This is a genomic window from Klebsiella sp. RCJ4 (genome assembly GCF_009025755.1).
Lineage (GTDB): Bacteria > Pseudomonadota > Gammaproteobacteria > Enterobacterales > Enterobacteriaceae > Klebsiella > Klebsiella michiganensis.
This window is the reverse complement of sequence record NZ_WCIN01000043.1, coordinates 57,145-171,877: the sequence shown is the minus strand read 5'-3', so window position 1 is coordinate 171,877 and position 114,733 is coordinate 57,145. Positions and strand designations below refer to the sequence as shown.

The window sequence follows — 114,733 nt, the reverse complement described above, 5'->3', positions numbered from 1 at the left end:
GGCCTTTGACCCCGGCGGTATAGTTCATCATCGCCGGGATTCGTCCGCGGGCAATCGCGCCAAAAATCACCGCCGCGCTTATTCCGGCGTTCGGCAGCATCAGGCCGATTTTTTCGCCCTGGGCGCTGTATTTTTCCAGAATGCGCGCCACGAAGAGGGTTTTGGTCAGCAGCTTACGGTAGGTGTCCGGCTGAAAATTGATATCTTCCACGCAGCGTTTGCGCGCGCCGAAGCGGTCCTGGGCCGCGAGCAGCGACTCATACAGCGTTTCGCGCGGACGCACCGCCATCCGCGCCTCCATCATGATCTGATGCAGCATTTCACCGGCAATTTTACGCCGGTCGCGGGCGCGCGGCGCATCGGGCATCGGCAGATGCGTAGGCGGCAGCAGATGCAGCTGAATGCGCGGGAACAGGCGGCGCTTGACCAGCCCCTTCAGGCGGCTGAAGGGGGTTAGTTCAGCGCCTTCGATTCTCAGCGGCACGATGGTCGCCTGCGACTTCGCCGCCACAAAGGCGGCGCCGTCGTAAATTTTCATCAGCGAACCGCTCACCGAGATCCGCCCTTCCGGGAAAATCACCACCGGGCGCCCCTGCTCAATCAGGCGGACCAGATGTTTTATCGACATCGGTTTGGTCGGGTCCAGCGGCACAAAATCAATAATCGGCTTTAGCGCGCGCATAAACCAGCGATCGCTGATTGAGGAATAGACCGCAAACACCGGGCGCACCGGCAGGAAAAGCGCCAGCAGTACGCCGTCAATAAAGGAGACATGGTTTGGCGTAATCAGCACCTTGTGCTGGTGCAGCGCCTGGGGGTCACCGGTTAACTTGACCCGGTACAATCCTTTGAAAAGTAGTCTGAAAAATCCCAAAAGCATAACAACTCCGTTTGACCGGTTAATCAGTCAAAGCAGGTTACATGAGAAGGGACGGAAAATGCACCAGGAGGAGCGGAATTCAGGACAAAAAAAACCTGCGCATCCGCGCAGGTCGGTGCAAGATAATCAGTACGAAAAGCGTACTTAAAAAACTCACCAATCAATACCTCTGGGATCCTGATTGTCTCGTTTTTCCCGCCGCCGGCGCCAGCCATAAAACGCAAGGGAATGAGCCTAAGTGCAACCAGTTATTACTTTTTTCGTGAACTGTAACAACGGCTAACGGCGGGCAAAAAAAAACCTGCGCATCTGCGCAGGCTGGTGTAATTAAGTGGTCAACCTGAAGTTGACTCCACCTATCAATACCTCTGGGATAGCCAGAGTATCAATGCAATGAATGGGTTAACCAGCGAACATTCGCAACAGCCAATCGCAAAGTGTAAGCAAAGGTGTGAATTGTCCGTTCCCGGAATCATTCTCCGCTCCCCTGTGGGTAACTATTTCACCCGCAACGCTAATCTGCGTCACAATTGCATTAACCCAAAAGTACCAACCCTTGAATCTGCCGCGCTTTCCCGTAACATAAATGCCATGTAAACGCTTACCCTAAAAAAGGCCTGGTATGGCGACTATTAAGGATGTAGCCCGGCTCGCAGGAGTCTCCGTCGCTACCGTCTCCCGCGTTATTAACAATTCACCGAAAGCCAGCGAAGCCTCGCGCCAGTCGGTAGGCGCCGCGATGGAAACGCTAAATTATCACCCCAACGCCAACGCCCGCGCGCTGGCGCAGCAGTCAACGGAAACCGTCGGCCTGGTGGTGGGCGATGTCTCCGACCCCTTCTTCGGCGCGATGGTGAAAGCCGTCGAGCAGGTCGCCTACAATACCGGCAATTTTTTACTGATCGGTAACGGCTATCACAACCTCCATAAAGAGCGCCAGGCGATTGAACAGCTGATTCGCCACCGCTGCGCGGCGCTGGTGGTCCACGCCAAAATGATCCCCGATGACGAACTGGCCTCGCTGATGCAGCAAATCCCCGGCATGGTGCTGATCAACCGCATCCTGCCCGGCTTCGAGCAGCGCTGCGTGGCGCTGGATGACCGCTACGGCGCATGGCTCGCGACCCGCCACCTGATTCAGCAGGGGCACACCCGCATCGGCTACCTCTGCTCTAATCACGCTATTTCCGATGCTGAAGACCGGCTGCAGGGCTACTGGGCAGCGTTAAAAGAGAGCGATCTGCCGTGCAACGATCGCCTGGTGACCTTTGCCGAGCCCGATGAGAGCGGCGGAGAACAGGCGATAACCGAGCTGCTGGGCCGCGGCAGGAACTTCAGCGCCGTCGCCTGCTATAACGACTCGATGGCCGCCGGCGCGATGGGCGTATTAAACGATAACGGGATTGATGTGCCGCGTGAGATTTCGCTGATTGGCTTTGATGACGTGCTGATTTCGCGCTACGTGCGCCCGCGTCTGACCACCGTACGCTATCCGATTGTCACCATGGCGACGCAGGCCGCGGAGCTGGCGTTAGCGCTGGCGGAGCATCGCCCGCCGCCGGAGATTACCCACCTTTTCAGCCCCACGCTGGTCCGCCGTCACTCGGTGATTGCGCCCCTCGACAGCGATAAATCGTAGCGGTATAAACTGACGGCGCTGGCCGGATAATCCAGGCCTTCGCCGATATACTGCCAGCCAAAACGCTCATAAAAATCGCGGCAGGCGGAGTAGAGAAATAGCTCGGTATAGCCCTGCGCTCTGGCATATCCGATGACGTGCTGCTGTAGTTTTCCCGCCAGTCCCTGCCCGCGCGCCTCAGGCGCCACGTAGAGCGCCGCCATCCACGGATAGAGATCCTGACGGCTGATTAAATCGCAGCGCCACAGGCCGACGGTGCCCAGCAGCCTCTCGCCCTCCACGGCCACAAAGGTAATGGGCAGCGCTCCCGGCGTCTGGCTATGTTCGACAATGCTGGCGAAGAACGCCCGCGGCAGCGCGTCAGCGCCAAACGCTCGCCAGAGCCACTCCGTTACGCATGAAGCGTGCTGCGGCGCAGCGTAGAGGGGGTGAATAATCATACCAGCTTTCCCTGAAAAATCGGTACCGATTCAAAGAGATAGCCGTCAAAGTCCGGTGCGTCTTCATCGGAGAGCTCCAGCAGGCTGTTTTTGACATTTTCAAGATGCTGCCACATTGCCTGCCAGGCCCCCATCACATCGCGTCGGCGCAGGGCGGCGAGCAGCGTTTGCCGGTCCCCGAGCCACTTCAGCCGGTACGCCCGGCTGGCGATATGCACGTTGAACTGCTGCCACAGCGGGCTGCTGTCCATCTGCAGCCAGATGCGCTCAACCGTCGCCAGCAGCATCTGATTTTGCGTCGCGCCGGCCAGCACCAGGTGAAACAGCCGGGCGTTATCCTGGCTGGTATCGTTGGCGGCAATCGCCCGCTGTTCCTGCTCAATAATCCGCTTCAGGTTATCGATATCGGCGCGGGTGGCCATTTTGGCGGCAAAAGCGGCGATATTGCTCTCCAGCAGCTGGCGGGCCTGCAGGATCTCGAACGGCCCGACGTCGCTGCTCAACATCTGTTCTTCCTCGCTATCGTCCTCGTGCGGGATGCGCATCACGTACACCCCGGAGCCCTGGCGAATGTCGACCGTCCCCTGCAGTTCCAGCATCAGCAGCGCTTCGCGGACGATGGTCCGGCTCACGCCGTAGGTCTCGGCGATATTGCGTTCCGGCGGCAGGCGCGACCCGATGGGATAGCGCCCCTGCGCAATCTGTGCGCGTAAATCATCACCTATTTCCTGGTAGGGTTTCTTTTCCGGCGGAATGATAGCCTTCTCCACAATATCACCTGTGCGTTATGAGCCTGCGAGTCAATATCGGCCGCTATCTTAGCAAAATTTCAGCCCGGCTAGCGCCACTCATCGTCAATATCCAGCGTCAATTCCCGGCTCTCGCCTAGCTTACGGAACCAGCTGGCGGACGCCTTGGGCCGCCGCGCACGATTATTTTGCAGATCGATTTCAATCAGCCCGTAGCGATTTTTAAAGGCATTCATCGGCGAAACGTTGTCGGTAAACGCCCACAGCATGTAGCCGTGACAGTTGGCCCCCGCTTCCCGCGCGCGCAGCGTTTGCCACAGATGCTCGCTGATAAAACGGATCCGGTAGTCGTCGGCGATGGTGCCTTCGCCATTGCGAAACTGCCCTTCGTTTTCCACGCCCATGCCGCTTTCCGCCACAAACCACGGAATATTGCGGTAGTCCTGCTTGATCCGCATCGCCATATCAAAAACGATTTGCGGATAAATCTCCCAGCCGCGGGAGTTATTCATCCGCCGTCCCGGTAGTTCAAAGGGCTCATAGTAGTAAGCCGGATGGAATGGCGTCTGCGGATGCCAGGCGCGCGATGGAGCCTTAACCCGATGCGGGTAGTAGAGGTTAATCCCCAGCTCATCAACGGTGTTGTCGCGGATTATCGCCAGCTCCTCCGCGTCATAATCCCAGGAGACCCCGTGCTGTTCGAGCAGAGCCAGTAGCTCGGGCGGGTAGAGGCCGTGGACCAGCGGATCGAGGAAAACCCGGTTATAAAACAGATCGTAGCGTTCGGCGGCGCGTACATCGTGCGACGCTTTTGAGCGCGGATAGGTGACCTCCGGGTTAAGAATGCAGCCTACCGTGCCGCGATAGCCTTTCTCGCGAAACAGCCGGACCACTTTTGCCGTCGCCAGCACCTTGTGGTGATTCCACTGCATCCAGGTGCCGGTGTTCTGCTCGTAAGGCCAGCGCAGCGCATCCAGATAAACGCGGGTCTGCACCACGATCGGTTCATTGAAGGTGAACCAGCGCGTGACTTTGTGGTGATAGCGGGCGAACACTTTCTCCGCGTACTGCACAAACAGCTCAACCACCTTTTTCGACGCCCAGCCGCCGTACTGCTCCAGCAGATAGCCGGGGAGTTCATAGTGCTCAAGACAGATCATCGGCTCGATGCCGTTGGCCAGCAGTTCATCGAAGAGCTGGTCGTAGTACGCCGCATAGTCTTCATCGACCGTGACGTTTTCATAATCGGTGAGAAAGCGCGACCAGTTAATCGACGTGCGGTAGTGGGTCAGCCCCGCCAGCTTCATCAACTGCACGTCTTCGCGGAAGCGGTTGATAAAATCGGTCGCCACCGCCGGGCCGTAGCCGTTATGCCAGACGCGGCGGTCGTTCTTGTACCAGAGATCCGGCCAGGAATCCTGGCCCGCTTTCTTACCGCTCCAGCCCTCGGTTTGCCACGCGGAAGCGGCGGCACCGAGGATAAAGTCGTGGGGGATCGCCATCTTTACTGTCGTCATTGTGTCCTCATATCTGTTGGCTGGCCTGCTCGTTCTCCGCCTGGCGCTGAGCGTTTTCCGCGCGGCGGGAGGCTATTTTGACGAACGGCAGATAGATCAGCACCGCGGTCAGGATGCAGATAAGCTGCGTCACCACCGCCCCCATCGAACCCGCCGTAGAGAGCCAGGCGTTGATCAGCGGCGGGGTGGTCCACGGCACCATCACCACCGCTTTACCGGCAAAGCCGGCGGCGGTCGCGAAGTAGCCAATGCTGCCGGTCACCAGCGGCGTGATGATAAAAGGGATCGCAAGGATCGGATTGAGCATGATCGGCATGCCGAAAATCACCGGTTCGTTAATATTGAACAGACCCGGCCCAATCGACAGCTTGGCGATCTCTTTCATCTCTTTGCGTTTGGTGGCGATCATGACCGCGATCAGCAGGCCAATCGTCAGTCCCGATCCGCCGATGCTCATATAAACGTCCCAGAACGGCATGGTGATGATATTAGGCACCTCTTTGCCCTGCTCAAAGGCGCTCATATTGACGGTGATGGCTCCCAGCAGCAGCGGTTCGCGGATCGGTTTGATCATCTGGTTGCCGTGGATGCCGATAACCCAGAACAGCTGCGCGACAAACATCAACAGCAGGATCCCCGGCAGGCTTTGCACCACCCGCTCCAGCGGCTGCTGCACCACCTGATAGACCGCGTCATACAGGTACATGCCGGTGGCCTGATGGAAAATAAAGCCAAAGGTGGCAATCACCGTGGTGGTGATAATGGCCGGGATCAGGGCGGAGAACGACGCCGATACGTTGGGCGGTACGGTATCCGGCATCTTGATCTTCAGCCCCTTGCGGCCCTCCAGCCAGCAGTAAATCTCCACCGACAGAATGGCGATAAACATACCGAGGAACAGGCTACGGGTATCGGAAAACTGGCGCAGCAGCACATCTTTCACTTCATGCATTTGCCCGTCGACCATCATTTCGACGGTGGTCGGCGTCACGCAGATAAAGCAGATCACCGCCAGCAGACCGGGGAACAGGCTCTTGATGCCGTTAATCCGCCCCAGCTCGATGCCGATAAGAAAGACCGCGCCAATATTGAGAAAGTTAAGGGTGGCGTAGTTGATCGCGCTGGTAATGGGTTTCAGCGCCGCCAGAAAAGAGAGCGCCTGAAAGCTGGCGAGTCCGTTTTTCGGATCCAGCACCATATTGGAGATCAGCACCGAAAAGGCGCCGACGATGATCACCGGCATCAGGGTAATAAAAGCGGATTTTATCGCCATGATGTAGCGGTAGCTGTTGAATTTCGTGGCGAAACTCCCCAGTGAGTCGATCAGTTTGTCCTGCAATGCCATAGAGGATACCTCAGGTTTAAGGGCTTTTAGCGCACCAGGTGTACAGCCAAACACCTATTGGCATACCAAAAAATAGCCACTGAGGAGAATAAGTTCTGTGATTAAGCTCCCAACCCGTTCATTGGCATTCCAGAAAGGCGATAATTGGCATACCGCATTTGCGGTTTTCTTTTCCCTGCGATCAATTCCTGTAAAAGCGTGATCGCGATGGTTTTTTACCGCGCCATGAAGCCATATCCCCCTGAATGTCTGTGATAAACTGCGGTTCACCACGTGATATCAGGAATCGGATGAATGGCTACAATGCTGGATGTCTCAATTCGCGCAGGCGTCTCTAAAGCGACGGTTTCCCGCGTGTTGAACGGCACAGGTCAGGTGAAAGAGAGTACCCGCCAACAGGTTTTTAAGGCGATGGAAGAGCTGGGCTATCGGCCTAACTTTCTCGCCCGCTCGCTGGCAAACCGCACGAGCAACAGCATCGGTCTGGTGGTTTCCACCTTTGACGGCTTCTATTTTGGCCGCCTGCTGCAGCAGGCTTCGCGCCAGACGGAAGCCTGGGGCAAACAGCTGATCGTCACCGACGGCCACGATGCGCCGGAGCGTGAAGAAGAGGCGGTGCAGATGCTGGCCGATCGCCAGTGCGATGCCATCGTGCTCTACACGCGCCATATGAGCGAAAAGAAGATTATGTCGCTGATTGAGTCTATCGCCATGCCGCTGGTGGTGATCAACCGCGACGTTAGCCAGGCCCGGGAGCGCTGCGTGTTCTTCGAACAGCAGGACGCGGCGTTTCAGGCGGTTGAGTACCTCATTGCCCAGGGCCATCGCGATATTGCCTGTTTGACCGTGCCGATGCACACGCCGACGGGTAAAGCTCGCCTGGAAGGCTATCGTAACGCGCTGAAAAAGCACGGCATCAAGTGGGATCCGGCGAAGGTGAAATACGGCGACTCCACCATGAGCCGCGGCTATGAACTCTGCTGCGAGCTGCTGGAAGAGAAAACGCCGTTTAGCGCGCTGTTTTCCTGTAACGATGATATGGCGCTGGGCGCGTCGAAAGCGCTGCATCAGGCAGGGCTGCGGATCCCGCAGGATATTTCGCTGTTTGGTTTTGATGACGCGCCGAGCGCGAAATGGCTGGAGCCGGGGCTGTCGACGGTCTATCTGCCGATCGATAACATGATCACCACCGCTATCGATCAGGCCATCAAGCTGGCCAACGGCCAGCCGATCGAGACCATACCGCCGTTTACCGGCAAGCTGGTGCTGCGCGAGTCGGTCACCACCGGGCCGTATTACGCATAATTAGCGGGCCCGATAAGCGAAGCGCCATCGGGCACCACCTTACAGCTGCTCGAGCGACAACAGCTCTTCAATGGTCTGGCGACGACGGATCAGCCGCGCTTTGCCGTTGTCGAACAGCACTTCCGGCAGCAGCGGACGGCTGTTGTAGTTAGAAGACATCGACGCGCCGTAAGCGCCGGTATCGTGCAGCACCAGATAATCCCCCGGCGCCACCGCTGGCAGCAGGCGGGTTTCCACTTTCCCTCCCTCCTGCTGGGTAAAGACATCGCCCGATTCGCACAGCGGCCCGGCCACTACGGTTTCCACCTTCGCCGCGGCGCGCAGATCGCGGCCGTCCGCGGCGAGAGCGGTAATATGGTGATAGCTGCCGTACATCGCCGGGCGCATCAAATCATTAAAACCGGCGTCAATCAGCACGAAGTGGCGGCTGCCCATCTCCTTCACGCTGCGAACCTGAGAAACCAGCACGCCGGACTCCGCCACCAGGAAGCGGCCCGGTTCGATCTCAAGCGCGACCGGATGGCCCAAATGTTTAGCGATCTGCTCGCGCGCCGCGTTCCACAGGCCGAAGTAGTGATCGGTATCGATCGCCTCTTCGTCGTCGTGATACGGGATCGACAGTCCGCCGCCGGCGGAGATCGCCTGCAGATCCTGCCCGAATTCAACAACCTGACGCACCATCGCGCCGCAGACCTGTTCCAGGTGACCATAGTCGACCCCAGAACCGATATGCATGTGAATCCCCACCAGCTGGAGCTGATAGCGACGCATCACTTCCAGCGCCGCCGTTAAATGGCTGTGCCAGATCCCGTGCTTGCTGTTCTCGCCGCCGGTATTGGTTTTTTGGCTGTGGCCGTGGCCGAAGCCCGGGTTAACCCGCAGCCAGACGCGGTGGCCCGGAGAGACTTCGCCCAGCTGGCTCAGCATATCAATTGAGCCGGCGTTGACCGGGATCTGCAGCTCTTTCACCCGCGCCAGGGTTGCATCGTCGATCAGATCGGCGGTAAAGACGATATCTTCCGGATGCTGATGCGGATCGTACCCGGCCGCCAGCGCGCGCTCGATCTCGCCCAGCGACACCGAATCCACCTTCACGCCCTGCTCGCGCATCAGGCGCAGAATGTGGATATTGGAGCAGGCCTTCTGCGCAAAACGCACCACGTCGAACTGGCTCAATTGGGCAATCTGGCGGCGGATAATCTGCGCGTCGTAAACCCAAACCGGGCAGCCGAATTCGGCGGGCAGACGCAGCAGGTTTTCTGCGCTCAGGTCGGTATCGGTAGCGTAAAGCGAGTGTGGCATAAGGAACTCCGGTGCTGTGTGTGCGTTATTTCTGTTTTTTACGATTACGCCACAGCGCGTACGCAATAAAAAATATCGTTTTATTGCCAGTCTATGCAAAAATGATATGGCTTGCGCCACTTAAGGAACCCCCATGCCCGCCGTCAACCTGCGTCATATTGAAATCTTTCATGCGGTGATGACCACCGGCAATCTGACCGAGGCCGCACGCATGCTGCATACCTCGCAGCCCACCGTCAGCCGCGAGCTGGCGCGTTTTGAAAAGGTGCTGGGGTTGACGCTGTTTTCCCGGACGCGCGGGCGCCTGCAGCCCACGGTCCAGGGGTTACGTCTGTTTGAAGAGGTCCAGCGCTCCTGGTACGGTCTGGACAGAATCGTCAGCGCCGCGGAAAGCCTGCGCGAGTTCCGCCAGGGCGAGCTGTCGATAGCCTGTCTGCCGGTCTTTTCGCAATCTTTTCTGCCCCCGCTGCTGCAATCCTTTTTAAGTCGTTATCCGCAGGTCAATATTCAGATAGTGCCGCAAGAATCACCGCTGCTGGAAGAGTGGCTGTCAGCCCAACGTCACGACCTTGGCATCACCGAAACACTGCATACCCCAGCCGGTACACAGCGAACCGAACTTCTCTGTCTTGATGAAGTTTGTGTTCTGCCTCCTGGCCACCCACTGGCCCAAAAATCGGCACTCACGCCGCAGGATTTTGAAGGCGAAAACTACATTAGTCTTTCCCGTACCGACAGCTATCGTCAGCTACTGGACTCGCTCTTTAATGAATATCAAGTAAAACGTCGCATGGTGATTGAAACCCACAGCGCCGCTTCTGTCTGTGCCATGGTTCGCGCTGGCGTGGGGATCTCAGTCGTGAATCCACTCACCGCAATGGACTACGCCAGTAGCGGAGTCGTTATCCGCCGATTTAGCGTTTCGGTTCCGTTTTCAGTCAATCTGGTGCACCCTTTACATCGCCCTTCATCTGCGCTGGTTGATGCATTTAGCAGCCATCTAATACACCAACTACCTGATATCATTGAATCTTATAACTGCTGGATAAATTTATAAATTCTTAAAAAACATATCGCATAGCTGGCTCAAAATATTTTGTTAATTTCTCACATGTTAAAAAATAATTAACAATATATTTAAAGCGTGTCAGCAGCACCGGCCATTCACGATCCCCCCCATCAGTTCATGACCATAAGTAAATTTCAAAACGAGCACATAATATTCAACCAATGGCGAAATATAGATATGCGTCATAATATTATTATAATGATATAATTCAACCCAAATGCATACATAAAATCGATAATTAAAGATAAACTGCATGTAGAATTAACTACAACTAATTTTATTTAAGAAAAACTTGAATATAATATTTATCGACCCCCCCCATTATGGATGATGGATCCCATGAAGATGAAATACACATTTGCACTTCCTTTACTTATGACTCTGAGCACAGTCATCTCTCCAGCGGCGCATGCAACCGGAATGACCCCAGAATTTTCTGTATTACTCATTAATACCGATGATAATGGTGCCAGTATGAACGTTAAAAATACGGATGATAAGGCCGCGCTCCTTTACACCACGATAACCGATATTGCAGGGCCTCAGAATAAAAACACAAAACTCATTGCAACACAGCCAATTGTTCGTGTTGAGGCTGGAGAAACTCAGCGTGTACGTTTTGTGCTGGATATTCAGACTCCCTTTACCGTTGAACAATATAAACGTGTTTCGTTTGAGGGCATCCAGCAGGCAAAACCGGCGGGTGCTAAGTTAATTACAGCTACAATTCGCCAGACGATTCCAGTGATCATTCGCCCAAAGAACGTACCTGACTACACCACCCCATGGGATAAATTAGTCTGGAAAAAGACAGGAAATACACTCACTGTAAATAACCCGAGCCCTTATGTCGTTCGCCTGTCGCAAAAAATCTCCACCGTTCCTTCCGGTAGTAAAGGTATGTTACGCAACACCTGGTTACTGCCGGGTGAAACCGAAACTATAAAAATGGATAAAGGTGTTACTGACAGCCAAATAAAAATATCTCCAGCATCCCGTTTCGGTATTATGGTACAGGATTACATTGCCACTATTAAAAATAACTAATTCGCTGTTATTTCAGAGCATGCATTGCCGTTTCTGCTCTGGCTCAAATGGAATTGTGCTTTATGAAAAACAGATTTTATTCGGGTGCATACCTGTATCCACTTATTGTCTTCTCTTCTTGCACGTTTGCTGGAAAATTTCCTGAATCATTATCAGGCAGGGTCAGCTCATCAAATATGGTTCTTGCCAGCTTCGATATTACCACGTTGAAAAATCGTGGTATATCCCCTGAAGTCGCTGAGTATTTCGCCCACGGAGCACGTTTTTCGCCGGGGATGCAAAAAGTCAGCCTGACGCTGAATGGTGATGAAAAGGGCGATATCTCGCTGTTCTTCAATAAATCAGGTGAGCCTTGCTTTGACAAAGAATTTAACGATTTCGTCGGATTAAAAGAGCCAGATAAAGTGACAGACAATGACGATAAATCGGATGCACGCGTCTGCTATGACTATACTGCAACCTGGCCGGATTCGGTCATTAAGCTGGACCCCGGTCAGGAAAGAGTCGCTCTCATCGTGCCCGGTAATGCATTGGATAATCGTAATAAACCGAAAAACTATCAAACTGGTGGTAGTGCTGCACTGCTGAACTACAACGTATTCACCAGCCAGAGCCGGTACAGTGGTGGTAACTCTAACTATAACCAGGGGACGTTTGAGGCTGGGTTCAACGTCGCCGACTGGCTAGCCCGTAGCCAGGTGATTGTCACTGATTCCAATGGCGAACAAGACAGCAGCGTACTGTATGGCTACGTTCAGCGAACCTTTAGCGGTATTGAAAAGACGCTCCAGGCCGGGGCGATTAACATCCAGAGCACACCGTTTAGCTTATCCGGGATAAACGGTGTGCAGCTTACGCCAGAAACCGCGTTAAACGGAGAATTGGGTAGTGGTATCACAGTATCCGGCATTGCCCGCAGCGATCAGGCTCGTGTAGAAATTCGTCAGAACGGCGTATTGATTATGTCCACGCTGGTTCCGGCCGGGCCCTTTACGCTTAACGATGTCCCCATTGCCAACAACAATACAGATTTATTGGTCGAGGTTAAAGAGACCAACGGTTCATCCAGCCAGTTCACCGTGCCTGCGGCCAATTTAGTCGGTGCCCGTCTGCGTGCGCCGCAGGGATGGGCATTCGCTGGCGGTACGCTGCGTGATATCGACACAAAGCATGACAAACCGTGGATATTAACGGTATCCAACGGCTGGCAGATTGCACAGGAAATCAATCTCAGCGCAGGGGTTATGACAGCGGAAAAATACCAGTCTCTCGCCGCCAGTACTAACTTTGTGCCATCAAAATCGCTGTCATTTTATGGCACGACGCTTGGCGCGTGGGATCAGCGCAACGATCATTCCGGAAATCAGTTTCAATTGGGGATGAACTACCGACTCCCCTGGGACTTTTCCGTCAACCTGTCAGGCACCCACAATACGGCCGGATTCCGCACGTTGCTCGACACTCTTCAGGATGAAGATGACGTCACAGGCATAAAAAATAGCTATAGCGCATCATTAAGCTGGTCACATGCTTATGTCGGCTCGTTGTCATTTTCCCTGTCACAATCTCAGGGATTTGATAACAACAGTGATTCCCGCCAGTTCATGCTGAACTGGGGAAAAACTTTCAGATATGCCACTGTAAACACCAGTTGGCAGCATGCGTTAAGTACACCCGATACTGACAATAACGATAGCTACCATGACAACGACACCTTCTACGTCAGCATCAACATCCCGTTTGGTCGCCACAATGTACAGAGCTATATGCGTGACGATGGCGAGAAAACCCGTTACGGCCTGCAGGCCAACGGCCCGTTAAGTCAGAACTCATACTACAACGTCACAGCAGAAAAAGGCGACGACGACAATGATAAATACGTTGCGGCAGGATTCAGTTCCAACATGCACTACACCTCGTTGAACCTGAACGCGTCGAAAACTGGCGATGATTTTAAAAATTACTCAGCCAATATATCCGGCGGCATTGTCGCGCATAGTCAGGGCGTGACGTTCTCACCGTATGCCGTTGATGACACCTTTAGTATCATTTCATTGAATGACAACGTCTCCGGCGTAGAGGTTTCAACACCACAGGGACCGGTATGGACCGATTTCTGGGGCCAGGCAGTATCTGCCTCCGCCCCGGTTTACAGAGTAAATACCCTACAAATAAACACCGAGACTCTGCCGAAAAATATCGACATCAATAATGGGATAAAGAAACTAACGCCGGGACATGGTTCAGTTACCCAGGTTAATTTTGGGGTGATTAAAGTACGACGCGCCATGCTAACTCTGCATATGCCAGACGGTAAACCGATCCCGAAAGGCGAAACGCTGGTTGACGCTAAAAATCAGTATGTCACCACCGCAGTGGAAGACGGAGTGGTCTTTATCAACGATGTAGATGCCACGCCGGAAATTTACGCCAATGTCGATCAGCAAGGCCATCAATGCCGTGTGCAATTCACGCTGGATGAGCAGAACAGTGAACAGAGTTTTTATCAAAAAGCTGATGCAACGTGCCAACCGTAAAAATGGGGTTAATGATGAATAAACTACCTTCCGCACTGCTGGTATTCGGATTAAGCACCAGTGGTTGTGTACTGGCGGACTATACCGACTGTAACGTGCAAATTGCGCCTGCCAGCCAAAATTACGGAAGAATTCATAAAGATGAATTGAATTTTACTGCAACAGATAAAGGACAGGCTGCTGCGTTAAATAAACGACAGGCCCAGTTATCAGTTATCTGTCCACAGAAAGAAGCGTTCGACATTTCATTCCTTGGTAGTATGACCAGCAACGGCGATCTGACGTTCTCGGATACCGGCAAAGTCATGTTAACGATAAGTAATATATCTTCTGACGAAGGAGCATTATTTATAAAAAGGATTTCAGGAAAAGATATTAGCACCGAATCCGTATCCTCACTGCAAATATACATGGGAGATAAAGTAAAACCTGCCGATGCAAGCGGAAATACCGTATCGATGCAAAATTTCACAGCAACACTCAATATCGAACCGTGGGTAGCCAAAAGCACTTACAGCGATTTAGCGAACGATAAAACACTGGAAGGGAATTTAACTGTTCGTATTGAACAACCGTAATAACTATTTCCAATAATCGAAATATTATTACGGTGAATAATATGAACCGTTAATCAACAAAAGTGATCACTTAAAATGGAGTTTATTATGCAATTTAAAAAACTGTCACTTGCCGCAGGAGTTTTTGGCTCTTTTCTGGCAACGGCATTTACCGCACATGCTGGTACCAGCGCCACCATGACCATCAGCGGTATCGTCACCCCATCAGCCTGCTCGATTGCCCTGACCGGTGGTGGCACGCTGGATTTTGGCCCGGTTCATGTTGATGCCCTGCCATCCAGCGGCACCTATACAATGACCCCAAAGACCATTGATACCGTCGTTGACTGCAAGGATACCGAGCAGGCCGTGGCGATAAGCTTTGTCGATAACCGCAAAGATTCTGTCGCCATCCACTCTGATGAAGGCACCGATGCCAACACCGCTTTCGGCCTCGGCACAGCGGATAGCATCAATATCGGCTCTTACGGCATTAAAATCAGCAAGGTGACCGCGGAGTCCACTGAAGGTAGCCTGCTTTCCAGCACCGGCAAAGCCATGACCGATACCTGGAGCGCACTCTCTTCCGATACCTTTGTCAATAACGGTACCAGCCCACAGTACATCACCTACACCGACGCGGGCGGTAACGCCCCGGTTGCGAAGAAGAACTACACCTTCACCCTGCAGGTTACACCGTCTATCAGCAGCGATATGAAGGCCATCACCAGCACCGCCGAGTTTGACGGTAACACCACCATCAATATCGATTACATGTAAGGGAAGAAACAATGAAAACAGGAATGTTTAAATACTCTCTGCTGGCGGCCACAATGGCTTTTTCCGGGCTGACAATGGCGGTGAGTCCATCCGCAACACTGCTGGTAAAAGGCCAGGTTTCTACCGGTACCTGCACCGCGACATTGTCCACGCCAAATATTGACCTGGGAACGATCAGTACCGATAAACTACCAGCGACTGGGTCATATTTTGTAAAAGATACCACTACCAAACTTGTTGTCGACTGCACCAGCCCGTTAAAATACCAAATATCAATGACCGATAATCGCAGTGACAGCGCGGTTTCAGCATCGGATCTTGGGATTATGTCGAGTGGAGCTGCTACAACGATTATGGGATTGGGAAAAACCGCAGATGGCAGTAAAAACATTGGCGGTTATTTTTTGTCATTCATCGAAGACGGTAGTAACAGCGCAGTAAATGGTAGCACCAGCTTATCAGTTACCCGCATTGGTAGAACAACTGCATCAGACTCCGATTGGAAAGTACTACCAGACGCTGCTGGTACTAATACTTATCATTACGCAATGAGTCCACTAAACAACGCCGCAGGTGGCATTGGTAATGTCGGTTATATCGCTTTTTCAAGTACAGGTGATGCTGTGCCTGGAGCTTCCACATCGGCTACATTTGCTCTGCTGTCCAGATTCTATCTTTCCAGTGAATTACAATCAATCACCGACCAGGAACAGATTGACGGCAGCGTGACCTTCAATCTTGATTACCTGTAATCGGTAACAGTGTTTAAGCCGGGAGGAATTCTCCCGGCTTTTCATAAACCCCTGACGTCTTTACTGCCGCTTCCTTGAGCTGGTTTGGCCAGGTCTAAAAAGCATCTAAAATTGGGCTAACCATGCGCTTTCCAGCCCTCAGCATCAGGAAAGCATAAACTCCACCGCGTCCGCCGCGTGGATCGCGGCCGTATCAAACACCGGCAGCGGGCTGCTCTCTTCCGGCACCAGCAGGCCGATTTCGGTACAGCCGAAAATCACCCCTTCCGCCCCCTGCTCCGCCAGGGCCTCGATGACCTGAAGATAGTAGTCGCGTGAATGCTCGCTAAAGACGCCGAGGCACAGTTCATCAAAAATGATCTGGTTAATCCGCGTGCGATCGTCAGCTTCCGGAATCAGCGTATCAATAGCAAACTGCTGCTGCAGGCGGCCGCGATAAAAATCCTGTTCCATGGTATAGCGCGTGCCTAATAGCGCAACGCGGCGCTGGCCCTTTGCGATAATCGCTCGTCCGGTAGCGTCGGCAATATGCAAAAACGGCACGTCGCAGCGCGTTTCTATCGCCTGCGCGACTTTATGCATGGTGTTGGTACACAGGACGATCCCCTCGGCGCCCGCCTGCTGCAGGCCGGCCGCCGCCTGGGCGAGGATCTCGCCCGCGCGCTGCCAGTCGCCGCTTGACTGGCAGGCTTCAATTTCGTGGAAATCCACGCTGTGCAGCAGCAGGCTGGCGGAGTGCAGGCCGCCGAGGCGCGCTTTAATACCTTCGTTAATCAGCCGGTAGTAAGGAATCGTCGATTCCCAGCTCATGCCGCCTAACAGACCAATCGTTTTCATCATCCCTCCTTGTGTGAGGTTTTCAGTAAAACAAAGTTGTGATCGACTTTCCACTTCTCCCGACGATCGTTTCCTTTTAGAAGATTATGCGATAGATTAAATGAAACATTGTTTCATTTAATTACAGGACCAGCGGATGTTTATTTTTCATAAAGAGACCACCCTTGAAGATCTGGGCAATGGCGTCACCCGCCGCATCCTTGCGCACGATGGCAAGATGATGGCGGTTGAAGTGAACTTCGAAGCGGGCGCTATCGGGCCGATGCATAATCACCCGCACGAGCAGCTCACCTATGTGCTCTCCGGCGAGTTTGAGTTCACCATCGGTGATGAAAAGCACGTAGTCAGCGCCGGCGATACGCTCTATAAGAAGCCGGAAATTATGCACGGCTGCGTCTGCCTTAAGCCGGGCACGCTTCTTGATACCTTTACCCCCGTTCGTCAGGATTTTCTGCAAAAGTAATCTCTCCTGCCCCAGGGCATGCCAGGCATGCCCACCATTTTCTGAACTTTTCCGCTAATAATAATTGTCATAAAGTATGTCGTAGCATAATGATTAGCAGAGCAATTAATCCCGCCTGAATAGCCTCACTGCGCCTGCCGCTCATCCTTTTCTATGACCTGGCCTCCTGCAAAATGCGCGCGCCAGCACCTTTTTGAAACATCGTTTCGACTTTGATCACATTTCCGCGATCAACCGAATGACTCCGTAATAAATAGCAATAAAATAAAATTAAAACGGCGTTTTACAAAATCAGGACGCTGGGTAAGACAAAATCAAAAAACAGATGTTCTCCAGGGACGACAAGCGCGCAAAAACGCTCAACACACGCACCGTTAACAAGGAATGATTCACCGCTGACATACCAGGAACGCATTAACTTTCCGGCGGCATGGGCCGCGGGAAAGGCAGTAACCCCGAATCCGTATTACAAACTCGTAAGCCAGGTAGGTATGTATGAATGAAAACAGAATGCTGGGATTGGCATGGATATCCCCCTATATCATAGGGTTGATAGTCTTTACCGCCTTTCCCTTTGTTTCATCTTTCTTCCTCAGTTTCACTGAGTACGATTTGATGAGTCCACCGGTGTTTAACGGCATCGAAAACTATCGCTACATGCTGACCGAAGATGGCCTCTTCTGGAAATCGATGGGCGTGACGTTTGCGTATGTCTTTTTAACCATCCCGTTAAAACTGGCTTTCGCGCTGGGGATCGCTTTTGTCCTCAACTTTAAGCTGCGCGGCATCGGTTTTTTCCGTACCGCCTACTATATCCCGTCCATTCTCGGTAGCTCGGTGGCGATCGCCGTTCTGTGGCGCGCGCTGTTTGCTATCGACGGCCTGCTGAACAGCTTTATCGGCGTACTTGGCTTCGACCCGGTCAACTGGCTCGGCGAGCCCTCGCTGGCGCTGATGTCCGTCACCCTGCTGCGCGTCTGGCAGTTCGGTTCGGCGATGGTCATCTTCCTTGCGGCGCTACAGAACGTTCCGCAATCACAATATGAAGCGGCGATGATCGATGGCGCGTCAAAATGGCAGATGTTTATGAAGGTCACGGTGCCGCTAATCACGCCGGTGATTTTCTTCAACTTCATCATGCAGACCACTCAGGCGTTCCAGGAGTTTACCGGCCCGTACGTCATCACCGGCGGCGGCCCTACCTACTCCACCTATCTGTTCTCGCTCTATATCTACGACACCGCCTTTAAGTACTTCGATATGGGCTACGGCGCGGCGCTGGCATGGGTGCTGTTCCTGGTGGTCGCGGTCTTTGCCGCCATTGCGTTTAAGTCTTCAAAATATTGGGTGTTCTACTCCGCCGATAAGGGAGGCAAAAATGGCTGATATCCAACAAATCTCTGAAGCAAGGGACATCGCCGAACGTGAAGTCGCGCGGACGCTGCGTCGTGAAAAAGTCAGCCGCTCGATTCGCTACGTGATCCTGCTGTTCGTCGGCCTGCTGATGCTCTACCCGCTGGTATGGATGTTCTCGGCGTCGTTCAAACCGAACCACGAGATCTTCACCACCCTGAGCCTGTGGCCTGCCCACGCGACCTGGGATGGCTTTATCAACGGCTGGAAAACCGGCACCGAGTACAACTTCGGCCACTACATGCTGAACACCTTCAAGTATGTGATCCCGAAAGTGCTACTGACCATTATCTCCTCCACCATCGTGGCCTACGGCTTTGCCCGCTTCGAGATCCCGTGGAAGAAATTCTGGTTCGCCACGCTGATCACCACCATGCTCCTGCCGAGCACCGTACTGCTGATCCCGCAGTACCTGATGTTCCGTGAAATGGGCATGCTGAACAGCTATCTGCCGCTGTACCTGCCGCTGGCCTTCGCCACTCAGGGGTTCTTCGTCTTCATGCTGATTCAGTTCCTGCGCGGCGTTCCGCGCGACATGGAAGAAGCGGCGCAGATTGACGGCTGCAACTCCATTCAGGTGCTGTGGTACGTGGTGGTGCCAATTCTGAAACCGGCGATTATCTCGGTGGCGCTGTTCCAGTTCATGTGGTCCATGAACGACTTTATCGGTCCGCTGATTTACGTCTACAGCGTGGATAAATACCCCATCGCGCTGGCGCTGAAAATGTCCATCGACGTCACGGAAGGCGCTCCGTGGAACGAAATTCTGGCAATGGCGAGCATCTCCATTCTGCCGTCCATCATCGTGTTCTTCCTGGCACAACGCTACTTCGTACAGGGCGTTACCAGCAGCGGAATTAAAGGTTAAGAGGGAAATATCATGGCTGAAGTTATTTTCAACAAACTGGAAAAAGTCTACTCCAACGGCTTCAAGGCGGTACATGGTATCGATCTGAAAATCGCGGACGGCGAGTTTATGGTTATCGTTGGGCCGTCCGGCTGCGCCAAATCCACTACCCTGCGCATGCTGGCCGGTCTGGAAACCATCAGCGGCGGCGAAGTGCGGATCGGCGAGAAAATCGTGAATAACCTCGCGCCAAAAGCGCGCGGCATTGCGATGGTTTTCCAGAACTACGCGCTCTATCCGCATATGACGGTGCGCGAAAACCTCGCCTTCGGCCTGAAGCTGAGCAAGCTGCCAAAAGACCAGATTGAGGCCCAGGTAAACGAAGCGGCGAAAATCCTTGAGCTGGAAGAGCTGCTGGACCGCCTGCCGCGTCAGCTCTCCGGCGGCCAGGCCCAGCGCGTAGCGGTTGGCCGCGCGATTGTGAAGAAACCGGATGTGTTCCTGTTCGATGAACCGCTCTCTAACCTTGACGCCAAGCTGCGCGCCTCGATGCGCATCCGTATTTCCGACCTGCATAAGCAGCTGAAGAAATCCGGTAAACCGGCGACCACCGTGTACGTTACCCACGATCAGACCGAAGCGATGACCATGGGCGACCGCATCTGCGTGATGAAGCTAGGCCATATCATGCAGGTGGATACCCCGGACAACCTCTATCACAAGCCGAAAAACATGTTTGTGGCCGGGTTTATCGGCGCGCCGGAGATGAATATTCGTCCCAGCAAGCTGGTTGAGCAAGCGGGTCGCCTGCATCTGACCGTTGGCGACGGGCTGCTGCCGCTAAACGACAGATTGCAGAGTAAGGTCGAGACCCATAAGAACCAGCAGGTGTTCTTTGGCGTCCGCCCGGAGTTCGTCTCCATCTCCGATGAACCGTTTGCTGAAGGCTCCTGCGCCGGTGAAATGGTGCGGGTGGAAAACATGGGCCATGAATTCTTCGTCTACCTGAAGGTTGCCGATTATGAACTGACCGCCCGCGTGCCTTCCGATGAAGCGAAGCCAATGATTGAGAAAGGGCTTCATCGCACGGTGCATTTCAAGTTCGATCTCAACAAATGTCATATCTTTGATGCCAAAACTGAACAGAACATCTCTCTGTGAACCCTGGAGTATTAAAATGAAAAAAGTGCTTTTAAGCGCCGCAATCTCCGCAACTTTGGGCCTTACCGCGTTACCTTCCATGGCGAAGGATGTCGACCTGCGTATGTCATGGTGGGGCGGCAACGGCCGTCACCAGGTGACCCTGAAGGCGCTGGAAGAGTTTCATAAACAAAACCCGGATATTAATGTTAAAGCGGAATATACCGGCTGGGATGGCCATCTTTCGCGCCTGACCACGCAAATCGCCGGCGGCACGGAGCCGGACGTGATGCAAACTAACTGGAACTGGCTGCCGATCTTCTCGAAAAACGGCGAAGGCTTCTACGATCTGAATAAGATGAAGGACGTAATCGACCTGAGCCAGTTTGATGCCAAAGAGCTGCAAACCACCACGGTGGACGGCAAGCTTAACGGTATCCCTATTTCCGTCACCGCTCGCGTGTTCTACTTCAACGACGAGACCTGGAAAAAAGCCGGCGTCGAGTACCCGAAAACCTGGGACGAGCTGATGGCGGCGGGTAAAACCTTTGAGAGCAAGCTGGGTAAACAGTATTACCCGGTGGTGCTGGAGCACCAGGACACCCTGGCGCTGCTCAATTCATATATGATTCAGAAGTACAACCAGCCGGCTATCGACGAAAAAACCAAGAAATTCTCCTACAGCAAAGAGCAGTGGGTCGAATTCTTCCAGATGTATAAAAAGCTTATCGACAGCCACGTCATGCCGGACACCAAGTACTATGCCTCGTTCGGTAAGAGCAACATGTATGAAATGAAGCCGTGGATTCAGGGCGAGTGGGCGGGGACCTATATGTGGAACTCCACCATAAACAAATACTCCGACAACCTGAAGCCGCCGGCGAAGCTGGAGCTGGGCAGCTATCCGATGCTGCCGGGCGCCACCGACGCGGGTCTGTTCTTTAAACCTGCGCAGATGCTCTCCATTGGTAAATCCACCAAAAATCCGGAAGCGGCGGCGAAGGTGATCAACTTCCTGCTGAACAGCAAAGAAGGCGTTGAGACGCTGGGCCTTGAGCGCGGCGTGCCGCTGAGCAAAGTCGCGGTGCAATACCTGACCGAAAACGGCGCGATCAAAGAGGACGATCCGGCGGTATCAGGCCTGCGCCTGGCGCAGTCCCTGCCGGCCAAACTCTCGGTGTCGCCATACTTTGATGACCCGCAGATCGTCGCCCAGTTCGGCACCTCTCTGCAGTACATCGACTACGGGCAGAAAACCGTAGAAGAGACGGCAATTGACTTCCAGCGTCAGTCTGACCGCATCCTGCGCCGCGCGATGCGCTAACAACCCGTTATCGGTCCCTACCCCGCAGCTCCGGCTGCGGGGTATTTTTTTAGCAAGGAGTGAATGAATCATGAAAGGCAAAATCATCCCGCTGAGCTTTCTGCATACGCAGGACAGCGAAACCGGTCACCAGGTGATCCGGATGACGCCACCGCATGTTATCTGCCACCGCAACTACTTCTATCAAAAATGCTTTACCCGGGACGGCAGCAAGCTGATTTTCGGCGGCGCGTTTGAAGGCCACTGGAACTACTATTTACTCGATATCGCCAGGCAGCAGGCCACCCAGCTCACCGACGGGCCGGGCGATAACACCTTTGGCGGTTTCCTTTCCGCCGACGACCGGTCGCTGTGGTACGTGAAAAATAACCAGCAGCTGCGCCGTGTGGATCTGGCCTCGCTGGAGGAGCAGGTGGTATATCAGGTGGATGACCAATGGGTGGCCTACGGGACCTGGGTCGCCAATAGCGATTGCAGCCAGATGGTGGGTATCGAAATCAAAAAAAGCGACTGGCAGCCGCTGACCGACTGGGGCAAGTTCCGCGCATTCTACTTCACCGAGCCGGAGTGCCGGCTGATTAATATCGACCTGCGCAGCGGCGAGCAGCGCGTGGTATTGCAGGAAAAACGCTGGCTCGGCCACCCGATTTACCGCCCGTTTGATGACGGCACCATCGCCTTCTGCCACGAAGGCCCGCGCGATGCTATCGATGCCCGAATGTGGCTTATCAACGCTGACGGCAGCCATATGCGCAAGGTTCGCCAGCACCGGTCGGGAGAGAGCTTTACCCACGAATTCTGGGTGCCGGATGGTTCCGCGCTTTACTATGTCGCGCATCAGGAAAACGATCCGCATCGCTATCTGTACCGCGCCGACCCGGCAACGCTGGAAAATCGCCAGCTGATGGCCATTCCTCCCTGCTCACATCTGATGAGCAATCACGATGGCACCCTGGTGGTCGGCGACGGCGCGCCGCACAGCACCGGCGATATACAGCTTAACGATCCGTTTATCTGGGTGTTTGATATTGCCGCCGATAAGCAGACTGCGGTGTGCCGCCACGACTCCACCTGGAAAGTGATTGAAGGCGAGCGCCAGGCGACGCATCCACATCCGTCATTTTCACCGGATAACCGCTGGGTGCTGTTTACCTCCGATAAAGAGGGTATGCCGGCGCTGTATCTGGCAGAGGTGTAGTGATTCGGCAACGTCCCGGCTCGCGCGGTGCTTAGCCGGGCTACATGTTCACTGCCGTCTGCGATCCGGTAGCCCGGACAGATGCGTACCATCGCCTCCGGGAGATTATGCCTCTCTGCGCGCAGCTCCCGGGGGCGGCGCAAAGCGCCTGCCCGGGCTACTGCCGTCTGAGTTCCGGTAGCCCGGGTAAGGCATTTACGCCGCGACCCGGGAAGACCGTCAGAAGAAATATTTAAACCGCACCCGCGCACCGTAGCGTTCATCGGTGTTGCCGCTTTTCATCGCCGATGAATCGAGCCATGACGCATAGGCCCCGAGATAAATATTAAAGTTCGGCATATCCATAATATTCGGCAGATGCCATGAGGTATGAATGGTGTGAATGTCGTAGCGCCCCGGCGCCAGAATCGCGCAGTCGCTATCACACTCCGCGTTGACGCCGGACATATTAAACTGGTCGATTTTGTTATGCGCATAGATATAGCCCAGCTCCACGCGATGCCATAACGCATTGATACCGGCGCTGAAATCCTTTTCATCCGCCGCGTCCAGATACGCGGTGCTTAAGTTCACCACCGCCCCGTCCTCGGCATCGGTTTTCAGCGTGTTCCAGCTCATCGTCATGCCGTAGCCGGTGCGGCTGGACTGATCGACCCAACGTCCATTCTGATTCTCATAACCGTAAGCATTATTAACGAGGTTACTCTCCATCGCTGCCGCCACCGACCAGGCGCCGGATTGCCAGGCCGCGACCGGACGCACGTAAACCACATTTTTACGGTTATCCAGCGCGTTGCCGTGATAATTCTGGTCCACGAACAGCGAGCTGCCGTCCTCCACCAGCGTATTCACCTCAAAATACCAGTTATCGAGATTTTTACTCAGCAGGAAGTTGCCGCCGCTGCTGCTGCGTCCGCGCCCCTCTTTCATCATATAAATATAGCCGTAGCCGTCGCTATACAGATCGTTCGCCGTGTTGCCGGAATATTCAACAAACGTATCCTGATTTAGCGGGAACATATCGTAGGCTTCGAAGCGACCGATTTTAATTTTCCAGTCATCCTGCTGACCAAAGAAAAAGGCCGCATCATCAAGATTCATTTTACCGTTCATATCCGCCAGCGGCTGCACGCTGAATCCGGCATATTTACCGTTAGCCCCTTTGCGTAATCCATCAAAGCCCAGAAGAATACGACCGTTAATATCCCAGCGCTCTTTATCTCCCGGCGCCCAGTTTTTATTGGCGCTGGTTTTCACCGACGTCAGGCTACCGGTGCGGCTGGCGCCGTCCATATTAAACTCAACATCGCCATAGAATTTTAATTCACCATAATCATTAAGTTGTAAAGCGGGTTTAGCCGGTGCGGCGCTGGCCACCGTCGTCGCTGGCGCCTCCTGTTTTTTTAGCGCGCGGATTTCCGCCTCCGCGCTGGCCGCCCGCTGCTCTGTCGCCTTTAGCCGTTGTTCCATTTGTGCCAGTCGCTCCTCAAGGGATAACGGCGCCTGAGCATTAGCCAGAGGGGTAAATAAAGACGTCAGAACACACCCGACCCAGATTTTATTCATCGGAATAACCCTTTATTATTTAGTTAAATAGTATTTTTTATTTATGGGTAAAGCTCGACGACAGTGACAATAATAACCCGCCCATCGTCGAAGACGGGTTATTAACAACTATTCAGTAAAACTTATTCCAGCTGCCAGGCGCCGGCTTCGGTTAAATACGCCGAACCGTTCCAGGCAAATAAAGCCAATTCGCGACGATCGGCATCCGGATATATACGGCTGCTAAGACAGGCCTCGCCATCATTAACAAACACTTCGACGGAAGAGCTATCGAAGAATATCCTTAGCTTCAGATCGGCGCCTTCGTTCAACGGGACGCTGCGGGTGCCGCACAGGCCATACTGCGGATAGTGCCGCTCGAGCACCAGGCGCTGCATCTGCGCATCCACGTAAACGCGCAGACCTTCGCCGAAGCTGAGGCCATACTGCTCGGCGCTGCTGTTCAGGCCATCCCAGTGCAGGATCACCTCCATCGCTTCGCAGTTCTCCACCATCGTGGTCTGCTGGTTTTTCAGGGTCGTCACCGGCCACGGGAAGCTGGCGCCGCGCATGCTCTCGACCTCTTTCGCCGGGCGCATCTGCAGTCGATTATCCGCGCTCAGGCTCAGTTCACGCGGCAGCGACAGCATGCCTGCCCAGCCATCCTGCTGCTCCGGCAGCGGCGACTCCCACATATCCAGCCAGCCGATGACAATGCGGCGGCCGTCGGGAGTGAGGAAGCTTTGCGGGGCATAAAAGTCGTGGCCGTGATCCATTTCCACAAACTCGCCCTCACGCACAAACGCCTGCCCCGGCCGCCATTCACCGAGCAGATAGCCGCTCTGGAACAGGTTGCGGTTTTGATAGCCTTTAGCCGCCAGCCCCTGCGGAGAGAACATCAGAATATGCTTGCCGTTGAGGGCGAAGAAATCCGGGCATTCCCACATGTAGCCCATCTCTTTTTCCGCCTCGTCAAGGACGCCGGCGTCCTGCCACTGGCGCAGATCGGCGGAACGATACAGCCGCACCTGGCCGGTGTCGCCATCGCGAGCGCCGACGATCATGTACCAGCTGTCCCCTTCTCGCCACACTTTCGGGTCGCGGAAATGGTGCATGCCCGGCGGGGTGTCGACCACGATCCCCTGGCGCTCGAAGTGAATCCCGTCGCGGCTGGTGGCCAGACATTGCACCTGATAAAGGTTGGCTTCATCGCTGGGATCGCCATGAAATTTATGCCCGGTATAAATCAATGCCAGCGTATCGCCATCCACCACCGCGGAGCCGGAGAAGCAGCCGTCTTTATCCTCGGGGCCTTCCGGGGCCAGCGCCACCGGCAGATGTTCCCAGTGCACCAGATCTTTACTGCGCGTGTGACCCCAGTGCATCGGCCCCCATTTGGTGGAGTACGGATGGTGCTGGTAAAACGCGTGGTACCAGCCGTCAAACCAGACCAGGCCATTGGGATCGTTGATCCAGCCCGCGCGGGCGGCCAGGTGATAGCGCGGATACCAGCGCAGGTTCAGCTGTTCATGTTTAGCCTGCAGTTCTTGCTCAGCCCGGGAAATTGAATACGTCATATTCATTACTCTTTTGATTCAGATAGCGGAAGTTTGCGGCATTAGCGGGTCCGAAGAGGACTTACTGGAGCGCAACAAGAAGATGGAGATAAAGGTGGTGCAGAACACCAGCAGTCCCATAATCAGATAGGACTGGGCGAAGCCGTATTTCTCATAGCTATAGCCAGCGAGCGGCGACAGAACCGTCGCGATAACCGAGCTGGTGCAGGCAAAGCCGACCAGATACAGCGTGGATGAAAGACGCTTGTCGAAGTTTAAGCTGTTGTATTTAAAGATAGATACCAGCAATACCGGCAGCTCGACGGCGTGGAGCAGCTTGGTGATGGAGATCAGCAGCGGCCCCTCCACCAGCCCGGAAGCCACCATACGCATGGCCATCACCATTCCGGCGAAGATCAGGCCGTTTTTCGCGCCGACGCGGTTAACCAGCCACGGCGCGCAGAACATACCGGCGGCTTCCAGGAACACCTGGAACGAGTTCAGGTAGCCGTACATCGCGTTGCCTTCCTGCAGGGTCGGGAACTGGGAAGAGAAGTAGACCGGGAACTGCTGGTCATAAACGCCGTAGATGCAGGTGCCGATGACGAAGAAGACCAGCGCCCAAAAGCGCGGCAGGGTCAGCAGACGCAGGGCGTCTTCCAGCGTGACTTTACCGCCGGATACCGCCTCCTGCATGGCATGCGGCGCGGAAGAGACCCGCAGTCGCGCCAGTAGGAAAAAAAAGACCAGTCCGGAGCAGCTGGCCACCGCGAAGTTTAAGTGCGGGTTAATGTTGAACAACAAACCGGCGAAGAAGGTCGCCACCGCCCAGCCCAGCGAGCCCCACATCCGCGCCTTGCCGAATTCAAACTGGCTCTGGCGCGCGACGCGCTCGGTGTAGGATTCCAGCACGCCGATACCGCCGTTGAAGGTCAGTCCGATATAAATCCCGCCGAAGATGCTGCCGAGTAAGACGTTAATTTTGAGGAGGTAGCCAAACGCCATATAGGCCGGGCCGGAGAGGATCAGCAGTACGGTGATGTACCAGAGCAAATTTTTACGCAGGCCGAGTTTGTCCTGAATAAAGCCGTAGCACACCTGCGCGAAAAGCGCGGAGACGGAAAGCACCGAGAAGATAATTCCCGTATCCCCCGGCTTAAGTCCCACTTCCTGATGTAGCCAGATAGAGAGCAGCGAACCTGAAGAGGACCAGGTCACGAAAAAGAAAAAGAGTAACGCACTGAGTAACGGATAGCTGTGAGAGTGATGCGCTTTCATCATGACATTCTCATGTTGGAGTAATGCTATTATGGTAACGTTAACAAAAAGCGAAACTCACTTCGTTTTGTTGAGATTCATGATGTTAATCACAAAAGTTAACGTTAACATAAAAGGGATGAGATCTCGATCAAATATTCATCTTCTTCGCTCGCGCTACGTGTACGATAGAATATTGTATGATCCTTTTACATCAGTAACTTAGTTGACCCCGCTGCTGGCGGCAAGGGTGGAGCACTTAATATGGCATCTCTGAAGGATGTAGCAAAGCTGGCGAATGTCTCGCTAATGACGGTCTCCCGGGCGCTTAATAGCCCGGAAAGGCTCAAGCCGGAGACCCTGGCTCGGGTCCAGGCGGCTATCGAAGAGACCAACTACGTCCCCGACCTGTCGGCGAAGAAAATCCGCGGCGCTCACGCGACGCCAAACACCATCGGAGTACTGGCGCTGGATACTGTCACCACGCCGTTCTCGGTGGAGATTACGCTCTCCATCGAAGAGACCGCGCGGGCGCACGGCTGGAACAGCTTCGTGGTCAACATGTTCTCTGACGATAGCCCGGACGCTATCGTCGACCTGCTGCTCTCCCATCGTCCGGACGGCATTATCTACACCACGATGGGTCTGCGTCAGGTACCGCTACCGGCCAAGCTGTTAACCCTCCCCTGCGTGCTGGCCAACTGCGAAAGCCTGCACGACCCGGTGGCCAGCTATATCCCGGACGACGAACAGGGTCAGTATACGGCGGTACAGGCTCTGCTGGCCGCGGGCTATCGCCGGCCGCTGTGCCTGCATCTGCCGGCGAATCATCTGGCCACCGTCCGCCGCCGTCAGGGGCTGGAACGCGCCTGCCGGGAAGCGGGTGTTGACCCGGATACGCTCGCTCACTGCTATATGGCCTACGGCGATGAGCACTATCGCGATATTCCCGCAGTCGTGCTGGCCCATATTCAACAGCGCAAGCCGCAGTTCGACTCGGTGATTTGCGGCAACGACCGCATCGCGTTTATGGTCTATCAGACGCTGCTGGCGCGCGGGCTGCGTATTCCGCAGGATGTGGCGGTGGTGGGTTATGACAATATGGTGGGGATTGGCGATCTGTTTTTCCCGTCGCTCTCAACGGTGCAGCTACCGCACTATGATATCGGGCGCCTGAGCGCCCAGCACATTATTAACGGCGACAGCCATCGGGAGACGGTAAAAGTAGCCAGCCCGTGGCTGCCGCGCGAGTCGTTATAATTAATTGCCGATATTGCGCAGCTTCTCGCCGGACATCAGCCTGCGTTCAATATGCTCCAGGGTGACGTTTTTGGTTTCCGGGATCAGCCAGAACGTCACGCCGATAAAGGCGACGTTCAGCGCGGTGTAAAGCCAGAAGGTTCCTGCCGCGCCGATCGCGTCCAGCAGCGTCAGGAAGGTCGCGCCGATAATCATGTTCGACACCCAGTTGGTGGTGGTTGAGCAGGTGATGCCGAAATCGCGGCACTTCAGCGGCTGAATTTCCGAACACAGGATCCACACCACCGGCGCGGCGCTCATCGCATAGCCGGCGATACACATCATGGTCATCCCCACCGACAGCCAGGAGAGACCGCTGGAGGCGGTGCCGTTATCAAACTGCATCAGACAGTAGCCCAGCACCAGCGTGCCGATGGCCATCACGCTAAAACCGATTTTCAGCGCCGGCTTACGTCCGGCCTTATCGACGGTAAAGACGGCGATAAAGGTAGCGAACATAAAGGTCAGGCCAACCACCAGGGTCGCGACCATCTGCTGTTCGGTGGTGGTGAAGCCCGCCATTTTAAAGATGCGCGGCGCGTAGTACATGATGATATTCATACCGGTAAACTGCTGCATCGCCTGCAACAGCATGCCGAGGAATACCGCCCGCCGCACGTTGCGGTTGACCTTAAACAGCGCCCAGCCGCCCTGCTTCAGCTTCAGGCTTTCGCGGATCTCGTTGAGCTCGTCACGGGCTTTTTCTGACGTGTCGCGCAGCATCCGCAGCACCTCTTCCGCTTCCACGTGACGCCCTTTTTCCGCCAGCCAGCGCGGGCTGTTCGGCAGGAAGATCACCAGAACAATCAGCACCACCGCCGGCAGCGCCAGTACGCCAAGCATCGCCCGCCAGTTGCCGCTATAGCTGAACGCGGTGTCGGAGAGAAACGCCATCACGATACCCAGCGTCACCATCAGCTGATACATGCTGATCATCTTGCCGCGCACGTTTTCGCTCGCCATTTCCGACAGGTACAGCGGCGCGGTATAAGAGGCGATCCCCACGGCGACCCCGAGAACGATCCTTGCCACCAGCAGCATTTCGACGCTGGTCGCAAACGCGGAGCCCACGGAGCCGGCAACGAACAGCACCGCGCCCACCATCAGGCTGTATTTGCGCCCGAGGCGGAAAGAGAGCCAGCCGTTAAATAACGCGCCGATGGCGGCTCCCAGCATCATGCTGCTCACCACCCACTCCTGCAGGCGGCTGGATAAAACAAAATGGTCGGTAATAAAGGGCAGCGCCCCGGCAATCACCCCGATATCGAGGCCAAACAGCAACCCTGCCACCGCGGCGGCAATGGAGACAAACTGATTCATGCGCCGGGTATCGCGCTGCGTACGCGGCATGGTTGTAGAGTCGTGACTGAGAGTGGTCATTTTTTTCCTGCCAGACGAAGTAAGACATACGATGAAACTACGGGATCGGCGGCGTAAGGTGTCAGGCAGGACACGCCAAAGATATGGATTAAGTTGCTACAGGCAATGGTTTTGTGATGGACATTCAACTTTCAGAAGAGCAGAAAATAAGCATTTCATCTTCAACAACCCCTGTTACATATAGATACTTACCTCAAAAACAAATAAACCATATGGACTATTTCAGTTTCATCATATGGACAATTGTTATTCAGACATAAAAAAACCCTGCCGAAGCAGGGTTCTATTTTGCGCTGATAACGCGGCAAATATTAGCGCGCCAGCCAGCCGCCATCCACCGCGACGGTGTAGCCATTGATGTAGTCAGAAGCGCTGGAGGCCAGGAAGACCACCGGCCCCATCAGGTCGCTCGGCAGACCCCAGCGTCCCGCCGGGATACGGTCGAGGATCTCGCTGCTGCGCTGTTCGTCGGCGCGCAGCTGCTGGGTATTGTTGGTCGCCATATAGCCCGGCGCCAGCGCGTTGACGTTGATGCCGTGCTTCGCCCACTCGTTCGCCAGCAGACGAGTCACGCCCATCACCGCGCTTTTTGACGCCGTGTAGGAAGGTACGCGGATCCCGCCCTGGAAAGAGAGCATTGAGGCAATATTGATAATCTTGCCGCCGGTACCCTGGGCAATAAAGTGCTTCGCCGCCGCCTGAGACATAAAGAACACGCTCTTAATGTTCAGGTTCATCACGTCGTCCCAGTTTTTCTCGCTGAATTCGATCGCGTCTTCGCGACGGATCAGGCCGGCGTTGTTAACCAGGATGTCGATATGGCCGAACTCCGCCACCGCGCGCTCCAGCAGCTGCGGGATACCGTCAATCTGGCGCAGATCGGCGGTCAGGCTGAGAAAACGACGGCCCAGCGCCGTAACGCGCTCAATAGTTTCCGTCGGTTCAACAATATTGATACCCACGATATCGCAACCGGCTTCCGCCAGGCCCACCGCCATGCCCTGGCCCAGACCCGTATCACAACCGCTCACCACGGCTACTTTGCCCTGCAGGGAGAATGCGTCGAGAATCATACTTGGTTCCTTAATCTTTCAGAGCCTGTGTAGGTACAGGCAAGGTTCTGATAGTCCAGCCTGCGGCTTGTGCAGACCCTTATGGTTTGAAGAACTCGCAGGGATTGCCCCTTCTAAAAATAAAACAGAGTTCCGTTTTACAGTGAGGACATCTTAGCCCTGGCTAAATTCATTTTCAATTATTATTAAAACATCGTTTCAATTTTAAGGCTGTTAAATGTTAAAAATGCAAAACAGATCACGAAGCGGTGATTGATAAACCGTGAAATTCCTATTTAATTCAATAAAATACAATGAGTTATTCAAACTTTAAAAAAAGACGGCGGATCGAAAAAAAACGGCAGGAAAACAAAGAGCGCGGGGATGCCGGCCGTACTGTCAGCAAAAAAGCGCGATCTATAGCAAGAAGTTGTTGCGAATTGCGTCCGTCATCACAAATAATGAAACGATGTTTTGATAAATTAACACTCATCTTTTAAATCTACTTCCACTGGCCGGTCAACGCAGGCGGGCGACATCTCAGGAAGGAAAAGGAGTACATCATGGCTAAAGGCATGCGGGTTAAACTGAATTATGACGTCAGCCGCGATCCGGACACCGGCGCGGAGATCACCCGCTTAACCCCACCGGAAGTGACCTGTCATCGTAACTATTTCTATCAGAAGTGTTTTTTTAACGATGGCAGCCACCTGCTGTTTGCCGGCGAATTCGACGGCAACTGGAACTACTATCTGCTGGACCTCGCAAAGGCCGAGGCGGTGCAGCTAACGGAAGGCGCCGGTGATAACACGTTTGGTGGTTTCCTTTCTCCGGATGATAAATCCCTTTATTACGTGAAGAACGACCGTACGCTGCTGGAGGTTAACCTCACCACGCTGCAAGAGCGTGAAGTGTATCGCGTCGCCGATGAGTGGGTGGGCTACGGTACCTGGGTGGCCAACAGCGATTGCACCAAACTGGTTGGCATCGAGATTGCCAAAAACGACTGGACGCCGCTCAACGACTGGCAGATTTTCCACGATTTCTTCCACAAAGGCCCCCACTGCCGCCTGCTGCGCGTCGACCTGCAAACCGGCGAAAGCAGCGTGATCCACGAAGAGAGGAAATGGCTGGGCCATCCGATTTATCGTCCGTTTGATGACCATACCGTCGCCTTCTGCCATGAAGGGCCGCATGACCTGGTCGATGCGCGGATGTGGATGGTAAATGAAGACGGTAGCAACGTGCGTAAAGTCAAAGCGCATGCGGAAGGCGAAAGCTGCACCCACGAATTCTGGGTACCGAACGGCTCCGCGCTGGTGTACGTCTCTTATCTGAAGGGCCAGCAGGGCCGGACGATCTACAGCTTCAACCCGGATACCGGCGTTAATGAAGCGGTGATGCAGATGCCGGCCTGTTCGCATCTGATGAGTAACTTTGACGGCACGATGCTGGTTGGCGATGGTTCCGGTACCCCGGTGGACGTCAAAGACACCAGCGGCTACACCATTGATAACGACCCGTATCTGTACGCTTTCGATGTCGCGAAGCAGGCCTATTTCCGCGTTGCGCGTCACGATACCTCCTGGGCAACCGTGGCCAATAGTCGCCAGGTTACCCACCCGCACCCGTCCTTTACGCCGGACGATAGCGCCATTTTGTTCAGCTCCGATAAAGACGGCAAACCTGCCGTGTATATCGCGAAGCTGCCGCCCCAGCCTGAGATGCTGAAGGCATAGCGTTAGCCACTGTTTGAGTTAGTGTTTCTGTAACTGGCCTTGCCCTCCTTTCGGAGGGCTTTTTTATGCCCGGCGTTTTCCCCGGATCGCGCTGCGCTTATCCGGGCTACATTCCGTGCCGATGGGGCGCACTGCGCCGTTCCGGGAAGAGGGATTAATACCAACGGAAAACCCCGGCTGACCGCTCCGGGGTAAACGATGAGGACATTTTTTAAGTTAGAACGAGTAGGCAACACCTACGCGGAAACGGGTCTGGCGGTCGCTGCGATCGTTGACGCCAACGTTGCCGAGCTCGCCGTACGGCGCCCAGTTTTTATCCAGCTTGTAGGCAACCTTGAGGTTGTACTCCTGCGAGTACGGTTTGTTGTCGTTGCGCTTAACCCCTTCGGTACTGCGCGCATAAACGTAGTTCAGCTCCGTACGCCAGTCGCCGAAGACGTAACCGGCCCACGCATCGCCGCGGTTAACTTTGTCATCATCTTTCCCTGCATTCGCCGGGTAGCGGGTATAGTCGTAACGATAGCGGGCGGCGACGTAGAAGCCATTATCGAAGCTGTACTGCACGCGCAGGTTTGGCTTATAGATCGAGCGGCTATCGTTACTTTCAATATTGAACCCCGGCGTGACCGAGAAGTTTTTATTCGCCTTCCACTGCCAGGTAATGCTCTCTTCATGACCATTACCGACGAAATCTGAATAAGGCTGGCTGGTGTTATCGCCGCCCGACTTCCACTTCGCCTCAACGGAGAAGCCAAAGCCGTTAGCGAAACGATGGGAGACGGAGACGCGGTCGGCGTTGCTCTTATCCGATTTGCCGCCGTCAATGAATTCGTGACGTAAATCTACCGTGATGGCTGAAGCCGCGAAAGACATGCCACAGAGTGCAGCAAGGGCCAGAGATCTTGCGAACATAAATTACCCCTCATAATTAAAATATCGTTTCGTTTTTATAAAACCGTATTTTATTTTTTAGGCAATAATGTTTTAGTGATCGCGATCGTAAATATTTGTTTCAAAAAAGGTGGCACAGAAAGACGTGACAACGCTCAACAAAATAGCGCGTCAGAAAGGAATTTTTGGCAGGGTAACGCCTGGCGGGAAGCAAAAAAAAGCCTCCACAGGGAGGCTCAGTTAACGCATATATCAGAAAGGGCTTATTCGCGTTCCACCGCCAGCGCCACGCCCTGGCCGCCGCCGATGCATAGCGTGGCCAGCCCTTTGCGGGCATCGCGTTTAATCATCTCGTGCACCAGGGAAACCAGAATGCGGCAGCCGGAAGCGCCAATCGGGTGGCCCAGCGCAATGGCGCCGCCGTTCACGTTCACCCGCCGCTCGTCCCATTCCAGTACCCTGCCCACCGAAATGGCCTGAGCGGCAAAGGCTTCGTTGGCTTCGATAAGATCGACTTCATCCAGCTTCCAGCCCGCGCGTTCAAGGCAGCGACGGGTGGCATGGACCGGCGCGATCCCCATCAGCGCCGGATCGACGCCCACGCTGGCAAAAGCGCGGATCCGCGCCAGAATCGGCAGCCCCAGCTCCTCGGCTTTAGCTTCGCTCATCATCATCACCGCCGCCGCGCCATCGTTAATGCTTGAGGCATTGCCGGCGGTGACCGAGCCCTGCTGGTCAAAGGTCGGCAGCAGGCTGGCCAGCGCTTCTGCGCTGGGGTCGACGCGCGGCTGCTCATCGGTATCCACCAGGCGCGGAGTACCGTTGAGTTCGCTGGTCACCGGCACGATTTCATCGCGAAAGCGTCCGGAATCAATCGCCCGCCGCGCTTTGTGCTGCGAGCTAAGCGCCCACGCATCCTGCAGTTCACGGCTGATGCCATACTCGCGCGCCAGGTTCTCCGCCGTCACGCCCATATGGTAGTCGTTAAACGCATCCCACAGGCCATCGTGGACAAGGCTGTCGATAAGCTGGCTATTGCCCAACTGGGCGCCGGTACGGCTGTCGGTCAGCACGTGAGGGGCGCGGCTCATATTCTCCTGCCCGCCGGCGATCACTACGTCCGCTTCGCCGCACTGAATCGCCTGGGTCGCCAGGTGCAGCGCCTTCAGTCCGGAACCGCAGACGTCGTTGATGGTAATAGCAGAAACGGTGTTTGGCAGCCCGCCGCGGATCGCCGACTGACGCGCCGGATTCTGTCCGGTTCCTGCCGTCAGCACCTGGCCGAGGATCACCTCATCAATACTTTGCGGATCGACGCCGCTGCGCTCAACAAGCGCCTTCACCACCACGCTGCCCAGCTCCACCGCCGAATGACGCGACAGCGCGCCCTGAAAACAGCCGATTGGCGTTCGCAACGCGCCGACGATTACGACATCTTTCATCCTCTACCTCTGCTCCGCCTCTGCGCAAAGAAACAGCATCATAGTAGTGAATTGTTATCAAAAATTTTCGCAATTGTTTAAAAAAAGTGAGGGGAATCACAAAGATCGTCGGGATGGCAAAAATGGCCCCTATTCGCGCCCGTGCCCCTGCAGATGCTGACGCAGCCAGCTTCCCGCTTCTCCCGGCGGCGCCTTTTTATTCCACAGCAAATCGGTGGAGATCATCCGCGGCCAGCCGGCAATATCCAGCGCCACCAGGCTTCCGCTCCCGGCGAACTCCTCCACCAGCGCGCTGGGCAAAATACACCATCCCAACCCCTGCGCCGCCATGCTGAACAGCAGCAGATAGTTAGGCGCCGACCATACCAGACCGCGCGCCGGTTCCGCCGTATTTTCCAGATAGGTGCTCAGGCGCAGCTCGCGCCAGCTGAACAGCTCATCGCGGGTGACGCTGCCCTGGGCCGCCAGCGGGTGCCGGGGCGCCACGAAGATAGCCATTTCGGTTTGCATCGGCAGCCGGATACTGCCTATCTCTGTCGGGTAGCTGTCCCTGGCCTCAATCAGCCCCACCTGCGCCCGCTCCTTTTGCAGCAGATCGATAACGTCGTCGTCTTCACCAATCAGGCACTCAAATTCGGTGTGCGGAAAACGACGATCGAACTGCGCCAGCAGATCTTCCAGCACATCGGGATGCAGCGTATCGGAGAGCACAAAGGTCAGACGCGCTTCGGTGTTGCCAGACAGCGAAATGGCCAGCTCATCCAGCCTGTCGCTGGCCGCCAGAATCGCCTTCACGTAGCTCAACACCTGTTCGCCCTGCGGCGTGAGCGTCGGCTGTCTGGAGGTGCGATCGAACAACGTCACGCCAAGATCGGCTTCCAGGTTGGCGATTGCGGTGCTGATGGTGGACTGGCTTTTGCGCAGCCGCCGCGCCGCGGCTGAGAATGAACCGCAGGCCACGGATTCGACAAACGCGGTTAAAGCTTCGGGAGAATAGCGCATGAACTATCTACTTTATCGATGGATACTATCTTTCGTTTATCACATTTATCCATAAAATGCCGGGTAATTTCATATAAAGACCGGAGGCAACAAGCCATGCAACAAGTCAACGCCCAGCGCAAAACGCTGACGGAACGGGTAATCCACGCGATAAGCTTTGAAGGTCTGGCGACGCTGATCCTCGCCCCAACCGCCGCATGGCTCATGCAGCGTTCGGTCGTTGAAATGGGCGGGCTCAGTATCCTGCTCGCGACGCTGGCGATGGTCTGGAACATTATCTATAACGCCCTCTTCGACCGGCTGTGGCCGGTAACCCGGGTCGTCCGTACCCTGCGGGTCCGCGCGCTGCACGCGATCGGCTTCGAGTCAGGCTTTATTATTATCGGCGTCACGATGGTCGCGCTGGTGCTGGGCGTTTCGCTGATGCAGGCGTTTATGCTGGAAATCGGCTTTATGTTGTTCTTCCTGCCCTACACCATGGCCTTTAACTGGGTCTGGGATATGCTGCGCGAGCGGGTCATCAAGGTTCGCCAGCAGCGGATCGCCGCCCGCCAGTAATCTTTAGCAAAGCGCCCGGCCGGTAACGGGCGCTCCGCCGCTTCATTTCTTCGCCAGAAACTATCGCCACAGCCCACGCATAAATGTGCTAAATTGCACTCCTTTTTGTTCGTTTTCTGGTTGATAAAGTCGCATAATGTCTAAAATTTGGTCTAAAGAAGAAACTCTCTGGAGTTTCGCCTTATATGGCACTGCTGTAGGCGCTGGCACGTTATTCTTGCCGATCCAACTGGGATCCGCGGGCGCTATCGTTCTGTTCATCACCGCGCTGGTCGCCTGGCCGTTAACCTACTGGCCGCATAAAGCGCTGAGCCAGTTTATTCTCTCCGCCAACATCGCCCCGGGCGCAGGGATCACCGGCGCCGTTAATCACTATTACGGTAAAAAGATCGGTAGCCTGATTACCGGCCTCTATTTCCTCGCCTTTTTCGTGGTGGTGCTGATCTACGCCGTCGCCATTACGAACTCGCTCGCGGAGCAGCTCTCCAGACATGTGCCCATCACTTCTCAGGTCAGGGCGCTGCTCAGCCTGGGCGTGGTGCTGGTGCTGAATCTGATCTTTTTAATGGGCCGCCACGTCACGATTAAAGTCATGGGCTTTTTAGTCTTCCCGCTGATCGCCTGTTTCCTGTTCCTCTCCATCTATTTAATGGGGAGCTGGCAGCCGGCTTATCTGACCAGCCAGATGCAGCTGACCCCGCACACGTTCCACCAAATCTGGATCTCGATTCCCGTGATGGTTTTCGCTTTTAGCCATACGCCGATCATATCGACTTTTGCTATCGATCAGCAGGAGAAATACGGCGAGCAGGCCATGGGTAAATGCAAAAAAATCATGAAGGTGGCCTACACCCTCATCTGCGCCAGCGTGCTGTTTTTCGTCTTCAGCTGCCTGCTGTCGATACCGGCGGGCTATATTGAAACCGCCCGCCATCAAGGGGTCACTATTCTTTCCGCCCTGTCGATGATGCCGGGGTCGCCGGCGTGGCTGGCGATCACCGGGATTATTGTGGCGGTGGTGGCGATGTCGAAATCGTTCCTTGGCACCTATTTTGGCGTGATTGAAGGGGCCAGTGAAATCGTCAAAACGTCCCTCGCCCAGGCGGGGATTCGTAAAAGCCGCGCGTTTAACCGGGCGATGTCGATCCTGCTGGTTTCGACGCTGACCTTCGTGGTGTGCTTTATCAATCCCAACGCTATCTCAATGATTTACGCCGTCAGCGGCCCGCTTATCGCGATGATCCTGTTCATCATGCCAACCCTCTCGACGTATCTTATTCCGGCGCTGAAGCCCTACCGCTCGGTAGGTAGCTTTATTACCCTGGTTGTCGGTTTGCTCTGCGTGTCGGTGATGTTTTTTAGCTAATCCTCTTCGTGCGGCGAGTCTTTTCCTCGCCGCACGTTCTGCCAACATTCTCCCCCCACCAATCTCCCTGACGGACATACACTTATCCCTTGCACACCAAGAAAGCGGGGGTTTATATGTCCAGCGTAAAATTATCCGGTACTGCGACGTTAGGCGATCGTCAGGTTTATCGTCTGGGATACGGGGCGATGCAGCTTGCGGGGCCCGGCGTTTTCGGCCCGCCAAAAGATCCGCAAACCGCTATCCGCGTACTGCAGGAAGCGGTCGAGTCGGGCGTCAATCATATTGATACCTCCGATTTTTACGGTCCACACGTGACTAATCAGCTCATTCGCCAGGCGCTGCATCCCTATTCCGCCGATCTGTGCATCGTCACCAAAGTCAGCGCTCGCCGCGACGATAAAGGCAACTGGCTGCCCGCGATGTCGCCCGCGGAGCTCACTGCGGCGGTGGAGGACAATCTGCGCAATCTGGGCCTCGACGTGCTTGAGGTGGTGAACCTGCGCAGTATGCTCGGCACGCATGGCCCGGTTGAAGGTTCGCTGGAGGGGCCCTTAACCACCCTTCTGGAGCTGAAAGAACGCGGGTTGATTCGCCATATCGGGCTGAGTAACGTCACCGCCAGACAGGTGAGCGATGCGCAAAAACTGACGCCAATCGTCTGCGTTCAGAACCAATATAACGTGGCGAACCGTCAGGATGATCCGCTGATCGACGAGCTGGCGGCGCAAAATATCGCCTGGGTGCCCTTTTTCCCCCTCGGCGGTTTTACCCCGCTTCAGGCCCGGGAGCTTAACGACGTCGCCGCTTCGCTTGACGCCACGCCGATGCAGGTGGCGCTGGCCTGGCTGCTCCAGCGCTCGCCGAATATCCTGCTCATTCCGGGCACCTCCTCGCTACAGCATCTGCACGAGAATCTGGCCGCCGCGCAATTAACGCTTCCACCAGAAGCGTTAGCCATTCTGGATAATCTCCAGCCCCACTCCTGATTTCAGGCTTCTGCGGATCGATATTCGCAGAAGCCTTCTCCTCAATATTTGCCTGGAATTACCTTAACGCCACTGGCACTATACATCCTACAAATTAGGCGTTATCCGCTTTATTCTCTTACGGATAACCCTATGCAAAGCATAGATTTAAACTTTTTCGACTGGCCTCCTAAATGGAGGCTTCTGTCGTTTTTGTCTCGCCAAAATTTTCGAACTCTTGATTACAGGAAAAACAATATCTCATTCAAAGTTTATACAAATCAATTTAGCTGCAAAGATAGCTAACAACATCAAATGCTCATAAAAACATCTGGTTAACACAATCAGAATGTTTGTATTGCTATATAAAAAATCGACCACACACAATAACAATTTACAAGGATTTCACATGACAGAGGGAACGATAAAGACGAGTAAGTATGAAATTATTGCTATTTTCAGGGAAGAGCTCCGAAAGCAGGCGGAGATAGAAGTTTTTGTTAATAACAAAAGCACTATTACCCAGCTAACGCGGGTAGATTTTGCCGAGTTTCATATCTCCACCACCAGCAAAATCCCCGCGGGGCATAAAGTTAAATTTATTCTGCATAGCGATTCAGGGAAAATCGAGTTTTGCTCTACGCTAAAGAAAAGCTATGCCGGCGGTGAAGGGAAATGCAGGAAGGTCGCATTTACCTTACCGGAGTGTATCCAGGTGGTACAACGCCGGCGCGATCCCCGATTCCGTCTGCGCCACGAGCACGAATTCTTCTGTCACGGCCGACACAAAAACGGAGAAAACTATCTATTCGAAATCAAAGACATTTCGGACGGCGGTTGCGCGCTGATGACCAGGAGCCCCAATCTGAAATTCCTCAGCCATAACGCCATCCTCAAGAACGCTATCCTCGCCCTCGCTGAATATGGCGAAATCACCGTAGATTTAGTTATAAAAAATGTTGTTATGGTGACTTTAGATGATAACGAGAAGTCAGATAGCTACTACCAGATCTCCTGTCAGTTTAAATTTCGCCATCTTGATAACAAGAAGCGAATAGAAAAAGTGCTGCTCGACTTGATTATGGAAGCCAAGAGAAAAAAGAGAGTCTGAACCATTGGACAGTATATTACTTTACACAGATGACAATATCATCGGGCAATCAATCCATGATTATATGATTGATCGCGCCAGGGATATCACCACCCTGAAATTTCAGGATATTGTGAAAGGGGTCAGCGCCTCCCCGGCAGCCACCGTTATTATCAATATCATCCACAAAGATATCTCTGCGGCCACAACGGTCGCATTACTGAACACTTTGCGCAAGCGCCTGACGCATTGCGCGCTGCTGGTGCTGATCGTCAAAAGCGAGCTGTCCAGCCTGTTCCGGGAGCTGCTTGATCTGGAAAACCTGTTGATTCTGACCGAAAAATCCTCGCTGGCAGATTACTCAGCCATCATCAGCAGGCCCTTAACCGCCGAGGGCTGCCAGGGGCTATGCACCCGCCGCAAGCTGACCGCCAGGGAACTTCAGGTGCTGGAGTTAATTATTGCCTGCAATAACAGTAAAAGGATTGCGGTGCTTCTCGACATTGATCATAAAACGGTCCACAGCCATAAGGTACATATTATGAAGAAACTCGGGATGAATAACTCGCGAACAATGAACAAAAGCATAGTCAATATGTACCAGTGCTAAAACCAAAAATATGTGGGTGACCAATCAAAACCCGATAATTTATTGGCGATAAGCCATTAATAATCATTCCCATAGGTAGAAAGGTCACCTATAATATTCTCCTCTCTTTACCTCTGACCTGATTTTTGACGAGAGATAATGAACGCAACTCTTTTTTCCAGGCATAATTTATCACGTAGCGATATATCCGTTCGTTATGTCTTTCAAAAAATGTTTTCCCCAAAAGGTACGCTCGTCGCCGTTGAGTGCCTGAGCCGCTTTGACCACCTCTCTATATCGCCGGAAAACTTCTTTCGCTACGCCAATACGGGACTACGCGAAAGCATTTTTATGGAACAGCTGGCGCTTATTGAAAAACATAAACAGTGGTTTAAGCAAAATGCTATCTCGGCGACGATTAATGTTGATGACCATATACTTAACGTATTGCAACGCCCGGAGATTAAAGCGCTCGTCGACCAAATCGGCTGCGTCCATTTTGAAGTGACCGAGAATTCCCATAATCTTTTGAATAATGCTCTCGCAACCTGGAATAACCCGCAAAGCACTACGCTCTGGCTCGATGATTTTGGCTCTGGCAACGCCGGTATTCACGCTATTCGCGACTATCACTTCGATTATGTCAAAATCGATAAAGACTTCTTCTGGCTTTTAATGCAAAAAGATTCCGGTCGTCCGTTAATGGATGCCCTCGTCACTTTCCTTTCCCGCAACCACCATAATGTGATTATTGAAGGTGTAGAAAGCGAAGCGCATAAGGCCTGGTTGCAGGGCATGGAATGGTTTGCTATTCAGGGACACTACTGGAAGGAAGTGAGCATTGAACAATTGGTCCAGGAAGATATCACCGCATAAATAAATGCCGGATAACTCCGGCATCAAATGTCATACTCGCGCAATACCCTCTCCCCTTCAATTATAAACGAGCTCCCATGTTGCCCAACTGGTCAACGGGCCGCTGGTTGCTTTTTCCGGCGCGGGGGTCACGTAGCCGATGTAATAGGTAAATACGCCGCCATCGACCGCTTTTTCGACCAGCGGCACCCGGTTTTGCAAGGGGTCGGCCGGGACGATTTTATTACTTTTATCGAGGGTATTATTATCATTGGTCGACAGCGCGAGGAAAATATGGCTGGCGCCGTCCGCCCGCGTATTCCTCAGATAGCCAGCATTTTCATTGCCCACCGCATTGACCGTAAAGCCGTCAACCCAGCGGACGTTAACCAGGCGGATCTCGTCTTTATCCGCCGCGCCGCCGTCGTGACGCAGCTGGCAGTTCGAGAGTTCCAGCGTAAAAGGCTGCGGCTTCATAAATGCCCCGGCGCCGCGATCGTGTACTTCGGCCAGGCTGACCGGCGCCAGCCAGACGCTGCCGCTCCCCGCGTTGTTGCCGCCGTTCAGCGCCACGCTACAGGAGATATCCGTCACCCGTCCGGCAAAATCCACCCGCCCTCGATCGTAGTTGGTCTCAAAACCCGACGCCGGGGAGGCCATCAGCATCCCGCCGATCAGCGCCAGCTGAATGAGTCGTTTGCTATTTTTATATTGTGCTGAATCACGCATACCCGCCTCCCGAATTAATCGTACGTCAGGTTAAAGATCATGTGCGACTCCACCTCACCGGTACTGGTGGTCGGCGCATATTGATAGAAACGCGCATGCAGAGGCAGGGTGATGTATCGGGTTTCTTGCGTGCGCAGCGTACCGACGCTGTATTTCTTGTTGAATTCCAGCGGTACGCCCTCTTTCAGGACCTGGATACCAATTCCTTTCGCCAACGAGGAGCCGGATTTTTCGTTCAGCAGCGCGCCTCGGCTCACCGTGGTGCCGGTAGCCAGCGTGCCGGAGAAAGAGGTCTGGATATTGGCGTATCCCGACTCGCTTAACCCGCCGCTGCACTGCAGCTCAATATTAAAATCCTTTCCGCCCGCGGTGGTGCCGACGCCGTTGAGATCGCTGCGCTTGATGGTGCCGACATCGACGTTCATATTTTTGCCGCTCAGGATGGTACATGAGGGCGATACCACGGTGATGGCGTTGGCGCTCAGGCGGGTTTCGAGGATCGGGTTATTGCCGTTCTCCCAGTCGTAAGAGGTGTACTTACCTGCCGCCAGGGTTCCGCTGCCGGTCACGCTCGCGGTTTTAATCACCTCCAGCGTAAAGCGGGAGCCTTCCAGCGAGTAATTCGTGGTCCGGCTGACGTAGCTGGAGAACGTGTCAGGGTAGATAATATTGACCGTCGCCCCGCCGCGGCTGAACCGCAGGCCGATCCCGGGCACGTTGGTGGAATAAATTTTATTTCCCAGATCGGTCGCCCCGGGGGCGACGATTTTGGCCACAAAGCGGTTAGTGCCGCTGCTGCAGCTATAGCTGGCCCCGCCCGGCGCCGACATGGTCCAGTCCCGGGACACGATCACCGAGCCTACCGGCAGATCCGGCGGAACCACCACCCGGCCCACAACCATGTCGAGGCTAACCGTCGGCTGCGACAGGCGCGTACAGTACGCCCATGCCGACGTGGTCCCCATCGCCATTAAGCCAATAAAAAGCGTCAGTTTTTTCATTAGCGACATAGCGTTTCCTTTGTTTTTTCCTGACTTAATTCCACCGAGCACTGTCCGCCGCTCCACTTAACCGTGGCCTTCGGCGCGCTGGCGTCGCTGATAAACATCATGCTGCCCTGGCCCACCACGCCGATCTCTTTCCCGGAGGGGTTGTAAATCGTGGCGGCGAACGGTAGCGGCAGACCGTTTGCCTGACGCGCCTGCAGAGTGACGTTGTTCTGCAGCGTGGTATCGAAGGAGACCTTGACCACGCTCCCTTCCCACGGCACCACCTGCGCCACGGTACTGCCGAAGGCGACATCGTCGTTGCTGCCTTTCGGGTCAATTTCAACGGAATTTATCCGGTAAGGCCGCAGATACGGCAGAATGGCGTAGCCGTTGCTGTCGATGCGGGTACCCGGCGAGCCGGGCAACATCGCGCCCGCGGCGTCTTTCGCTTCGATCAGCGCCATGGTGGTGCCGCTTTCCGGCGAGAATACGACGCCGTGCTGATGCGCGATCAGCGTCCCGCTGGCGCCTACGCCGCTCTGGCGATAGCCTTCGCCCTGGCTATAGCTGCCGTTCAGCGTGGTCCACGGGGTACGGTAGCTGCCGTTCAGCGCCACATCGTGCTGGCCGCCGGTCGAGGTCGTGGTCGACACGCCGTAGTTGAGGTTGTTTTCACTATCCAGCGAACCGTTGACGCCAATCTGCGAACTGGCGAAGCGTGAGTTATTAAACGCGGTATTCGACGTCAGGTTAGCCGTACGGTTTTCACCGAACCACAGCGGGTAGCTAAAGTTGAGTGACACGCGATCGTCGCGACGGTGGCCTGAGCTATCCGGGGTATAGACGCGCTGGGCGCTGACCGACCACGAGAGCCGACCGTACATGTTGTTGTAACTAAACTGGTACTGCTTCTCCGTTCCCGAACGGTTCCAGTAATCCGCCACCCGGCCGCTCAGATAAAAACCGCCCCAGCCGTCCGGCAGGTTCTGGTTGACGGTAAAGGTCATCCCGTTTTTCTGGCGCCACACGGTGTAGTTGCTGTTGTAGTTCTTCTCCTGATCGACGGCGTAGAGGGCGTCGTTCAGGTTGTAGTAGCCTTTGGTGGAGTAGCGATACGCCGCCAGCACGATGCTGGTCTGGGTTTCGGTAAACATGCGGTTAAAGGTGGCGCGATAGCTTTGACCGTGCTCGTCAAGGGTATCGCTCTTCAGCCGCGAGTGAGTCACGTCGAATGAGAGCGCGCCGATGCCGGTATTCATCCCGGTCCCCAGCAGGAACGCCTGATAGTCATCAAATCCGGTGACGCCGGTATAGCCGGTAAACAGGTTATTTAAACCATGCTGCCAGGTTCCCTGATAGAGCATCGGTTTATTACGCAGCGAACTATCGTCGACTTTACCGGCGGAGAGCGCGTAGCGGGTCATCCCCGGACGCAGCAGCTGCGCTACCGAGGCGTAAGGTACGCTGAATACTTCGACCGAACCATCGGCCTCTTTAACCGACACTTCAAGGTCGCTACCGTAGCCGGAAGGATAGACATCCTGCAGGGTAAACGGCCCCGGCGGCACCGTGGTCTGATAGATAATATTGCTGCCCTGGCGCACCGTCACCAGGGCGTTGCTTTGCGCCACGCCGCGAATTTCAGGGGCGTAGGAGCGCATGCCGTCGGGGAACATATTGTCATCGGTCGCCAGGTTAACCCCGCGCAGGCCGATGGTGTCAAAGAACTCGCCGTTGGTAAAAATCTGCCCGCCGCTGACTATCGAGTTAATCTGCGGAATCGGCCGCTGCAGATAGGTCTGGTTGCTGTTCCAGTGCGCTTTCCCCTGCTGCTGCTGCCAGTTCAGGTTACCGATATGCTTGAGCAGCCAGCCGTCCCACGACAGGCCCGCGTTAACGCCAAGATACGCGCTGCTGTTATCGGAACCGTTGGCCGAGGAGATATGGCTGTTCCAGGCGTTGGCCATCCAGCCTAAATTCAGCGCCGCAACGCCTTTATCCCAGAACTGCGGGCTGACAAAGTTTTTCAGGCGCTGATCTTCGTAGATTTGCGGTACGGCAATATCCAGTCTCAGGGAGGACTGAATCAGCGTGTCTTTGACGTTATCTTCGTGACGCCACTCCTGCAGGCGTCCGCAGAAGCCCTCTTTTTCGCTGAGCTGCGGATTTAATTTTTCCGGCGAAATCCCATACTGCATCAGCATCGCTTTGGTATAGCAGACGCCCATTTTGCCGTCTTTACCTGCGGTGATTTTCAGGTCGTAGCGCCCTTTCCATTCGCCGTTGGTATAGACATCAAGGGAGTAGACGCCCTCGCTGATAGCGCTGGTCGAGAAGCGCGACAGGTCGACCTTTTCGCGACTGCCGACGATAAAACCATCGTTAAATTGATAGATCGTTCCCGGGTTTTCCTGTCCGCTGGAAAATGGCGGAAAGCAGCACAGCGCAACCGCGATAGCCGTGCTTAATCTTCCCGGGCAGATTGACCTCTGCTTCATGATCGTTTCCCTTATTTGACGGTAACTTTCACTGCGACATCTGCACCATAATCATTAATGTTGTTAACGGTCAGGGTTTCGCCTTTGCTCACCGCTGAGGAGAGGGCGATGGTCTGGCTGGACTGCGGAGCAAACATGACCGTTTTGCTGTTGAGCGCTTTGCCGCCGTTACGGGAGATACGGCTTACGGTGATATAAAAGGGCGTTGGGTTACTGACGGACAGGCTGCTGCCGTTAGCGGAGAGCGCCAGTTTTTCTGCCGCAGCGTCGCGATTGCCTAGCCCGGCAGGGCGATAAATAAACTTAAAGCGCGAACGAATCGCCAGCTGCAGAATATTTTGCCCTTCGTTTTTCTGGCTGGCCTCAACCGGCGGTATTTCCAGAAGGTTCAGCCACCACAGCGTCTCTTTATCTTTAGCCAGCCCTGCATTACTGCCGAGCTTAATACGCAGGGTTTGACCGCTTTTCGCATCAACGCGGGAAATAGGCGGCGTGATAATAAAGGGGGTCGTAATGGTATCCGGCGTCGCGTCGGCATTACCGTTATCCAGCCAGGCTTGCGCCAGCGCCGGACGGTCGGCGGTGTTAGAGAGCTGCACCGTTATTTCTTTTTCATTTCCTGGATAAATAAAGCGGGTACCGTTAACAATAATATTATTGGCATGGGCCGCAAAACTAAAAATGAAACAGAAAAAAAGGGCAATACGCTTCATGCTGACCTCAGAATAAAAAAATAAGCGGCAGCAGTGGCCGCTTTATTATTGTTGTATACCCTGAATAATTCGAATTGCAGAAAGGCGGCCAGAGAGTGACTGGGGTGAGCAAACGTCGCCAACGCCTGTGCCATTCGAAGTATGACGGGTATAGACCGCCCCGACGCGAGGCGGCTTTATCTCTCAGTCGATATTACTGATAAGTAATTTCGTAAGTCGCGTAGCTGTTAACCACACCGGTGGTAACCGTGGTCGGGGTGCTGGTCGCGTAGCCGACGTAGTAAGTGAAGCGCGCGCCATCCTGAACGGCAGAGGCATCACCGGTCGCTTTAGGCTGGGTGCTGTCGCCCGGGATGATTTTGTTGGTCAGCGCGGTGGCGTTATCGGTGGAGAGAACCAGCTGGATATTCTGCGCGCCGGCGGCTTCGGTGTTAGCCAGGTAGCCCTGCTGTTTAGCGGTTGCGCCCGCCAGCAGGTTACCGCCGGTCCAGTTCACGCCCAGTTTGCTCACATCATCCTGTTTGGTGCCATCAGCCGCCTGGCAGTCAGAAACATCGATGGTGAAAGATTTCGGTTTCAGATAGGTATCCGCCGCGGCAGCTTTAACTTCCGTTAAAGTCACTGGTGACAGATAAACGTTCGCATCGCTGCCCTGGCCGTTTACGGAAACAGTACAAGATACGTCGGTAACTTTACCGAAGAAATTAACCTGACCGCCGCCTACATTGGTATCAGCAGCATTTGCCGCAGCCATACCAAAAAACGCAGTTGCCATTGCAGCAGAGAGAAGAACCTTTTTCATTGCCATTTCCTTGTCAGAGTGAATTAAGTATCAATGAGCAAACAGTTAATACGCACAAAAGTCAGAAGCGATTTGCGATGCTCACTTTTGCAACTGTTAATAGAAACTTCGACTGACCGGAAGCCGCAATATTTAAGGCGTCAGGAACGAACCCGATAAAAGAATTCGTCAAGGCTGTCGGCGTCAAAGAATGCTATTTTTCGCTGACAAATATACATATGTTCACGAGCTGTTAATCAATGTAACAGATAGCTCACAACTATTAATTACTGGGGATTGATAGCAAGAAACAAAGCTATTGTTATTTACACTGAAGGGGAAAAGACGATATGGAATTAACAAGATAGCAACCTATAGTTGCATAAAAGGTTATTTCTCTACAGAGAGAACAATCCTAATCCGTCAGCAATCCCCCTTTTTCGTCAGTTGAAAATGCAGATACAACGCGCGCCACCCTGCCGGCGTAATCGTCACTTCGCGAAATCCCGCGGTAGTGCTAAACCAGCCGTTCTCCAGACCGTGCTGCAGCAGCGCCGCGCCCGCCGCACCCCCAAGATGAAAGCGTCGTTCGCTCCAGTCCAGACAGCCGCAGCAGGCTTTGCGCCGGGAGCCGCGCTTCACCACCACTCCCAGCCGGGCAAAGTGCGCTTCCCCGGCGAGCGTCAGCGCCGTTCCGTCAGGCGTTATCCACGCTTCACGCTGCAGAAAATCATACAGCGATACCGCCACTTCTCCGGCCAGATGATCGTAACAGGTGCGCGCCAGGCGCAAATTGACCGGCGTGCTGGTTGCGAGCGCCACCGCGCGCTTGCCGGCCATGGTCATCATATTCTCCAGCAAACCGGCGACATCGCTACCGGCGAGGCGGTAGTAGCGATGCCGGCCCTGAGCAAGGCAGATTAATAAACCGCTGTTGACCAGGCGGCTAAGATGCGCGCTGGCGGTCGAAGGGGAAATATCGGCGACGGCAGAAAGCTCGGTCGCCGTCCACGCCCGGCCGTCCATTAAGGCGCACAGTATCTTCAGGCGCGAGGCATCCGCCATCGCCGACGCCACTGCCGCCATCGCTTCGGCCAGGGACTCATCGTCTTCAATTAGCTCAACAGGTTTTAACATAGTGCCTCGCTTATTTTCCCTAACCACAAACAGCAGCCAGAGTACCGGGGATGGGCAGGTTAAGCACGATATTCGCGCAGCACCTGAGCCACCCGAATGTGATAACAGGCGAAAATGCTCTCCCGCCCCTCTTTCTGCGCAGCCTGATGGCAAAGGTTGCGTTTCCACGCCTGCACCGCTTCCTCATCCCGCCACCAGGAGAGCGACAAAATTTTCCCCGGTGTGGTCAGGCTTTGGAAACGCTCAATGGCAATAAAACCGTCAATATTGTTCAGCAGCGGCTTCAGCTCCGCCGCCAGCGCTAAGTAACGTTCCTGACTCGCCGGAGTGACCTCGGCTTCAAAGAGTACGGCAATCATCCCATTGTCCTCACGCAATCTGTGTGAGGGTCACTGTATCTTTTCACCCTGGCTCAATGCTTCGTTGACGGGCGAAATATCGCCGCTTTACTTGCTCAAAAAACAGCCAATGCATTCACATTAAAAATAATTAATCACGCGAGGCGAGAAAACTGCGCGGCTGTTGAGATCGTTTTCCACGGCGAAAGAGACGCTGCAGAATAAATCATCTGTTTGTTTTTATTAGAAATAAAAAATTAAAATTTAGGCATTCGTCATCATACCGTCACAAAAGTGTGATCTAAATCGCACTTTTTGCAACTCGCGTTATAGTTAGCAGGCTTATTATAAGTCCATCGAAAGCAACAACGCTTTCCACCATAAAAGTTAAAAGGATAAACACCATGAAAAACGTAAAATTACTTGCCGCTGCCGGTATGCTGTCTCTGGTCTCTTTCGCTAGCTTCGCTCAGCCTGTTAGCGTAACCGCTGATACGCTGGACAACGCCGAAGCCAAAATCGCCGCCATTGCTAAAGACCAGGGCCAGTCTTATCACATTACCGAAGCGTATACCGGTAACCAGGTTCATATGACCGCCGAGCTGTCTAAATAACCGAATGGTTGCAGAGGGAGCTGCCGGACAGGTCGCCTGACGGCGGCTGGTCTGGCTCCCGCCACATAATAAGCACACAGCAATGTCGAGCCCCTTGATGGGGCTTTTTTTGTTTCTGGCGAACCGTGAACCCACTGCCCGGGCTACGGGTTCACTGCCGTCTGCGGTGCCGTAGCCCGGACAGATGCGCAGCATCGCCTCCGGGAAATTCAGCCTCTCTGCGCGCTGCTCCCGGGGGCGGCGCTTAATGCGCCTTGCCCGGGCTACAGGTTAACAGCCGTCTGCGGTGCGGTAGCACCGACAGATGCGTCAGCATCGCCTCCGGGAAACTCAGCCACTCTGCGCGCTGCTCCCGGGGGCGGCGCTTAATGCGCCTTGCCCGGGCTACAGGTTCACTACCGTCTGCAATCCGGTAGCCCGGACAGATGCGCAGCATCGCCTCCGGGATGTTATCGGCCCGCTACGGCGCTCTTATTCGATAACGCACGCTGAATCGACAGCACGCTGAACAGCACAATCACCAGCCCCACCAGTGCCAGCCCCTCGATCTTTTGCCCGAGGAAAACCCAGCCTAATAGCACCGCCGTCACCGGACTCAGCAGGCTCATCGCCGACACCGCTACCGGGGAAAGGCGGCTGATACCGCGAAACCACAGGCCGTATGCCAGCATCGCCCCGGCAACGCACAGCCACAGATAGCCCGCCGCCTGAGTCAGCGTCACCTGATGCAGAGGCGGATCGACCAGTAACGCAATCGGTGCCAGTACGATACCGCCAATCAGCAGCTGCCAGCCGGTCAGCGCGATAACCGGCAAAGCGCTCGCCCAGCGACGCGACAGCCGGGTTCCCAGCGCCATGCTCATCGCCCCCAGAAACGCCGCGGCGATCCCCAGCGGTTCGAGCGTGGTTTGCGGCGACAGCAGCAGCATCGCCATTCCCGCGATCCCCATAAATGCCGAGAGCACCGCCAGCCAGGGCGATCGCTGACGCTCGACGCACCAGGCCAACAGCATCACCAGCAGCGGCTGGATAGCGCCAATCACCGCCGCCAGGCCGCCCGGCAGCCGATAGGCGGCAATAAACAGCAGCGCCTGAAACGCGCCGATATTCAGGATCCCGGTAACGATCAGCTTCCACCACTCGGCGCGCAGCGGGAAACGGCGACTCCAGATCAACAGAGCGATCCCGGCCGGCAGCACCCGCAGCAGCGCGGCGATAAACGGACGATCCGGCGGCAGAAACTGCGAGGTCACAATATAGGTGCTACCCCAGATGGCGGGGGCCAGCGCGGTTAAAAACAGATCAACCATCAAATTGCGCGAAACAAAGGCCATGATTTTATCTTCACATCAAGGTAAATTGTGGCCTAAGTATGTATCGATATTTATCTTGATATCAAGACAAGTGAGCATTAATGGACAAATCACCGCAGACCGACGCCGTGGATCGCATTCTTGAACAGTGGAAACGGGAACGCCCCGATCTCGATTGCAGTCCGATGGGGCCATTTGGCCGCCTGAAACGCTGCGCGCTGCTGCTGGAGCCGCGCATTGAAGCGGCTTTTCTTCGTCATGATTTAGTGCGCTGGGAGTTTGATATGCTGGCGACTTTGCGGCGGGCGGGCGAGCCGTTCGTGCTGTCGCCCACCCAGCTCTTTTCAACGTTAATGATCACCTCCGGCACCATGACCCATCGTCTGAAGGCTCTGGAAAAACGGGGGTTTATTCGCCGTCTGCCAAACCCGGACGATGCGCGCAGCATGCTGGTCGCGCTGACGCCAGAGGGGCGAGAGTTAATCGACAGGGCGGTGGAAAGTCACGTGGCGAATGAGCGGGAGCTGCTAAGTGGGCTCTCCGCGGCGCAGCGCCAGCAGCTCGATGAAGCGCTGACGGTTTTTATGCGCCTGCTGGAAAAAGAGTAATACCCACCCGCTTTGAATAAGGCGCTTACCTTGTTGCCGGATGGCGGTTGACGAAGCACCACCGTTATTTCCCGGAGGCGATGCTTGCGCATCTGTCCGGGCTACCGGCCCGCAGACGGCGGTGAACCCGTAGCCCCGGTAAGGCGTTAGCCGCGACCGGGGAGCAGAGCGCAGAGTAGCTGAATTTCCCGGAGGCGATGCTGCGCATCTGTCCGGGCTACCGGCCCGCGGACGGCTGTTAACCTGTAGCCCGGGCAGGCGCTTTACGCCGCCCCCGGGAGCAGCGCGCAAAGTGGCATAATTTCCCGGAGGCGATGCCGCGCATCTGTCCGTGCTACCGGCCCGCAGACGGCGGTGAACCCGTAGCCCCGGTAAGGCGTTAGCCGCGACCGGGGAGCTGAGCGCAGAGTGGCATAATCACCCCTTACCGAGCGGAAACGGGCGATCCTGCACAACCGTTTTCATCACCAGCGTCGACCGCAGGTGCTGCACGCCGGGCATTGCCGAGAGTTTGTCATCATACAGCTTCTGGAACGCCGGGAGATCGCGGGTTACCACGTGCATCAGGTAGTCCGGATCGCCAAACAGGCGCTGCGCCAGCACGATTTGCGGTATCTCTTCCACCGCCTCCTCAAACGCGCTTACCGCTTTCTTATCGCCCTCTTTTAGCGTCGCGAAGACGATCGCCAAAAAGTTAAAGCCCATTTTGGCCGGATCCAGATTCGCCCGATAGCCGGTAATCACGCCTTCCTGCTCCAGCGTCCGCAGCCGTCGATGACAGGGCGAAAGGCTAAGATTCACCCGCTCGGCCAGCTCGGTTATCGACAGCCGCCCGTCAGCCTGTAGCTCAGCAAGAATTTTTCGATCGATGCTATCCATTTAGAAGATTTTCCCTCAGAAGAACGCCTTAAAGCATAACATTGAAAGCTCATTGCGCAATAAACTCGATATTCTTTCCCTCAAACAACCGCCGCTTAACGAGGGAAAATGATGGAAAATTGTTGTCAGCACGCAGAGGCGGGCCGTCCATGGAAATGAGCTTTATCGCCAGCTTTTGGCTGGTCTCCTTTCTGCTGATCATCACGCCGGGCGCTGACTGGGCCTATACCATCAGCGCGGGGATCAACGGACGGCGCGTGATACCCGCCGTCGCCGGGCTCATGTCTGGCCACCTGCTGGCCACGCTGATCGTCGTCGCCGGAATCGGCGTGTTAATCGCCAATCATCCGCTGGCGCTGTCGACGCTCACGCTGCTGGGCGCAGGCTATCTGATGTGGCTGGGGATCGCTATTTTGCGCCATCCGCCAACGCCAGGTGCACAGCAGCACAGCGCGGGCAGCTGGAATCGCTGGGCGATTAAGGGGTTATGCATTAGCGGCCTGAATCCAAAAGTCTTTCTTCTGTTTCTGGCCCTGCTGCCGCAGTTTACCGACCCACGGGGAAGCTGGTCGCTAGCCCAGCAGATGTCGGCGCTAGGCGGTATTCATCTGGTAACCTGCACGCTGGTCTATTTACTTGTCGGCTACGGCGCCAAAGCGCTGTTAGCGACCCGGCCCCAAATCGCGCAAAAGGTCAGCATCGCTTCCGGGGTGATAATGGTCGCCATAGCCGCCCTGCTGTTTCTGGAGCAGCTGAGGTAGGGGGCGGGGAACGTTCGCAATTTAACGGCTATCTGTTCAGGCAGCGACTCAGTGGCATTAAATTCACCGTTGCCTTATTAAACGTGGTTGCGCCAGCATGCTGGCGCATTTATTCAGGCGCGAATATCGTCGTACTCGCGAGTATTATCAAATTCATGTTTGGCAAACGAGCACAGCGGAATAATTTTACGCTGCTCACCGCGCATTTTTTCCACCACTTTCGCCACCAGCTTTTTTCCCACCCCCTGGCCTTTCAGGCTGGGGTCGACGTCGGTGTGTTCAATAATGCTGAGGTGCTCGCCCGTGGGCACAAAAACAATTTCCGCCACCTGCTTCCCGTCGGCGTCATTGACGTAAAACTTGTTATGACCTTCCAGTATTTCCATCATTTCCTCGCTTATTTTTGGCGATACTTTAGTGCGCCGCTCGGGCAGGTATCAATAACCTTAACCACCGTGGCCACGTCCACTTCATCCGGGACGATCCACGGTTTGCGTTTCAGGTTGAAAAGCTTCGCGCTACCGCGCACGCAGTTACCCGAGTGCTGACAGATATCGGTGTTAAAATAGACATCGATTTTCTCGCCGGTATAGGCGCGATAGCCCGCTTCCAGTAGTTCTTTATCCATGACATTGCCTCAGTTCTGACTATTTTTTTAGCTTTGGCTCTAAGCATAGCCCTGCCAACAACCGCTGACTATCGGCGACGGGCGAAATTTATATTCCAGCGGCCTCACGCCATTAATGCAGAATGAATGATTTTCTATGCACTCGTTATCCAAAGAAAATGTTCTGTTTATCGATGAAATACAGACGCTTCGGTTATATCTATCTTTTATTTCCCCGGTAGGGAGATTACACTCATTTCACCTTAACCCGAGCACTCAGGTATTCAGTCTTGAATCGCATTGTAAAGCTGCCGCGCCCTACGCTCTTATTCTTGCTATTTACGCTCTCCGGCTGCTCATTATCCCCGGCGATTCCGGTATTAGGCGCCGCATTCCCGGGCTGGTTTTTCTGCTTAACAGGCGCTGCGCTGTTACTTATTCCCTGCCATATCCTGATTGTGCGTAAAGGATGGCAGTCGCGATTTTCTCCGCTGGTCTTCAGCTATCTGGCGCTGATGTTCCTGTTCGCCACGATTCTGTGGTTCCTGCTCTTCGTAAACTAGATACCTATGACCTCATCCCGCTCAAGCGTTATCCGCAAAAAATGGCCCCTGCTGGCGCTCGTTCTCGCCGCTATCGTGGCGCTGATTCTGGTTATCTGGCAGCTGCAAACCTCGCCGGAAACCAACGATGCCTATGTGTATGCCGACACCATCGACGTGGTGCCGGAAGTGAGCGGGCGGATAGTCGAGATGCCGATTCGCGACAATCAGCGGGTAAAAAAAGGCGACCTGCTGTTCCGCATCGACCCGCGCCCCTACCAGGCGATGCTTGATGATGCCAAAGCGCGGCTGACCACGCTTGATGCGCAGATTATGCTGACCCAGCGCACGATTAAAGCGCAGGAATATAACGCGCAGTCGGTCAGCGCCGCCGTTGAACGGGCTAAGGCGCTGGTTAAGCAGACCACCTCTTCACGCATTCGCCTTGAGCCGCTGGTACCGCAAGGGTTTGCCTCCCAGGAGGATCTTGATCAGGCGCGAACGGCAGAAAAAGCGGCGCGCGCCGAGCTGGAAGCCACCCTGCTGCAGGCCAAACAGGCTTCCGCCGCCGTGACCGGCGTCGATGCCATGGTGGCGCAGCGGGCGGGCATCCTCGCGCAAATTGCGCTGGCCGAGCTGCACCTCGAATTTACCGAAGTCCGCGCGCCGTTTAACGGCGTGGTGGTGGCGCTAAAAACCACGATCGGCCAGTACGCCTCGGCCCTGAAGCCGGTCTTTACCCTGCTTGATGACGACCACTGGTACGTGGTGGCGAACTTCCGCGAAACCGATTTAAAAAACGTGCGGCCCGGCGTTCCGGCCAGAATCACCGTGATGACCAACCACAGTCGCGCCTTCGAGGGCGTAGTCGACTCGGTCGGCACCGGCGTTCTGCCCGACGGCGGCAGCGTGATTGAAGGCCTGCCGGTTATCCAGAAGAGTATCAACTGGGTCCACGTCTCCCAGCGCTTCCCGGTCAAAATCGCCGTTAAAGACCCCGACCCGAACCTGTTTCGTATGGGCGCCTCCGCCAGCGCCGTTCTGCAGCCGCAATAAGGAGACGGCATGCAGAGCTTGTGGCCCTTTCTGACCCGGGAACTCCGCGATGCGCCGGGGCGGGCGAACTACACCCTGCGCCTGACGCTCAGCTGCGCGGTGCTGATTGTGCTGTTTATGACGCTGCATATTCCCTTCCTCGCCGTCGCGCTGATCGTGGTGTTTTACGTCAGCCAGCCGAACGTCCTGATGATCAAACTGGTAAGCGTGGTTTTCGTGGTGACCGTCAGCGTCGCGCTGGGCGGCGTGCTGCTGATTATCAAATGGACCTATGACTATCCGCTGATCCGCCTGGTCGCCTCGGTGATCCTGTTCTTCTGCGCCATTTACCTGATGCGGGTGCTCGGCAAGCTCGGGCTGGCGTTTTTCGTGGTGGCGCTGGCGGTCATCTACGCCCAGACCTTCCCGTCGATGACCAGCCAGAGCGAAATTCTGGTGCGCCTGCTGCTGTGGCTATGGGTGGCGATCAACACCGCGATTCTGGTGACCCTGCTGGTCAACGCCTGTTTCCAGCAGGCCTTTCCCGGCTATCAGTTTAAAGCCCGGCTGGTGGTGATGCTCCGCCAGACGGCGCGGCGCCTGAGCCAGCCGGACGATGGCACGCCGCCGCCCACCGTTACCGAGATTGCCGGGCAGTTTAACCAACTGCGGTCCCTGTATCAGCAGGCCGCACGCGCCACGCCGGAGATTGCCGCCAGCCCGCAGGCCTGGCAGTCGCTGATGGCCGCCGCGCTGAGCTGCTCTCATTTGACGGCGCTGCTCCTGCCGGGCGACGACCATCCCGATGCGCGTCGGCGGATAGCCAGCCAGCTTAACGCGCTGGCGGATAATCTGCCCGCGGCGGCGGAGGTCCAGCCGCTGATTGTCCCGCGCGACGGAGCCAACAGCACCATTTTGCAGGAGATCGCCGAGATTCTGGCGCGGCTGGCGCGCGGCGAAACCATCCCGCTGCCGCAGGGCGAAGTGGAAAAAGCGCCGCTGCTTTTGCCGGACGCGTGGTCCAATCCGGCCTATCTGCACTTTGCCCTGAAAACGCTGCTGGCGACGCTGCTGTGCTACGTTTTTTACACCGCCGCCGACTGGCAGGGCATCCACACCATCATGCTGAGCTGCGTGATCGTCGCCCAGCCGGGCCTGGGCGCCACCATGCAGAAAACGTGGCTACGCATCGGCGGCGCGCTGCTGGCCACGCTGATTGCGCTGCTTCTGATCGTCTTTGTGCAGCCCTGGACCGATTCGCTGAGCGGCCTGCTGGCGATGACCCTGCCGGTCTTCGCGCTGGCGGCGTGGATTGCGGCGGGATCGGAGCGCATCGCCTACGCCGGCATTCAGATAGGCTTTACCTTCGCGCTGGCGTTCCTGAGCTGGTTTGGTCCGCTCAGCAACCTTACCGAGCTGCGCGACCGGGTTATCGGCATCCTGCTCGGCGTGCTGGTTTCCTCCATTGTTCATCTCTATTTATGGCCCGATAGCGAAGCGCCGCAGCTGAAAGCGCGTCTGGCCCAGCTGTATCGCCAGCTGGCGCAAACCCTCGCCGCCCGCGACGATGAAGTTCAGCAGGTACCGCTGTTTGCCGCGCTGACCGAGAGCGAAACCTTAATCAACCGGGTGGCCGCCGAGCCGCTGGGAACCTATGCGCACCCGTGGCCGGAAGCCAAAAGCTGGCCGGCGCGGGCAACCTTTCGTCAGGCAGAGGAGATCCTGCGCCTCAGCGAAGGCTATCGCCTCTACGCCGCGCCGGAAGATACTTTTTTAGCCCGCTGCGCCCGGCGGCTTGAAGCCTACGCCAGCGATATCGATGCGCAGCAAAATACCGTTGAGCGCGTTCAGGCGCCGCAGCCGGATCCGGCGAATCCGTTCGGCGCGCCGCTGGTCAATGCGCTGGCCGCGCTGCCCACGTGGCCGCTTGCGTCTTCCGTTATTCCGCGACAGGCAACCCGATCATGACGAAAACCACTCCTCTTCCGCGCGTCTGGCGCTCCCTGGCGCTTGCCTTCGCCCTCACGCAATTAGCCGGCTGCGCGTTAATTCAGGACGATCCTGGCCAGGTACCGCTGGTCAACCCGCAGCAGGCCGAGCTGGCGAAGGTGATCCACCTGGCGAACAGCGGCTGGCCGACGGCGCGGTGGTGGGAAGGCTATCAGGATCCCCAGCTCAATATGCTGGTTAATCGCGCGCTGCAGAACTCTCCTACTATGCAGGCGGCGCGGCTGCGTATTTCGCAATCGCAGTCCACGGTTGAGCTGGCGCAGTCGGCAATGGGCATTCAGGCCACCGCCGTGGCGGCGCAAAACCGCCTGCGGGTGACCAATAAACAGTTTACCTGGCCCTACTCCTTCTCCCTGCCGGTGGATAAAAACGGCCCCTGGTACACGCTGAATACAGTCGGCGTCGGAGCGACGCTGAATATCGATTTATGGGGCGCCGACCGCGCCCGCGTCGCCGCCGCGATTGGCGAAAAGAATGCCCGCCAGGCGGAGACCGCCGGTATCGAGCTGGATCTCGCCAGCAGCGTGGCTCAGCTCTATTTCGCGATGCAGGCAACTTTTCAGAAAATCGAATTACTCAACCAGCTGGAGGCTATCGCCCGCCTCTCGGTGCAGGCGCACGAGCATCGTACCGCGCGCGGCGTCGAGGATAGCGTCGATGTCGCCAATGCCCAGGCGGAGCTGCTGGCGGCGCAGCAGCAGGTGATTACGGCGCAGGGGACGCTGACGCAGTACCGGGAAACCCTGCGGGCGCTGATCGGCGCCGATGCGCATAGCATGCCGGAGATTCACCCCGTGGCGCTGCCGACGCTGCAGGAAACGCTCCCGGACTCGCTCTCGTTTGAGCTGCTGGCCCGCCGCCCGGACCTGCAGGCGCTGCGCGGCTACGTTAGCGCTTCCATGAGCCAGGTGGACGCGGCAAAAGCGGCCTTTTACCCGCACTTTGATATCAAGGCCTTCTGGGGCTACAACGCGCTGAGCGTCGGCGATCTGTTTAAGTCCTCATTCCAGCAGATCAATATACTGCCGGGGCTCTATTTACCGCTGTTTGACGGCGGGCGCTTAAACGCCAACCTGAAATCGACGCGTACGGCGAGCAATATTTTGATTAAGCAGTACAACCAGGCGGTGCTGGACGCGGTGCGCGACGTGGCGATTAGCTCGAGCCAGCTGAACGATTTGAACCAGCAGGCCGCCCTGCAGCAGCAGAAAGTGACGGCGGCGATGGTGACCACCCGCAGCGCCAGCGCGCACCATCAGCGCGGGCTGGTCAGCTACTATGCGGCGCAGGAGGCGCGTCGCCCGGCCATCGCGCAGCAGCTTTTGCTGCTGGATATCCAGGCCCAGCGGCTCAGTACCGATATCACCTTGATTAAAGCGCTGGGCGGCGATTATCGCGGCCCGGCGCTGAGCGAGAACGCCCCATCGCGCTAGCTTAACAGGCGCCATTCGCGCGCCTGGTTTACCGCCTGGATGCGCCCCTTCACCTGCAGCTTTTCATACAGCTGCTTAAGGTGCCATTTGACGGTTTCCGCCGAAATGCCCAGCTCGCGCGCGACGCCCTTGTTGGAATGGCCGTTGGCAATCAAACGCAGGGTCTGCTGCTCCCGTTCAGTCAGCCGCAGCGCGGGCGGCTGCGGACGCGCCGTATCAATCACGATACCGGCGGCGGCGAAGCGGGACAGCAAAGCGACGATATCGGCGGTCAGCGCATCATCCGCCGCGCCGCGCTTGTGCATCTCCGCCAGCAGCGCAGCCATCTCTTCCCTCCCCTCCAGCAGGCTGCGCCACAGCCCCTGACGCAGCGCGCGCGCAAGCGCCGGTCGGCAGACAGCCATCGCCTGCTCCCGCTCGCCGGCACGCCAGAGGGCAAGCGCCTGTTTGAGCCGCAAACGCACGGCGAACAGCCACTCGCCGCTGGTTTCCCGCACGCCGGCCAGCGTATCCAACAGCCGGGCGGCGGCCTGCGGTTCGCCGGCGGCGATAAGGAGACGGCTCTGGCTGAGCGCGATATATCCGCCGGCAGCCTCCGTCTGGTTAAGGGTCTGCAGGCGAAGCAGCAGCGCGTCGGCGGCCAGTTTGTCGCCCGCGTGAAGGGCAACGGCAATCCGCTCCGCCAGCAGCGGAGCCTGCGCCCGCAGCCAGCCGCGCTGGGCCGCCAGCCCTTCGGCATGCAGTAATAGTGATTCGGCTTCCGCCAGTCTCCCCATTTCACGGGCCTGACGGGCCAGGATGATATAGCCGCGGCTAAGGCCGTCGGGCGGACAGAAGTTGTCGATGGTCTCCAGACGCGGAACCAGCAGGCTTTGCGCCTGCTCGCCCTTCCCCTGCTCCCAGGCGATCTCGGCGAGAATGGGCGCCAGGGTAGCGCCGCTGCTGGCGTTCTCGCCGGTATGCTGCTCCGCATAGCGCAGCGCCCCCGCTGCCTGACGTTCCGCTTCGGCGAGATTCCCCTGGCGCAAATAGCTCTGCGCCATGACAAAGGCCCGGTAGACCGTCACGAACAGGTTGCGGTTAGCAACGCTGACGCCGGATACCCGCTGCTGTACCTCCAGCGCCTGCTGCGGCCGGGAGTCCGCAAGATGGCAGTAGCTGAGGATGTTGCACACCAGGCCATCAACCCAGATATCGCCGCAGGGCACCTCGCGCAGCAGCGGTTCGACAATAGCGATACTGCGGGCAATATTGTCGGCAAAGGCTTCGCAGATCGCGCGAACGACCCGCAGCTTCACCCACGAGCTGTGGGCCAGCGCCCCGCCATGCGCCGCCGATTGCGTCTCAATGGCGTCGAGCAGCTGGCGAGCGTCGCTAAACCGGAAGCGGTGGGCTAACGCCCAGGCCAGGTTAAGCTGAAGCTCGATGCGCGACGGGTCGAGATTGGCTGGCAGGTAGCGTATCCACTGCACCAGGGTATCGATATCCCCCTCCTCCGCCAGAGACTGCGCGCCCGCTTCCGCATCCCTGGCCGCCGATTTTCCGGCGGCCAGCGCATGACGTATCGCCTCGGCCCACAGCTGCTGCGAGGCGAACCAGGCGCTGGCGCGATCGTGCAGCTGGCGAATATCAATATCCCCGCCGTGGCGCAGGCGATGCAGCAGCGCGTCGCGCATCAGCGGGTGATAGCGAAACCAGCGGCCGCTGTCGTCCAGCGCGGAAAGAAACAGATTGTGCTGCGCTATCCACCTCAGCATCTCGCCGCCGTTATGGCGGCCGCAGACGGCATCGCACAGATCCGGATGCAGGCGATTAAGCACGGAGGTATGCAGCAGGAAGTCGAATACTTCGGGCGGCAGCGGCGCGAAAATCACTTCATCCAGATAGCGGGAGATTGACCGCGAGCCGGCGCCGAAGCCCATCGCCGTAGACGCGTCCGGGGAGAGCGCGGCCATTTTCATTCCCGCGACCCACCCTTGTGTGAGCGCGATAAGCCGGGGGATCGCCTGCTGATCCAGCCCCGACGCGCCAGCGAAATAAGCGCGGGCTTCGCTGGGGTTAAAGCGCAGTTCCGGGTCATCGACCTCCAGCAGCTGATCCTGCATATGCAGACGGCTCAGGGCTAAAGGCGGCTGACTACGGCTACCGATAAGCAGATGCAGCGCCGGCGGCGCATGGTGCAGCAGCCAGCTCATTCCCTGATGAATCGCCGGGTCGCTGATGCACTGATAGTCGTCGAGGATCAGGTACAGCGGGTGCGGGCACTGATTAAGCTGATTAACGAGTTCAGCAAAGAACAGGGGGAGCTCGGCCGGAAGCTCGCCTTGTAACAGATGCAGAAACGACGGGTTCCACCCCTGCCACAGCGGCCGCAGCGCCTCCTGTAGATAGCGCATAAACAGCAGCGGCGCGTTGTCTTCCTCTTCAAGGCTCAGCCAGGCCAGCGCATCCCCTTGTCGAAGGCGGTGCCGGTACCACTGCGCCAGCAGGGTGGTTTTGCCAAACCCGGCGGGCGCGCGCAGCAGGGTTAAACGGCGGGAGACGGCGCCGTCGAGGCGCTGCAGCAGGCGCTCCCGCGACAGCAGGCTTTCCGGCGTACGGGGCGGCGTAAAGCGCGTGGAGATAAGCGGCAGCGTCCCGGTGAAACGTAAAGGTTCCTGATGAACAAACGCTGTCAGTGAATCATCCGCCGAGGGTAAAAAAGCCATACCGCGATTACTCCTTAAATCCAGTCCGTACGCTCATTATCCCCCCCATCAGGGGGGTAGGCCACGCTTATTGCGCCCGATAGAGTAGTGCCATTCGCCGCAGCGGCTACGACGACATCGGCCGCGGGCCTCCCTGGTTTATTAATCAGTACAAGGTGAGTACAGACATGGCTATCGAAAATAAAGTTGCGCTGGTGACCGGCGCCGGTCAGGGCATTGGTCGCGGTATCGCGTTGCGTCTGGCTAAAGACGGCGCGTCGCTGATGCTGGTCGACGTGAACCCGGAAGGGATTGCCGCCGTCGCCGCCGAAGTGGAAGCGCTGGGGCGCAAAGCGGCCACCTTCGTCGCTAACATCGCCGACCGCGCGCAGGTGTACGCCGCCATTGATGAAGCGGAAAAACAGCTCGGCGGCTTTGATATTATCGTGAACAACGCCGGGATCGCCCAGGTTCAGGCGCTGGCCGATGTGACGCCTGAAGAAGTGGACCGCATCATGCGCATCAACGTTCAGGGAACCCTGTGGGGCATTCAGGCGGCGGCGAAAAAATTCATCGATCGTCAGCAGAAAGGGAAAATCATCAACGCCTGCTCTATCGCCGGTCATGATGGTTTCGCGCTGCTGGGCGTCTATTCCGCCACCAAATTTGCCGTACGCGCCCTGACGCAGGCAGCGGCGAAAGAGTACGCCAGCCGCGGCATCACGGTTAACGCCTACTGTCCGGGGATTGTGGGAACCGGAATGTGGACCGAGATCGATAAGCGCTTCGCCGACATTACCGGTGCGCCGGTGGGCGAAACCTATAAAAAATACGTGGAAGGCATCGCCCTTGGCCGCGCCGAAACGCCGGACGATGTGGCAAGCCTTGTCTCTTATCTGGCAGGCCCGGACTCCGATTATGTTACCGGTCAGTCGATTCTGATCGATGGCGGTATTGTTTACCGTTAAGGGATAAACCCGGCGCAGAACGCGCCGGGTTTTTGCGGGATTACGCGTTAGCCGCGGGCTCCTGCGGCTTGTCGCTGCGGGTGTTTTCCAGCATCCGGCGAACCGGAACAATCAGCAGGCACAGCACCGCGGCGCAGATCAGCAGCGCAATGGAGCAGCGTGCGAACAGGTCAGGCAGCATATCCAGCTGATCGGCCTTCACGTGGCCGCCAATCAGGCCCGCCGCCAGGTTACCCAGGGCGCTGGCGCAGAACCACAGCCCCATCATCTGGCCGCGCATTCTTTCCGGCGCCAGCAGGGTCATGGTCGCCAGGCCAATCGGGCTAAGGCACAGCTCCCCCAGCGTCAGCATCAGAATACTGCCCACCAGCCACATCGGCGAAACGCCCGCGCCGTTGTTGCTCAGGACGTTTTGCGCCGCCAGCATCATCAGGCCAAAGCCCGCCGCCGCGCATAAAATACCGATAACAAACTTAGTGATACTGCTCGGACGGACGTTTTTGCGCGCCAGCGCAGGCCATGCCCAGCTGAATACCGGCGCCAGCAAAATAATAAACAGGGCGTTGATCGACTGGAACCACACCGCCGGGATCTCGAAGGAGCCGAGCATACGGTTGGTATAGTCGTTAGCGAACAGGTTAAACGAGGTCGGTTTCTGCTCAAACGCCGACCAGAAAAAAGCGGCGGAGATGAGCAGGATAAAGCATACCAGCAGGCGGGCGCGCTCTTTGCGGCTCAGTCCGGCGAAGACGAACAGGTAGATAAAATAGAGCACCACCGACGCCGCAATCACGTAGACCAGCACGCTGGCGACCGCCACCGGGTTAATCACGATAACGCCCTGGGCAATCAACGCGATGATAACCGCCACGCCGACCGTCAGCGCCAGCAGCCATGCGCCGACGCCGTTTCGTTTCACTACCGGGCTGTTCCAGGTGGAGTCGAGGCCGACTTCGCTGTCGTAGCGTTTCATCGCCGGAACGGCAAAGACGCGGAAGATAATCAGCGCCACCAGCATCCCGATACCGCCGATGCCGAAGCCCCAGTGCCAGCCGTGAGATTTAATCAGCCAGCCGGAGATCAGCGGGGCGATAAACGACCCCATGTTGATGCCCATATAGAACAGCGAGAAGCCGCCGTCGCGGCGCGCATCGCCTTTCTTGTACAGCGTACCGACCATCACCGAAATACAGGTTTTGAACAGGCCGGAACCGAGCACGATAAACATCAGGCCGATAAAGAACAGGCTATCCCCCATCACCGCCGACAGCGCGATGGAGAGATGGCCGAGGGCGATCAGAATCGAGCCGTACCAGACCGCCTTTTGTTGCCCGAGCCAGTTATCCGCCAGCCAGCCGCCGGGCAGCGCGGCAAGATACATGGTCCCGGCAAAGATCCCGACAATGGCCGACGCGTTCTCGCGCGCCAGCCCCATCCCGCCGTCATAGACGGTGGCCGCCATAAACAGGATCAGTAATGGTCGAATACCGTAAAACGAGAACCGTTCCCACATTTCGGTGAAAAACAGCGAACCGAGGGGGTAAGGATGACCAAAAAAGGTCCGAGTTTCATTTTTATTAACAGAGGAATGCATAACTTCTCCCAAAGATGTCCGCAGCGCTTTAACGCAGCGGAAAGCGTGTTGGCCTTTTATACACAAGGCCAATCATTCACATTTAATGTGACGTAATTTAACCATTTGATAACCTAATAATGGTCCTGTCTAGTCCCTTCCCCCAACTTTTTAGATGAAAAGTCGACAAACGTCTACTTTTACAGATTTAAAGTTGGCGAGAGAGGAAATGTGATTGACAGAGGCATTCATGACAAAAATGATACTTTTTCATTTGTTTACAATGAGTTAAGAAATCACCCTGGCAACTTCATCCCGCCAGAAAACCCGGGCGATAAAAGGGGTAAAAGCGGGAAAAAACAGCATTAATGGGGGCTTTATTGAGTAATGCCGTTTAATGACATTCTCAACGACTCAAACCAGGGGGAACTCGCGGCAGGGAATATTCCAACCTGCAGCCGGAAGAACGATCGAAGCGAGCATCCCGGCTCATTGGCCCATTGACGGAGAGGAGATATCTACAGATAGCGGATCAAAAAGACGATAAGCTCCTCAATCAGCTGTGGCTTCATGACTCTAAAAATATACTTAAACTTTTTATGCGATATTTTTACAATGCGCCATTTCGCTTTTGATGCCGTCAGCCGCAGGGTGAGCCTGACTTTCAGCGACAGGCTTTCTTCAGATACAATAATCCGCACTTTATTTCTTGCGTAGTCATATTTGAAACTAATATCAAAAAAGAAACCATCGTTTGCCACGGTGATTTTTTTGGCATCGCCAAAAGAACCCTTGGTAACTTTATTATCAGGATTTGCTTTTAGATGTGACAATATTGAGACATATAAGCACACGAATTTTATTTTAAACTCACGCCGCTGTCGCTTTATTTTCTCCTTTTCCTTCCTTAATCTTTCCAGGCTATTTGTCATCGAACTCATTTATTCTTCCTGCCATATGATTTATATCCTATATAATCACCAGCGAGGTTTTTAAGACAGGATAGCATCACGATAATTCTCCATGCGAATAATCAGACAACGCCTCAGAATGTTATTTCTGTAGCGTTCGGTAGTATCCGCTCATTATGGCTTGCATAATGACAATATATAAAATATGGTTTTTACTGTCATAACGCGATTCTGACATAAAGATTGAAATAAAATCCACTTTTTATTTCATTGGACATGTTTTTCAGAAGTTTCGCGTTACATTTTAAATGTGCGGGTACTAAGAATTATATTAGCTACGCGCATAATGTATTGAAAACTTTTAAAAATGAGGGAAACCAGCGACCCGTTTGTTCGTTGACGGATAAGCCGATGATCCCTAATGGCATAGAGGAACGTTTGAGGGGTTATACCCTTCGGGGGTATCTTTCCTGTACGCCACTATCAACGACGCTTTAATCCAGCGCGCTTTAATTGCGCTATATTCGGGAGAAGCCGTCACTTTCTCCAGCGCCGGGTTGATACGCGGCGCAATACCGAGCCCTTTACCGTAGTACTCCGGATCGGTGCGCCGCTGCCGGAACAGAACGCTAGAGGTGCGCCTCTTCATCCAGGGAGATCACCTGAATACCGGCATTACGATACGCCTGAACGTCATCGGGCAGACGATCGACCACCACGGTATCAATACGATCCGCGGCGGTAAACTGGGCAAGCGAGGTATTATTCAGCTTGCTGTAGTCGCAGACGATAATCACCTGGCTGGCGTGTTCAACCATGCCGCGTTTCGTTTCTGCCAGCATGATATCGGCCACGCAGGCGCCGTGTTTCAGCGACAGCGAATTGGCGCCCATAAACGCTTTATCGACGTTCAGGGTATCAAGAATGGAGCGTCCGTTGATCGCCACCACGCAGTGGTACCCCTTCTTCACGATCCCGCCCAGCAGAATGGTTTGAATCGAGGGGCTGGCTTCCAGCTCGCGGGCGATTTGGTAATCGTTGGTGACCACCGTGACGTTTTGTCGGTCGCGAATATTGCGCGCGATATGCAGGGTCGTCGTGCCGGTATCCAGCACGATAATGTCGCCATCCTCAACCAGCGCCGCTGCGCGCTGGCCGATCCGCTCTTTCGCGCTGAGGTTGACAATTTCACGCGCGTCCGACGCCTGTTCAAAGCTCGCCCGCGTGCGAAGAACGGCGCCGCCGTGGGTACGGGTCAGCAGTCCCTCCTCTTCCAGCTGGCGGAGATCGGCACGAATGGTGGCGCCAGATACATTAAAGACGTCACACATCTCAGAAACAGCCACTTTGCGTTTTTCCCTGAGAATACTGAGCAACTTCTCCTGTCTTTCTTCTGCAAACATTCTGCCTCTCTCTTATTTACGGCACGTTACGCGCGACGCGGCGCTGGCTTACCGTTGCTTATCAGTCGGGTCCTGCGCTCAGGGCATCCAGCCTGTCGTATAAGGCGACGGATTGTCGGTAGAGCGTATCAAAAAGCTCGCTGCAGGCGTGGTAATAATCCCGCAGACGGGGATCCGGCGAAATCAGCTTATCGAACTGCACCGTCTGCCTCACGCCGCTGGCAAAATCCGCGTACAGCCCCGCGCCAACCCCGGCGATAATACCGCATCCGGTGACGCCATTCTCCTGATTGCGCGTAGATAATATCGGAAGATTGTACGCCGCGGCTTTGATTTCAAGCCACAGCGGGCTGCGCGCGCCGCCGCCGGAAGCGATCATTTGTTGCGGATATTGCCCGCACGCCTGCAGCTGGCGCAGATTGCGCCAGGACGCAAAGGCCACCCCTTCCAGGACCGCGCGGAATAAATGACCGCGGCGATGCTTGCGCTGCAGGCCGAAGAACTGCGCCCGCGAGTTCGTGTGTTCGGCCAGACGCTCTCCCGTCAGATAGGGAAGAAAGAGCAGCCCTTCCGCACCGGCCGGCACCGCCGCCGCTTCCTGCAAAAGCTGCGGGTGGGTAATCTGGTTATCGGCAAGCGCCAGCCGCGCCCAGCGGACGGCATCGCCGCCGGCGTCGAGAATCGTAAATCCGCCCCAGGCCGCGTTAGCCAGATGAAGGTTATTGACCAGCGGGTGGCGTAACGGCCGCGGCGACACCACGGTGATCAGCGTCGACGTGCCGGTGGAGTCGGACGCCATCCCCGGCTCATATACTCCCGAGCCCAGCAGAGAGGCCGCCATGTCCGACGTACCGGCAACCACCGGGATCCCTGGCGGCAGGCCCGTCAGGCCGGCGGCGCGCGGGGTTACCTGGCCGATAATATCGCTGGAAAGTTTGAGGTCCGGTAGCTGATCGACCCGCAGGCCAAACGTTTCGCAGGCTTGCGAAGACCAGGCGCGGGTTTCGCTGTCCATCAGGAAATAGCAGGACGCCTCGCTATAGTCGGTCGCCAGAGCGCCGGTCAGCATGAAATTAATATAGTCCTTCGGCATCAATACCTTGGCGAGCTTTGGCCAGCGCTCCGGATAATGTTCACGCCACCAGGCTAATTTGAAAGCGGGCCAGGCCGCCGCGGGCGGATTATTTAAATGCGCCAGCCACGTTTCCCGCCCTTCGCGCGCGGTAAAAGCTTCCACCTGCGGCTGGCTGCGCTTGTCATTCCACAGCAGCGCCCTGTCCTCCACCAGCTCGCCGCGATCGTCCAGCAGGACGGTGCCGTGCATCTGCCCGCAGGCGCCAATAACCGCAATCTGCGCAGCCGTTTCAGGATAGCGGTAAAGCACCTCGCGTATGCAGTCGCAGGCGGCCTGCCACCATAAAGACGGGGCCTGTTCTGACCAACCCGCACGCGGCGTGGTCTGTTCATACTCTCTTTGCGCAAAGCCGACCATCGTGCCGTCAACGCGCAAAAGAGCGGCGCGGGTACTGCCAGTGCCAACATCAATCGTGAGTATTTTATCTTTCATCACTGACTCCGGTGACGTCTTAAGGCGGGCCATCAGGCCCGCGGTCTCTCAGTTTAATCGGCGTTCAGCTCGGGAAAGCGTTCCGGGTGCTGCTCCAGTTCAGCCAGCACCTTTGTGACCGCGCCATGGCTCATGCCAAAGCGGCGGACGCCAAGCTGGTACAGGGCGCGCACCGTTGCCAGATCGCGAATCCCCCCGGCGCCTTTGATATCGATTCGTCCTTTAAGCTGGTCGGCAATAATGCTGACTTTTTCCACCGTCGCGCCGGTCGGCGCCCAGCCGGTGGAGGTTTTGACCCACTTCATCCCCACCTCTACGGCGATATCGCACACGCGGCGGATCTGCTCCTCATTGAGATAGTGCGTTTCGAGGATCACCTTCGCCGGTACCGGCGCGGCGGCGTCCACCACACGGCGCAAATCTTCGCGCACATAGTCATAATCGCCGGATAACACTTTGCCGATATTCACCACCATATCCACTTCGCGGGCGCCATCGGCAATCAGCTGCCGCACTTCCTGAACCTTGGTGTCAGTCGCATGCCCGCCGCCGGGAAAGCCGACCGGCCCGCCAATCATCACCTCTCCCGTCCCCTGCTGCGGCAGCAACGTACTGAGAAAACGCGTCCAGCAGGGCAGAACGTGGACGGAAATAATGTTGTATCGGGCTGCCAGCTCGGCGCAGGCGCGAACGTCCACTTCGGTACTGGTGGCCTGGACTGCGCTCAGGTCGACTAAACGTGCAAAACGACGGGTTGTTTCATTCATGGTTTTATCCTGCTCTTTGTTTTTAGTTGCTTTCATTTAATGCTCTTAAACGGCTTAAATCCATTTAAAAACGCATCAAATGAAAATAACGTGATCAAATTAGCATTTTTTTATTTTCATTTGCTTTTAATTAGCAGACGAGAAATGAGCGATGCCCTTGATGAACGGGCGTAAACGGGCATAAACGGGCGCAAAGGCAATATTGCATTTATTTTTGTTTGTTTTTGTTTATGCCTGAATAACGGGCGAGAGAGCGAAACCGCTGCCGGATATGACGCCAAAATGCGTACGCTGTCACATTGGCCGGCGACAAAAAGGTCGCCTTCGCCGGATATTCCGGAGGTCTCAACGCCCTACGCAAGGGAAAGGTAATCTGATTATGTACTTCAGGAGAAAGCTATGTTGCCGCTGGAACGTCATCGTTTGATTGTTGAACTGCTGGGCCAACGCGGCGTGATGCGGGTGAATGAGATTGCGCAAGCGACTCAGGTCTCCAGGGAAACGATTCGCCGCGATCTGAGCGAGCTGGAACGGAAAGGGATTTTAAATCGGAGCCATGGCGGAGCGCTGGCGGCAGAGAACCCGCTGCCGGCGATCCGAGCGGCGTCGCCCGCCCTGCCGGTCGAAGATAGCCAGGGAAGCTTTCAGCAGAGAACGCTGCTGCACAGCGAAGGAAAAATGCGCGTTGCCCGCAAAGCGCTGCAGTGTCTCCAGCCGGGACAGACCATCGTCCTGGACGGCAGCAGCACCAGCTGGTTTTTGGCCCGGCAGATGCCGGAGATGGCGCTAACGGTTATCACGCCCTCTATCCGCATCTTGCAAACGCTGATGAGCAGACGCTCGTTGCATCTCGTGGGACTGGGGGGCGATTTTTCCCCGACCGAGGAGGCATTCTTCGGTGAAACCGCCTCACGAACGCTGCGCGAGTACGCCGTCGATACGCTCTTTTTCTCCTGCCAGGGGCTGGAGCGCGATAGCGGTTTATATGCGGGTACGGAAGCCCACGCCGCCCTGTTGAAACAGATGATGCTGGCCGCCCGTCAGACCGTGGCATTGGTCGACGGCAGCAAGCTGGGGCGAACAGGCGTCGCGCGGATCGGCGGATTGGGCGAGCTGGACTGTTTAATCACCGAAAAGTTTGTCGATCCGCTGCTGGAAAAAGAGATGACCTGGCATAACGTCGGGCTACAGATCGCCTGAGTACGCCGTCATGACGTGACGGTGACTACGCGCATTGTCGAAACGCTGCTTCCCGCGGCAGGGCCAGACTTTGCCTGAAATCAGCCACTACCGGAATAAAAGAGGCCTTATGCGTTATTACCTTTCTCCTTCGCTCATGTGTATGGACATGATGAAGCTGGCGGAACAGCTGCACTTTTTAAACGGCAAAGCCGACAGGCTGCACGTCGACGTGATGGACGGGCACTATGTGAAAAACCTGGCGCTATCGGCCAGCTTTGTGGCGCAGATTCGGCCCTATACGTCGCTTCCCATCGATGTCCACCTGATGGTCGAAGAGCCCGCTCCGTTTATCCCGGCGCTGATAGAAGCCGGAGCAGACGCCATTTCACTGCATCCGGAAACCATCTGCCGCGAAGCTTTTCGGGTCATCAATATGCTTCGCCAGGCGGGGAAAGAGGTGGGGATGGTGCTTAATCCCGCCACGCCGGTTGAGAGCATCCAGCACTATCTGCATCTGCTCGATAAGGTCACGGTGATGACCGTCGATCCGGGCTATGCCGGTCAGCCGTTTATTCCCGAAATGACCGCCAAAATCGCGCAGCTTCATCAGCTAAAAGAGAGCCGCAGCCTCAACTTCTTGCTGGAAGTCGACGGCTCATGCAACCGCAACACCTACCGTGAGCTGCTGGGAGCCGGGGCGCAGGTATTAGTGATGGGCAGCAGCGGTTTATTCCGCCCGGATATGCCGCTCGAGCAGGCCTGGGAAAAAATGTCCCGCGATCTGTCCGCCGCGCTGCACTCCCCCGAGCACGTATAAAGGAGCGAATGATGTCAGGAAAAGTCTGTGTTTTTGGTTCATTCAATTTCGACATGGTGGCCAGAGTGGAACGCTTCCCGGTGCCGGGCGAGTCGTTAGTGGCCTGCGGGAGCATGACCAGCGCCGGCGGAAAAGGGGCGAACCAGGCCACCGCCGCGCTAAAAGCGGGGGCGAATGTTCACTATATCGGCAAGATTGGCAATGATACCTTCGGCCATTTTGCCCGCCGTCATCTGAAGGGCGTGGGGTTTAACGCCGTGACGCTGCTGGTCGCCGAAGACGTCCCCACCGGCAATGCGCTGATTTATGTGGCCGGCAACGATGCCGAAAACATGATTGCCGTCGACCCCGGCGCGAATATGACGGTGACCGATGATGAAATCGCCGGCTGCATTCCCGCTATCGGCTGCGCGGATGTGGTGCTGGTTCAGCTGGAGAATAATCTTTCCGCCATTGAACAGGTCGTTGACGCCGCGAAAGCAGCCGGGGCCTTCGTGGTGCTCAATCCCGCCCCCTGGCAGCCCGTTGAGCACGCCTTTCTAAGCAAAGTGGATCTGCTTACGCCGAACGCCACGGAGGCCGGGTTAATGACCGGGCGCCGGGTTGACTCTCTGGCGGCCGCGGCCGAGGCCGCCGATGCGCTGCATGCTCAGGGCGCGCGCAACGTCATTATCACCCTCGGCGCAAAGGGCGCCCTGCTGAGCGAGCAGGGCGTGAAATCCCCTGTTCCGTGCTTTCCTTCTCATCCCCGCGATACCACCGGCGCGGGCGATGCCTTTAACGGCGCGCTGGCGGCGCGTCTGGCCTGCGGCGAGCCGCTGCATAGCGCGGCCCGATTTGCGGCGGCCTACGCCGCCGTCAGCGTCGAAAAGCAGGGAGCATCATCTTTACCGGATTACCAGGAGGCACGAGAACGGCTTTTACGTGCCGCCTCTGATTATGAAATGGCTTAAACCCTACTGTATAAAAACCATTAAGAGGATAGCTCAATGAGTACGCTAATCACGGATAAGGTCGATAAAGCGGCGGTCCACAATGAAAAACTGGACGCCAGCGCGTATTTACCGCACACCCCCTGGCTGCAATTTTTACTGGTCTGTTGCCTGTTTGCGCTCTGGGGGATGGCGGGCAACCTGAATGATATTTTGATCGCCCAGTTTAAAAAGGGCTTCGATTTAACGGATACCCAGACGGCGCTGGTGCAGTCGATTTTTTTCCTCGGCTACTTCTTTGTCGCCCTGCCTGCGGCGGCGCTGATTAAGCGTTATTCCTATAAAGCGGCGATTATTATTGGGCTGTGCCTGTACGCCCTCGGCTGTTTCCTGTTCGTCCCGGCCGCGCAGATCATGACCTACGGCGCGTTCCTCGCCTGCCTGGGGGTGATCGCCTGCGGACTCTCTTTTCTGGAAACCTCGGCAAACACCTACTCCAGCCTGCTGGGCCCGATCCACTCCTCCACCCAGCGCATTAACTTTTCGCAGATCTTCAACTCGCTGGGCGTGATTTCCGGCGTGCTGATTGGCCAGGTGATGGTCTTCGGCGAAAACGATCCGAGCCATGAACAGCTGCTGGCGATGCCCGCCGCCGCCGCGGACGCCGCGCGCCATCAGATGGTCGGCCAGGTGGTCGGGCCCTATCTGATTATCGGCTCCGTGCTGGTGGTGCTGGCGCTGGTGTTCGTGTTTATTAAATTCCCGTCGTGCAAGGGCACGCCCTCTCAGCAGCAGCAGCTCCCGACGGAAAGCATGGGGCCTACGCTGAAACGCCTGTTTGCCATCCCGCGCTTTCGCCTCGGGATCCTGTCGCAGTTTTTGTACGTCGGCGCCCAGGTTGGCGTATGGAGCTTCACGATTCGCTTTGTGCAGCTCGTGCAGCAGGGCACCAGCGAGCACTCCGCAACCTACTGGCTGCTGGCTTCTCTGGTGATTTACGCCGTGGGTAAAACCGTGGCCACCTGGTTGATGAACCGCCTGAATCCGGCGCTGCTGCTCGGTACCTTTGCCCTGGCCGCCACCGCCCTTTTACTGGTTGCCGTATTCAGCAGTTCAATGCTGGCGGTCTATGCGCTCATTCTGGTCAGCTTCTGTATGGCGCCATGCTGGCCGACAAACTTTGGTCTGGTCATCAAAGGGATGGGGAAAGATACCCAGACCGCAGGCTCGATCGTGGTGATGTCGATTATCGGCGGGGCCGTTATTCCGCTGGTGATGGGCATTATCTCGGATATGAACGGCGGCAATATGCAAATCGCCTTTATCGCCCCACTTGTGTGCTTTGTGTATGTCGCTTTCTACGGTTTCTGGTGCGTGCGTAAGGGGGTATAACATGCGCGAACTGATCAACACGATTGCTCATATTGGCTATCAGGTCAGCGACTTAACGCGTTCGCTAGCCTTCTATGAACCGCTGGGCTTTCAGCGCCAGCAGCGGTTTAGCAAACCGTCGCCGCAGGGCGCTATTGAAGTCGCGTTTCTTGAAATGGCGGGCGCCGTCCTCGAGCTGTACCAGCTTCCCGAAGGAACGCCTTTTGACGCCCCTCGCTGCGGTATCGATCATCTGGCGCTGGAAGTCAGCGACCTGGATGCGGTGCAGCAGCGGCTGGCGGCGCTCGGTTATCCGCTCGATGAAGGGCCGATTGAAGAAGAAAATGTGCGCTTCCTGCTTATTCGCGGCCCCGATGGCGAACGGCTCGAGTTCGATTCCTTTAAGCGCTAAGCGGCCGGCCTGATCCCCTTCTCCCTTTTAGGCCCGGTTAACACGGGTCTAAAAGCGGGCTTCCTCAGGCTTTACAAAAGCCTGCCTGCTTCCAGATTTTCGCCCCCCCCACCCGACCTCTCCTGCCTATTGTGCAATGTTACAAAATTGCTTCTGTTTTGTTGATTTTCTATTGTGAGCCATTCGGCAATTTCCTCTTCTGAATTTCCCCAGACTACTTCCAGTCAATACGCAATATCAGGAGAGACAAATGAGCAGCACCTCCGCCGACTTCCAGAATCTGTACCAGGCCCTGAGACACAGCGCCGCCCGCAGCCCGGATGCCCTGGCGCTGGCGTTTGAGGATCGGCGCTATCTGTACCGCGATTTTCACCTGCGGGTACAGCGAGCGATGGCGCAGCTTGACCAGGTCTGGTCGCTGCGCAAAGGCGATCGAATCCTGCTGGCCTGGGGGAATCATCCCGCATTTTGCGAAGTCCTTTTTGCCGCGCTTGGTCTGGGCATCGAAGTGGTGCCTTTCAGCACGAAGCTTAAGCAGGCCGAAAGCGAGGAGCTGGTGGGCCATATCGCCCCGCGGGTCGTACTGTTCGATGCGACCGTGCAGGACTGGCTGAAAAACACCCCCGACGCGCGCGCGGTTTCGCTCAGCGAATGGCAGGCGCTCCCCCTTCCCGAACCGCTGACCCGCCAGCCGGTCCCGGTTAACCGCGACGATACGGCGGTGATGATGTTCACCTCCGGTACCACCGGAGAGCCGAAAGGGGCGATTATCACGCACAATAACCTGCTCTGCGCGATTGACGCCTATACGCAAAAACTGAATCTCACCGCCGCGGATAGCACCATTCTGGCGGTACCTATCTATCACATCACCGGCCTGTCGGCGCTGCTGGCACTGTTTATTAGCCTCGGCGCGAGCATCTGGCTGCAGCACCGATTCAACGCCCCGCAGGTGATCGGCACCCTGCGCGAACAGAACATTACCTTTCTGCACGGCTCGCCAACCATCTTTATCCTTCTCTGCCAGGCGGCACGCGAGCAGAGCGCCAGTCATCCTGGCGATTTCCCCGCGTTACGCACGATTGCCTGCGGCGCGGGCCACCTGAGCGATGGACTGATCAACGAGTTAAAAACGCTGTTCCCGCATACGGCGATTCAGCCGATCTACGGGCTCACCGAAACGACCTCACCCGCGACGATTTTTCCGGGCGACGTCTGGGGCAGCGATAAATGCGGCAGTTCGGGCCAGGCGATCCCCGGCCTCGCCATTACGATCCGCAACGATCGCCAGCAGCTCCTCCCCGCCGGGCAAATCGGGCATATCTGGCTAAAAGGCGACGTGGTGATCCGCGAGTACTGGCAGCACAGCGAACGACGCCCGAGCTGCGATGCGCAGGGCTGGTTTTGTACCGGCGACCTGGGCTATCTCGACGATGAAGGCTGGTTGTACATAAAAGACCGCAGCAAGGACATGATCAATCGCGGCGGAGAGAAGATTTACTCGCTGGAGCTGGAAAACATTCTCTCTACCTATCGGGGAGTGCGGGAAGTTGCCGTCATCCCGACCCCCAGCCCGATCTATGGCGAAGAGCCGGTGGCGTTTATCGTGCCGGACGGCCAGCACCACCTGACCAGCGAAGAGATCCTCGGCTGGCTGAAGGTCAAAATCGCCCGCTTTAAGCTGCCGGCGCGCATTATTTTCACCCGCGTTTTACCGCGCACCCATAACGGAAAAGTGAGCAAACAACAGCTCAAAACGCGCCTCGCGGAATCCATCATCACGCTATCAACGGAGGATAAAAAGTGAGCAGCAAATTTATCGACGCCCATCAAGCGGCCCAGCGGGTCGCCAGCGGCGACACCGTCTGCACCGTCGGGATGACGCTTATCGGCGCGGCGGAGTCCATTTTAAGCGCTATCGAAGCGCGCTTTCTGACCGCGGGCGAACCGCGCGACCTGACGCTGCTGCATGCCGCCGGGCAAAGCGATCGCCAGCGCGGCATCCAGCACTTCGCTCACCCGGGTATGGTAACGCGGCTTATCGGCTCGCACTGGGGCCTGGCGCCGCGCTGGATGGCGATGATCAACAACAACGAAGTGGAAGCCTGGTGCCTGCCGCAGGGGCAGATCGTCCATCTCTATAGCGCGATGGCCGCCGGGCTTACCGGGCGGCTTTCCCCCGTCGGGCTCGGTACCTTTGTCGATCCGCGCATGGAAGGCGGGCGGATGAACGCCCGCACCCGCGAACGGCCCGATCTGATCGAGCACGTGACGTTTCGCGGCGACGAATATCTGTTCTACCCGGCCATTCCTCTGGACGTGGTCATTGTGCGCGGCACCCATGCTGATGAAGAGGGCAACCTCACGACCGATGAAGAGGTGATGAAGCTGGAAGTTCTGCACGCGGTTCTCGCCGCCAGACGCTATGGGGCGCAGGTGCTGGCGCAGGTGAAATATCGCGTGGCGAAAGGCTCGCTGCATCCGAAAAGCATCATCGTTCCCGGCAACCTGATCGACGCCATTGTGGTATGCGAAGAGCCGCAGATGGATCACCGCCAGACCTCCAGCTGGGACTTCGATCCGGCGCTGTGCGGCGATATCCAGCTGCCCGCCGCGCAGAACGCGCCGCTGCCGCTCGACCTACGCAAGCTTATCGGGCGGATTGCCTGCCGCTATCTGACGCCCGGCTGCGTCATCAATCTCGGCACCGGCATTCCTAACGACGTTATTGGCGCCATCATTCACGAAGAACGGATTGGCGAGCAGGTCACCATCACCGTGGAATCGGGGATCTACGGCGGGCAGCAGGCGGGCGGCGTTGATTTCGGCATCGGTCGTAACCTGAGCGCGATGATAAGCCACCAGGATCAAATGCTCTATTACAACGGCGCGGGGGTCGATATCACCTTTATGGGCGCCGGCGAGATGGACCCGCACGGCCACGTCAACGCCACGCGGCTCGGCGCATCCTGCCCCGGCGCGGGCGGTTTTATCGATATCACCCAGAATGCCCGCCACGTCGTGTTCTGCTCCTCTTTTACCGCCAAAGGGCTGGAGATCGCCTGTGAACAAGGGGCCCTGCATATCCGCCGCGAAGGCGAGGTACGCAAATTCGTCGCCGGGGTGAATCAGGTTTCCTACAACGGCGAGCTGGCCCGCGCCAAAGGACAAACCATGCATTACGTCACCGAACGGGCGGTTTTCGAACTGCGCCCGGAGGGGCCGGTGCTGACGGAAATCGCCCCCGGTATCGATCTTGAGCGCGACATCCTGGCGCATATGGATTTTCGTCCGGCGATCGCCGCGGATCTTCAGGTTATGGACAGCCGCTTGTTCACCCCGCAGCCTTGCGGCCTCGCGGAACATCTGTCCCGGAATTCATCCTCTGACTCATAAGGAAATTAGCTATGAAACTTGCCAGTAAAACCGCCATTGTTACCGGCGCCGCGCGCGGTATCGGCTTTGGCATTGCCCAGGTGCTTGCGCGGGAAGGCGCGCGCGTGATCATCGCCGATCGCGACACGCACGGCGAAGCCGCCGCCGCGTCCCTGCGCGAATCGGGCGCACAGGCGCTGTTTATCAGCTGCAATATCGGTGAAAAAGCGCAGGTCGAAGCGCTGTTTTCCCAGGCCGAAGAGGCGTTTGGCCCGGTGGATATTGTGGTGAATAACGCCGGAATCAACCGCGACGCCATGCTGCACAAACTCTCCGAAGCGGACTGGGACACGGTGATCGATGTCAATCTGAAGGGCACTTTTCTCTGTATGCAGCAGGCCGCCATCCGCATGCGCGAGCGCGGCGCGGGCCGCATTATCAATATCGCTTCCGCCAGCTGGCTTGGCAACGTCGGGCAAACCAACTATTCGGCGTCAAAAGCCGGCGTGGTGGGGATGACCAAAACCGCCTGCCGCGAACTGGCGAAGAAAGGCGTCACGGTTAACGCCATCTGCCCGGGCTTTATCGATACCGATATGACGCGCGGCGTCCCGGAAAACGTCTGGCAAATCATGATTAACAAGATCCCTGCGGGCTACGCCGGGGAGGCGAAAGACGTTGGCGAGTGCGTGGCGTTTCTGGCGTCCGACGGCGCGCGCTATATCAACGGGGAAGTGATTAACGTCGGCGGCGGCATGGTGCTGTAAGGAGAAAAACGATGACACAGGCTAATGATATTGTGGTTGTCAGCGGCGTTCGTACCGCTATTGGCACGTTTAACGGCAGTCTTAAGCATACCCACCAGCACGATCTCGGGGCAGCGGTTATTCGCGAAGCGATCGCCCGCGCCGGGCTTGCGCCGCAGGATATCGATGAAACGATCGTCGGCAACGTCGGGCAAATCGCCGAAAGCGGTTTTATCGCCCGCATCTGCCAGCTGCGGGCGGGGATCCCGCAGGAGAGCACCGCGTATTCGGTTAACCGCCAGTGCGGCTCCGGGCTTCAGGCCCTGGCGGACGGCATGATGCAGCTGCAAAGCGGCCAGGCCGAGGTGGTCGTCGCCTGCGGAACGGAAAATATGACCCAGTTGCCCTACTACCTGCGCAAAGCGCGCGATGGCTATCGCATGGGCCACGGCGAGCTGGAAGATGGACTGATCTCCATCCTTACCTGGCCAGAAGGGCCTTATCACAACGGCATCACGGCGGAAAACGTCGCGCAACGCTTCGGTATTACCCGCGAAGCGATGGACGATTTCGCCTGGTCGAGCCAGCAGAAGGCGCTGAAGGCGATCGCTGAGGATCGCTTCCGCGAGCAGATTCTGGCCCTTGAGGTGCCGGACGGCAAAAAAGCGACCCGCCTGTTCGCGACCGATGAACACCCGCGCGACACCCCGCGCGAAAAGCTCGCCGCGCTGCGTCCGGCATTTAAAGCCGACGGCGTGGTGACGGCGGCCAACTCCTCCGGCATTAACGACGGCGCGGCCGCGCTGGTGATGATGACCCGCCAGCAGGCGGAACAGCGCGGCTTAACCCCGCGCATGCGGATTCGCGGCTGGGCGGTCGCCGGCTGCGGCGCGGAGATTATGGGGTTTGGCCCCTCTCCCGCTACCCGACGCCTGATGGACCGTCTCAATATGGATGTTCACGCCATCGATTTAATTGAACTCAATGAGGCCTTCGCCGCCCAGGCGCTGGCGGTGATGAACGATCTGCGTCTCGATCCAGCCCGCGTTAACGTCAACGGCGGCGCGATCGCCCTCGGCCACCCGGTGGGCGCCAGCGGTGCGATCCTGCCGGTCAAACTGATGTATGAAATGGCGCGCAGCGGCGCGCGCACCGGTCTGGTCACCATGTGCATCGGCGGCGGCCAGGGGATTTCTATGCTGTTCGAGCGCGAAGGCGCTTAGGAAAAGACGGCCCGAAGTGGGGCTTCGGGCCGGGCGTCGTTCGGGTCAGCACCCGGCGACAACCTGTGAGCTGACGAACGGGATCGACGCGATCCCGGCAAGGCTTCTGACCACGAATACGGGGAAATAATAACCATGTCCGCAATAAATGAAAAGGCGGTAAACGGGGCGCAGCTACAGCGCACCCATAAAAAGATCTACCGCCATTTGATGCCGCTGCTTATCGTGGCGTACATCATCAGCTTTATTGATCGTACCAATATTGGCATGGCGAAAGCGACCATGTCGGTGGATATCGGCCTTTCCGCAACCGCATTCGGCCTCGGGGCCGGGTTGTTTTTTCTCACCTACGCGGTGCTGGAGATCCCCAGCAACCTGTTTTTAACCCGGATTGGCGCACGGCGCTGGATCGCCCGCATCATGATCACCTGGGGGATCATCTCCTGCGGCATGGCGTTTGTCACCGGGCCTACGTCCTTTTACGTGATGCGCCTTTTGCTCGGCGCCGCCGAAGCAGGGCTCTATCCGGGCATTATTTACTACCTGACCCTCTGGTTTGGCCGCGAAGAGCGCGCTAAAGCCACCGGTCTGTTCCTGCTGGGAGTCTGCCTGGCCAATATTATCGGCGCGCCGCTGGGCGGATTGTTATTAAGCCTTGATGGAATGTCCGGCTGGCACGGCTGGCAGTGGATGTTCTTTATCGAAGGGCTGCCCGCGATAGCGCTGGCGTTCGTCGTCTGGCGCAGGCTGCCGGATAAACCTGCCGACGCCCGCTGGCTGGACAGCAACGACGTGGAGGCAATCAACGCGGTGCTGGAGAAAGAAGCCGAGGAGACGCGCCATACGCCGAGCCGTTTTTCCCTGAAAACCGCGCTCACCACCCGGGTGTTTTTGTTACTGGTGCTGATTTACTTTACTCACCAGTTTTCGGTTTACGGCCTGAGTTATTTCCTGCCGGGGATCATCGGTAGCTGGGGCCAGCTTACCCCGCTGCAGATCGGTCTGCTGACCGCCATCCCGTGGATCGCAGCCGCCGCTGGCGGGATCCTGCTGCCGCGCTTCGCCCGGACGGAGCAGCGTTCGCGCAGCATGCTGATGGCCGGATATCTGGTCATGGCGACCGGCATGGCGATTGGCGCGATTGCGGGCCACGGCGTGGCGCTGCTTGGCTTCTCGCTGGCCGCTTTCATGTTCTTCGCCATGCAATCCATCATCTTTAACTGGCTCCCCTCGATCATGAGCGGGCATATGCTGGCGGGCAGCTTCGGCCTGCTTAACTGCCTCGGGCTGTGCGGCGGCTTTCTCGGGCCGTTTATTCTCGGCGCGTTTGAGGACCGCACCGGCGCGGCAACGTCCGGCTTATGGTTCGCCGTCGCGCTACTGATCGTCGGCGCGCTGGTGTCTCTGTTCATCAAAAGTTCGTCATCCCCCGGCAGTGCATCGGCAAAACAAGCCGACGGCGAAAAAGCTTAATCAGGAGGTTCTTATGCGCATCGAAGTCTTACTGGATTTAAAAACTCGACTCGGCGAAAGCCCGGTCTGGGATGTCGAACAGCAGCGTCTTTGGTGGGTGGACAGCCTCGACGGGCGCCTGTTCGCCTGTAACGCGCAGGGCGGCGCGATTAAGAGCTGGGACGTGCGGCAGAAAATTGGCTCGTTCGCCCTGCGCCAGAACGGCGAAGGCGCGGTGGTGGCGCTAGAGAATGGCGTGCATCTGCTCGACTTCGCCAGCGGCGAGCTGACGCTACTGCACCATCCGGAAGCGGACCGACCCTTTAACCGGCTCAACGACGGCAAAGTCGATCGTCAGGGACGTTTTCTGTTTGGATCGATGGATATGCGTGAAGAGGAGCCGAGCGGCGCGCTATATCGCCTGGACGCCGATCTGTCGCTGCACGTGCTGAAGAAAAATATCATCGTCTCTAACGCCCCGTGCTGGAGCCCCTCCGGCGAGACGTTCTATTTTGCCGATACCTGGACGGGCGAAATCTGCGCCTGGGACTACAACACCGCGACCGGCGATCTCTCCGGAGAACGAGTCTTTTGCCGTGTCGATCGCAGCGAAGGCGGCGCGGCGGATGGCGCCACCGTGGACAGCGAAGGCTATCTGTGGAACGCGCTGGTCTACGCGGGCAAGCTGGTGCGCTACACGCCGGAGGGCAAGGTCGATCGCATCATTGAGATGCCGGTGAAAAAAGTGACCAGCGTCATGTTCGGCGGCGAAAACCTCGACGTGCTGTACGTCACCTCAATGGCGCAGCCGCCCCTCCCGCGCTTCCCGGAAGATAATCAGCTGCGCGGCAGCCTGTTCGCCCTATACGACCTGGGCGTGACCGGCGTAGCGGAACGGCGTTTTGCCGGCTAAGCCAACCTCCGGCTCGCCGCGATAACAATAATACCCGGCGAACTGACTCTGACCCTGACACCAGGCGGCGCGCATCATGCTGTCGCGACGCCGCGGAGTAAACACGACTATGACAACAATCAATCACACACCTGCCAGCGAACAAGGTGGAAAAAAGCGGCTGATACATCGTTTCTCCTGGGTTTCGCTGCTGGTTTGCTGGCTAATCTGGGTGCTTAACGCCTACGATCGCGAGATGATCCTGCGCCTTGGCCCGGTCATCTCTAAAGAGTTTTCGCTCTCGCCGGAACAGTGGGGCAACGTCGTCGCCCTGATTATGGTTGCCCTTGCGGTGCTGGATATCCCCGGCTCCATCTGGAGCGATCGCTACGGTTCAGGCTGGAAGCGAGCGCGCTTTCAGGTACCGCTGGTGCTGGGCTATACCGCCCTCTCTTTTCTTTCCGGAATTAAAGCGATCAGCCACGGGCTGACGGCTTTTGTGCTGCTGCGCGTTGGCGTCAACCTCGGGGCCGGCTGGGGCGAGCCCGTCGGCGTCAGCAACACCGCAGAGTGGTGGCCGAAAGAGAAACGCGGCTTCGCGCTGGGGGTGCATCATACCGGCTATCCGATTGGCGCGCTGCTGAGCGGCGTGGTGGCAAGTCTGGTGCTTTCCGCATTTGGCGAAGGCAGCTGGCGCTACTGCTTCCTGCTGGCGCTGATCGTCGCCATCCCGCTGATGATTTTCTGGGCGAAATATTCCACCGCCGATCGCATCAACACGCTTTATCTGCATATCGATAGCCAGGGGATGACGCGCCCGGCGACCCAGGAAAGCAGCCATGTTGCCAAAGGCGAAGGGATGAAGACCTTTTTACGCACCCTGCGCAACCGCAATATTTCGCTAACGGCGGGCAATACCCTGCTGACGCAAATTGTCTATATGGGCATTAACGTTGTGCTGCCGCCGTATCTTTATCACGTCTCCGGCCTGTCGCTGGCGGCATCCGCCGGGCTAAGTATTATCTTCACGCTTACCGGTACCCTGGGCCAGATAATTTGGCCCTGGCTGTCCGATAGCTTTGGCCGTAAACGTACTCTGATCGTCTGCGGTCTGTGGATGAGTATCGGCATTGCGCTGTTCTATTTCGCCACCAATATGCCGCGCCTTATCGCCATTCAGCTATTTTTTGGCCTGGTGGCCAACGCCGTGTGGCCTATCTACTACGCCATGGCTTCGGACTCCGCCGAAGAACGCGCCACCTCTACCGCCAACGGCATTATCACCACGGCGATGTTTATCGGCGGCGGCATTTCGCCATTGCTTATGGGCTGGCTCATCCAGTTCGGTGGGGGGTGGGAAAATCCGGCGGGTTATATCTACGCCTTCTTTACCATGGCGGGATGCGCGCTGCTGGGGATGTTATTGCAGCTCATGACCACCGATAAAACGCCGCGCAAAGCGCATTAACGCAGGAGAACGCATGAAGATTGTTATCGCGCTGGATTCGTTTAAGGGTAGCTGTAGCGCGCAGGCCGCTTGCACAGCGGTAGCACAGGGGTTGCGCCGGGTTGACGAGGGGCTGGAGCTGGTCGAAATTCCCGTGTCGGACGGCGGAGAGGGGCTGCTCTCGGCCCTTGCGGAAAGTCCGCAGCTGAAGGGCGCGAGGTGGCAGCAGCAGCGTTGCGCCTCGCCTTACGGTCTCTCCGTACAGGCCGCGTTTCTGATCCTGCCCGGCGAACGGGCCATTATCGAGATGGCGCAAAGCTGTGGGCTGGAGCTCACGCCGAAAGCGCAGCGGGATGTGCGCCAGGCCAGCAGCTTTGGCCTGGGTGAGCAGGTAAAAGCGGCGCTGGATGCCGGGTGTCGGCGTTTGATTATCGGGCTGGGCGGCAGCGCGACCAACGATGGCGGTATCGGTTTTGCCCAGGCGCTTGGCGCCCGCTTCTGGCGCGAGGACGGCACGCTGCTGCCGGTTCCCGCGGCGGGCAAGGATCTAGCGCATATTCAGCGCATCGATTTAAGCGCCATGGATCCGCGCTTACGACAGGCCGAAATACAGGCCTCCTGCGACGTCACAAATCCTCTGCTTGGGGAAGATGGCGCCACCTGGGTGTATGGCGCGCAGAAAGGCGCGGATGAGGCGGCGCTCAGGGAGCTGGAGGCGGGTATGGCGCACTACAGTCGGCAGCTTACGCAAACGCTCGGCTACGACGTCAGCGAACGGCCCGGCGCCGGGGCCGCGGGCGGTATGGGGGCCGCGCTGATCGCCTATGCGGGCGCCACGCTGCGCCCGGGCATTGACCTGGTGCTCGAACTGCTTAACGCCGACCGTCATCTTAGCGATGCCGCACTGACCATCGTCGGGGAAGGCTGGCTCGATCGCCAGAGCGCCTTTGGTAAAGCCCCGGTGGGCGTGGCGGGCAAAGCGGCGCGCCACGGCGTACCGGTTGTGGCCCTTTGCGGCGGACGCGATGAGAGCAGTCGGCAATTGTATCAACACCATATTGACGCGATGTGGTCTATCTGCCAGCGCCCTATGCCGCTGGCGGAGTCGATGAACACATGCGAACAGCTCCTCGCCGACGCAGCGGAGAATGTTCTACGAACCTTTCTGAGCGGGCGGCGCGGAGAGGCACATAAGCGGATAACTGTATGATTATTACGACGGCGCTGGCTAATGAAATTGTCGCCCGGGCAATGGCGATAATTCATCATAACGTGAACGTGATTGACCATCATGGACAGATCATTGCCTCAGGTGAACGGCATCGTATCGGCGAGCAGCATGAGATCGCCCGTGAGGTGATACGCACCGGTAAACGCATTTGTATTAACAACACCGCGGAAGCCGCGCGTTTCCAGAATGTGCATCCCGGTATTAATCATCCCATTATCTATGACGATCGCGTGGTGATGGTGGTGGGCATCAGCGGCGATCCCGCAGCGATCAGCCGCTATGCTGAACTGGCGGTACTCACCGCCGAGCTGCTGGTCCGCCAGGCCATAGAGATGCGGGAAACCAACTGGCGACAGCGTCTGCGCGATACCCTGTTTGGTCAATATCTTGATCAAGGCGCTTCGCCCGCCGGACAGGAAGCGCTGCATCGCCTGGTGGAGCTTGGCTTCGCTTTTGATGCGCCGCTGGTGCCGGTCGTGGTAACCGTCCAGGTCGAACAGCACCAGCTAAGCGAAATACTGAGTACGCTGCTGCGGGAATTCTCGCAGCTGTCCGGGGTAAGAGACGTGATTTTGCTGGGCAGTAATGAAATATTGCTCCTCAATACGCTGAGCGACCCCCAGGAAACGCTGCTGCGGGGCATCGAGTTTGTCCTCAGCAATCAGATCAGCCATTACCATATCGGTATTGGCGTGCAGGCGGACAGCGCTCCGGATATTCGCGAGGCCATCCGATTCGCCAGGTCGGTGATTGAGGTGGGGAGCAAAGTGCAGCCGCAGCGGCAGATCTACTACTTTCGCGAAATGGCGATGCTCTGCCTGTTCCGGGTGCTGGAAGACAGCTATATGGTCAATTTTTTCATCAATAACGTACGCCAGCTGCTTGAGCATGATTCCGGCGAAGTGCTGCTGGATACCCTCAGCAGCTTTATTGCCAATAACGCCGAGCCGGGCAAAACGTCGCTGCTGTTGGGGATTCATCGCAATACGCTCACCTACCGGCTGCAGCAGATTAAAAAGCATATTCAGCTCGATCCGATGGTCTTCACCGACCTGACGCAGCTGGCGGTGTCGGTACACTGCTATCGTCGGCAGAACCCGCGCCAGAGCGAATGGATTGATACCTTAAGCTAACGTGCGGCGGGCGAGCAGGCCGGTACGCGCCCTCGCCACCCGGCACCGCGTATCACTCTGAGATCGCCGTTTATCAAAATAATAGCGCGCCCGGCGATTTTATCGCAGGCGGTGCCTCCGTCGCCGGTGGCGGGCTTTTCGCCTCAGCCGTTCGGCGGAGCTTGCTCGCTTCAGTCGCCATTTTTGTACACAATTTAATCAAATGGCACCGTTCTTGCCTTTTATCTACGTTCCCCGACCGCAGCATTCGTCGGCCAATATCGATAAAAAGGACAGGAAAATGGCGCAAATGAATGAAAACATCGCGACCGCACCGGTCTCTCCCCTCCGCGATTTTTTCGCGAAACCCCGTATCATCGCCAGGCCCGGCTTTAACCGCTGGCTGGTGCCACCGGCCGCGCTGGCGGTTCATCTCTGTATAGGTATGGCCTATGGGTTTTCCGTTTACTGGCTGCCTATGTCGCAGCTCATAGGAGGAAGCGCGTCCTTGCAATGCCCCGCCACGATGTCGTTCTGGCAGCAGCTGTTTACCCGCGATTGCGACTGGAAAATCTCCATGCTGGGCTGGACCTACACGCTGTTTTTTGTTTTTCTCGGCTGTTCGGCGGCGCTGTGGGGCAGCTGGCTTGAGAAGGTTGGACCGCGGCTGGTGAGCTTTATTGCCACCTTGTGCTGGTGCGGCGGCCTGCTGCTATCCAGCGTCGCTATCTATTTCCATCAGCTGTGGCTGCTGTGGCTGGGGGCCGGGGTCATCGGCGGAATCGGTCTCGGACTGGGCTATATTTCACCGGTTTCGACGCTGCTGCGCTGGTTTCCTGACAAGCGCGGAATGGCGGCCGGGATGGCGATTATGGGTTTTGGCGGGGGAGCGCTGGTGGGCGCGCCGCTGGCAAACGGTCTGATGAATTACTTCGCCGGTCCGGCCGGCAACGGGGTATGGCAAAGCATTCTGGCGCTGGCGGCGATTTATGCGCTGTTTATGCTCGCCGGTACCTTTGGCTATCGCCTGCCGCCCATGGGCTGGCATCCTTCGGGTGAGAAGGCGCAAAAAACGATTCGCAATAATCCCACGATCCAGGTGCACGTCCGCGTTGCCTGCCGCACTCCGCAGTTCTGGCTGCTGTGGATGGTGCTGTGGCTCAACGTCACCGCGGGGATCGGCATTCTCGGTATGGCCTCGCCGATGCTGCAGGAGATCTTTGCCGGTAAACTGCTGTCGCTCGATCTCAGCTGGCATGAGCTGAACGGCGAGCAGCTGAAACGCATTGCAACCATGGCCGCAGGATTTACCGGCCTGCTCAGCCTGTTTAACATCCTGGGACGTTTTTTCTGGGCATCGGTATCCGACCTGTGCGGGCGCAAAATGACCTTTGCGATCATTTTCTGCCTGGGCGCCGTGCTGTACGGCACGTTGCCGCTGGTGAATCACGGCGGCTATATCGCGCTGTATGTCTGCGCGATGTGCATTATCATTTCGATGTACGGCGGAGGCTTTGCCAGTATTCCCGCCTATCTGGCCGACGTCTTTGGCTAACAAATGGTGGGCGCGATTCATGGACGCTTGTTAACCGCCTGGTCGGCGGCGGGGATCAGCGGCCCGGTTCTGGTGAACTATCTGCGCGAGTATCAGCTGACGCACGGGGTCTCGCCCGAGCGCGTCTACGATATTACGCTGATGGTCCTGACCGGCCTGCTGGTATTGGGTTTTATCTGTAATCAGCTGGTGCGTCCGCTGACGGAAGAGCATGCGATGACCGCGGAACAGCAGCAGCAGGCGAAAGGACTGTATACCATCAACAAGGATGCCCAGCTCACGTGGGAGCCCCGCCCGTCCACGCTGCTGTTAACCGTAAGCTGGCTGGCGGTGAGCGTGCCGCTGTTATGGGGCGTCGGTACCACCCTCCAGCAGGCCGTGAAATTCTTTATGTAGGTTGTTGCCGCCGATGGCCCGGCGGCTTCTACGAACCTACCGGCGCGTGGCGATCGCGTGACGCAATATGCTCAACGATCCGCTCTACCGCCTCTTCTGCGGTCAGCACCGAGGTATCCAGAGTCAGGCTGGCGGTGCGCCAGGGTTCGTACTCACGGGTGATAACCTTTTGCCAGTCCGGCAGAATATGACCGCGAATATCCGCCACTCGGTTTTCCACGCGATACCGATGCTGCATTTGGTCGGAGCAGGTCAGTTCTATCTCCAGATAAGGCGCGGCATTCTCGGTCGCGACCGCTCTCCAGGCCTGGCGGGTAATGGCTATAGGGTTAACTGAGTCGGCAATCACCACGTTGCCCAGCCTGAGGTTATCCGCAGCAATGGCGTACGCCGCCAGATATCCGGCCGGTCCTATATCGTGCCGGGTGACGGTTTCGGCGCGGATCAGCGCCTGTTCAATTGAATCAATCCGTAACCAGACGGCCCCCAGCCTGGCGGCAAGCAGGCGAGCGATGGTTGATTTCCCGGTACCGGGCAGACCGCCAAAGATCAGTAACATAGATATCCCGTTATTTAAGCGCCTTTAATGAATGACAACTTCCGGACGTTGATGACAATAGAGCGCCGATCGCCTCACGTCCAGCGCTGATGCGCGCATGTGGGATAAGGTCAAAAAACCACAAAAAAACATGGTTAATTTATCTCCATTTAGGGTCTGTTGAGTTTGTTTACAGATACTAAGATGCAGGATGGCAGATTCCCCGGAGCCCGCATGAATACCCCGCCACGGCGTTTAATCCAGTACGGCAGCGTCATGTTGTTTCCGCTGGCGATGATTATTTATGATTTTTCGGCTTACCTGACCACGGATCTTATTCAGCCAGGCATTATCCATATCATCAACGAGCTTCAGGCTGATGTCACCCTGGCTCCGGTATCGGTCAGCCTGTATATGGCTGGAGGCCTGGCGCTGCAGTGGCTGCTGGGCCCTCTGTCAGATCGTATCGGCCGCCGCCCCGTTCTGCTCACCGGCGCCCTGATTTTTGCTCTCTCCTGCCTGAGCATGCTGTTTGTCGCTTCGATCGCGCAATACTTCGTCGCCCGTTTTATCCAGGGAACAAGCATCTGCTTTATCTCAACCGTGGGCTATGTGTCGATTCAGGAAGCGTTTGGGGAAACCGATTCGATCAGAATCATGGCTGCGCTAACCTCTATCGTCCTGCTTGCGCCAGTTATCGGACCGCTGGCGGGCGCGACGCTAATGACGGTGATGCACTGGAAACTGCTGTTTGCCATTATTGGCGCGCTGGGCCTGGTGGCCTGGGCCCTGCTGCTTTTTAAAATGCCGGAAACCGTTATCTCTCAGGGACGGGGATTTAAACCGGGGGAAGTGCTGGCTGATTTCATCGCGGCGTTTCGTCATCCCGTGGTGCTGACCGGTTCGCTGGCGGTGGCCTTTGGCAACGTGCCGATGATCACCTGGGTGGCGCTCTCTCCGGTGATTCTGATTGAACACGGCGGCCTGTCTCCTGCGGCATATGCCTGGACTCAGGTGCCGGTGTTCAGTGGGCTGATTATCGCCAGCGCGATCGTGGCGAACGTGGTAAAAGACCCAACTTCACCGCGCTTTATCTGGCGTACCGTTCCGATACAGCTGACCGGCCTGCTGATCCTGCTGGTCGGTAATCTTCTGTGGCCGCATGTCTGGTTCTGGTCGGTGCTGGGTACCAGCATTTATGCGCTGGGGATTGGGCTACTCTACCCGGTGCTGTTCCGCTTCACGCTCTTTTCCCATCATCTGCCAAAAGGTACCGTGTCCGCCACGCTGAATATTCTGGCCCTGAGCGCGTTTGCCGCTTCCATTGAGGCAACCCGTTGGATCTACTTCCATGCCGGAGGCAGAATCGCCTTCCACTGCGCGGCGCTGATGGCCGGTATCGCCGTGGTAATACTGGTTTCCCGGCTGCTGGAACTGCGTAAGCGGCATCAGGAGGCATCAACAGATAATCGTCACCTCCACGGCAATGTTCATAAAGAATGAGATCGCCCCGGATTTTTTTATTTCAGCCGTTTACCCGCGTCATCCACCACTTTCTCGCCATCTTCCTTAGCGAAAGCTCCTTGCTGAGCATCGGGAAGAATTTCCAGAACAACTTCAGAAGGACGGCACAGACGCGTTCCCAACGCTGTCACCACAATCGGGCGGTTAATCAGGATCGGATGCTGCAGCATAAAGTCGATTAACCGATCGTCAGTAAATCTCTCTTCTGCGAGGCCCAGCTCTTCATAAGGCTCAACATTTTTACGCAGCAGCGCCCGCACCGCGATCCCCATATCGGCAATGAGTTTGACCAGCTCATCGCGTGACGGTGGATTTTCAAGGTAATGAATAACGGTGGGTTCAGTACCGCTATTGCGGATCAACTCCAGCGTATTACGCGAGGTGCCGCAGGCCGGATTGTGATAAATGGTGACGTTGCTCATAGATAGCAGTATCTCATGACAAAGTGAAAGAGAGACGTAGCGCCAGCGCGGCCAGCGTTACAAACAGCACAGGCAGAGTCATGACGATCCCGGTGCGGAAATAGTAGCCCCAGGTGATGGTCATATTCTTCTGTGAAAGTACGTGCAGCCAGAGCAGCGTTGCCAGGCTACCGATTGGTGTAATTTTCGGGCCCAGATCGCAGCCAATTACGTTAGCGTAGATCATCGCCTCTTTAATAACGCCGGTTGCGGTGCTTCCATCAATAGAGAGCGCACCAACCAGCACGGAAGGCATGTTGTTCATGATGGAAGACAGGAAAGCCATCAGGAAGCCAGTACCCAGCGTCGCGGCCCAGAGTCCTTTATCCGCCAGCACGTTCAGCACCCCTGAAAGGTATTCGGTTAGCCCGGCGTTGCGCAGACCATATACCACCAGATACATTCCCAGCGAGAAAATCACGATCTGCCAGGGCGCACCGCGTAACACTTTGCCGGTGTTAATGGCATGGCCTCGTTTCGCCACGGTAAACAGTATTACCGCCCCTACCGCGGCAATCGCGCTGACCGGAATGCCAGGCGGCTCGAGGACGAAAAAACCTACCAGCAGCACAATCAATACTATCCAGCCGGTGCGGAACGTAGCCGGATCTTTAATTGCGTTTGCCGGTGATTTAAGCAGGGCCAGATCGTAGGCCGGCGGGATATCTTTGCGAAAGAACAGGTGCAGCATCACTAGCGTGGCGCCAATGGCGGCAATATCGACCGGTACCATTACCGACGCATATTCGGTGAATCCCAGCCCAAAGAAATCCGCCGAGACGATGTTCACCAGATTCGACACAATAAGCGGCAGGCTGGCAGTATCGGCAATAAACCCGGCAGCCATCACAAAGGCCAGCGTCGTACCCTTGCTGAATCCTAGTGCCAGCAGCATGGCAATCACGATGGGCGTCAATATTAATGCCGCACCATCGTTGGCAAACAACGCCGCCACCGCTGCGCCGAGCAGAATGATATACGTAAACAGCAAACGGCCACGACCGTTTCCCCAACGAGATACGTGCAGCGCAGCCCATTCAAAAAAGCCGGACTCATCGAGCAGCAGGCTGATAATAATCACCGCAATAAAGGTCGCCGTCGCGTTCCAGACGATATTCCACACCACCGGAATATCACCTACATGTACGACGCCAGCAATTAAAGCCAGTACCGCGCCCAGCGTCGCGCTCCAGCCGATGCCTAATCCCTTCGGCTGCCAGATAACCAGAACAATGGTCAGGACAAAAATAGCACCTGCCAGTAGCATACCCCCTCCCTGAAAATCACATTCGAAAAAACATATATGTTAAGGCAAATTTTTAAAGGCAGAACGCTTTACCGCTTCCAGAACAGTTTGCTGATGCCAGCTTGCGGGCGATGGCCTGTACGATCTCCTGTTGGCTTAACCAGGCCTGCTCTATTACCTGTGCCGCCCATGCAGGCATATGCGGTGATAAGCGATAGTGCACCCACTTACCCTGCTTGCGATCCAGCAACAATCCGCTTTCCCGCAGCATAGCAAGGTGACGGGAGATTTTGGGCTGCGACTGATCCAACGCCGCGCAGAGATCGCACACGCACAGCTCCCCCATCTCTTTAAGCAGCAGCACAATACCCAGACGGGTTTCATCGGACAGATTTTTAAAAAGCTGTAAGGGTGTTAATGACATCATTCCTCCCAATCGTCGACGGACAGGATACTCCACAGAGATATAAGTTCAATATCACATATGAAAAAACAGATGTATTAAGTAACAAAAAACAAGAGGCAAGTATGCCTGGCGGGTTAATCAGGTCACTTAAATACAACTGACAGAGGGTATCAGAACTTCTTTTTATTTAATCATTTCGAAAGAGCGATGGTAAATCAGCTATACATGCCACCTCTGCGGTAGCGTGCTGCAATACCATCCTGAATACATCACCGAACGCCCGTGGTTTGAACCCCGGCACGATACGTTGACGGAGAACGGGCGACAGCACTGCCCGTATGTAAATCCAGTGGAAAAGGAAGTAAGACGAATTCTTAAGTTACGCCGTTACGTGGCGGATGCTCAACCCGTGATACTCAGGACTGACTGGCACTGTAGCGGCTGCGGCAACAATTACCACGGTGAACGTTATTGCGTGGCATGTGGTACTGGCGACTTAAGCCATATGCCGGAAGAGGCCTCACGATGAGAATGCTGCTTATCGTTGACTTCACAAAACCTGCACCGAACTTTTCGATTAATGAATATCACTCATAGTCCCAATCCTCCTGCCTGTGATTATCAGCGAGCACAAACCCGTTAACATCCCCCTATCTCTTCATGCTCAACGGATCACCATGCTTAATCAACAGGCACGAACTCACTCAACTACAGTAAAAAAAACTGGTCTATCATTTTTGCTCATTCTGAGCGCCCTGATGGCTGTAACCTCTTTATCAACCGACATCTATCTTCCGGCTATGCCCGTCATGGCAAAGGATTTACAGGGTGACGCAGAGCTGACAATCACAGGGTTTCTTATCGGCTTTTGCATTGCACAACTGATATGGGGACCGATTAGCGATCGTTATGGGCGTCGTCTGCCGCTGTTTATCGGTTTAGGTCTATTCATCATTGGCTCGGTGGGCTGTGCGTTATCAACGGATATCGTGCAAATAGTCTTCTGGCGTGTTTTTCAGGCGTTAGGTGCCTGTACCGGGCCGATGCTGGCACGGGCAATGATCCGAGACCTGTTTAGCCGTACTCGTGCAGCACAAATGCTTTCGACACTGATGATCATCATGGCCATCGCGCCGATTGCCGGGCCCCTGATCGGCGGGCAGATGATTAAAGTCACCTCGTGGCATGCCATTTTCTGGCTGCTGGCGATTATCGGAGCATTAATGCTGATGTCTTTATTCTGGCTACCGGAGACATTACCTGCTGAAAAACGCTCACAAGCCTCCGTAATCAAAGCTTTTCACAACTACTATGCCTTGCTCACCAACGCCAGATACATGCGGTTTACTTTGTGCCTGACGTTCTATTACGTCGCTGCCTATGCGTTTATCACGGGTTCCCCGTTTGTGTACATCACGTACTTCGGCGTTGACCCGCAGCATTACGGTTGGCTGTTTGCAGTAAACATTGTTGGACTGATGGCGGTGAGCATGGTCAACAGACGTCTGGTTCACCGCTATCCACTGGAAGCGTTGCTCAGGAATGCCGTATTCATCGCCGCTATTGCGGCAATAGTGCTGGCGGTCACCACCGGCCTGGGTGTGGGTGGAATTACCGTGATTGTCGGTGCTGTGTTCGTGTTCTTCTCTATGAATGGCATCATCGCGGCGACATCCACGGCTTGCGCTCTGGACGCAGTGCCTAATGTGGCTGGCTCCGCGTCGGCGCTAATGGGCGCGTTACAATACGGCAGCGGCATCATCTCTTCACTTCTTCTTGCCCTGTTCAGTGATGGCACACCATGGACGATGGGCTGGATAATTGCGTTGTTTACAGCAGCCAGCGCCCTGATGGCACTGACCGTTCAGCTAAAAAAATAAAACGTCGTTATTGATGCCAGACGACACTTTCGTCCAGAGATACCCGCCCTTCCCTGTAACTCAGGGAGGGATGCGTTTTATCTGGGATCCCAAAAGAAATACCGTAAAGCAGCCTGAAACCCTCAGGAACATTTAATATTCGACGCACCGTTTGGGCAAAATAACTCAGCACTGCCTGTGGAACGCCTGCGTAACCGCGAGCTGCCAGAGAAAGCAGGAATGTCTGCGCATACATACCGGCGTCTGAGGCTACGCGAACGTTGTCCCCTACAGCAGGAATGAACAGCAGAGCAACATGAGGCGCGCCGAAAAATCTCACATTACGCTCGACCACTTCTGATCGACTTAAGTTATCCCCCCGCGCAACGCCCAGTGCCTGATAGTACGAGCGCCCCTGCTCCGAAGCCCGTTGCCTGAATGGCTCGGGATAAGCTTCTTTATCAAACGTAAAATCAAGACTGTAGTTCCCGGCCCTCAGATCTTCCGTCAGTGCGTGGCTTAACTCACGAAGTTTATCTCCTGCAACGATATGCAGGGTCCAGGGTTGAGTATTGCAGTTGGATGGTGCGCATTGCGCTTCGAGCAAAATGTCTTTGAGGATATCGCTGGGGATGGGAGATGGAAGAAAGGCTCTAGCCGAGTATCTGTTTTTTACTACCTCACTAAATGTTGGCTCTTGCGTACTCATTTGCTTCTCCGCCTGAAAGTAATTTGAAGTGAATGATTCAGTCTCTCCCGATCCATCCTGTCACATCAGGCTCATCGTTTTCATTCCCTGCTCCAGATTAGGTCTATGAATTCCATTCATAGCGCCTATTTAAGCAGCGTAATTATCTTTAACCGCAACTTCGTTAATCTGGGTCTATCGCGTGAATACGCAAGCGGAACGTGGCTACAGCTGATGGACACACCCAGCCTGCGCGGCTGGGGCATCATCGGAGGCTAACTAAATATTCTTATCGAAGAAAACATCTAACTTTTGCATTGCCTGGTCAACGTATTTTGGCACCCAATACGTCTCGATATGGGTAGCGCCATCGATCAGGAAAAGTTCTTTGTCCTTCGTACCGGTGGCTTTCGCGAACGCATCTTCAGTCATATAGAGCGTATCCGCTTTTGAACCGGCAATCATCAGCAGCGGTTTATTAATGAGATTGATATGGTCCGTTACGTCAAAGCTCATCAAATCCAGCAGACTGCTGGTGGTGTATTTAAACGTGGAGTTCGGGTGGGCGTGGGTTTTCCAGTAGTACTCGTAGCCCTGGCGATATAAGGCAAAGGGTAATTTAACAATCTGTTCATCAGTCAGGTTGGCATCGCCGGAGTAAAGCACTTCTCCTCCGGCTGCTTCCTGAGCACGAGCGTCAGAAGCCTGCTGAAGACGCTGCTGGATAGTATCCAGCTGTGAATCCTGCATACCGTTACGGCGCACAAGGCCTGAATTAAACATGCTGATAGTTGCAATCGATTTAAACCGTTTGTCCGTCTCGGCAGCAACCAGTGAATAACCACCACCACCGCAAATGCCAAGCAGACCGAGGCGGGCGGTATCGACACCAGGATACTGGCTGATGTAGTCAGCCATGCCGTGAATGTCCTCGATACGATTAGCAGGTTTATCCACGCTGCGCGGCATCCCACCGCTAGCGCCCTGATACGCCGCATCGGCGGTAATCGTGATGTAGCCCTGCTCGGCAAGACGCTGAGCATACAACCCGGCGACCTGTTCTTTTACGCCGCCATTAGGATGTGCAACCACCACGGCCGGGTATTTTTTGGCGGGCTCGTAGTTAGCAGGGGTATAGACATTCGCAGCAATCTGGATGCCATGCAGATCGTATTTCACTGGGTGAATGTTGACCTTACCTTTGACGTTCTCGGTGATGGCTCCGTCATAGACGAGAGTGAATGGATTTTTTTTGTAATCAGCCGCATTGACTGAGGTCACTCCGGCCATAGCCGTGAGTAGCATTGCACTAATAAGCGTGAATTTCATGGTCTCTCCCGATGAGTGTCGGCCTGGTTATACAGGCTCGCAGAATCAAATTTGCAGGCTCAGAGTAGGCGGAGAGGGCTGTCAGCATCGTGACAGGGAAATAACATTTTTGTCAGGAAATAGGCTGGGATGGGAAAGCATTTCTGACAGCGCTGTCAGGTAGCCGTCAGCTTTATGTTGGCAATCACAACGCAGAATGGTCCCGCCTAAATGAGAGTCATGTTTAATTTTCTGAGAAACGGAGCGATCAATGAAAAGCCAGAATGCCCCAACAATGCCAGAGCGGCGCAAGCTATTAGTCGCCGGGGCCGGTATTGCCGCCGCCTCGCTGATTCCTCACGTATCAGCGGCGAGCCAAACCTCTCAGGTCGATTCGTCCAGACAACCCAGCCAACGTCCTTCAACTCCTGGCAAGCGTAAACTCGGGAAGCTGGAAGTTTCTGCCATCGGTCTGGGCGTGCAGAACATGAGTCGTAAATACGACACCTCCGTTCCCTGGCGTCCCGAGATGATCAATGTTATCCACCGTGCATTTGATGAAGGGGTAACGTTCTTTGACGCTGCTGAAGCCTACGGCCCGTTTGAAGTCGAAAAAATTCTCGGGGAAGGCGTCGCCCCGTTCAGGGACAAAATCGTTATCGCCACCAAGTTTGGCTGGAACATTGACCAACAGACGGGTAAGCGTCTGCCGGGCCTTAACAGCAGACCTGAGCATATCCGACAGGTCGTCGACAATATGCTCAAACGCCTGCGTACCGATCGTATTGACTTACTGTATCAACACCGGGTTGATCCACAGATCCCGATCGAAGATGTCGCCGGTGTGGTGAAAGATTTAATGGATCAGGGGAAAGTCCTGCACTGGGGTCTGTCTGAAATGGGCATCAATACGTTGAGACGCGCTCATGCGGCATTACCCGTTACCGCCGTGCAAAGTGAATACTCCATGCTCTGGCGTGGCCCTGAAAATCAGGTATTTCCGGTGTGTGAAGAGCTGGGCATTGGGTTCGTGCCATGGAGTCCACTCGGCGTGCAATTTTTAACGGGCTGGATTGATGAGAATACCCGGTTCGCTGCCGGTGATTTCCGCGCGACAGAAACGCGTTTCTCGCCTGAAAACTTGCCACACAACTTACAGCTGGTTGAACTACTGAAATCCTGGGCAATACGAAAAAATGCCGCACCGGGACAGATTGCTCTGGCATGGCTCCTTGCGCGTAAACCCTGGATTGTTCCCATCCCTGGCACCACCAATAAAGACCATATGCTGCAAAACACAGCGGCTACCACCGTGTCGCTAACTTCCGCTGAGATGACCGAGCTCACCCGCTCACTGGATGCCATCACTATCCAGGGTCAACGTCTGCCGGATGCTGTGCAGGTTTATTCTGATGTTGAAGCACCGTTGAAAAGTTAAGAGGAAGTCCCGTTATGCGCCTGTTGTTAGTCGAAGATGAAGAAAAAACGTCAACCTATCTCAACCGTGCGCTGGGTGAGTCCGGATTTACGGTAGATGTCTCTGCAGACGGAGCTGAAGGTCTTCATTACGCGCTGGAGTTCGACTACGACGCGATAATACTGGATGTGATGCTGCCGGGGATGGATGGCTACGGGGTGCTCGAGGGTGTGCGAGCAGCCAAACAGACGCCGGTGCTGATGCTCTCGGCACGGGGTTCGGTCGATGAACGCGTTAAAGGGCTTCGCCTTGGCGCGGATGATTATCTCCCTAAGCCCTTTTCCCTTATTGAGCTGGTGGCGCGTATTCAGGCACTGGTGCGCCGCCGCGCTACGGATGGCGCAGACATCACCCAGCTGCAAATTCACGATCTGCATCTCGACCTGCTGGCTCGTCGCGTATTTCGCGCCGGAACACGGCTGGAGCTGACCGCGAAAGAGTTTTCCCTGTTGAGCCTTTTGGCCCGGCATCAGGGAGAGATTCTGTCAAAAATGATGATTGCGGAGCAGATATGGGACATGAATTTCGACAGCGATGCCAACGTGGTTGAAGTGGCCATTAAACGACTTCGGGCCAAAGTGGATGCGCCGTTCGATATCAAGCTGTTACATACCGTTCGTGGCATGGGGTATGTCCTCGAAGTCCGGTCCGAATAAATGAAGGGGATAAGCATGCTTAAGCGTTCCATCTCCGTTCACCTGGCGCTGATGTTTGCCTTATCCGCGCTACTGATTGTTTCCGTTATCGGCATCCTGCTCAGAAGCTCCTTGCATGACTCTTTGCAAAAGCAGATGCACAACGAGCTGCTGTTCCGCGAATCATTAATGAGTCCGTGGATCACCGCACGAACCTCTGCTGACGGCTGGTCACTGCTTGCCAATAAATTTACCGTATTAACCAATTCTGAAGGTGAACGCGTTCGCTACTGGATAGTGAGCGATAACCCACGCTTTAGCATGGGGGGAACACCACCGGTAGGTGTTCAGTGGTCTTCTTTGCGGGAAGGCTTTAATAAAGTGCCCGGCGCATCAGAAGGTGCATGCTCGCTGTTTCTGTTAGTGAAAACGATCCCCGCCAACGGTGAGCGGCCTGAGCTGCGCTATGTGGTTGCCATCGACTCCACGCCGTACATGGGCACACTCGATGCGTTCACGCGGACATTGCTGATCATTACCGCACTGGGCGTCGTGATTGTCGCCTTACTGGGATACGTCGTGTCAAGGATCGGTCTTCGTCCCGTTGGGGCGCTCAGTAAACAGGCCCGGCAACTCGCTCCCGGGGACCATGGTCAGCGCCTGAATACCGAAGCATTACCTGACGAATTACAGCAGTTAGCATCATCTTTTAATGGCGTGCTGGAACGGCAGGAGGTCGCCTGGCGGCAGCTCGAAAGCTTTAATGCCGATGTTGCGCATGAACTCCGGACTCCGCTGACTAACCTGATTGGCCAGACGCAGTTAGGGCTATCACGCCGACGCTCGCAGGATGAACTGGAAGAGTTACTGGGTTCCAATCTGGAAGAACTTGAACGCATGACCTCGATAGTTAACGACATGCTGTTCCTGTCTCATGCTCACGCGGGTGAGCATGCTTCCCAGCTTACGCAGGTGTCCCTGCGGGAAGAAACCCTGAAAACAACGGAGTATGTGGAACCCTCTTTTGCTGAGAAACAGCTCTCTCTGGATGTTCAGGGCGATGTCACAGCCCACATCGACCGACGACTGTTCCACCGCTCACTGGCTAATTTACTGGAAAATAGCGCAAGACACTCCCCCTCCAACAGCACGGTTACGGTGCGGTTAAGCGAAACCGGTCATCAAGCCTGTGTTGAAGTTTCAAACCCGGGCGATCCGATAACACCAGAGCACTTACACCGACTTTTCGAGCGGTTCTATCGCGTTGATACCTCCCGAGCCAGGAGTGATACCCATCATGGACTGGGCCTGTCGATCGTGCGTGCCGTCGCCATTATGCACCGGGGAGATGTCTTTGCGCGTAGTGAAGGTGGCATCAATACATTTGGCCTCACCTTTGCGATACAAGCGGATAAAGCGGCGGGCAATGCTCACTCCGGCGCTGAGCCGGAACCCGGGTTAACTGACAGAATTGTCAGGGGGGCGTCAGCCTGACGTCATTACCCCCTCGATAAAATCATCGCAGGCAATCCCCCTCTTCATTGATAAGGACGCTTTGCATGATCGGACATTTACGTTACCTCGGGCTGTTACTGCCTATTACATTTTCATCCTGGGCAGCGGAGCAAAATCCCGCTGTCCATATCGCCCCTGCAGGAAGTCAGAATGCGGTGTTCGGGCCAGCCGAGAACTTTACCGGTCGTGTCAGGGTTGATCCTCTCTTCAAACCGGATAACGACATCAGTGCTTCCGGGGCTTATGTCACGTTTGAACCCGGCGCTCGTTCCGCCTGGCATACGCATCCGGCAGGTCAGCGGCTGATTGTGACCTCAGGTGTTGGGCTCACCCAGCAAGAAGGCCAGCCGGTGCAGGTTATCCGCGCCGGTGACATTGTCTCTTGCCCGGCGGGCGTCAAACACTGGCACGGGGCGGCACCCGGCAGCGCGATGACACATCTGGCGATAACCGGGATTGTGGATGGCAAAAGCGTTAACTGGAAGGAGTTAGTGACAGATGAACAATACCACGCCCATTAAAGCATTAGCGGCAGCGGTACTGCTGACCTTTGGTTTTGGTCTCGCGGCACATGCTGCGCCCGTCAATAAAGGAGCCTCAGAAATGAACCACGAACAAAGGGTTTCAGATACGCTGTCAGCCAGCCAACAGGCCATCCCGTTGATTGCGGCATCGATGGCCAGCAGCCAGATGGATAAGCTGAATGCCGCCCTGAATCAGGGTCTTGACGCCGGACTCACGATAAACGAAGCCAAAGAGATTCTCGTCCAGCTTTATGCCTATACGGGCTTCCCGCGTAGCCTGAATGCACTTAGTGAACTGATGAAGGTCGTCGAAGCACGTAAACAACGTGGTATCAAAGATGTTGAGGGTAAAGAACCCGTTGCCCCAATCCCTGTCGGGGATGAACTTCGCCGTGTCGGTACCGCAAACCAGACAAAAATCTCAGGAGCTCCCGTGCAGGGTCCGCTATTTGATTTTGCCCCGGTCATTAACCAGTTTCTGCAAACGCATCTTTTCGGCGACATTTTCGCCCGCGATAACATTGACTGGCAAAGCCGCGAGCTGGCAACGGTTGGCGCATTAGCGGCCACGCCGGGCGTCGAATCACAACTGCTGTCGCATACGCGAGCAAGCATGCGGGTCGGCCTGACGGCGTCGCAGCTGCGCCAGCTGGCACAGGTTCTGCGTGAACATGGCGAAAATGATGCAGCAACGCGAGCTGAAAAGGCGCTGCAGCAGGCGCTCGCAAACAATTAGGAGTGGATTATGGAGCATGATCCCAACCGCAGAATGTTAATCACCGCACTTGCCGGGCTGACGCTGGCGAACGTTTCCTTTGCATCAGCTGCGACCGGAACCGCAAACGTGCAGGGTAAAAGCCGTGTTCTGGTGGCGTACTTTTCCCGCAGCGGAAATACACGGGTGATTGCGGGCGTCATTCACCGCAGCCTGAATACCGATCTGTTTGAAATCGAACCGGCTACGCCTTATCCGGAAGACTATTTTCAGACCGTTGAACAGGCGAAAAATGAGCGTGAGCGGGGAGTCAAACCCGCATTGAAAAATAGCGTCGCAGATATTTCACGCTACGAGACCCTGTATTTAGGCTTTCCGATCTGGGGGACCAGCGTGCCGCCTGTTGTGCAAGCATTTCTCAGCAGCCACAACCTTGCGGGCAAATTACTCATCCCCTTCATTACTCACGGTGGCTACGGTAAAGGAGACAGCGACGACATCCTTACCCGTCTTGCTCCGACTGCACGTCGGGAAAAACCGCTGGTCATTGAATGCGACCAAGAGCGAAGAACCACTGAAACGGTCACCAGCTGGTTAGAGACAATACGCATTTAATCGTCCGCATTCATGAGTCTGCCAAATAAGGGCAATCAGGGGTACTAAATAATTAACGCTGACAACTCAGATATGATTGAACGGCAAACATAACAGAGGATGTAATCTTGAAGACAATCTTAAAAACGCTGGCCATCTGCGTAATGGCGGGTGGTCTGGTGGCTCAGTCGGTCTATGCCGAGCCGCTGGTCATTCAGGAACAGGGAAGCTTTTCTGCTGGTGGCACCATCCTCACCGCACCAGGAAAATTTGACGCGAAAAAGCCGCTGGACTCTGCTGGCCAAACCTATCATGGCGATCATGCCTCAGTGTTCTACCAAATCCCGGAGAATCCGCATAAATACCCTATCGTCATGCTGCACGGCGCAGGTCAGTTCTCCCGTACCTGGGAAAGTACCCCGGATGGGCGCGAAGGGTTCCAGAATATATTCCTGCGTCGCGGGTTCTCAACTTATCTTGTCGATCAGCCGCGTCGGGGCAGCGCCGGACGCACGACTGTAGAAGGTACTGTTACGCCAAAACCGGATGAACAAATGTGGTTCAATCAGTTCCGCGTTGGCGTGTGGCCAGAGTATTTTAAGGGCGTTCAGTTCTCTCACGACAAAGAAGCACTGAATCAGTATTTCCGTCAGATGACCCCGAATACCGGACCGTTTGATATCAATGTTATCTCGGATGCAATGTCCGCCGTCGTGGATAAATCCGGCCCCGCTATCCTCTTCACCCACTCTCAGGGTGGCGGGCCAGGCTGGTACACGGCGATGAAAAATGACAAGGTCAAAGCCATTGTCGCCTTCGAGCCCGGCAGCAGCTTTGTCTTCCCGGAAAAAGAACTCCCAGCCCCTATGCCAAGCGCGTTCGACACGCTGAAGGGTGAGCCGGTGCCGATGGAGCAGTTTATGGCTCTGACCAAAATCCCGATTCTGATTATTTACGGCGATAACATACCGGATAAGCCTGTCGCCATGCCCGCGCAGGACAGCTGGCGCGTAAGACTGGCGATGGCTCGGGAGTGGCGCGACGTGGTGAATAAGCATGGCGGGGATGTGACGGTAACGCATTTGCCTGAAGTGGGAATCAAAGGGAATACCCACTTCCCGTTCTCTGATCTCAATAATGTGCAAATTGCTGATTTGGTGAGTCAGTTCCTGAAGGAAAAAGATCTGCAATAGGAAGAGCCAATATAGAGCCTTCTTAATGAAGGCTCTATACAAGCATCAGTTTTATCAAAAAAAAAAAAAAAAATAAAAATGGGAACGTGACGGTCTGCTTTGAGCAAGGCGCGGAACTTGGCAATTATTTACACAACTAATGAAGTTATTACTAACATCACGGATGTATTAATCAACGGGGAGCATGCCAGAGGTGAAGGACAGTAAAAATATGTAAAATCTTTATTTTTCTTCGTAGAAAGATGAAAGCATAGGGCCAAAAATACGGAGAAATATATGAACTTATCAATGCCTTGGAGTTTAGCTGGACGCCTTTTCAAGTGGATATGGGATAAAATTACTCGATTATGGTTACTAAAGACCTATCAAAAATCTCACGAATACAAAGCTAGTCGTCTTCGGTTAGGAGCGCGTTGGGAACCACTTGGCGAGTACCTGGAGTACTCGTTGCGCCTTTCTAGTTCTGCCGATCATGAAACAGTAAAATCCTGTATAGCTTTTCGGGCAAAAGAAATTCTGGTAGAGAATATTAAACTTTATTTTGAAGCGTCTGGACATGGTATTCGTTACCAGCAGAAAATTGATTTGGTAAATCTGGACCAATCTGTCCTGATTGTTCACTTAGATCAAATTCCTCGGCAGGAGCTTGTGGAGGCTTCTGAGCGCGGTATATTTTTTTCGATTACCGAAACGCAGTTAACTCAATGCGTCATTACGTTAGCCGGGGGCCAAAAACAGCAACCCTTTGATTCAATAAGGTCCCATCTAACATATAACTGGTTGCTAAATGACAAATGGGTGCGACGCTGGGGAGAGTTATGGAACTGTAATACCATTGAGCATGCGAAAACCGAAATGAAGTCTTATTGGCGTTGGCGATTGGGAGAATTTAAACATTTTTCCCTTTACAGTGCTGGGCTCGGACCTTATCCCTGGAATGGAATATTACGCAAAAGCCTGTGCAAGCTTTTGATCAACCACCATATTATCACAATACAGTTCTGGCTGGCGGTACATTCTGGACGGTATGTTCTTGGAGATGGAAAACTGAAGCTCAATCAGCGACGAATTAGAAAAGTGAAACCCAGCAAAGCTTCGAACCTTTGAGCTCAGTTGCATTTTTCATTCCGAGTCCTAGGCGCTGGGGACTGACAAAGATATTACCATGAAATGGCCTTCGCTGCAGAAACTGTCAGTCCTCCTGTAAGCACCTATGACGATTATATGGTGCTTTAACGCATCACTTTGTTCCAGTCGATTACATGGCCAGCAGCCTCGAGTTCTCGGGAAAGAGATTGCTTCCATCCATTATTATCATCCATCGGTTCCCAAACAACACCGGCGAAATCACTGGGTATTTCTACTGCCCCTTTTTTAAGGGCGCAGACTTTATCTCGTCCAAGGTGACCAATAAAAAAACCTAACTCCAGAAGCACATTTTGGCGTGCTCTGGGTTCAAGCGTACCACCTTTTACACACCCTTCATCATCAGGGGTAAGTAGGACAACCGCAAATCCCACGTTGCCGTATTCAATAACTTTCTCAATAACAGTTCGACCCCGATTAGCCTGTTCATGCAATATAATTGCTTCCAGACCAAGGCGTTCCAGAAAGCGAGCCACTTTTTCACGGGAACCCTCATCGTGACCATGAACAATAAATACTTTCTTAGATAGAGGGGGAGTTAACATGGTCTGGGGAATTCCCTTCGATTGAATGTAGTTTTTGTAGTCCCGAATAAAGGGAATGATTAACTGACCGGTGAGCGCATGAATATTGCTGATAATTCTTTTACCAGAATAAAAGAAATTAATACTGAAGTGGACGGCATAGCTAGGATCTGCGCCTAATTTCCAGATTAAAAGTAGTGTTAGGCCTAGCTCTTTTCTGGGATCTTCTGGCCAGTCAAGAGTTGCACTTCCGACCATAGATCTCGCAGATTGTGCACTCTTTTCAAGAAAACTCTCTAAGTCAAGATCTGCAACTAATTCTTTATTATAAGGCTCAAGATCAGGATGTTTCAGAAGTTGAGCAAGTTTTTTTAAAGGACGTTCAAAGGTTTGTGCCTGTGAAGCCTGTAGGTCCAGAACGGCATTATTAATATCTGCAAATATATCCTTTGACATCAATTTTCCTCGTTATTTTTAATTCTGAACTTTGTAGCTTTTTGGATCAAATTTTCACGATATGCTTGCTTCATTTGCTCGGCCAATGGACCAATAATCGAATTGGATGAGTATTGAGAAACTCGCTCGTCAACTATTTGATTTATCTTTTGAATTGCATTTTCAATACTGGCTGGATCTTGTGGGTCAAAATGCACAGTACCTAAATTTCCATCCAACTCACTCAGTGCCAACTGGGCCACTTTCAACTCTTTTTGTAGCTTGTCTAAACCGGTAATTTTTAACATGGTTGCAACCTACTGTTTTATTGATAATTTAGAGGCATTGAAGATTATACCTCGGCCTGGAAAATTATTCACACTGGAGTGGTCGACAAAATGTGGTCACGACACGAGAAATTTCTAGAACAGCTAGAAGTCCCCTCCTGGCGCAAAGCCAATCCTTGGCCCTAAAAATTAATGAACACATCTAATAAACCCTAGCTAATTACCCCATCTAATCGAATAAATCAGTTTGCGTTATGCTTTTCCAACACAACAGCTGAAGGATAACGTCATGCAAACTGTAAAACTGAACAACGGTATTGAAATGCCCCTGCTGGGCTTCGGTGTGTTTCAGATGTCTGATCCCGCTGAATGCGAAAGAGCCGTTATTGATGCCATCGATACGGGATACCGCCTAATCGATACCGCCGCGTCTTACCAGAATGAAACCCAGGTCGGGAATGCCCTGAAACAGACCGATATCGCCCGTAATGAGCTCTTTGTGACGACCAAACTCTGGCTACAGGATACGAATTACGAAGGCGCTAAAGCCCAATTCGAACGCTCCCTGAATCGGCTGCAACTTGATTACGTTGACCTTTATCTGATTCATCAACCTTACGGCGATGTCCATGGGGCATGGCGTGCTATGGAAGAACTGCAGCAGGCAGGCAAAATTCGCGCCATTGGTGTCAGCAATTTCCATCCTGACCGACTGGCCGACCTTATCGCCTTCAACAACGTGGCTCCTGCGGTGAACCAGATTGAAGTTAACCCCTTCAACCAGCAGCTGCATGCCGTTCCATGGAATCAAAGCCGTGGCATTCAGCCGGAGGCCTGGGCACCGTTTGCAGAGGGTAAAAATGGTCTGTTCCAGCATCCCCTGCTAACAGCAATTGGCCAGAAGTACGGTAAAAGCGTGGGCCAGGTTGTGCTGCGTTGGATCTTCCAGCGAGGCATCGTTTCACTGGCGAAATCGGTCCGCAAAGAACGCATGGCTGAGAACATCAATATTCTCGATTTTGAACTCAGCGCTGAGGATATGCTGCAAATTGCCGCCCTCGACACCGCTACCAGCGCCTTCTTCTCTCACCGTGACCCGGCGATGGTGGAATGGCTGACTGGCCGAAAACTTGATGTTTAAGTCGCGATCAAAGAGGTATTCATTCAATGCAAAAACGTTTTCTGGGTAAATCCCGACTCGAAGTCTCCGCACTTGGGCTAGGCTGCATGGGCTTAAGCCACGGCTATGGCCCGGCGACCGATACTCGTCAGGCTATCGAGCTCATTCGCGCAGCGGTTGAACGTGGCGTCACCTTCTTCGATACCGCTGAAGTGTATGGCCCCTTTCTTAATGAAGAGGTTGTCGGTGAAGCCTTAAAACCATTTCGTGACCGCGTGGTCATCGCCACTAAGTTTGGTTTTACTTTTGGCGACGACAACAAGCAGCAGATTTTAAACAGCCGTCCGGAGCATATCCGTGAAGCTGTGGAAGGATCATTACGCCGTCTTAAGACTGATGTCATTGACCTGCTATATCAACACCGTGTCGATCCGGATGTACCCATCGAAGATGTTGCGGGTACCGTAAAAGATCTGATCGCTGAAGGGAAAGTTAAACATTTCGGTCTGTCCGAAGCAGGTGCGCAAACCATTCGTCGTGCGCATGCCGTACAACCTGTCACGGCGCTGCAAAGCGAATACTCCATGTGGTGGCGCGAGCCTGAGCAGGAGATCCTGCCGTTACTGGAGGAACTGGGTATTGGTTTTGTGCCCTTCAGCCCATTAGGCAAAGGATTCCTGACGGGATCGATTAAGCCAGGAACCACTTTTGGCAAGGATGATTACCGCAGCACCGTGCCGCGTTTCGCCGGGCAGGCGATTGAAGCCAATGAAAAGCTGGTCTCATTGCTGGGTGAACTGGCGGCAGAGAAAGGCGTGACGTCTGCACAAATCGCGCTGGCATGGCTGCTGGCACAAAAGCCGTGGATTGTTCCTATCCCTGGTACCACTAAACTGCACCGGCTGGAGGAAAACCAGGGGGCCGCCGACATCATCCTTTCTCAGGATGACTCGCGACAGATAACCCTGGCGCTTGAAACGATTAAAATCGTCGGCGAACGTTACTCTCCTGAGCACCAGGCCCGCGTAGGCCGTTAATACCCGGACGGGTCCGCTGCAATTGGCGGACCCGTTATTCTTGATAGCGAAGTGCATCGATCATCAGCGCAAAAGCGGGGGGATGCTGCTTGCGGCTCGGGTAGTAGAGGTAATATCCGGGGAAAGACGGGCACCACTCCTGCAGAACCTGAATAAGCTCTCCTGACTTTATATAATCCTGCACCCTGTCTTCAGGTATACAGGCGATGCCAAAACCGGATAACGCCGCATCAATTCGTTCCGCCTGCAGATTAAACGTGACCTGCCCTTCTACTCTAACCCGTAACGGCTTCCCATCCTTCTCAAACTCCCAGTGGTAAAGCCCACCGGCTGTCGGCAGGCGCATATTGATACACCGGTGATTTTGTAGCTCGTGCGGCGTTTCAGGTGCAGGATTTGCAGCGAAATAAGACGGCGCTCCCACCACAGCCATTCTCATGTCCGGGCCAATTCTTACCGCAATCATATCCTTATCCACGCTTTCGCCCAGGCGGATCCCGGCATCAAAACGCCCCTCAACAATATCGACAAAGCCGTTATCCACCACCAGTTCGAGATTAATTTCCGGATATTCCCTGAGGAAGGGTTTTAGCTTCGGCCATACCAGACTTCGCGCGGCATGCTCCCCGGCTGATAAACGAATATTGCCAGAGGCGGTGCCGTTCAGCTGAACGAGCGATTCCAGTTCCTGCTCAAGATCGGCAATACGCGGTTCAAGGCAGGCAATAATTCTCTCACCGGCTTCCGTAGGGGCAACGCTTCGGGTCGTGCGGGTCAGAAGGCGAATATTCAGCCTTTCCTCCAGGGACTTCATCGCGTGGCTGAGTGCAGACTGAGAAACGCCCAGTTTGCCCGCTGCTTTGGTAAAACTTCGCTCCCTTGCCACCACAAGAAAGATTTGCAGTTCATTGAAATTTTCTTTGAGCATCGGCGATTTCCTTATGGAGGCATTCCCTTCATGGCACACTCATGAAGGGTATTCATAGACACAATCATTTTAGCCCCATTACTGACAATAATGATAATTGATATGCTGACCTTATCGAAAATAAGTCTGAATTATCAGAAGATTTATCATGAAAATACTCGTTGCAGGGGCGACAGGAAGTATTGGCCTTCATGTCGTCAATACCGCTATCAAAATGGGCCATCAGCCTGTAGCGCTGATCCGAAATAAGCGCAAAGTGAAATCGCTTCCTCGGGGAACAGATATTTTTTACGGCGATGTTTCATTGCCTGAAACACTCACCGAATTACCGAAAGATATTGATGCCATCATTTTCACTCTCGGTTCCGATGGTCAGGGTCGTATTGGTGCCAGGGCGATAGATTATGGCGGAGTGCGCAATATTTTACGAATATTCAGGGATGTATCTGTTCGTATCAGCCTGATGACCACGATTGGCGTGACTGAACGACTCAGCACCTGGAATCAACGCACTGAGGTTCATGACTGGAAAAGACGTGCCGAGCGTCTGGTCAGGACCACTGGTCACCCCTATACCATCGTCAGGCCCGGCTGGTTTGATTACAACAATGATGATGAACACAGGATCGTTATGCTTCAGGGGGATCGTCGCCATGCAGGAACACCGGAAGATGGTGTGATATCCCGGGAGCAAATCGCCCAGGTTCTGGTCAGTGCCCTGACCCACGACGAGGCAAAAAATAAAACGTTCGAACTGGTGGCTGAACGAGGTGAAGCACAGCATGATCTTACCCCACTGTTTGCAGATCTGCTGGCTGATGATCCACAAAAAATTGATGGGGCTCTGGACATAGACAATATGCAGCTCAGAGAAGAACCGGAGTGCATTATTAACGAACTGAACCTGTATTCAAAAAAATTAATCAATCTACAACCCTGACAATTTTGTCATATAGCGGTCAGTTTCATGACAGCTTAGGTCTGTATATTTGAATGTACAGAGGGGGAGAGTTCCCCTGATACGAATCCAGTTTCAAACATAGATTTTAAAAGAGGTATTAGATATGAAAGCACTGCTTATTACTACATTGATTATGGGGTTTATTTCTGTGAATTCCGTTTCTGCTGCTCAAGAAATTAATCATGCAGATGGGAAAGAAAAGATCGGTGTCGTCTCAGCCAGCAATGCCTATACGCTTGATGAGTTATCGGATGTTCTTTCTCGTAAGGCTGATGAGCAAGGGGCAACATCATTCAAAATCCTGTCGACAACGGGGGATAACAGGCTACACGGGGTTGCTGAAATCTATAAGTAAATCACTAGCATCCCGAACAGGATGTGTCACAGCCCTCTTATAGTGAGCGTCGTTCTATGTTCAGAACAGAAGACATCATCGATGAGATAATTCAATGGATTGATTCAAACTTACATAAACCGCTGAAGATAGAGGATGTTGCTGCGCGGGCAGGATACTCCAGATGGCATCTTCAGCGGATTTTTGTGCAGGTGAAAGAAGTTAGCCTTGGGAAGTACATAAGAGATACGAAACTTAAACTTGCAGCAAAAGATCTTATTGATACTAATGAATCAATTATGGAGATCCTTTATAAGTATGGATTCGATTCCCAACAGACATTTACGAGGGTCTTTTCCAAAACTTATAAATCCCCACCCATGATGTATCGGAAAATCAATAAATTGACCATTACTAAAGATAGGTCCAAATCTTTACCTTTATAAATTCATATAGACACCACAACCTTTGTTACATTTACTGAAATACTTTCTAATTACCAATAAAAAATGAGAACATAATTTCAATAAAACCATTTAAGAAGAAAAATTAATTGAATTAATAAAAACTCAAAGGTTCCATCAACGTTAATCTTTAATTCCCTATTTTCGATACACTTGTTGTGATTTTCCAAGTCTTAAAAAGGTTAACGCATAAGCCTCTCAAGTCAGTAAGTGCCTCATCGCATAGAATAAAAATCATCAATTGTGATATAGATCACGAAAATTGTGCATAGCACTCATTGTTCAATTACTGTAAAATATTGTTATTTCAAACTTAGTGATGACTATTATGGGTGAATTTTCAAAATACGTTGGTGAAGTAGGCGAAGATATTGTCAATGATTTTCTAACTCTATTTGGTTGGCGAAACATGTGCAATAATAAAAAAGTAGATTGCTGTGTTTCAACACATGAAAAAATAACACATGGTGTCGATGCTTTATACGTATATGATTCTCTACTTCAAAAACAGACATTAGTTAGTGTTGTTGTTTCTGCTAAATATTCTGCATCATCTTACACCAGTGTCAAATCAACCTTTAGAGATCATTTTAAAGATATTGCCAACACAATTGAATGCTACAATAAATCACAACTAAAGAGGAACATTACAAAAAACTTTAAAGGCAGTTCTCGAAAAGAAGATATTGGTGTATTATTTTATTTAAACAATGATGAGAATGAAGAAAAAGATAACATTAAAGGTACCATAGCAAATACCAGAATTGATAGCACATTAAAATTTAATACAATTCATGTCATTGATAATGCAAGAGCTAAATTCTTATTCGAATCATTAAACTTCATTAGAAAAAAATATAAAGATTGTGATTTTTTTTGCAATAATACGACATTAAATATAGCGTCTTCAAAAACACACACAAAAATCATGCCAGTAGAATATATCACATCACCAATAATCCCTATATCCGTTGCATCTGATAATGGTCGAAGATTTATTTTACTTTGCGATTTCGATTTTAGTAAAGAGTCCCTAATTCTTGTTTTCAATTTAGCCAGGAAATTATGCTCTGACTTTTCAAGTCACTATGAAATATACTTCAAACAATATAACGCGCTCACCGATGATCCTATAATAGATGAAGTTAAAATGTCACAAATAAATGAAGATGATGACATCATAGAGAGCATAGATGTACAAATCTCATCTTATAATTCTAACTTCAGGAATATCAAAAATGAGAAATAAAATTGACTTTATTCCATCTGGCGACGAATTAAAAAATCTAGTTGGACAAATGAATTGTACAGCCACAATAATTAATAACATATTGCGGGAGAGAGGGGTTTTCTGCTCTTCTTCAGAAAAGACCATAACGGTTCCTAATCTAATAACTTCTTTTTTGAGTCCTGAAGAGTCCTATGAATTACTCCAAAGCATTAAAACAAAAGAAAAATTAGATAAAGTTAATTTTCGTAATTTTGAGATTGATAATGACGCTGAACTTTTAGAAGAACTTAGTGGATGTATCGATGTTGATGATTTAATAAGTAATGAATATACTAACATTGAAATTTCTGATTTTAACGATTTTACATCATTAGATGGTAAATCAAATAATTCTATAATAATGGAGTTCGAGTTATGTCGTAAAGATATATTAGATGATTGGTATATTACCGAGAAATTTTTCAGAGGTTCTGTAGAAATTAAGAAAGATTATGATGGCGAACGTGCTCAACTATTAATGAATGTTAAATTGAATCATACATCGCCAGAAACAAAAGAAATATCTGAACGAATTGTGTCGTTAGTTGAAAGTAAACTCCTTAAAGATCAAATCATCAAAGACTCCCCTCATGGCGGGAAAGTACTCTTTAACGATTTTGAAAATGAATATCGTGTATCATTTTTAAGCGAACTTGCTAAACAGCACATTGGGTATGAATTTTACTATAAAAAAATTGATGATGTTCATTTCAATCCAGATAAAGATGCAGATTACTCTACACAACCTCAATTAGTAACCAATTTCCTTGAAAAAGATATTGAGCAATATCGGGTTAAAGGGGATCTTGATAAAATCATATCAATAAAATGGAAACATATTCACCCATACGTTAAAGTAACTAAAGTGTTAGCTAGTTATACAATTGCACATGGGAAATATGAGGGCGATTGTAAAGTCTCATATGAATTTAGCGATTACGGGCGTAAAAACTCTCTCAATCCAGAATTATGCATTACTGTTGTAAACATAAAAATGAAAGGGGCCTCTCAAGAGAGGTTGAATGAAATACAAGACTTAATAATGCGACAAATCGAGACAAGAAAAGCTGAATTACTCCGTAAGTACAAAAAATCATAATCATGAAACCCCATCACTAATTTATCAGAGATGGGGTTATATAAATATTAAAAATGGCTGTATTTTATTAAATAAAAAACCCCAGAAAGAATCATTAGTATGAAATATTATTCATAACAGTTTTAAATAATCACTATACCACTGCATCATTTCCCTTCTCCCTTCCAGGTATTGAGCGTGGTTATACGTTCCACGAATTGAGTTCTTATCAACATGAGCCAGCTGTAGCTCGATCCAGGCCGAATCAAATCCCTGCTCATGCAAAATGGTACTCATCGTGTGGCGGAATCCATGCCCTGTAACGCGCCCGGCATAGCCGATACGCCTGACCAACACAGTCAATGCCATATCACTCATCGGTTTCTTAGGATCATTACGTCCAGGGAACAACAACGCTCCTGCTCCCGTCATGGGCTTAAGCTGATTAAGCAGGTCAATTGCCTGGCTTGATAATGGGACCAGATGAGGGCGGCGCATTTTCATGCGTTCCGCTGGTACATTCCAAACCTTTTTCTCAAAATCAAACTCCTGCCACTCCGCTTGCCTCAACTCCCCAGGCCTTACTCCCGTTAAAATAAGCAATTGCATCGCAATCTTAACAAGCACACTACCGGCATAGGTGTTCAGAGTTTGAAGAAACTCAGGCAATTCATCCTGGGTTAAAAATGCATAATGCTCTTTCTCATGAGGAGTCACGGCGCTGGCTAGATCAGGAGCTGGATTGTACTCAGCCCTCCCAGTCACAACGGCATACTTCCAGACCTCTCCACAACGCTGACGAACCTTGCGGACTTTCTCTGTTGCCCCTCGTGCTTCTATCTTTGAAAGAACTGCAAGCAACTCCATCGGCTTGATATCTTTGATTGGCCGGTGACCGATATAAGGAAATACATCTTTCTCAAAGGTTCTCATCATCTCTTCACGATAGGACACAGACCAGCGGTCATAGCGACGCTGATACCACTCCCGCGTGAGAGCCTCAAACGAGTTTTCAGCGTCTTGTTGACGACTAAGTTTCTCAATTTTCCGTTCAAGAGAAGGATCGTTGCCAGCCGCTAATGTCCTTTTAGCATCCTCTCGCTTGCTTCTGGCTTCAGCTAAAGAAACATCGGGGTAAACGCCAATAGCGAGCAGCTTCTCTTTACCTAGTGAACGGTATTTGAGACGCCAGTATCTTTTGCCGTTGGGATTAACCAGCAGGTAAAGACCTCCACCATCAGCGAGTTTGTAGGGCTTCTCTTTGGGTTTCGCAGTTTCAACCTGACGAGCAGTCAGCTTCATTGGGGGGTACCTCTCAGCAGGGGGTACAATTATACCCCCATCCATACCCCCACATTGAGCTTGACCCTGGGGGAGTACAATTGAGTTCAATAGACTAATAGAATGCTATAACTGCTGATTTATCAAGGGAAAATTGAGTTTGGTAGACTTCAGGAAACTTGAGTTTGGAGCGGGCGAAGGGAATCGAACCCTCGTATAGAGCTTGGGAAGCTCTCGTTCTACCATTGAACTACGCCCGCGAAGAGGTGCGAGGGCCATTATAGACCTTACGCACCCGCTGACAAGCCCATAACAGGCTAACTGTCGATAAAATAACCTTTTAGCACTTAGGCTTACTGCCCTGCGGCGGCAAATAGCGCAGCGGGTCGATCGCCGTCGCCCGGTAGCGAATCTGGAAGTGCAGGCGCACGGAGTCCGCATCCGAGCTGCCCATGGTGGCAATCTGCTGGCCAATCTTCACGCTCTGGCCGTTATTCACCATTAGCTTGTCGTTGTGCGCGTAGGCGCTGATATAGTCCTCATTATGCTTAATCATAATCAGGTTGCCGTAGCCGCGCAGCTGGTTGCCCACGTAGACCACTTTGCCCGCCCCTGCCGCATACACCGGCTGGCCGCGCTTACCGGCGATATCGATACCTTTATTGCCGCCATCGCTGGTGGAGTATGGCAGCACTACTTTACCGCTGGTTGGCCAGCGCCAGCAGCGTTGCCCGACCGGCGGCCAGGAGGATTGCGGCACCGCCGAAGATGGCGTCACGGCGGCGGTACGTTTCGTCGACGATTTCTTGCCGGATGCCCCCGCCTTCGCCGTGGTCCCGGAACCGCTGTTTAGCTTCAGCTTTTGCCCGACTTCGATGGTATAAGGAGGTGAAATATTATTGAGACGGGCGAGATCCCTGACGCTGGTGCCAGTGGAACGTGAGATAGCGTACAGCGTATCGCCGCGCTTCACGGTGTAGGTTGAACCGGAATCGGATGAGCTGGAACACCCCGCGACGATCAGGCTGCTCAGCAACATTATTGCAATAACAAAGCGTTTTCTCATCAGGCGTCCTGCGCTTAACACTAACATTCACCTCAAAACCAGGGCGATTATCATACCAGTCCCCAGGGCATTCCCCAATCGCTACCCGTCATACAGAAGTATTAAACGGATAGCCATGCGTAATAATATCCATCAACGCGGGCAGATAAGGCATAGACGGCAATTTGACCAGCGCCGGGTAGAATATTTGCGGCGAGGGGAAAACATCGACTACGTAACACTGGCTAAGTTTATCGGCTTCCACTTCAGAAGAAGGTAGCAGCGTCGCCGCCTGCAGTCCTGACTCCAGCCAGTCGAGGATCACGCCCGGCTGCGTAATATGCATAATCACCTTCGCGTTGATTCCGGACTTACGAAACAGCTCCATAAGCATCTCATAAGTCCCTGAATCCTTTGCTCTATGGAGCAGCACCAGCGGCAGCGCCGCCAGCGATGTGTAGCTATACGGATTAGACGGCGGCCCCGGCAGGCATCTTTTATTGATCACCGCGACCAGCTTAATCGGGTCAAAAGAGACATAATCAAAGCCTTCGCTACGGTAGGGGCGCTGGATTAAGGCGAAATCAATTGCGCCCTCGGTTAATAACGTTTCGAGATGGCTGGAGTCAGTAACGGAAATATTTATTGAGGTATCCGGATGACGTCGATATACCTCCATCAGCAACGCTTTAAAATAATTCTGATAGAGATGAGTTAAGCCGATTCTCAATTCAGTTCTGTTTTTGTGCGCAATATCCGTCGTTTCCCGCGCCGTATCCTCTACCTGGCGTAATATTTCACACGCTTTTCGATAGAGAAAAAAACCGGCTTCCGTAGGCTCAATGCGGTTTCCCCGGCGAACAAAAAGCGATACCTGAAGCTCCTCTTCCAGCTCCTGAATTCGCTTGCTGAGCGGCGGCTGCGCCATGTTCAGCGACTTCGCCGCCTGGCTCACTGAACCTTGTTCCACCACCCGACAAAAATAGCGTAAGCGCTTTAAATCCATCATCATTATCCGCAGTGTAATTTATCACCAGTATCACACTTAGTCGGAGAAATAAAAAGCCGCAGCGTTGCTCCTCATATTAATTAATCATTATTTAACACCTTGTTAAAATAAACTTTTTTGATCTACTGACCATCCGGTAAACGGTATTTGTTTATGCACGCCAGGGAAAATATTGTGCCGGGAGCAAAACTTCTTTTCCGAAGGAACATCCCATGGCAAATAGTGATAACAAAACCCCCTCATCGGTACATGATTTACGCTCCGCGCTGGAACTGCTGAAAACGCTTCCCGGCGAGTATGTTGAAACCGATACCGAAGTCGACCCGCATGCTGAACTCTCCGGCGTCTATCGTTACGTAGGCGCCGGCGGGACCTGCCAGCGTCCGACCCGCAAA

Annotated in this window: 110 protein-coding genes, 1 tRNA gene and 1 pseudogene (2 of these 112 running past the window's edge); 65 read left to right on the top strand and 47 right to left on the bottom strand. The window is 54.7% G+C overall.

Annotated features, from left to right (window positions below; translation table 11 throughout):
- A protein-coding gene (aas, locus tag F8562_RS23675) for a bifunctional acyl-ACP--phospholipid O-acyltransferase/long-chain-fatty-acid--ACP ligase (RefSeq protein ID WP_014839433.1) crosses the window boundary here: on the bottom strand, positions 1-880 show its beginning. Its footprint begins 1,280 nt before the window's first position; 880 of the gene's 2,160 nt are visible here — the first part of the coding sequence; the start codon lies at positions 878-880; the stop codon falls past the left edge of the window.
- Between the two features lie 622 nt (positions 881-1,502).
- On the opposite strand from aas, the gene galR reads away from it, so the two are divergent.
- Positions 1,503-2,519, top strand: coding sequence for an HTH-type transcriptional regulator GalR (gene galR / locus F8562_RS23670; protein ID WP_014839434.1), 1,017 nt, complete (start codon positions 1,503-1,505; stop codon positions 2,517-2,519).
- Here the strand turns inward: galR and F8562_RS23665 are convergent.
- The 4 genes from F8562_RS23665 to F8562_RS23650 form a co-directional block, all read right to left on the bottom strand.
- Positions 2,480-2,959: a GNAT family N-acetyltransferase gene (locus F8562_RS23665; protein WP_014226666.1), complete on the bottom strand. Its 480-nt coding sequence runs from the start codon at positions 2,957-2,959 to the stop codon at positions 2,480-2,482. The genes galR and F8562_RS23665 overlap by 40 nt on opposite strands.
- Positions 2,956-3,729: a GntR family transcriptional regulator gene (locus F8562_RS23660; RefSeq protein WP_004105268.1), complete on the bottom strand. Its 774-nt coding sequence runs from the start codon at positions 3,727-3,729 to the stop codon at positions 2,956-2,958. The genes F8562_RS23665 and F8562_RS23660 overlap by 4 nt, the downstream gene beginning before the upstream one ends.
- Positions 3,730-3,797: 68 nt before the next feature.
- Entirely contained in the window at positions 3,798-5,225 is a 1,428-nt protein-coding gene (locus F8562_RS23655) for a glycoside hydrolase family 1 protein (RefSeq protein WP_014839435.1), read from the bottom strand.
- 7 nt (positions 5,226-5,232) lie between these two features.
- Positions 5,233-6,570, bottom strand: coding sequence for a PTS sugar transporter subunit IIC (locus F8562_RS23650; RefSeq protein ID WP_014226668.1), 1,338 nt, complete (start codon positions 6,568-6,570; stop codon positions 5,233-5,235).
- A gap of 303 nt (positions 6,571-6,873) precedes the next feature.
- Here F8562_RS23650 and F8562_RS23645 point away from each other — a divergent pair, with 303 nt between their 5' ends.
- Positions 6,874-7,875: a LacI family DNA-binding transcriptional regulator gene (locus F8562_RS23645; protein WP_162140818.1), complete on the top strand. Its 1,002-nt coding sequence runs from the start codon at positions 6,874-6,876 to the stop codon at positions 7,873-7,875.
- 39 nt (positions 7,876-7,914) lie between these two features.
- Here the strand turns inward: F8562_RS23645 and lysA are convergent, their stop codons facing one another.
- A complete protein-coding gene (lysA, locus tag F8562_RS23640) occupies positions 7,915-9,177 on the bottom strand; it encodes a diaminopimelate decarboxylase (protein ID WP_014839437.1) in 1,263 nt (420 codons plus the stop codon).
- A 133-nt stretch (positions 9,178-9,310) separates the two neighbouring features.
- On the opposite strand from lysA, the gene F8562_RS23635 reads away from it, so the two are divergent.
- From F8562_RS23635 to F8562_RS23610, 6 genes are all read left to right on the top strand, one after another.
- Positions 9,311-10,234, top strand: a complete 924-nt coding sequence (locus F8562_RS23635; protein ID WP_014226671.1) for a LysR family transcriptional regulator — start codon at positions 9,311-9,313, stop codon at positions 10,232-10,234.
- 357 nt (positions 10,235-10,591) lie between these two features.
- The gene (locus F8562_RS23630; protein ID WP_032720188.1) at positions 10,592-11,293 is read left to right on the top strand and encodes a fimbria/pilus chaperone family protein; all 702 of its coding nucleotides are present in this window, start codon (positions 10,592-10,594) and stop codon (positions 11,291-11,293) included.
- Positions 11,294-11,355: 62 nt separating this feature from the next.
- Complete coding sequence (locus tag F8562_RS23625) at positions 11,356-13,830, top strand: fimbrial biogenesis usher protein (RefSeq protein WP_224256558.1); 2,475 nt, start codon at positions 11,356-11,358, stop codon at positions 13,828-13,830.
- An 11-nt stretch (positions 13,831-13,841) separates the two neighbouring features.
- On the top strand, positions 13,842-14,408 hold the full coding sequence (locus F8562_RS23620) for a hypothetical protein (RefSeq protein ID WP_124235026.1): 567 nt from the start codon (positions 13,842-13,844) through the stop codon (positions 14,406-14,408).
- An 87-nt stretch (positions 14,409-14,495) separates the two neighbouring features.
- Complete coding sequence (locus F8562_RS23615; protein WP_014839441.1) at positions 14,496-15,167, top strand: DUF1120 domain-containing protein; 672 nt, start codon at positions 14,496-14,498, stop codon at positions 15,165-15,167.
- 11 nt (positions 15,168-15,178) lie between these two features.
- Positions 15,179-15,919, top strand: a complete 741-nt coding sequence (locus F8562_RS23610; RefSeq protein WP_032720136.1) for a DUF1120 domain-containing protein — start codon at positions 15,179-15,181, stop codon at positions 15,917-15,919.
- 144 nt (positions 15,920-16,063) lie between these two features.
- On the opposite strand, the gene F8562_RS23605 is transcribed toward F8562_RS23610, so the two are convergent.
- Positions 16,064-16,756, bottom strand: coding sequence for an aspartate/glutamate racemase (locus F8562_RS23605; protein WP_014226678.1), 693 nt, complete (start codon positions 16,754-16,756; stop codon positions 16,064-16,066).
- A gap of 136 nt (positions 16,757-16,892) precedes the next feature.
- On the opposite strand from F8562_RS23605, the gene F8562_RS23600 reads away from it, so the two are divergent.
- From F8562_RS23600 to F8562_RS23575, 6 genes are all read left to right on the top strand, one after another.
- Positions 16,893-17,219: a cupin domain-containing protein gene (locus tag F8562_RS23600; RefSeq protein ID WP_004853896.1), complete on the top strand. Its 327-nt coding sequence runs from the start codon at positions 16,893-16,895 to the stop codon at positions 17,217-17,219.
- Positions 17,220-17,714: 495 nt separating this feature from the next.
- Entirely contained in the window at positions 17,715-18,605 is an 891-nt protein-coding gene (locus F8562_RS23595) for a carbohydrate ABC transporter permease (protein WP_014226679.1), read from the top strand.
- Positions 18,598-19,500: a carbohydrate ABC transporter permease gene (locus tag F8562_RS23590; protein ID WP_014226680.1), complete on the top strand. Its 903-nt coding sequence runs from the start codon at positions 18,598-18,600 to the stop codon at positions 19,498-19,500. The genes F8562_RS23595 and F8562_RS23590 overlap by 8 nt, the downstream gene beginning before the upstream one ends.
- A 12-nt stretch (positions 19,501-19,512) precedes the next feature.
- On the top strand, positions 19,513-20,640 hold the full coding sequence (locus tag F8562_RS23585) for an ABC transporter ATP-binding protein (RefSeq protein ID WP_014226681.1): 1,128 nt from the start codon (positions 19,513-19,515) through the stop codon (positions 20,638-20,640).
- Positions 20,641-20,656: 16 nt separating this feature from the next.
- A complete protein-coding gene (locus F8562_RS23580; protein WP_004105307.1) occupies positions 20,657-21,943 on the top strand; it encodes an ABC transporter substrate-binding protein in 1,287 nt (428 codons plus the stop codon).
- 70 nt (positions 21,944-22,013) lie between these two features.
- A complete protein-coding gene (locus tag F8562_RS23575) occupies positions 22,014-23,141 on the top strand; it encodes an oligogalacturonate lyase family protein (RefSeq protein ID WP_014226682.1) in 1,128 nt (375 codons plus the stop codon).
- 219 nt (positions 23,142-23,360) lie between these two features.
- Here F8562_RS23575 and F8562_RS23570 read toward each other — a convergent pair whose 3' ends face one another.
- From F8562_RS23570 to F8562_RS23560, 3 genes are all read right to left on the bottom strand, one after another.
- A complete protein-coding gene (locus F8562_RS23570; RefSeq protein WP_014226683.1) occupies positions 23,361-24,707 on the bottom strand; it encodes a carbohydrate porin in 1,347 nt (448 codons plus the stop codon).
- Between the two features lie 122 nt (positions 24,708-24,829).
- Positions 24,830-26,263 (bottom strand): glycoside hydrolase family 32 protein, encoded by a 1,434-nt coding sequence (locus F8562_RS23565; protein ID WP_179294843.1) that lies wholly within the window; start codon positions 26,261-26,263, stop codon positions 24,830-24,832.
- A gap of 18 nt (positions 26,264-26,281) precedes the next feature.
- Entirely contained in the window at positions 26,282-27,523 is a 1,242-nt protein-coding gene (locus F8562_RS23560; RefSeq protein ID WP_014226685.1) for an MFS transporter, read from the bottom strand.
- Between the two features lie 240 nt (positions 27,524-27,763).
- Between F8562_RS23560 and F8562_RS23555 the strand changes: the two genes are divergently transcribed.
- The gene (locus F8562_RS23555) at positions 27,764-28,759 is read left to right on the top strand and encodes a LacI family DNA-binding transcriptional regulator (RefSeq protein ID WP_014226686.1); all 996 of its coding nucleotides are present in this window, start codon (positions 27,764-27,766) and stop codon (positions 28,757-28,759) included.
- On the opposite strand, the gene F8562_RS23550 is transcribed toward F8562_RS23555, so the two are convergent.
- Both F8562_RS23550 and kduD read right to left on the bottom strand, forming a co-directional pair.
- Entirely contained in the window at positions 28,760-30,178 is a 1,419-nt protein-coding gene (locus F8562_RS23550; protein WP_094909269.1) for a sugar porter family MFS transporter, read from the bottom strand. It abuts the gene before it with no gap.
- A 311-nt stretch (positions 30,179-30,489) separates the two neighbouring features.
- Positions 30,490-31,251 (bottom strand): 2-dehydro-3-deoxy-D-gluconate 5-dehydrogenase KduD, encoded by a 762-nt coding sequence (gene kduD, locus F8562_RS23545; protein WP_004124661.1) that lies wholly within the window; start codon positions 31,249-31,251, stop codon positions 30,490-30,492.
- Positions 31,252-31,793: 542 nt separating this feature from the next.
- On the opposite strand from kduD, the gene F8562_RS23540 reads away from it, so the two are divergent.
- On the top strand, positions 31,794-32,969 hold the full coding sequence (locus tag F8562_RS23540) for an oligogalacturonate lyase family protein (protein WP_014839447.1): 1,176 nt from the start codon (positions 31,794-31,796) through the stop codon (positions 32,967-32,969).
- Positions 32,970-33,185: 216 nt separating this feature from the next.
- Here F8562_RS23540 and F8562_RS23535 read toward each other — a convergent pair whose 3' ends face one another.
- The 3 genes from F8562_RS23535 to F8562_RS23525 all read right to left on the bottom strand — a co-directional run bounded on the left by F8562_RS23535 (position 33,186) and on the right by F8562_RS23525 (position 36,304).
- Positions 33,186-33,881: a porin gene (locus F8562_RS23535; RefSeq protein ID WP_042934167.1), complete on the bottom strand. Its 696-nt coding sequence runs from the start codon at positions 33,879-33,881 to the stop codon at positions 33,186-33,188.
- A gap of 242 nt (positions 33,882-34,123) precedes the next feature.
- Positions 34,124-35,302 carry an acetyl-CoA C-acetyltransferase gene (locus F8562_RS23530; RefSeq protein ID WP_014226690.1) on the bottom strand — a complete coding sequence of 393 codons (1,179 nt, stop codon included), beginning with the start codon at positions 35,300-35,302 and terminating at the stop codon, positions 34,124-34,126.
- Positions 35,303-35,431: 129 nt separating this feature from the next.
- Positions 35,432-36,304 carry a LysR family transcriptional regulator gene (locus F8562_RS23525; RefSeq protein WP_014226691.1) on the bottom strand — a complete coding sequence of 291 codons (873 nt, stop codon included), beginning with the start codon at positions 36,302-36,304 and terminating at the stop codon, positions 35,432-35,434.
- Between the two features lie 96 nt (positions 36,305-36,400).
- Between F8562_RS23525 and F8562_RS23520 the strand changes: the two genes are divergently transcribed.
- From F8562_RS23520 to F8562_RS23495, 6 genes are all read left to right on the top strand, one after another.
- On the top strand, positions 36,401-36,862 hold the full coding sequence (locus F8562_RS23520; protein WP_009651689.1) for a multidrug/biocide efflux PACE transporter: 462 nt from the start codon (positions 36,401-36,403) through the stop codon (positions 36,860-36,862).
- A gap of 136 nt (positions 36,863-36,998) precedes the next feature.
- Positions 36,999-38,228 carry an amino acid permease gene (locus F8562_RS23515; protein WP_014226692.1) on the top strand — a complete coding sequence of 410 codons (1,230 nt, stop codon included), beginning with the start codon at positions 36,999-37,001 and terminating at the stop codon, positions 38,226-38,228.
- Positions 38,229-38,344: 116 nt separating this feature from the next.
- A complete protein-coding gene (locus F8562_RS23510; RefSeq protein WP_014226693.1) occupies positions 38,345-39,217 on the top strand; it encodes an aldo/keto reductase family oxidoreductase in 873 nt (290 codons plus the stop codon).
- Positions 39,218-39,605: 388 nt separating this feature from the next.
- Complete coding sequence (locus F8562_RS23505; RefSeq protein WP_014226694.1) at positions 39,606-40,307, top strand: flagellar brake protein; 702 nt, start codon at positions 39,606-39,608, stop codon at positions 40,305-40,307.
- A 4-nt stretch (positions 40,308-40,311) separates the two neighbouring features.
- The gene (locus F8562_RS23500) at positions 40,312-40,896 is read left to right on the top strand and encodes a helix-turn-helix transcriptional regulator (protein ID WP_032694724.1); all 585 of its coding nucleotides are present in this window, start codon (positions 40,312-40,314) and stop codon (positions 40,894-40,896) included.
- Positions 40,897-41,034: 138 nt separating this feature from the next.
- Complete coding sequence (locus tag F8562_RS23495) at positions 41,035-41,751, top strand: EAL domain-containing protein (RefSeq protein WP_032694725.1); 717 nt, start codon at positions 41,035-41,037, stop codon at positions 41,749-41,751.
- Between the two features lie 57 nt (positions 41,752-41,808).
- On the opposite strand, the gene F8562_RS23490 is transcribed toward F8562_RS23495, so the two are convergent.
- The 7 genes from F8562_RS23490 to F8562_RS23460 all read right to left on the bottom strand — a co-directional run bounded on the left by F8562_RS23490 (position 41,809) and on the right by F8562_RS23460 (position 48,936).
- The gene (locus F8562_RS23490; protein WP_014226696.1) at positions 41,809-42,459 is read right to left on the bottom strand and encodes a fimbrial protein; all 651 of its coding nucleotides are present in this window, start codon (positions 42,457-42,459) and stop codon (positions 41,809-41,811) included.
- Positions 42,460-42,473: 14 nt separating this feature from the next.
- On the bottom strand, positions 42,474-43,469 hold the full coding sequence (locus F8562_RS23485) for a fimbrial protein (RefSeq protein ID WP_004124708.1): 996 nt from the start codon (positions 43,467-43,469) through the stop codon (positions 42,474-42,476).
- Positions 43,460-45,946, bottom strand: a complete 2,487-nt coding sequence (locus F8562_RS23480; RefSeq protein ID WP_014839452.1) for a fimbria/pilus outer membrane usher protein — start codon at positions 45,944-45,946, stop codon at positions 43,460-43,462. Before F8562_RS23480 ends, F8562_RS23485 begins: the two co-directional genes overlap by 10 nt.
- Before the next feature lie 11 nt (positions 45,947-45,957).
- Positions 45,958-46,659 (bottom strand): molecular chaperone, encoded by a 702-nt coding sequence (locus F8562_RS23475; RefSeq protein ID WP_000820820.1) that lies wholly within the window; start codon positions 46,657-46,659, stop codon positions 45,958-45,960.
- A 193-nt stretch (positions 46,660-46,852) separates the two neighbouring features.
- On the bottom strand, positions 46,853-47,461 hold the full coding sequence (gene mrkA / locus F8562_RS23470; RefSeq protein ID WP_014839453.1) for a type 3 fimbria major subunit MrkA: 609 nt from the start codon (positions 47,459-47,461) through the stop codon (positions 46,853-46,855).
- A 402-nt stretch (positions 47,462-47,863) separates the two neighbouring features.
- Entirely contained in the window at positions 47,864-48,577 is a 714-nt protein-coding gene (locus tag F8562_RS23465; RefSeq protein WP_014226699.1) for an ArsR/SmtB family transcription factor, read from the bottom strand.
- Positions 48,578-48,636: 59 nt separating this feature from the next.
- Entirely contained in the window at positions 48,637-48,936 is a 300-nt protein-coding gene (locus tag F8562_RS23460; RefSeq protein WP_014226700.1) for an antibiotic biosynthesis monooxygenase family protein, read from the bottom strand.
- 383 nt (positions 48,937-49,319) lie between these two features.
- Between F8562_RS23460 and F8562_RS23455 the strand changes: the two genes are divergently transcribed.
- Positions 49,320-49,529 carry a YdgH/BhsA/McbA-like domain containing protein gene (locus tag F8562_RS23455; RefSeq protein ID WP_014226701.1) on the top strand — a complete coding sequence of 70 codons (210 nt, stop codon included), beginning with the start codon at positions 49,320-49,322 and terminating at the stop codon, positions 49,527-49,529.
- A gap of 244 nt (positions 49,530-49,773) precedes the next feature.
- Here the strand turns inward: F8562_RS23455 and F8562_RS23450 are convergent, their stop codons facing one another.
- A complete protein-coding gene (locus F8562_RS23450; protein ID WP_014839454.1) occupies positions 49,774-49,965 on the bottom strand; it encodes a hypothetical protein in 192 nt (63 codons plus the stop codon).
- A gap of 13 nt (positions 49,966-49,978) precedes the next feature.
- Positions 49,979-50,863, bottom strand: a complete 885-nt coding sequence (locus F8562_RS23445; protein ID WP_014839455.1) for an EamA family transporter — start codon at positions 50,861-50,863, stop codon at positions 49,979-49,981.
- Positions 50,864-50,943: 80 nt separating this feature from the next.
- On the opposite strand from F8562_RS23445, the gene F8562_RS23440 reads away from it, so the two are divergent.
- A complete protein-coding gene (locus tag F8562_RS23440) occupies positions 50,944-51,450 on the top strand; it encodes a MarR family winged helix-turn-helix transcriptional regulator (protein WP_014226703.1) in 507 nt (168 codons plus the stop codon).
- A 417-nt stretch (positions 51,451-51,867) separates the two neighbouring features.
- Here F8562_RS23440 and F8562_RS23435 read toward each other — a convergent pair whose 3' ends face one another.
- Complete coding sequence (locus F8562_RS23435) at positions 51,868-52,329, bottom strand: Lrp/AsnC family transcriptional regulator (RefSeq protein WP_014226704.1); 462 nt, start codon at positions 52,327-52,329, stop codon at positions 51,868-51,870.
- Between the two features lie 149 nt (positions 52,330-52,478).
- Between F8562_RS23435 and F8562_RS23430 the strand changes: the two genes are divergently transcribed.
- Entirely contained in the window at positions 52,479-53,090 is a 612-nt protein-coding gene (locus F8562_RS23430; protein ID WP_014226705.1) for a LysE family translocator, read from the top strand.
- Between the two features lie 113 nt (positions 53,091-53,203).
- Here F8562_RS23430 and F8562_RS23425 read toward each other — a convergent pair whose 3' ends face one another.
- Positions 53,204-53,476: a GNAT family N-acetyltransferase gene (locus F8562_RS23425; protein WP_094909270.1), complete on the bottom strand. Its 273-nt coding sequence runs from the start codon at positions 53,474-53,476 to the stop codon at positions 53,204-53,206.
- Between the two features lie 11 nt (positions 53,477-53,487).
- Positions 53,488-53,718: a 4Fe-4S mono-cluster protein YjdI gene (gene yjdI / locus F8562_RS23420; RefSeq protein WP_004134525.1), complete on the bottom strand. Its 231-nt coding sequence runs from the start codon at positions 53,716-53,718 to the stop codon at positions 53,488-53,490.
- A gap of 269 nt (positions 53,719-53,987) precedes the next feature.
- On the opposite strand from yjdI, the gene F8562_RS23415 reads away from it, so the two are divergent.
- Genes F8562_RS23415 through F8562_RS23400 form a run of 4 tightly spaced genes read left to right on the top strand, consistent with a single transcriptional unit; the run spans position 53,988 to position 58,717 of the window.
- Positions 53,988-54,260, top strand: a complete 273-nt coding sequence (locus tag F8562_RS23415; protein ID WP_014226707.1) for a YtcA family lipoprotein — start codon at positions 53,988-53,990, stop codon at positions 54,258-54,260.
- 6 nt (positions 54,261-54,266) lie between these two features.
- Entirely contained in the window at positions 54,267-55,295 is a 1,029-nt protein-coding gene (gene mdtN / locus F8562_RS23410; RefSeq protein ID WP_014226708.1) for a multidrug transporter subunit MdtN, read from the top strand.
- 9 nt (positions 55,296-55,304) lie between these two features.
- Complete coding sequence (locus F8562_RS23405) at positions 55,305-57,242, top strand: FUSC family protein (RefSeq protein WP_094909271.1); 1,938 nt, start codon at positions 55,305-55,307, stop codon at positions 57,240-57,242.
- The gene (locus F8562_RS23400) at positions 57,239-58,717 is read left to right on the top strand and encodes an MdtP family multidrug efflux transporter outer membrane subunit (protein WP_014839459.1); all 1,479 of its coding nucleotides are present in this window, start codon (positions 57,239-57,241) and stop codon (positions 58,715-58,717) included. Before F8562_RS23405 ends, F8562_RS23400 begins: the two co-directional genes overlap by 4 nt.
- Here F8562_RS23400 and F8562_RS23395 read toward each other — a convergent pair.
- Positions 58,714-61,425 (bottom strand): LuxR C-terminal-related transcriptional regulator, encoded by a 2,712-nt coding sequence (locus F8562_RS23395; protein ID WP_089046390.1) that lies wholly within the window; start codon positions 61,423-61,425, stop codon positions 58,714-58,716. The genes F8562_RS23400 and F8562_RS23395 overlap by 4 nt on opposite strands.
- Before the next feature lie 167 nt (positions 61,426-61,592).
- Between F8562_RS23395 and F8562_RS23390 the strand changes: the two genes are divergently transcribed.
- On the top strand, positions 61,593-62,372 hold the full coding sequence (locus tag F8562_RS23390; protein ID WP_014226712.1) for an acetoin reductase: 780 nt from the start codon (positions 61,593-61,595) through the stop codon (positions 62,370-62,372).
- A 40-nt stretch (positions 62,373-62,412) separates the two neighbouring features.
- On the opposite strand, the gene F8562_RS23385 is transcribed toward F8562_RS23390, so the two are convergent.
- The 6 genes from F8562_RS23385 to deoC form a co-directional block, all read right to left on the bottom strand.
- Positions 62,413-63,966, bottom strand: a complete 1,554-nt coding sequence (locus F8562_RS23385) for a peptide MFS transporter (RefSeq protein ID WP_004124798.1) — start codon at positions 63,964-63,966, stop codon at positions 62,413-62,415.
- 497 nt (positions 63,967-64,463) lie between these two features.
- The gene (locus tag F8562_RS23380) at positions 64,464-64,886 is read right to left on the bottom strand and encodes a hypothetical protein (protein ID WP_014226713.1); all 423 of its coding nucleotides are present in this window, start codon (positions 64,884-64,886) and stop codon (positions 64,464-64,466) included.
- A gap of 388 nt (positions 64,887-65,274) precedes the next feature.
- On the bottom strand, positions 65,275-65,505 hold the full coding sequence (locus tag F8562_RS29805) for a hypothetical protein (protein WP_014839463.1): 231 nt from the start codon (positions 65,503-65,505) through the stop codon (positions 65,275-65,277).
- Positions 65,486-66,259, bottom strand: coding sequence for a DeoR/GlpR family DNA-binding transcription regulator (locus F8562_RS23370; RefSeq protein WP_009654966.1), 774 nt, complete (start codon positions 66,257-66,259; stop codon positions 65,486-65,488). The genes F8562_RS29805 and F8562_RS23370 overlap by 20 nt, the downstream gene beginning before the upstream one ends.
- A gap of 61 nt (positions 66,260-66,320) precedes the next feature.
- A complete protein-coding gene (locus tag F8562_RS23365; RefSeq protein WP_014839465.1) occupies positions 66,321-67,826 on the bottom strand; it encodes a xylulokinase in 1,506 nt (501 codons plus the stop codon).
- Positions 67,827-67,879: 53 nt separating this feature from the next.
- Positions 67,880-68,629 (bottom strand): deoxyribose-phosphate aldolase, encoded by a 750-nt coding sequence (gene deoC, locus F8562_RS23360; protein ID WP_014839466.1) that lies wholly within the window; start codon positions 68,627-68,629, stop codon positions 67,880-67,882.
- 363 nt (positions 68,630-68,992) lie between these two features.
- Between deoC and F8562_RS23355 the strand changes: the two genes are divergently transcribed.
- The 15 genes and pseudogenes from F8562_RS23355 to F8562_RS23285 all read left to right on the top strand — a co-directional run bounded on the left by F8562_RS23355 (position 68,993) and on the right by F8562_RS23285 (position 86,736).
- Positions 68,993-69,793, top strand: a complete 801-nt coding sequence (locus F8562_RS23355; protein ID WP_014839468.1) for a DeoR/GlpR family DNA-binding transcription regulator — start codon at positions 68,993-68,995, stop codon at positions 69,791-69,793.
- A 109-nt stretch (positions 69,794-69,902) separates the two neighbouring features.
- Entirely contained in the window at positions 69,903-70,592 is a 690-nt protein-coding gene (gene alsE / locus F8562_RS23350; protein WP_014839469.1) for a D-allulose 6-phosphate 3-epimerase, read from the top strand.
- 11 nt (positions 70,593-70,603) lie between these two features.
- Positions 70,604-71,545 carry a ribokinase gene (locus F8562_RS23345; protein WP_014839470.1) on the top strand — a complete coding sequence of 314 codons (942 nt, stop codon included), beginning with the start codon at positions 70,604-70,606 and terminating at the stop codon, positions 71,543-71,545.
- A gap of 36 nt (positions 71,546-71,581) precedes the next feature.
- On the top strand, positions 71,582-72,916 hold the full coding sequence (gene fucP, locus F8562_RS23340; RefSeq protein WP_014839471.1) for an L-fucose:H+ symporter permease: 1,335 nt from the start codon (positions 71,582-71,584) through the stop codon (positions 72,914-72,916).
- Between the two features lies 1 nt (position 72,917).
- On the top strand, positions 72,918-73,307 hold the full coding sequence (locus F8562_RS23335) for a VOC family protein (protein ID WP_014839472.1): 390 nt from the start codon (positions 72,918-72,920) through the stop codon (positions 73,305-73,307).
- Between the two features lie 250 nt (positions 73,308-73,557).
- Positions 73,558-75,114 carry a class I adenylate-forming enzyme family protein gene (locus F8562_RS23330; protein ID WP_014226721.1) on the top strand — a complete coding sequence of 519 codons (1,557 nt, stop codon included), beginning with the start codon at positions 73,558-73,560 and terminating at the stop codon, positions 75,112-75,114.
- On the top strand, positions 75,111-76,703 hold the full coding sequence (locus tag F8562_RS23325) for an acyl CoA:acetate/3-ketoacid CoA transferase (protein WP_014839473.1): 1,593 nt from the start codon (positions 75,111-75,113) through the stop codon (positions 76,701-76,703). The genes F8562_RS23330 and F8562_RS23325 overlap by 4 nt, the downstream gene beginning before the upstream one ends.
- Positions 76,704-76,714: 11 nt before the next feature.
- Complete coding sequence (fabG, locus tag F8562_RS23320) at positions 76,715-77,449, top strand: 3-oxoacyl-ACP reductase FabG (protein ID WP_014839474.1); 735 nt, start codon at positions 76,715-76,717, stop codon at positions 77,447-77,449.
- A gap of 11 nt (positions 77,450-77,460) precedes the next feature.
- Positions 77,461-78,651, top strand: coding sequence for a thiolase family protein (locus F8562_RS23315; protein WP_004105426.1), 1,191 nt, complete (start codon positions 77,461-77,463; stop codon positions 78,649-78,651).
- 135 nt (positions 78,652-78,786) lie between these two features.
- The gene (locus F8562_RS23310; protein ID WP_088167864.1) at positions 78,787-80,124 is read left to right on the top strand and encodes an MFS transporter; all 1,338 of its coding nucleotides are present in this window, start codon (positions 78,787-78,789) and stop codon (positions 80,122-80,124) included.
- A 13-nt stretch (positions 80,125-80,137) separates the two neighbouring features.
- Positions 80,138-81,016, top strand: coding sequence for an SMP-30/gluconolactonase/LRE family protein (locus tag F8562_RS23305; RefSeq protein WP_014226726.1), 879 nt, complete (start codon positions 80,138-80,140; stop codon positions 81,014-81,016).
- A 76-nt stretch (positions 81,017-81,092) separates the two neighbouring features.
- Positions 81,093-82,463, top strand: a complete 1,371-nt coding sequence (locus F8562_RS23300; RefSeq protein WP_179294844.1) for an MFS transporter — start codon at positions 81,093-81,095, stop codon at positions 82,461-82,463.
- A 13-nt stretch (positions 82,464-82,476) separates the two neighbouring features.
- Complete coding sequence (locus F8562_RS23295; RefSeq protein ID WP_014839477.1) at positions 82,477-83,652, top strand: glycerate kinase; 1,176 nt, start codon at positions 82,477-82,479, stop codon at positions 83,650-83,652.
- Entirely contained in the window at positions 83,649-84,806 is a 1,158-nt protein-coding gene (locus tag F8562_RS23290) for a CdaR family transcriptional regulator (protein WP_014839478.1), read from the top strand. Before F8562_RS23295 ends, F8562_RS23290 begins: the two co-directional genes overlap by 4 nt.
- 280 nt (positions 84,807-85,086) lie before the next feature.
- Positions 85,087-86,736 (top strand): annotated as a pseudogene (locus F8562_RS23285) (OFA family MFS transporter).
- A gap of 28 nt (positions 86,737-86,764) precedes the next feature.
- Here the strand turns inward: F8562_RS23285 and F8562_RS23280 are convergent.
- Positions 86,765-87,295: an AAA family ATPase gene (locus F8562_RS23280; protein WP_014226732.1), complete on the bottom strand. Its 531-nt coding sequence runs from the start codon at positions 87,293-87,295 to the stop codon at positions 86,765-86,767.
- A 213-nt stretch (positions 87,296-87,508) separates the two neighbouring features.
- Between F8562_RS23280 and F8562_RS23275 the strand changes: the two genes are divergently transcribed.
- Positions 87,509-88,777 (top strand): MFS transporter, encoded by a 1,269-nt coding sequence (locus tag F8562_RS23275; RefSeq protein ID WP_014839480.1) that lies wholly within the window; start codon positions 87,509-87,511, stop codon positions 88,775-88,777.
- A 17-nt stretch (positions 88,778-88,794) separates the two neighbouring features.
- Here F8562_RS23275 and arsC read toward each other — a convergent pair whose 3' ends face one another.
- From arsC to F8562_RS23260, 3 genes are read right to left on the bottom strand one after another with little or no spacing between them, the layout of a single operon-like run.
- Entirely contained in the window at positions 88,795-89,220 is a 426-nt protein-coding gene (gene arsC / locus F8562_RS23270; RefSeq protein WP_014839481.1) for a glutaredoxin-dependent arsenate reductase, read from the bottom strand.
- A gap of 13 nt (positions 89,221-89,233) precedes the next feature.
- Complete coding sequence (gene arsB / locus F8562_RS23265) at positions 89,234-90,526, bottom strand: arsenite efflux transporter membrane subunit ArsB (protein WP_014839482.1); 1,293 nt, start codon at positions 90,524-90,526, stop codon at positions 89,234-89,236.
- Positions 90,527-90,578: 52 nt separating this feature from the next.
- Positions 90,579-90,929 (bottom strand): transcriptional regulator, encoded by a 351-nt coding sequence (locus F8562_RS23260; protein WP_014839483.1) that lies wholly within the window; start codon positions 90,927-90,929, stop codon positions 90,579-90,581.
- Positions 90,930-91,125: 196 nt separating this feature from the next.
- Between F8562_RS23260 and F8562_RS23255 the strand changes: the two genes are divergently transcribed.
- Together F8562_RS23255 and F8562_RS23250 are read left to right on the top strand one after the other, a co-directional pair.
- Positions 91,126-91,440, top strand: coding sequence for a zinc-ribbon domain-containing protein (locus F8562_RS23255; RefSeq protein ID WP_224225648.1), 315 nt, complete (start codon positions 91,126-91,128; stop codon positions 91,438-91,440).
- 148 nt (positions 91,441-91,588) lie between these two features.
- On the top strand, positions 91,589-92,791 hold the full coding sequence (locus F8562_RS23250) for a multidrug effflux MFS transporter (protein WP_014839484.1): 1,203 nt from the start codon (positions 91,589-91,591) through the stop codon (positions 92,789-92,791).
- 7 nt (positions 92,792-92,798) lie between these two features.
- Here F8562_RS23250 and F8562_RS23245 read toward each other — a convergent pair whose 3' ends face one another.
- On the bottom strand, positions 92,799-93,479 hold the full coding sequence (locus F8562_RS23245; protein ID WP_038423555.1) for a nitroreductase: 681 nt from the start codon (positions 93,477-93,479) through the stop codon (positions 92,799-92,801).
- Positions 93,480-93,584: 105 nt separating this feature from the next.
- On the opposite strand from F8562_RS23245, the gene F8562_RS29370 reads away from it, so the two are divergent.
- On the top strand, positions 93,585-93,737 hold the full coding sequence (locus F8562_RS29370) for a hypothetical protein (protein ID WP_014839485.1): 153 nt from the start codon (positions 93,585-93,587) through the stop codon (positions 93,735-93,737).
- Here the strand turns inward: F8562_RS29370 and F8562_RS23240 are convergent, their stop codons facing one another.
- Positions 93,738-94,763 carry an alpha/beta hydrolase gene (locus tag F8562_RS23240; RefSeq protein ID WP_224256565.1) on the bottom strand — a complete coding sequence of 342 codons (1,026 nt, stop codon included), beginning with the start codon at positions 94,761-94,763 and terminating at the stop codon, positions 93,738-93,740.
- 274 nt (positions 94,764-95,037) lie between these two features.
- Between F8562_RS23240 and F8562_RS23235 the strand changes: the two genes are divergently transcribed.
- The 8 genes from F8562_RS23235 to F8562_RS23200 all read left to right on the top strand — a co-directional run bounded on the left by F8562_RS23235 (position 95,038) and on the right by F8562_RS23200 (position 102,526).
- Entirely contained in the window at positions 95,038-96,204 is a 1,167-nt protein-coding gene (locus tag F8562_RS23235; RefSeq protein WP_014839487.1) for an aldo/keto reductase, read from the top strand.
- Positions 96,205-96,218: 14 nt separating this feature from the next.
- Positions 96,219-96,899 carry a heavy metal response regulator transcription factor gene (locus F8562_RS23230; RefSeq protein WP_014839488.1) on the top strand — a complete coding sequence of 227 codons (681 nt, stop codon included), beginning with the start codon at positions 96,219-96,221 and terminating at the stop codon, positions 96,897-96,899.
- Positions 96,900-96,914: 15 nt separating this feature from the next.
- Positions 96,915-98,372: a heavy metal sensor histidine kinase gene (locus F8562_RS23225; RefSeq protein ID WP_014839489.1), complete on the top strand. Its 1,458-nt coding sequence runs from the start codon at positions 96,915-96,917 to the stop codon at positions 98,370-98,372.
- 65 nt (positions 98,373-98,437) lie between these two features.
- On the top strand, positions 98,438-98,914 hold the full coding sequence (locus tag F8562_RS23220) for a cupin domain-containing protein (RefSeq protein WP_038423563.1): 477 nt from the start codon (positions 98,438-98,440) through the stop codon (positions 98,912-98,914).
- A complete protein-coding gene (locus tag F8562_RS23215; protein WP_014839491.1) occupies positions 98,892-99,653 on the top strand; it encodes a carboxymuconolactone decarboxylase family protein in 762 nt (253 codons plus the stop codon). Before F8562_RS23220 ends, F8562_RS23215 begins: the two co-directional genes overlap by 23 nt.
- Positions 99,654-99,662: 9 nt before the next feature.
- Positions 99,663-100,247, top strand: coding sequence for a flavodoxin (locus tag F8562_RS23210; RefSeq protein WP_032694020.1), 585 nt, complete (start codon positions 99,663-99,665; stop codon positions 100,245-100,247).
- Between the two features lie 107 nt (positions 100,248-100,354).
- Entirely contained in the window at positions 100,355-101,419 is a 1,065-nt protein-coding gene (locus F8562_RS23205) for an alpha/beta hydrolase (protein ID WP_014839493.1), read from the top strand.
- Positions 101,420-101,695: 276 nt separating this feature from the next.
- On the top strand, positions 101,696-102,526 hold the full coding sequence (locus tag F8562_RS23200; protein ID WP_049824833.1) for a hypothetical protein: 831 nt from the start codon (positions 101,696-101,698) through the stop codon (positions 102,524-102,526).
- A gap of 125 nt (positions 102,527-102,651) precedes the next feature.
- On the opposite strand, the gene F8562_RS23195 is transcribed toward F8562_RS23200, so the two are convergent.
- The gene (locus F8562_RS23195; RefSeq protein ID WP_014839494.1) at positions 102,652-103,545 is read right to left on the bottom strand and encodes a TIR domain-containing protein; all 894 of its coding nucleotides are present in this window, start codon (positions 103,543-103,545) and stop codon (positions 102,652-102,654) included.
- Positions 103,545-103,832 carry a hypothetical protein gene (locus F8562_RS23190; RefSeq protein WP_042934169.1) on the bottom strand — a complete coding sequence of 96 codons (288 nt, stop codon included), beginning with the start codon at positions 103,830-103,832 and terminating at the stop codon, positions 103,545-103,547. Before F8562_RS23190 ends, F8562_RS23195 begins: the two co-directional genes overlap by 1 nt.
- 268 nt (positions 103,833-104,100) lie before the next feature.
- Here F8562_RS23190 and F8562_RS23185 point away from each other — a divergent pair, with 268 nt between their 5' ends.
- Together F8562_RS23185 and F8562_RS23180 are read left to right on the top strand one after the other, a co-directional pair.
- Entirely contained in the window at positions 104,101-104,952 is an 852-nt protein-coding gene (locus F8562_RS23185) for an aldo/keto reductase (RefSeq protein WP_014839495.1), read from the top strand.
- Between the two features lie 26 nt (positions 104,953-104,978).
- Positions 104,979-105,968, top strand: a complete 990-nt coding sequence (locus F8562_RS23180; protein ID WP_014839496.1) for an aldo/keto reductase — start codon at positions 104,979-104,981, stop codon at positions 105,966-105,968.
- Between the two features lie 34 nt (positions 105,969-106,002).
- Here F8562_RS23180 and F8562_RS23175 read toward each other — a convergent pair whose 3' ends face one another.
- Positions 106,003-106,896, bottom strand: coding sequence for a LysR family transcriptional regulator (locus tag F8562_RS23175; RefSeq protein WP_014839497.1), 894 nt, complete (start codon positions 106,894-106,896; stop codon positions 106,003-106,005).
- A 148-nt stretch (positions 106,897-107,044) separates the two neighbouring features.
- On the opposite strand from F8562_RS23175, the gene F8562_RS23170 reads away from it, so the two are divergent.
- The 5 genes from F8562_RS23170 (at position 107,045) to F8562_RS23150 (ending at position 111,024) form a co-directional block, all read left to right on the top strand.
- Positions 107,045-107,836 (top strand): SDR family oxidoreductase, encoded by a 792-nt coding sequence (locus F8562_RS23170; protein ID WP_014839498.1) that lies wholly within the window; start codon positions 107,045-107,047, stop codon positions 107,834-107,836.
- A gap of 124 nt (positions 107,837-107,960) precedes the next feature.
- Positions 107,961-108,212, top strand: a complete 252-nt coding sequence (locus F8562_RS23165) for a DUF1471 domain-containing protein (RefSeq protein WP_014839499.1) — start codon at positions 107,961-107,963, stop codon at positions 108,210-108,212.
- Positions 108,213-108,268: 56 nt separating this feature from the next.
- Positions 108,269-108,637, top strand: a complete 369-nt coding sequence (locus F8562_RS23160) for a helix-turn-helix domain-containing protein (RefSeq protein WP_042934170.1) — start codon at positions 108,269-108,271, stop codon at positions 108,635-108,637.
- 346 nt (positions 108,638-108,983) lie between these two features.
- Entirely contained in the window at positions 108,984-109,904 is a 921-nt protein-coding gene (locus F8562_RS23155; RefSeq protein WP_014839500.1) for a hypothetical protein, read from the top strand.
- Positions 109,894-111,024, top strand: coding sequence for a hypothetical protein (locus F8562_RS23150; RefSeq protein ID WP_014839501.1), 1,131 nt, complete (start codon positions 109,894-109,896; stop codon positions 111,022-111,024). Before F8562_RS23155 ends, F8562_RS23150 begins: the two co-directional genes overlap by 11 nt.
- A 111-nt stretch (positions 111,025-111,135) precedes the next feature.
- Here F8562_RS23150 and F8562_RS23145 read toward each other — a convergent pair whose 3' ends face one another.
- From F8562_RS23145 to F8562_RS23130, 4 genes are all read right to left on the bottom strand, one after another.
- A complete protein-coding gene (locus tag F8562_RS23145) occupies positions 111,136-112,305 on the bottom strand; it encodes a tyrosine-type recombinase/integrase (protein WP_014839502.1) in 1,170 nt (389 codons plus the stop codon).
- A gap of 165 nt (positions 112,306-112,470) precedes the next feature.
- Positions 112,471-112,544: transfer RNA gene (locus F8562_RS23140), tRNA-Gly, on the bottom strand.
- Between the two features lie 80 nt (positions 112,545-112,624).
- Positions 112,625-113,350 carry an amidase activator ActS gene (gene actS / locus F8562_RS23135; RefSeq protein ID WP_004854045.1) on the bottom strand — a complete coding sequence of 242 codons (726 nt, stop codon included), beginning with the start codon at positions 113,348-113,350 and terminating at the stop codon, positions 112,625-112,627.
- A gap of 88 nt (positions 113,351-113,438) precedes the next feature.
- Complete coding sequence (locus F8562_RS23130) at positions 113,439-114,335, bottom strand: LysR family transcriptional regulator (RefSeq protein ID WP_032693800.1); 897 nt, start codon at positions 114,333-114,335, stop codon at positions 113,439-113,441.
- 215 nt (positions 114,336-114,550) lie between these two features.
- On the opposite strand from F8562_RS23130, the gene F8562_RS23125 reads away from it, so the two are divergent.
- Positions 114,551-114,733, top strand: the 5' portion of a protein-coding gene (locus F8562_RS23125; RefSeq protein ID WP_014226786.1) for a UbiD family decarboxylase. The gene runs 1,311 nt beyond the window's last position; only the first 183 of its 1,494 coding nucleotides appear in the window; its start codon is at positions 114,551-114,553; its stop codon lies beyond the right edge, outside the window.

Bases quoted from the DNA above. Each gene is read 5' to 3' on its own strand.
- F8562_RS23235 (WP_014839487.1), top strand. From the start codon at position 95,038: ATGAAAAGCCAGAATGCCCCAACAATGCCAGAGCGGCGCAAGCTATTA.
- F8562_RS23385 (WP_004124798.1), bottom strand. From the start codon at position 63,966: ATGCATTCCTCTGTTAATAAAAATGAAACTCGGACCTTTTTTGGTCAT.
- F8562_RS23345 (WP_014839470.1), top strand. From the start codon at position 70,604: ATGTCAGGAAAAGTCTGTGTTTTTGGTTCATTCAATTTCGACATGGTG.
- fucP (WP_014839471.1), top strand. From the start codon at position 71,582: ATGAGTACGCTAATCACGGATAAGGTCGATAAAGCGGCGGTCCACAAT.
- F8562_RS23560 (WP_014226685.1), bottom strand. From the start codon at position 27,523: ATGATGAAAGCGCATCACTCTCACAGCTATCCGTTACTCAGTGCGTTA.
- alsE (WP_014839469.1), top strand. From the start codon at position 69,903: ATGCGTTATTACCTTTCTCCTTCGCTCATGTGTATGGACATGATGAAG.
- F8562_RS23635 (WP_014226671.1), top strand. From the start codon at position 9,311: ATGCCCGCCGTCAACCTGCGTCATATTGAAATCTTTCATGCGGTGATG.
- F8562_RS23510 (WP_014226693.1), top strand. From the start codon at position 38,345: ATGTCCAGCGTAAAATTATCCGGTACTGCGACGTTAGGCGATCGTCAG.
- deoC (WP_014839466.1), bottom strand. From the start codon at position 68,629: ATGAAAGCAACTAAAAACAAAGAGCAGGATAAAACCATGAATGAAACA.
- F8562_RS23515 (WP_014226692.1), top strand. From the start codon at position 36,999: ATGTCTAAAATTTGGTCTAAAGAAGAAACTCTCTGGAGTTTCGCCTTA.
- yjdI (WP_004134525.1), bottom strand. From the start codon at position 53,718: ATGGATAAAGAACTACTGGAAGCGGGCTATCGCGCCTATACCGGCGAG.
- F8562_RS23605 (WP_014226678.1), bottom strand. From the start codon at position 16,756: ATGAAAACGATTGGTCTGTTAGGCGGCATGAGCTGGGAATCGACGATT.
- F8562_RS23365 (WP_014839465.1), bottom strand. From the start codon at position 67,826: ATGAAAGATAAAATACTCACGATTGATGTTGGCACTGGCAGTACCCGC.
- mdtN (WP_014226708.1), top strand. From the start codon at position 54,267: ATGACCTCATCCCGCTCAAGCGTTATCCGCAAAAAATGGCCCCTGCTG.
- F8562_RS23240 (WP_224256565.1), bottom strand. From the start codon at position 94,763: ATGCTACTCACGGCTATGGCCGGAGTGACCTCAGTCAATGCGGCTGAT.
- F8562_RS23335 (WP_014839472.1), top strand. From the start codon at position 72,918: ATGCGCGAACTGATCAACACGATTGCTCATATTGGCTATCAGGTCAGC.
- F8562_RS23430 (WP_014226705.1), top strand. From the start codon at position 52,479: ATGGAAATGAGCTTTATCGCCAGCTTTTGGCTGGTCTCCTTTCTGCTG.
- F8562_RS23245 (WP_038423555.1), bottom strand. From the start codon at position 93,479: ATGAGTACGCAAGAGCCAACATTTAGTGAGGTAGTAAAAAACAGATAC.
- F8562_RS23425 (WP_094909270.1), bottom strand. From the start codon at position 53,476: ATGGAAATACTGGAAGGTCATAACAAGTTTTACGTCAATGACGCCGAC.
- arsC (WP_014839481.1), bottom strand. From the start codon at position 89,220: ATGAGCAACGTCACCATTTATCACAATCCGGCCTGCGGCACCTCGCGT.
- F8562_RS23230 (WP_014839488.1), top strand. From the start codon at position 96,219: ATGCGCCTGTTGTTAGTCGAAGATGAAGAAAAAACGTCAACCTATCTC.
- F8562_RS23490 (WP_014226696.1), bottom strand. From the start codon at position 42,459: ATGCGTGATTCAGCACAATATAAAAATAGCAAACGACTCATTCAGCTG.
- F8562_RS23570 (WP_014226683.1), bottom strand. From the start codon at position 24,707: ATGAATAAAATCTGGGTCGGGTGTGTTCTGACGTCTTTATTTACCCCT.
- F8562_RS23200 (WP_049824833.1), top strand. From the start codon at position 101,696: ATGAACTTATCAATGCCTTGGAGTTTAGCTGGACGCCTTTTCAAGTGG.
- F8562_RS23215 (WP_014839491.1), top strand. From the start codon at position 98,892: ATGAACAATACCACGCCCATTAAAGCATTAGCGGCAGCGGTACTGCTG.
- F8562_RS23630 (WP_032720188.1), top strand. From the start codon at position 10,592: ATGAAATACACATTTGCACTTCCTTTACTTATGACTCTGAGCACAGTC.
- F8562_RS23565 (WP_179294843.1), bottom strand. From the start codon at position 26,263: ATGACGTATTCAATTTCCCGGGCTGAGCAAGAACTGCAGGCTAAACAT.
- F8562_RS23615 (WP_014839441.1), top strand. From the start codon at position 14,496: ATGCAATTTAAAAAACTGTCACTTGCCGCAGGAGTTTTTGGCTCTTTT.
- F8562_RS23445 (WP_014839455.1), bottom strand. From the start codon at position 50,863: ATGGCCTTTGTTTCGCGCAATTTGATGGTTGATCTGTTTTTAACCGCG.
- F8562_RS29805 (WP_014839463.1), bottom strand. From the start codon at position 65,505: ATGAAGAGGCGCACCTCTAGCGTTCTGTTCCGGCAGCGGCGCACCGAT.
- F8562_RS23540 (WP_014839447.1), top strand. From the start codon at position 31,794: ATGGCTAAAGGCATGCGGGTTAAACTGAATTATGACGTCAGCCGCGAT.
- F8562_RS23455 (WP_014226701.1), top strand. From the start codon at position 49,320: ATGAAAAACGTAAAATTACTTGCCGCTGCCGGTATGCTGTCTCTGGTC.
- F8562_RS23275 (WP_014839480.1), top strand. From the start codon at position 87,509: ATGAATACCCCGCCACGGCGTTTAATCCAGTACGGCAGCGTCATGTTG.
- F8562_RS23295 (WP_014839477.1), top strand. From the start codon at position 82,477: ATGAAGATTGTTATCGCGCTGGATTCGTTTAAGGGTAGCTGTAGCGCG.
- F8562_RS23330 (WP_014226721.1), top strand. From the start codon at position 73,558: ATGAGCAGCACCTCCGCCGACTTCCAGAATCTGTACCAGGCCCTGAGA.
- F8562_RS23160 (WP_042934170.1), top strand. From the start codon at position 108,269: ATGTTCAGAACAGAAGACATCATCGATGAGATAATTCAATGGATTGAT.
- arsB (WP_014839482.1), bottom strand. From the start codon at position 90,526: ATGCTACTGGCAGGTGCTATTTTTGTCCTGACCATTGTTCTGGTTATC.
- F8562_RS23435 (WP_014226704.1), bottom strand. From the start codon at position 52,329: ATGGATAGCATCGATCGAAAAATTCTTGCTGAGCTACAGGCTGACGGG.
- F8562_RS23185 (WP_014839495.1), top strand. From the start codon at position 104,101: ATGCAAACTGTAAAACTGAACAACGGTATTGAAATGCCCCTGCTGGGC.
- F8562_RS23505 (WP_014226694.1), top strand. From the start codon at position 39,606: ATGACAGAGGGAACGATAAAGACGAGTAAGTATGAAATTATTGCTATT.
- F8562_RS23155 (WP_014839500.1), top strand. From the start codon at position 108,984: ATGGGTGAATTTTCAAAATACGTTGGTGAAGTAGGCGAAGATATTGTC.
- F8562_RS23460 (WP_014226700.1), bottom strand. From the start codon at position 48,936: ATGATTGCCGTACTCTTTGAAGCCGAGGTCACTCCGGCGAGTCAGGAA.
- F8562_RS23585 (WP_014226681.1), top strand. From the start codon at position 19,513: ATGGCTGAAGTTATTTTCAACAAACTGGAAAAAGTCTACTCCAACGGC.
- galR (WP_014839434.1), top strand. From the start codon at position 1,503: ATGGCGACTATTAAGGATGTAGCCCGGCTCGCAGGAGTCTCCGTCGCT.
- F8562_RS23315 (WP_004105426.1), top strand. From the start codon at position 77,461: ATGACACAGGCTAATGATATTGTGGTTGTCAGCGGCGTTCGTACCGCT.
- F8562_RS23165 (WP_014839499.1), top strand. From the start codon at position 107,961: ATGAAAGCACTGCTTATTACTACATTGATTATGGGGTTTATTTCTGTG.
- F8562_RS23535 (WP_042934167.1), bottom strand. From the start codon at position 33,881: ATGTTCGCAAGATCTCTGGCCCTTGCTGCACTCTGTGGCATGTCTTTC.
- F8562_RS23450 (WP_014839454.1), bottom strand. From the start codon at position 49,965: ATGCTGCGCATCTGTCCGGGCTACCGGATTGCAGACGGTAGTGAACCT.
- F8562_RS23300 (WP_179294844.1), top strand. From the start codon at position 81,093: ATGCTGTCGCGACGCCGCGGAGTAAACACGACTATGACAACAATCAAT.
- lysA (WP_014839437.1), bottom strand. From the start codon at position 9,177: ATGCCACACTCGCTTTACGCTACCGATACCGACCTGAGCGCAGAAAAC.
- F8562_RS23590 (WP_014226680.1), top strand. From the start codon at position 18,598: ATGGCTGATATCCAACAAATCTCTGAAGCAAGGGACATCGCCGAACGT.
- F8562_RS23610 (WP_032720136.1), top strand. From the start codon at position 15,179: ATGAAAACAGGAATGTTTAAATACTCTCTGCTGGCGGCCACAATGGCT.
- F8562_RS23355 (WP_014839468.1), top strand. From the start codon at position 68,993: ATGTTGCCGCTGGAACGTCATCGTTTGATTGTTGAACTGCTGGGCCAA.
- F8562_RS23495 (WP_032694725.1), top strand. From the start codon at position 41,035: ATGAACGCAACTCTTTTTTCCAGGCATAATTTATCACGTAGCGATATA.
- F8562_RS23525 (WP_014226691.1), bottom strand. From the start codon at position 36,304: ATGCGCTATTCTCCCGAAGCTTTAACCGCGTTTGTCGAATCCGTGGCC.
- F8562_RS23250 (WP_014839484.1), top strand. From the start codon at position 91,589: ATGCTTAATCAACAGGCACGAACTCACTCAACTACAGTAAAAAAAACT.
- F8562_RS23390 (WP_014226712.1), top strand. From the start codon at position 61,593: ATGGCTATCGAAAATAAAGTTGCGCTGGTGACCGGCGCCGGTCAGGGC.
- F8562_RS23550 (WP_094909269.1), bottom strand. From the start codon at position 30,178: ATGACCACTCTCAGTCACGACTCTACAACCATGCCGCGTACGCAGCGC.
- F8562_RS23145 (WP_014839502.1), bottom strand. From the start codon at position 112,305: ATGAAGCTGACTGCTCGTCAGGTTGAAACTGCGAAACCCAAAGAGAAG.
- fabG (WP_014839474.1), top strand. From the start codon at position 76,715: ATGAAACTTGCCAGTAAAACCGCCATTGTTACCGGCGCCGCGCGCGGT.
- F8562_RS23475 (WP_000820820.1), bottom strand. From the start codon at position 46,659: ATGAAGCGTATTGCCCTTTTTTTCTGTTTCATTTTTAGTTTTGCGGCC.
- F8562_RS23595 (WP_014226679.1), top strand. From the start codon at position 17,715: ATGAATGAAAACAGAATGCTGGGATTGGCATGGATATCCCCCTATATC.
- F8562_RS23210 (WP_032694020.1), top strand. From the start codon at position 99,663: ATGGAGCATGATCCCAACCGCAGAATGTTAATCACCGCACTTGCCGGG.
- F8562_RS23150 (WP_014839501.1), top strand. From the start codon at position 109,894: ATGAGAAATAAAATTGACTTTATTCCATCTGGCGACGAATTAAAAAAT.
- F8562_RS23520 (WP_009651689.1), top strand. From the start codon at position 36,401: ATGCAACAAGTCAACGCCCAGCGCAAAACGCTGACGGAACGGGTAATC.
- F8562_RS23220 (WP_038423563.1), top strand. From the start codon at position 98,438: ATGATCGGACATTTACGTTACCTCGGGCTGTTACTGCCTATTACATTT.
- kduD (WP_004124661.1), bottom strand. From the start codon at position 31,251: ATGATTCTCGACGCATTCTCCCTGCAGGGCAAAGTAGCCGTGGTGAGC.
- F8562_RS23225 (WP_014839489.1), top strand. From the start codon at position 96,915: ATGCTTAAGCGTTCCATCTCCGTTCACCTGGCGCTGATGTTTGCCTTA.
- F8562_RS29370 (WP_014839485.1), top strand. From the start codon at position 93,585: ATGAATTCCATTCATAGCGCCTATTTAAGCAGCGTAATTATCTTTAAC.
- F8562_RS23400 (WP_014839459.1), top strand. From the start codon at position 57,239: ATGACGAAAACCACTCCTCTTCCGCGCGTCTGGCGCTCCCTGGCGCTT.
- F8562_RS23650 (WP_014226668.1), bottom strand. From the start codon at position 6,570: ATGGCATTGCAGGACAAACTGATCGACTCACTGGGGAGTTTCGCCACG.
- F8562_RS23395 (WP_089046390.1), bottom strand. From the start codon at position 61,425: ATGGCTTTTTTACCCTCGGCGGATGATTCACTGACAGCGTTTGTTCAT.
- F8562_RS23130 (WP_032693800.1), bottom strand. From the start codon at position 114,335: ATGGATTTAAAGCGCTTACGCTATTTTTGTCGGGTGGTGGAACAAGGT.
- F8562_RS23620 (WP_124235026.1), top strand. From the start codon at position 13,842: ATGATGAATAAACTACCTTCCGCACTGCTGGTATTCGGATTAAGCACC.
- F8562_RS23190 (WP_042934169.1), bottom strand. From the start codon at position 103,832: ATGTTAAAAATTACCGGTTTAGACAAGCTACAAAAAGAGTTGAAAGTG.
- F8562_RS23480 (WP_014839452.1), bottom strand. From the start codon at position 45,946: ATGAAGCAGAGGTCAATCTGCCCGGGAAGATTAAGCACGGCTATCGCG.
- F8562_RS23280 (WP_014226732.1), bottom strand. From the start codon at position 87,295: ATGTTACTGATCTTTGGCGGTCTGCCCGGTACCGGGAAATCAACCATC.
- mrkA (WP_014839453.1), bottom strand. From the start codon at position 47,461: ATGAAAAAGGTTCTTCTCTCTGCTGCAATGGCAACTGCGTTTTTTGGT.
- F8562_RS23665 (WP_014226666.1), bottom strand. From the start codon at position 2,959: ATGATTATTCACCCCCTCTACGCTGCGCCGCAGCACGCTTCATGCGTA.
- F8562_RS23600 (WP_004853896.1), top strand. From the start codon at position 16,893: ATGTTTATTTTTCATAAAGAGACCACCCTTGAAGATCTGGGCAATGGC.
- F8562_RS23580 (WP_004105307.1), top strand. From the start codon at position 20,657: ATGAAAAAAGTGCTTTTAAGCGCCGCAATCTCCGCAACTTTGGGCCTT.
- F8562_RS23405 (WP_094909271.1), top strand. From the start codon at position 55,305: ATGCAGAGCTTGTGGCCCTTTCTGACCCGGGAACTCCGCGATGCGCCG.
- F8562_RS23260 (WP_014839483.1), bottom strand. From the start codon at position 90,929: ATGTCATTAACACCCTTACAGCTTTTTAAAAATCTGTCCGATGAAACC.
- F8562_RS23175 (WP_014839497.1), bottom strand. From the start codon at position 106,896: ATGCTCAAAGAAAATTTCAATGAACTGCAAATCTTTCTTGTGGTGGCA.
- F8562_RS23440 (WP_014226703.1), top strand. From the start codon at position 50,944: ATGGACAAATCACCGCAGACCGACGCCGTGGATCGCATTCTTGAACAG.
- F8562_RS23370 (WP_009654966.1), bottom strand. From the start codon at position 66,259: ATGTTTGCAGAAGAAAGACAGGAGAAGTTGCTCAGTATTCTCAGGGAA.
- F8562_RS23645 (WP_162140818.1), top strand. From the start codon at position 6,874: ATGCTGGATGTCTCAATTCGCGCAGGCGTCTCTAAAGCGACGGTTTCC.
- F8562_RS23195 (WP_014839494.1), bottom strand. From the start codon at position 103,545: ATGTCAAAGGATATATTTGCAGATATTAATAATGCCGTTCTGGACCTA.
- F8562_RS23290 (WP_014839478.1), top strand. From the start codon at position 83,649: ATGATTATTACGACGGCGCTGGCTAATGAAATTGTCGCCCGGGCAATG.
- F8562_RS23180 (WP_014839496.1), top strand. From the start codon at position 104,979: ATGCAAAAACGTTTTCTGGGTAAATCCCGACTCGAAGTCTCCGCACTT.
- F8562_RS23305 (WP_014226726.1), top strand. From the start codon at position 80,138: ATGCGCATCGAAGTCTTACTGGATTTAAAAACTCGACTCGGCGAAAGC.
- F8562_RS23655 (WP_014839435.1), bottom strand. From the start codon at position 5,225: ATGACGACAGTAAAGATGGCGATCCCCCACGACTTTATCCTCGGTGCC.
- F8562_RS23310 (WP_088167864.1), top strand. From the start codon at position 78,787: ATGTCCGCAATAAATGAAAAGGCGGTAAACGGGGCGCAGCTACAGCGC.
- F8562_RS23465 (WP_014226699.1), bottom strand. From the start codon at position 48,577: ATGTTAAAACCTGTTGAGCTAATTGAAGACGATGAGTCCCTGGCCGAA.
- F8562_RS23530 (WP_014226690.1), bottom strand. From the start codon at position 35,302: ATGAAAGATGTCGTAATCGTCGGCGCGTTGCGAACGCCAATCGGCTGT.
- F8562_RS23625 (WP_224256558.1), top strand. From the start codon at position 11,356: ATGAAAAACAGATTTTATTCGGGTGCATACCTGTATCCACTTATTGTC.
- F8562_RS23575 (WP_014226682.1), top strand. From the start codon at position 22,014: ATGAAAGGCAAAATCATCCCGCTGAGCTTTCTGCATACGCAGGACAGC.
- F8562_RS23555 (WP_014226686.1), top strand. From the start codon at position 27,764: ATGGCATCTCTGAAGGATGTAGCAAAGCTGGCGAATGTCTCGCTAATG.
- F8562_RS23170 (WP_014839498.1), top strand. From the start codon at position 107,045: ATGAAAATACTCGTTGCAGGGGCGACAGGAAGTATTGGCCTTCATGTC.
- actS (WP_004854045.1), bottom strand. From the start codon at position 113,350: ATGAGAAAACGCTTTGTTATTGCAATAATGTTGCTGAGCAGCCTGATC.
- F8562_RS23380 (WP_014226713.1), bottom strand. From the start codon at position 64,886: ATGAGTTCGATGACAAATAGCCTGGAAAGATTAAGGAAGGAAAAGGAG.
- F8562_RS23485 (WP_004124708.1), bottom strand. From the start codon at position 43,469: ATGTCGCTAATGAAAAAACTGACGCTTTTTATTGGCTTAATGGCGATG.